This is a genomic window from Hyphomonas sp., from assembly GCF_036964145.1.
Taxonomy (GTDB): Bacteria; Pseudomonadota; Alphaproteobacteria; order Caulobacterales; family Hyphomonadaceae; genus Hyphomonas.
Window position 1 is genome coordinate 427,606 of the sequence record NZ_JBALUC010000001.1, and the last position, 115,343, is coordinate 542,948.

At 62.8% G+C, this 115,343-nt stretch carries 101 protein-coding genes (2 of these 101 only partly in view); 63 read left to right on the forward strand and 38 right to left on the reverse strand.

Annotated features, from left to right (window positions below):
- The 3 genes from V7660_RS02165 to ligA form a co-directional block, all read left to right on the forward strand.
- Positions 1–272: the end of an aminopeptidase P family protein gene (locus V7660_RS02165; protein WP_335601479.1), read on the forward strand. 1,540 nt of this gene lie to the left of the window's left edge; 272 of the gene's 1,812 nt are visible here — the last part of the coding sequence; the start codon falls outside the window, past its left edge; it ends in the stop codon at positions 270–272.
- Positions 273–350: 78 nt separating this feature from the next.
- Entirely contained in the window at positions 351–2,042 is a 1,692-nt protein-coding gene (recN, locus tag V7660_RS02170) for a DNA repair protein RecN (protein ID WP_335601480.1), read from the forward strand.
- Entirely contained in the window at positions 2,039–4,141 is a 2,103-nt protein-coding gene (ligA, locus tag V7660_RS02175) for an NAD-dependent DNA ligase LigA (protein WP_335601481.1), read from the forward strand. The genes recN and ligA overlap by 4 nt, the downstream gene beginning before the upstream one ends.
- Positions 4,142–4,152: 11 nt before the next feature.
- Here the strand turns inward: ligA and V7660_RS02180 are convergent, their stop codons facing one another.
- From V7660_RS02180 to V7660_RS02205, 6 genes are all read right to left on the reverse strand, one after another.
- A complete protein-coding gene (locus tag V7660_RS02180; protein ID WP_335601482.1) occupies positions 4,153–4,992 on the reverse strand; it encodes an outer membrane protein assembly factor BamD in 840 nt (279 codons plus the stop codon).
- A gap of 101 nt (positions 4,993–5,093) precedes the next feature.
- Positions 5,094–6,017 (reverse strand): UDP-3-O-acyl-N-acetylglucosamine deacetylase, encoded by a 924-nt coding sequence (gene lpxC / locus V7660_RS02185; RefSeq protein ID WP_335601483.1) that lies wholly within the window; start codon positions 6,015–6,017, stop codon positions 5,094–5,096.
- A 172-nt stretch (positions 6,018–6,189) separates the two neighbouring features.
- Positions 6,190–7,635, reverse strand: coding sequence for a cell division protein FtsZ (gene ftsZ / locus V7660_RS02190; protein ID WP_335601484.1), 1,446 nt, complete (start codon positions 7,633–7,635; stop codon positions 6,190–6,192).
- A gap of 91 nt (positions 7,636–7,726) precedes the next feature.
- Positions 7,727–9,022: a cell division protein FtsA gene (gene ftsA / locus V7660_RS02195; RefSeq protein ID WP_335601485.1), complete on the reverse strand. Its 1,296-nt coding sequence runs from the start codon at positions 9,020–9,022 to the stop codon at positions 7,727–7,729.
- Positions 9,022–9,894, reverse strand: coding sequence for a cell division protein FtsQ/DivIB (locus V7660_RS02200; RefSeq protein WP_335601486.1), 873 nt, complete (start codon positions 9,892–9,894; stop codon positions 9,022–9,024). Before V7660_RS02200 ends, ftsA begins: the two co-directional genes overlap by 1 nt.
- On the reverse strand, positions 9,882–10,790 hold the full coding sequence (locus V7660_RS02205; protein WP_335601487.1) for a D-alanine--D-alanine ligase: 909 nt from the start codon (positions 10,788–10,790) through the stop codon (positions 9,882–9,884). The genes V7660_RS02200 and V7660_RS02205 overlap by 13 nt, the downstream gene beginning before the upstream one ends.
- Positions 10,791–11,014: 224 nt before the next feature.
- Between V7660_RS02205 and V7660_RS02210 the strand changes: the two genes are divergently transcribed.
- The gene (locus V7660_RS02210) at positions 11,015–13,078 is read left to right on the forward strand and encodes a TonB-dependent receptor plug domain-containing protein (protein WP_335601488.1); all 2,064 of its coding nucleotides are present in this window, start codon (positions 11,015–11,017) and stop codon (positions 13,076–13,078) included.
- Between the two features lie 12 nt (positions 13,079–13,090).
- Here the strand turns inward: V7660_RS02210 and murB are convergent, their stop codons facing one another.
- From murB to secA, 4 genes are all read right to left on the reverse strand, one after another.
- Positions 13,091–14,038, reverse strand: coding sequence for a UDP-N-acetylmuramate dehydrogenase (murB, locus tag V7660_RS02215; protein WP_335601489.1), 948 nt, complete (start codon positions 14,036–14,038; stop codon positions 13,091–13,093).
- A gap of 148 nt (positions 14,039–14,186) precedes the next feature.
- Positions 14,187–14,420, reverse strand: coding sequence for an inner membrane CreD family protein (locus V7660_RS02220; protein ID WP_335601490.1), 234 nt, complete (start codon positions 14,418–14,420; stop codon positions 14,187–14,189).
- A gap of 114 nt (positions 14,421–14,534) precedes the next feature.
- A complete protein-coding gene (locus V7660_RS02225) occupies positions 14,535–14,759 on the reverse strand; it encodes a hypothetical protein (RefSeq protein WP_335601491.1) in 225 nt (74 codons plus the stop codon).
- Between the two features lie 68 nt (positions 14,760–14,827).
- Complete coding sequence (secA, locus tag V7660_RS02230) at positions 14,828–17,581, reverse strand: preprotein translocase subunit SecA (protein WP_335601492.1); 2,754 nt, start codon at positions 17,579–17,581, stop codon at positions 14,828–14,830.
- A 186-nt stretch (positions 17,582–17,767) separates the two neighbouring features.
- On the opposite strand from secA, the gene V7660_RS02235 reads away from it, so the two are divergent.
- Genes V7660_RS02235 through V7660_RS02250 form a run of 4 tightly spaced genes read left to right on the forward strand, consistent with a single transcriptional unit; the run spans position 17,768 to position 20,553 of the window.
- On the forward strand, positions 17,768–18,718 hold the full coding sequence (locus V7660_RS02235; RefSeq protein ID WP_335601493.1) for a peptidylprolyl isomerase: 951 nt from the start codon (positions 17,768–17,770) through the stop codon (positions 18,716–18,718).
- Positions 18,715–19,965 carry a bifunctional glutamate N-acetyltransferase/amino-acid acetyltransferase ArgJ gene (gene argJ / locus V7660_RS02240; protein ID WP_335601494.1) on the forward strand — a complete coding sequence of 417 codons (1,251 nt, stop codon included), beginning with the start codon at positions 18,715–18,717 and terminating at the stop codon, positions 19,963–19,965. Before V7660_RS02235 ends, argJ begins: the two co-directional genes overlap by 4 nt.
- Positions 19,962–20,363, forward strand: a complete 402-nt coding sequence (locus V7660_RS02245) for a (deoxy)nucleoside triphosphate pyrophosphohydrolase (RefSeq protein WP_335601495.1) — start codon at positions 19,962–19,964, stop codon at positions 20,361–20,363. Before argJ ends, V7660_RS02245 begins: the two co-directional genes overlap by 4 nt.
- Before the next feature lie 31 nt (positions 20,364–20,394).
- Positions 20,395–20,553 carry a Flp family type IVb pilin gene (locus tag V7660_RS02250; RefSeq protein WP_335601496.1) on the forward strand — a complete coding sequence of 53 codons (159 nt, stop codon included), beginning with the start codon at positions 20,395–20,397 and terminating at the stop codon, positions 20,551–20,553.
- 18 nt (positions 20,554–20,571) lie between these two features.
- Here the strand turns inward: V7660_RS02250 and V7660_RS02255 are convergent, their stop codons facing one another.
- Positions 20,572–21,486: a methyltransferase domain-containing protein gene (locus V7660_RS02255; RefSeq protein ID WP_335601497.1), complete on the reverse strand. Its 915-nt coding sequence runs from the start codon at positions 21,484–21,486 to the stop codon at positions 20,572–20,574.
- On the opposite strand from V7660_RS02255, the gene V7660_RS02260 reads away from it, so the two are divergent.
- The 4 genes from V7660_RS02260 (at position 21,485) to V7660_RS02275 (ending at position 23,382) form a co-directional block, all read left to right on the forward strand.
- The gene (locus tag V7660_RS02260) at positions 21,485–22,255 is read left to right on the forward strand and encodes a ComF family protein (RefSeq protein ID WP_335601498.1); all 771 of its coding nucleotides are present in this window, start codon (positions 21,485–21,487) and stop codon (positions 22,253–22,255) included. The two genes, V7660_RS02255 and V7660_RS02260, sit on opposite strands and share 2 nt — an antisense overlap.
- A 30-nt stretch (positions 22,256–22,285) precedes the next feature.
- Positions 22,286–22,543, forward strand: coding sequence for a glutaredoxin 3 (grxC, locus tag V7660_RS02265; protein WP_335601499.1), 258 nt, complete (start codon positions 22,286–22,288; stop codon positions 22,541–22,543).
- Between the two features lie 12 nt (positions 22,544–22,555).
- Positions 22,556–22,996 (forward strand): DUF1178 family protein, encoded by a 441-nt coding sequence (locus V7660_RS02270; RefSeq protein WP_335601500.1) that lies wholly within the window; start codon positions 22,556–22,558, stop codon positions 22,994–22,996.
- An 83-nt stretch (positions 22,997–23,079) separates the two neighbouring features.
- Positions 23,080–23,382 (forward strand): aa3-type cytochrome c oxidase subunit IV, encoded by a 303-nt coding sequence (locus tag V7660_RS02275; protein ID WP_335601501.1) that lies wholly within the window; start codon positions 23,080–23,082, stop codon positions 23,380–23,382.
- Between the two features lie 6 nt (positions 23,383–23,388).
- Here V7660_RS02275 and V7660_RS02280 read toward each other — a convergent pair whose 3' ends face one another.
- Positions 23,389–23,649 carry a TraR/DksA family transcriptional regulator gene (locus V7660_RS02280; RefSeq protein WP_335601502.1) on the reverse strand — a complete coding sequence of 87 codons (261 nt, stop codon included), beginning with the start codon at positions 23,647–23,649 and terminating at the stop codon, positions 23,389–23,391.
- A 118-nt stretch (positions 23,650–23,767) separates the two neighbouring features.
- Here V7660_RS02280 and V7660_RS02285 point away from each other — a divergent pair, with 118 nt between their 5' ends.
- The gene (locus V7660_RS02285; protein ID WP_335601503.1) at positions 23,768–24,733 is read left to right on the forward strand and encodes an ABC transporter ATP-binding protein; all 966 of its coding nucleotides are present in this window, start codon (positions 23,768–23,770) and stop codon (positions 24,731–24,733) included.
- Positions 24,733–26,139 (forward strand): ABC transporter permease, encoded by a 1,407-nt coding sequence (locus tag V7660_RS02290; protein ID WP_335601504.1) that lies wholly within the window; start codon positions 24,733–24,735, stop codon positions 26,137–26,139. Before V7660_RS02285 ends, V7660_RS02290 begins: the two co-directional genes overlap by 1 nt.
- Before the next feature lie 76 nt (positions 26,140–26,215).
- Here the strand turns inward: V7660_RS02290 and V7660_RS02295 are convergent, their stop codons facing one another.
- Complete coding sequence (locus V7660_RS02295) at positions 26,216–28,285, reverse strand: [FeFe] hydrogenase, group A (protein WP_335601505.1); 2,070 nt, start codon at positions 28,283–28,285, stop codon at positions 26,216–26,218.
- 179 nt (positions 28,286–28,464) lie between these two features.
- A complete protein-coding gene (gene rpsU / locus V7660_RS02300; protein WP_335601506.1) occupies positions 28,465–28,713 on the reverse strand; it encodes a 30S ribosomal protein S21 in 249 nt (82 codons plus the stop codon).
- Positions 28,714–28,801: 88 nt separating this feature from the next.
- Here rpsU and V7660_RS02305 point away from each other — a divergent pair, with 88 nt between their 5' ends.
- The 3 genes from V7660_RS02305 to V7660_RS02315 all read left to right on the forward strand — a co-directional run bounded on the left by V7660_RS02305 (position 28,802) and on the right by V7660_RS02315 (position 30,470).
- Positions 28,802–29,437 carry a COQ9 family protein gene (locus V7660_RS02305; RefSeq protein WP_335601507.1) on the forward strand — a complete coding sequence of 212 codons (636 nt, stop codon included), beginning with the start codon at positions 28,802–28,804 and terminating at the stop codon, positions 29,435–29,437.
- Positions 29,438–29,689: 252 nt separating this feature from the next.
- Positions 29,690–30,025, forward strand: a complete 336-nt coding sequence (locus V7660_RS02310) for a DUF2794 domain-containing protein (protein WP_335601508.1) — start codon at positions 29,690–29,692, stop codon at positions 30,023–30,025.
- A gap of 97 nt (positions 30,026–30,122) precedes the next feature.
- The gene (locus V7660_RS02315; protein ID WP_335601509.1) at positions 30,123–30,470 is read left to right on the forward strand and encodes a hypothetical protein; all 348 of its coding nucleotides are present in this window, start codon (positions 30,123–30,125) and stop codon (positions 30,468–30,470) included.
- A 1-nt stretch (position 30,471) separates the two neighbouring features.
- On the opposite strand, the gene V7660_RS02320 is transcribed toward V7660_RS02315, so the two are convergent.
- Together V7660_RS02320 and V7660_RS02325 are read right to left on the reverse strand one after the other, a co-directional pair.
- Positions 30,472–32,172: a vWA domain-containing protein gene (locus tag V7660_RS02320; RefSeq protein WP_335601510.1), complete on the reverse strand. Its 1,701-nt coding sequence runs from the start codon at positions 32,170–32,172 to the stop codon at positions 30,472–30,474.
- Between the two features lie 100 nt (positions 32,173–32,272).
- The gene (locus tag V7660_RS02325) at positions 32,273–34,159 is read right to left on the reverse strand and encodes a DUF885 domain-containing protein (RefSeq protein ID WP_335601511.1); all 1,887 of its coding nucleotides are present in this window, start codon (positions 34,157–34,159) and stop codon (positions 32,273–32,275) included.
- Positions 34,160–34,264: 105 nt separating this feature from the next.
- On the opposite strand from V7660_RS02325, the gene V7660_RS02330 reads away from it, so the two are divergent.
- From V7660_RS02330 to V7660_RS02350, 5 genes are all read left to right on the forward strand, one after another.
- Positions 34,265–35,077 (forward strand): SapC family protein, encoded by an 813-nt coding sequence (locus V7660_RS02330; RefSeq protein ID WP_335601512.1) that lies wholly within the window; start codon positions 34,265–34,267, stop codon positions 35,075–35,077.
- Between the two features lie 165 nt (positions 35,078–35,242).
- Positions 35,243–37,336 carry a protein-disulfide reductase DsbD family protein gene (locus tag V7660_RS02335; protein ID WP_335601513.1) on the forward strand — a complete coding sequence of 698 codons (2,094 nt, stop codon included), beginning with the start codon at positions 35,243–35,245 and terminating at the stop codon, positions 37,334–37,336.
- A 37-nt stretch (positions 37,337–37,373) separates the two neighbouring features.
- Positions 37,374–38,021: a redoxin domain-containing protein gene (locus V7660_RS02340; protein WP_442910008.1), complete on the forward strand. Its 648-nt coding sequence runs from the start codon at positions 37,374–37,376 to the stop codon at positions 38,019–38,021.
- A 153-nt stretch (positions 38,022–38,174) separates the two neighbouring features.
- Positions 38,175–38,666, forward strand: a complete 492-nt coding sequence (locus V7660_RS02345) for a GNAT family N-acetyltransferase (protein WP_335601515.1) — start codon at positions 38,175–38,177, stop codon at positions 38,664–38,666.
- Positions 38,667–38,744: 78 nt separating this feature from the next.
- A complete protein-coding gene (locus V7660_RS02350) occupies positions 38,745–39,416 on the forward strand; it encodes a nitroreductase (RefSeq protein WP_335601516.1) in 672 nt (223 codons plus the stop codon).
- Between the two features lie 457 nt (positions 39,417–39,873).
- Here V7660_RS02350 and V7660_RS02355 read toward each other — a convergent pair whose 3' ends face one another.
- Positions 39,874–41,538, reverse strand: a complete 1,665-nt coding sequence (locus V7660_RS02355; protein WP_335601517.1) for a KAP family NTPase — start codon at positions 41,536–41,538, stop codon at positions 39,874–39,876.
- Positions 41,539–41,715: 177 nt separating this feature from the next.
- Between V7660_RS02355 and V7660_RS02360 the strand changes: the two genes are divergently transcribed.
- Complete coding sequence (locus V7660_RS02360) at positions 41,716–42,366, forward strand: hypothetical protein (RefSeq protein WP_335601518.1); 651 nt, start codon at positions 41,716–41,718, stop codon at positions 42,364–42,366.
- A gap of 191 nt (positions 42,367–42,557) precedes the next feature.
- Here the strand turns inward: V7660_RS02360 and V7660_RS02365 are convergent, their stop codons facing one another.
- The 4 genes from V7660_RS02365 to V7660_RS02380 are packed head-to-tail and all read right to left on the reverse strand — an operon-like array spanning position 42,558 to position 49,331.
- The gene (locus V7660_RS02365; RefSeq protein ID WP_335601519.1) at positions 42,558–44,606 is read right to left on the reverse strand and encodes a hypothetical protein; all 2,049 of its coding nucleotides are present in this window, start codon (positions 44,604–44,606) and stop codon (positions 42,558–42,560) included.
- Positions 44,603–47,458: a DUF4159 domain-containing protein gene (locus V7660_RS02370; protein ID WP_335601520.1), complete on the reverse strand. Its 2,856-nt coding sequence runs from the start codon at positions 47,456–47,458 to the stop codon at positions 44,603–44,605. The genes V7660_RS02365 and V7660_RS02370 overlap by 4 nt, the downstream gene beginning before the upstream one ends.
- On the reverse strand, positions 47,455–48,321 hold the full coding sequence (locus tag V7660_RS02375; protein ID WP_335601521.1) for a DUF58 domain-containing protein: 867 nt from the start codon (positions 48,319–48,321) through the stop codon (positions 47,455–47,457). Before V7660_RS02375 ends, V7660_RS02370 begins: the two co-directional genes overlap by 4 nt.
- An 11-nt stretch (positions 48,322–48,332) precedes the next feature.
- On the reverse strand, positions 48,333–49,331 hold the full coding sequence (locus V7660_RS02380; RefSeq protein WP_335601522.1) for an AAA family ATPase: 999 nt from the start codon (positions 49,329–49,331) through the stop codon (positions 48,333–48,335).
- Between the two features lie 74 nt (positions 49,332–49,405).
- Here V7660_RS02380 and V7660_RS02385 point away from each other — a divergent pair, with 74 nt between their 5' ends.
- From V7660_RS02385 to V7660_RS02400, 4 genes are all read left to right on the forward strand, one after another.
- Complete coding sequence (locus V7660_RS02385; protein ID WP_335601523.1) at positions 49,406–49,993, forward strand: DUF1285 domain-containing protein; 588 nt, start codon at positions 49,406–49,408, stop codon at positions 49,991–49,993.
- Between the two features lie 6 nt (positions 49,994–49,999).
- A complete protein-coding gene (locus V7660_RS02390; protein WP_335601524.1) occupies positions 50,000–50,620 on the forward strand; it encodes a CoA pyrophosphatase in 621 nt (206 codons plus the stop codon).
- A gap of 75 nt (positions 50,621–50,695) precedes the next feature.
- Positions 50,696–51,181, forward strand: coding sequence for a DUF6111 family protein (locus V7660_RS02395; RefSeq protein ID WP_335601525.1), 486 nt, complete (start codon positions 50,696–50,698; stop codon positions 51,179–51,181).
- On the forward strand, positions 51,168–52,388 hold the full coding sequence (locus V7660_RS02400) for a CCA tRNA nucleotidyltransferase (protein ID WP_335601526.1): 1,221 nt from the start codon (positions 51,168–51,170) through the stop codon (positions 52,386–52,388). Before V7660_RS02395 ends, V7660_RS02400 begins: the two co-directional genes overlap by 14 nt.
- Here the strand turns inward: V7660_RS02400 and V7660_RS02405 are convergent.
- Positions 52,369–52,809, reverse strand: a complete 441-nt coding sequence (locus V7660_RS02405; RefSeq protein WP_335601527.1) for a TspO/MBR family protein — start codon at positions 52,807–52,809, stop codon at positions 52,369–52,371. The genes V7660_RS02400 and V7660_RS02405 overlap by 20 nt on opposite strands.
- Positions 52,810–52,993: 184 nt before the next feature.
- The gene (gene hemF, locus V7660_RS02410) at positions 52,994–53,878 is read right to left on the reverse strand and encodes an oxygen-dependent coproporphyrinogen oxidase (protein ID WP_335601528.1); all 885 of its coding nucleotides are present in this window, start codon (positions 53,876–53,878) and stop codon (positions 52,994–52,996) included.
- A 188-nt stretch (positions 53,879–54,066) separates the two neighbouring features.
- Between hemF and petA the strand changes: the two genes are divergently transcribed.
- The 5 genes from petA (at position 54,067) to V7660_RS02435 (ending at position 59,066) form a co-directional block, all read left to right on the forward strand.
- Positions 54,067–54,639 (forward strand): ubiquinol-cytochrome c reductase iron-sulfur subunit, encoded by a 573-nt coding sequence (petA, locus tag V7660_RS02415; RefSeq protein ID WP_335601529.1) that lies wholly within the window; start codon positions 54,067–54,069, stop codon positions 54,637–54,639.
- Positions 54,640–54,655: 16 nt separating this feature from the next.
- Positions 54,656–56,113, forward strand: coding sequence for a cytochrome b (locus tag V7660_RS02420; protein WP_335601530.1), 1,458 nt, complete (start codon positions 54,656–54,658; stop codon positions 56,111–56,113).
- Positions 56,114–56,131: 18 nt separating this feature from the next.
- Complete coding sequence (locus V7660_RS02425; protein WP_335601531.1) at positions 56,132–57,124, forward strand: cytochrome c1; 993 nt, start codon at positions 56,132–56,134, stop codon at positions 57,122–57,124.
- Between the two features lie 81 nt (positions 57,125–57,205).
- A complete protein-coding gene (locus V7660_RS02430; protein ID WP_335601532.1) occupies positions 57,206–58,084 on the forward strand; it encodes an S-methyl-5'-thioadenosine phosphorylase in 879 nt (292 codons plus the stop codon).
- 73 nt (positions 58,085–58,157) lie between these two features.
- The gene (locus tag V7660_RS02435) at positions 58,158–59,066 is read left to right on the forward strand and encodes a hypothetical protein (protein WP_335601533.1); all 909 of its coding nucleotides are present in this window, start codon (positions 58,158–58,160) and stop codon (positions 59,064–59,066) included.
- Between the two features lie 6 nt (positions 59,067–59,072).
- Here V7660_RS02435 and V7660_RS02440 read toward each other — a convergent pair whose 3' ends face one another.
- Complete coding sequence (locus tag V7660_RS02440) at positions 59,073–60,599, reverse strand: helicase HerA-like domain-containing protein (protein ID WP_335601534.1); 1,527 nt, start codon at positions 60,597–60,599, stop codon at positions 59,073–59,075.
- A gap of 130 nt (positions 60,600–60,729) precedes the next feature.
- Here V7660_RS02440 and V7660_RS02445 point away from each other — a divergent pair, with 130 nt between their 5' ends.
- Positions 60,730–61,857, forward strand: coding sequence for an AI-2E family transporter (locus tag V7660_RS02445; protein ID WP_335601535.1), 1,128 nt, complete (start codon positions 60,730–60,732; stop codon positions 61,855–61,857).
- A gap of 361 nt (positions 61,858–62,218) precedes the next feature.
- Positions 62,219–66,946 carry an NAD-glutamate dehydrogenase gene (locus V7660_RS02450; protein WP_335601536.1) on the forward strand — a complete coding sequence of 1,576 codons (4,728 nt, stop codon included), beginning with the start codon at positions 62,219–62,221 and terminating at the stop codon, positions 66,944–66,946.
- A gap of 291 nt (positions 66,947–67,237) precedes the next feature.
- On the opposite strand, the gene V7660_RS02455 is transcribed toward V7660_RS02450, so the two are convergent.
- On the reverse strand, positions 67,238–69,961 hold the full coding sequence (locus V7660_RS02455; RefSeq protein WP_335601537.1) for a M1 family metallopeptidase: 2,724 nt from the start codon (positions 69,959–69,961) through the stop codon (positions 67,238–67,240).
- Between the two features lie 124 nt (positions 69,962–70,085).
- Here V7660_RS02455 and V7660_RS02460 point away from each other — a divergent pair, with 124 nt between their 5' ends.
- From V7660_RS02460 to mtgA, 3 genes are read left to right on the forward strand one after another with little or no spacing between them, the layout of a single operon-like run.
- Positions 70,086–70,760 carry a glutathione S-transferase family protein gene (locus V7660_RS02460; RefSeq protein ID WP_335601538.1) on the forward strand — a complete coding sequence of 225 codons (675 nt, stop codon included), beginning with the start codon at positions 70,086–70,088 and terminating at the stop codon, positions 70,758–70,760.
- 3 nt (positions 70,761–70,763) lie between these two features.
- A complete protein-coding gene (queG, locus tag V7660_RS02465) occupies positions 70,764–71,876 on the forward strand; it encodes a tRNA epoxyqueuosine(34) reductase QueG (RefSeq protein ID WP_335601539.1) in 1,113 nt (370 codons plus the stop codon).
- Positions 71,861–72,898: a monofunctional biosynthetic peptidoglycan transglycosylase gene (gene mtgA, locus V7660_RS02470; protein WP_335601540.1), complete on the forward strand. Its 1,038-nt coding sequence runs from the start codon at positions 71,861–71,863 to the stop codon at positions 72,896–72,898. Before queG ends, mtgA begins: the two co-directional genes overlap by 16 nt.
- A gap of 9 nt (positions 72,899–72,907) precedes the next feature.
- Here the strand turns inward: mtgA and V7660_RS02475 are convergent, their stop codons facing one another.
- Entirely contained in the window at positions 72,908–74,476 is a 1,569-nt protein-coding gene (locus V7660_RS02475; protein ID WP_335601541.1) for a mechanosensitive ion channel family protein, read from the reverse strand.
- Between the two features lie 11 nt (positions 74,477–74,487).
- Complete coding sequence (locus tag V7660_RS02480; RefSeq protein WP_335601542.1) at positions 74,488–75,405, reverse strand: SDR family NAD(P)-dependent oxidoreductase; 918 nt, start codon at positions 75,403–75,405, stop codon at positions 74,488–74,490.
- Between the two features lie 102 nt (positions 75,406–75,507).
- Between V7660_RS02480 and V7660_RS02485 the strand changes: the two genes are divergently transcribed.
- The 4 genes from V7660_RS02485 (at position 75,508) to V7660_RS02500 (ending at position 77,897) form a co-directional block, all read left to right on the forward strand.
- Complete coding sequence (locus V7660_RS02485; protein ID WP_335601543.1) at positions 75,508–76,158, forward strand: HAD-IA family hydrolase; 651 nt, start codon at positions 75,508–75,510, stop codon at positions 76,156–76,158.
- A complete protein-coding gene (locus tag V7660_RS02490) occupies positions 76,145–76,729 on the forward strand; it encodes a hypothetical protein (RefSeq protein WP_335601544.1) in 585 nt (194 codons plus the stop codon). The genes V7660_RS02485 and V7660_RS02490 overlap by 14 nt, the downstream gene beginning before the upstream one ends.
- A gap of 3 nt (positions 76,730–76,732) precedes the next feature.
- Positions 76,733–77,026 carry a 4a-hydroxytetrahydrobiopterin dehydratase gene (locus V7660_RS02495; protein WP_335601545.1) on the forward strand — a complete coding sequence of 98 codons (294 nt, stop codon included), beginning with the start codon at positions 76,733–76,735 and terminating at the stop codon, positions 77,024–77,026.
- Positions 77,027–77,126: 100 nt separating this feature from the next.
- Entirely contained in the window at positions 77,127–77,897 is a 771-nt protein-coding gene (locus V7660_RS02500) for an SDR family oxidoreductase (RefSeq protein ID WP_335601546.1), read from the forward strand.
- Between the two features lie 2 nt (positions 77,898–77,899).
- Here V7660_RS02500 and V7660_RS02505 read toward each other — a convergent pair whose 3' ends face one another.
- Positions 77,900–78,142 carry a hypothetical protein gene (locus tag V7660_RS02505; protein WP_335601547.1) on the reverse strand — a complete coding sequence of 81 codons (243 nt, stop codon included), beginning with the start codon at positions 78,140–78,142 and terminating at the stop codon, positions 77,900–77,902.
- A 142-nt stretch (positions 78,143–78,284) separates the two neighbouring features.
- Here V7660_RS02505 and V7660_RS02510 point away from each other — a divergent pair, with 142 nt between their 5' ends.
- Entirely contained in the window at positions 78,285–78,656 is a 372-nt protein-coding gene (locus V7660_RS02510) for a VOC family protein (protein WP_335601548.1), read from the forward strand.
- On the opposite strand, the gene V7660_RS02515 is transcribed toward V7660_RS02510, so the two are convergent.
- On the reverse strand, positions 78,643–79,887 hold the full coding sequence (locus V7660_RS02515) for an MFS transporter (RefSeq protein WP_335601549.1): 1,245 nt from the start codon (positions 79,885–79,887) through the stop codon (positions 78,643–78,645). The genes V7660_RS02510 and V7660_RS02515 overlap by 14 nt on opposite strands.
- A 161-nt stretch (positions 79,888–80,048) precedes the next feature.
- Here V7660_RS02515 and V7660_RS02520 point away from each other — a divergent pair, with 161 nt between their 5' ends.
- The 4 genes from V7660_RS02520 to V7660_RS02535 all read left to right on the forward strand — a co-directional run bounded on the left by V7660_RS02520 (position 80,049) and on the right by V7660_RS02535 (position 81,761).
- Positions 80,049–80,342, forward strand: coding sequence for a YggT family protein (locus tag V7660_RS02520; protein WP_335601550.1), 294 nt, complete (start codon positions 80,049–80,051; stop codon positions 80,340–80,342).
- A 3-nt stretch (positions 80,343–80,345) separates the two neighbouring features.
- Entirely contained in the window at positions 80,346–80,642 is a 297-nt protein-coding gene (locus V7660_RS02525; protein WP_335601551.1) for a DUF167 family protein, read from the forward strand.
- Positions 80,623–81,510: a bifunctional methylenetetrahydrofolate dehydrogenase/methenyltetrahydrofolate cyclohydrolase FolD gene (gene folD / locus V7660_RS02530; protein WP_335601552.1), complete on the forward strand. Its 888-nt coding sequence runs from the start codon at positions 80,623–80,625 to the stop codon at positions 81,508–81,510. Before V7660_RS02525 ends, folD begins: the two co-directional genes overlap by 20 nt.
- 92 nt (positions 81,511–81,602) lie before the next feature.
- Positions 81,603–81,761: an HNH endonuclease signature motif containing protein gene (locus V7660_RS02535; RefSeq protein WP_335601553.1), complete on the forward strand. Its 159-nt coding sequence runs from the start codon at positions 81,603–81,605 to the stop codon at positions 81,759–81,761.
- Here the strand turns inward: V7660_RS02535 and V7660_RS02540 are convergent.
- A complete protein-coding gene (locus V7660_RS02540) occupies positions 81,758–82,498 on the reverse strand; it encodes a LytTR family DNA-binding domain-containing protein (RefSeq protein WP_335601554.1) in 741 nt (246 codons plus the stop codon). The two genes, V7660_RS02535 and V7660_RS02540, sit on opposite strands and share 4 nt — an antisense overlap.
- Positions 82,499–82,663: 165 nt before the next feature.
- Between V7660_RS02540 and V7660_RS02545 the strand changes: the two genes are divergently transcribed.
- The 8 genes from V7660_RS02545 (at position 82,664) to odhB (ending at position 93,143) form a co-directional block, all read left to right on the forward strand.
- Positions 82,664–83,086, forward strand: a complete 423-nt coding sequence (locus V7660_RS02545; protein WP_335601555.1) for a DUF2141 domain-containing protein — start codon at positions 82,664–82,666, stop codon at positions 83,084–83,086.
- Between the two features lie 20 nt (positions 83,087–83,106).
- On the forward strand, positions 83,107–83,658 hold the full coding sequence (locus tag V7660_RS02550; RefSeq protein ID WP_335601556.1) for a DUF2306 domain-containing protein: 552 nt from the start codon (positions 83,107–83,109) through the stop codon (positions 83,656–83,658).
- A 72-nt stretch (positions 83,659–83,730) separates the two neighbouring features.
- A complete protein-coding gene (locus V7660_RS02555; protein WP_335601557.1) occupies positions 83,731–84,903 on the forward strand; it encodes an alkaline phosphatase D family protein in 1,173 nt (390 codons plus the stop codon).
- Positions 84,904–84,940: 37 nt separating this feature from the next.
- A complete protein-coding gene (locus tag V7660_RS02560) occupies positions 84,941–86,191 on the forward strand; it encodes an MFS transporter (protein WP_335601558.1) in 1,251 nt (416 codons plus the stop codon).
- 123 nt (positions 86,192–86,314) lie between these two features.
- Positions 86,315–87,511: an ADP-forming succinate--CoA ligase subunit beta gene (sucC, locus tag V7660_RS02565; RefSeq protein WP_335601559.1), complete on the forward strand. Its 1,197-nt coding sequence runs from the start codon at positions 86,315–86,317 to the stop codon at positions 87,509–87,511.
- A gap of 6 nt (positions 87,512–87,517) precedes the next feature.
- Positions 87,518–88,420 carry a succinate--CoA ligase subunit alpha gene (gene sucD, locus V7660_RS02570; protein ID WP_335601560.1) on the forward strand — a complete coding sequence of 301 codons (903 nt, stop codon included), beginning with the start codon at positions 87,518–87,520 and terminating at the stop codon, positions 88,418–88,420.
- 165 nt (positions 88,421–88,585) lie between these two features.
- Positions 88,586–91,594 carry a 2-oxoglutarate dehydrogenase E1 component gene (locus V7660_RS02575; protein WP_335601561.1) on the forward strand — a complete coding sequence of 1,003 codons (3,009 nt, stop codon included), beginning with the start codon at positions 88,586–88,588 and terminating at the stop codon, positions 91,592–91,594.
- A gap of 28 nt (positions 91,595–91,622) precedes the next feature.
- Positions 91,623–93,143 carry a 2-oxoglutarate dehydrogenase complex dihydrolipoyllysine-residue succinyltransferase gene (gene odhB, locus V7660_RS02580; RefSeq protein WP_335601562.1) on the forward strand — a complete coding sequence of 507 codons (1,521 nt, stop codon included), beginning with the start codon at positions 91,623–91,625 and terminating at the stop codon, positions 93,141–93,143.
- On the opposite strand, the gene V7660_RS02585 is transcribed toward odhB, so the two are convergent.
- The gene (locus V7660_RS02585; protein ID WP_335601563.1) at positions 93,140–93,838 is read right to left on the reverse strand and encodes a class I SAM-dependent methyltransferase; all 699 of its coding nucleotides are present in this window, start codon (positions 93,836–93,838) and stop codon (positions 93,140–93,142) included. The genes odhB and V7660_RS02585 overlap by 4 nt on opposite strands.
- Before the next feature lie 492 nt (positions 93,839–94,330).
- Here V7660_RS02585 and V7660_RS02590 point away from each other — a divergent pair, with 492 nt between their 5' ends.
- Together V7660_RS02590 and V7660_RS02595 are read left to right on the forward strand one after the other, a co-directional pair.
- A complete protein-coding gene (locus V7660_RS02590; protein WP_335601564.1) occupies positions 94,331–95,518 on the forward strand; it encodes a mechanosensitive ion channel in 1,188 nt (395 codons plus the stop codon).
- A gap of 151 nt (positions 95,519–95,669) precedes the next feature.
- The gene (locus V7660_RS02595; RefSeq protein WP_335601565.1) at positions 95,670–96,014 is read left to right on the forward strand and encodes a chorismate mutase; all 345 of its coding nucleotides are present in this window, start codon (positions 95,670–95,672) and stop codon (positions 96,012–96,014) included.
- Here V7660_RS02595 and V7660_RS02600 read toward each other — a convergent pair.
- The gene (locus V7660_RS02600; RefSeq protein WP_335601566.1) at positions 95,975–96,355 is read right to left on the reverse strand and encodes an Hpt domain-containing protein; all 381 of its coding nucleotides are present in this window, start codon (positions 96,353–96,355) and stop codon (positions 95,975–95,977) included. The two genes, V7660_RS02595 and V7660_RS02600, sit on opposite strands and share 40 nt — an antisense overlap.
- Before the next feature lie 185 nt (positions 96,356–96,540).
- Here V7660_RS02600 and V7660_RS02605 point away from each other — a divergent pair, with 185 nt between their 5' ends.
- Positions 96,541–96,684 carry a hypothetical protein gene (locus V7660_RS02605; RefSeq protein ID WP_335601567.1) on the forward strand — a complete coding sequence of 48 codons (144 nt, stop codon included), beginning with the start codon at positions 96,541–96,543 and terminating at the stop codon, positions 96,682–96,684.
- A gap of 77 nt (positions 96,685–96,761) precedes the next feature.
- A complete protein-coding gene (locus tag V7660_RS02610) occupies positions 96,762–98,876 on the forward strand; it encodes a hypothetical protein (protein ID WP_335601568.1) in 2,115 nt (704 codons plus the stop codon).
- On the opposite strand, the gene V7660_RS02615 is transcribed toward V7660_RS02610, so the two are convergent.
- From V7660_RS02615 to V7660_RS02625, 3 genes are all read right to left on the reverse strand, one after another.
- Positions 98,877–99,770 carry a DMT family transporter gene (locus V7660_RS02615; protein WP_335601569.1) on the reverse strand — a complete coding sequence of 298 codons (894 nt, stop codon included), beginning with the start codon at positions 99,768–99,770 and terminating at the stop codon, positions 98,877–98,879. It lies immediately after the preceding gene.
- A 34-nt stretch (positions 99,771–99,804) separates the two neighbouring features.
- Complete coding sequence (locus tag V7660_RS02620) at positions 99,805–101,346, reverse strand: 2-isopropylmalate synthase (protein ID WP_335601570.1); 1,542 nt, start codon at positions 101,344–101,346, stop codon at positions 99,805–99,807.
- A gap of 154 nt (positions 101,347–101,500) precedes the next feature.
- Entirely contained in the window at positions 101,501–102,244 is a 744-nt protein-coding gene (locus tag V7660_RS02625; protein WP_335601571.1) for a TVP38/TMEM64 family protein, read from the reverse strand.
- Positions 102,245–102,381: 137 nt separating this feature from the next.
- On the opposite strand from V7660_RS02625, the gene bioB reads away from it, so the two are divergent.
- A complete protein-coding gene (gene bioB / locus V7660_RS02630) occupies positions 102,382–103,383 on the forward strand; it encodes a biotin synthase BioB (RefSeq protein ID WP_335601572.1) in 1,002 nt (333 codons plus the stop codon).
- A 3-nt stretch (positions 103,384–103,386) separates the two neighbouring features.
- Here bioB and V7660_RS02635 read toward each other — a convergent pair whose 3' ends face one another.
- Together V7660_RS02635 and V7660_RS02640 are read right to left on the reverse strand one after the other, a co-directional pair.
- Positions 103,387–104,160, reverse strand: coding sequence for an SDR family NAD(P)-dependent oxidoreductase (locus tag V7660_RS02635; protein WP_335601573.1), 774 nt, complete (start codon positions 104,158–104,160; stop codon positions 103,387–103,389).
- A 94-nt stretch (positions 104,161–104,254) separates the two neighbouring features.
- Complete coding sequence (locus tag V7660_RS02640; protein ID WP_335601574.1) at positions 104,255–104,719, reverse strand: YbaN family protein; 465 nt, start codon at positions 104,717–104,719, stop codon at positions 104,255–104,257.
- A gap of 66 nt (positions 104,720–104,785) precedes the next feature.
- On the opposite strand from V7660_RS02640, the gene V7660_RS02645 reads away from it, so the two are divergent.
- The 3 genes from V7660_RS02645 (at position 104,786) to msrA (ending at position 112,634) form a co-directional block, all read left to right on the forward strand.
- Positions 104,786–109,759 carry an alpha-2-macroglobulin family protein gene (locus tag V7660_RS02645; RefSeq protein ID WP_335601575.1) on the forward strand — a complete coding sequence of 1,658 codons (4,974 nt, stop codon included), beginning with the start codon at positions 104,786–104,788 and terminating at the stop codon, positions 109,757–109,759.
- A 3-nt stretch (positions 109,760–109,762) separates the two neighbouring features.
- Complete coding sequence (gene pbpC / locus V7660_RS02650; RefSeq protein ID WP_335601576.1) at positions 109,763–111,820, forward strand: penicillin-binding protein 1C; 2,058 nt, start codon at positions 109,763–109,765, stop codon at positions 111,818–111,820.
- Positions 111,821–111,983: 163 nt separating this feature from the next.
- Positions 111,984–112,634, forward strand: a complete 651-nt coding sequence (gene msrA, locus V7660_RS02655) for a peptide-methionine (S)-S-oxide reductase MsrA (protein ID WP_335601577.1) — start codon at positions 111,984–111,986, stop codon at positions 112,632–112,634.
- Here msrA and V7660_RS02660 read toward each other — a convergent pair.
- Positions 112,628–114,349 carry an ArnT family glycosyltransferase gene (locus tag V7660_RS02660; protein ID WP_335601578.1) on the reverse strand — a complete coding sequence of 574 codons (1,722 nt, stop codon included), beginning with the start codon at positions 114,347–114,349 and terminating at the stop codon, positions 112,628–112,630. The two genes, msrA and V7660_RS02660, sit on opposite strands and share 7 nt — an antisense overlap.
- 263 nt (positions 114,350–114,612) lie before the next feature.
- Between V7660_RS02660 and V7660_RS02665 the strand changes: the two genes are divergently transcribed.
- Positions 114,613–115,343, forward strand: the beginning of a protein-coding gene (locus tag V7660_RS02665) for a TonB-dependent receptor (protein ID WP_335601579.1). 2,395 nt of this gene lie beyond the right edge of the window; the window shows 731 of its 3,126 coding nt (coding positions 1–731); its start codon is at positions 114,613–114,615; its stop codon lies beyond the right edge, outside the window.

Genomic DNA, 115,343 nt, shown 5'->3' on the forward strand with positions numbered 1-115,343 from the left:
GCTATTACCGCGCCGGGCAGTACGGCATCCGCATCGAGAACCTGCAATATGTCATGCCACCGGCGGCCATCGAAGGCGGCGAACTCGACATGTACGGCTTCGAATGCCTGACCTTTGCGCCTCTGGCACGGGATTTGATCGATCTGGCTCATCTGACGAAGGACGAGCGGGACTGGGTCGATGCCTATCACGCGCAAGTCTACGAATTGCTGGCCGACCGTCTGGACGGGCCGGTGAAGGACTGGTTGCGCGCGGCCTGCATGCCGCTTTAGGCGATCTGTGAAAATCGGGCTTGTTCCGGTTTTGTTCTAATGATAAATCATGGCCAGTAGACTCTTTGGAGACTGGCCATGATCCTTTCATTGTCGATACGTGATTTCGTCCTGATTGACCGCCTGGACATCGAACCGGGCGCCGGGTTTACGGCGCTGACCGGGGAGACCGGGGCAGGCAAGTCCATCATTCTCGATGCCCTGTCGCTGGCGATGGGGCATGGGTCCGACCGCGCGATGATTCGGGCGGGGCAGGACCAGTCGAGCGTGGCGGTCGAGTTTTCGCCGCCGGTCCGCCATCCGGTCTGGGCTGCGCTGGCCGAGGCCGGCATTGATGCCTCCCCCGACGAGACATTGACCATGAAGCGGGTCATCCGCCGCAGCGGGCCCGCGCGCGCCTTCTTGAATGACCAGCCGGTCAGCGCCACGCTCCTGTCGGAAATTGGCGACCTTCTGGTCGAGATTCACGGCCAGCATGCGGCCTCTACCCTGATGAAACCTTCGTCTCACCGGCGTTTGCTCGACCAGTTTGCGGGCAATGAAAAACTTTTGGAAATGTGCGCGACCACCCATGCCGCCATGGCGGAGGCCAGTGCCCGGCGTCAGGAATTGGAAGACGCGCATGCCGAAGCCATCGAACATCGCGACTGGCTGGCCGAAGCCGTCTCGGAGCTTTCCCGTCTCAACCCGCAGGAAGGCGAAGCCGCAATCCTGACAGAGCGCCGGACCCTGTTGATGCAGTCTGAGCGCGTGACCGAAGCCGTGCGGGAAGCCGAAAACGTGCTAGAGAAATCCGGCGTGGAAGACGCCCTGTCCAAGGCGGCGCGGGCCACCGAGCGCATTTGCCGCCTGCCGGGATTTGAATCCTCTCAGGACACACTGCCGGTTGCGGCGCGCGCCGCCGCGGAAGCGGTCGAGCGCGCCCTGATCGAAGCCCGCGAAGCGGCGAACGCCATTGGCCAGCTTGAACGGCTCGTGGACCATGACTCCGCAGAACTGGACGGCGCCGAAGCGCGCCTGTTCGCCCTGCGCGCAGCGGGCCGGAAACATGGCTGCGATCCCGATCTCCTGCCGGACATGCTCACCTCATTGAGCGACCGTCTTGATCTGGTTGAAGCCGGCGAAGACGCGCTGATTGCCGCCCGCAAGGCCGAGGCCTCTGCCCGCGCCGACTGGCACCAGGCGGCTGGCAAGCTGAGCACCGCGCGGCAGGCGGCCGCCTCGCAGCTTGAAAAGGCCATCGCCCGCGAATTGAAGCCGCTGAAACTCGGCCGCTCGGTAATCCGGGTTGCGATCACGCCGCTGGCAGAGGGGGAGGGCGGCCCTAACGGAATCGACTGGGTCCAATTCGACGCCGAGACCAATCCCGGCGCCGGTTTTGGCCCGTTGCGCAAGATTGCATCCGGCGGCGAACTCGCCCGCGTCTCGCTCGCCCTGAAATGTGCCCTCGCCGAAGCAGGGTCTGCGCTGACGCTGATCTTCGATGAGGCGGATCAAGGCGTCGGCGGTGCGGTGGCGGCCGCTATTGGCGAACGCCTGATCTCGCTGGGTCAGGCCCGACAGGTCTTTGCGATCACGCACAGCCCGCAAGTGGCTGCGTCCGCCTCAGCCCAGTGGCTTGTGGAGAAGGAGCAGGATGGGGCTGGCGGCTCACGCATACGCGGGCTAGATGACAGCAGCAGGCAGGAAGAAATTGCCCGAATGCTGTCAGGCGCCGAAGTTACCGCTGAGGCCCGCGCAGCCGCCGGGAGGTTGTTGGAGGGTGCATGAGCGAGGCAACACCGGTCGAGGATCTGACACCGGACGAAGCGGCCGCTGAACTCGCGCGCCTTGCTGCCCTCATCGCCGAAGCGGATGCGGCCTATTATCAGGAAGACGCGCCGGTCCTGACCGACGCCGAATATGATGCGGCCCGCCAACGCAACCTCGCCATCGAAGCCCGCTTCCCGGAGCTGAAACGTGAAGACAGCCCGTCCGACCGGGTCGGCGCTGTGGCGCAGGACGGCTTTGCCAAGACAACTCATGCCGCGCCGATGCTGTCGCTCGACAATGCGTTTTCAGACGAAGACGTCACCGAGTTCGCCGGGCGTATCCGGCGCTTTCTCGGATTGGACGAGTCCGAAACACTGGAGCTCACCGCTGAACCCAAGATCGACGGCCTGTCGCTCAGCCTGACCTATGAGAAGGGCAAGCTGAAACGGGCTGCAACACGCGGAAACGGGCTGGTGGGGGAAGACGTCACCGCGAACGCCCTGACACTGGATGACATCCCAACGAAACTGGCAGGCAAGACCTGGCCCGATTTCATCGAGATCCGCGGCGAAGTCTATATGAGCCATGCCGACTTTGCGGCGCTGAATGCGCGCGAAGGCGAAGCCGGGCGCAAGATTTTCGCCAACCCGCGCAACGCGGCTGCCGGCAGCCTGCGCCAGCTCGACACCGAGATCACCAAATCTCGCCCGCTGAATTTCTTCGCCTATGCCTGGGCGGCTGAAAGCGCGCCCTTCGCGGACACCCAGATGGAGGCGGTGGCGGCTTTCGCTAAGTGGGGCTTCCAGACAAATCCCCTGATGGCCAAAGCGGCAACCGTCGACGACCTCATCGAAACTTATCGCAACATCGAGCAACAGCGGGTAACGCTCGGCTACGATATTGACGGCGTCGTCTACAAGGTGAACCGGCTCGACTGGCAACAGCGCCTCGGTTTTGTCAGCCGCGCGCCGCGCTGGGCCATCGCCCACAAATTTCCCGCCGAAAAGGCAACCACGACCCTCGAAGAAATCGACATCCAGGTCGGCCGCACAGGCTCGCTGACGCCGGTCGCGCGCCTGACCCCGGTTACGGTCGGCGGCGTCGTGGTGTCGAATGCCACGCTTCACAATGAAGACGAAATTGAACGCCTCGGCGTGAAACCGGGCGATACGGTCGAAATCCAGAGGGCAGGGGATGTCATCCCGCAAGTCCTGCGCGTGGTGCAGGATGGCGGCGGCAAGGTCTGGCATATGCCGGACACATGCCCGGTCTGTGGATCAGCGGCTGTCCGCGAGATCGACGACAAGGGCGAGGCCGATGTGCGCCGACGCTGTACGGGCGGGCTCGTCTGCCCGGCGCAGGCGGTGGAGCGACTGAAGCATTTCGTCTCCCGCAAGGCGCTCGACATTGACGGGATCGGCGCGAAACAGGTCCAGCTCTTTCAGGAGAAGGGCGTCGTGAAGGCGCCGCAGGATATTTTCCGGCTGGCTGCCCGGATCGAAGCCGAAGGCCTGCCGCCACTCGAAGACTGGGAAGGCTTCGGGAAAGCCTCTGCAAAGAAACTGTTCGATGCGATTGATGCTCGCCGGACTGTGCCGTTTGCGCGTTTCCTGAACGGGCTTGGCATCCGCCATGTGGGCCAGACCACATCCCAGCTCTATGCCCGGCATTTCCTGAAATGGGAGCCGTTCTGGCAAACGGTTGTCCGCGCAGCTGAAGGCGGGCAGGAGTCCGAAGCCTTCGCCGAACTCACCGGCATTGATGGTGTCGGCAAGGCCGCGGCGGGCGCGCTTGTCGACTTCGAGGCCGAGCCTCACAATCGCGAGATGCTGAGCGCCTTGCTGGAAGAGATCACCGTGGAAGCGGAAAAGGCTGCGGCGTCCGACAGCCCCGTCGCTGGCAAGACCATCGTTTTCACCGGCACGCTGGAGCGGATGACGCGGGATGAAGCGAAAGCACGCGCCAATGCGCTGGGCGCGAAAGTGTCTGGCTCTGTTTCGGCCAAGACGGATATCCTCGTCGCCGGTCCGGGCGCCGGCTCAAAGCTCAAGAAAGCCGAAAGCCTTGGCGTGCAGACGCTGACGGAAGACGAATGGTTTGAGCTGATCGGCGGCTGACCGCCGGGCCACTATTTGCCGCCGGGAAGGATCCGCTGCAACAGGGTGCGGCGCGTTTCCTCGTCCAGGGCTTCTGGATCAAGACCCTCATCGGTGAGCAGGCGGTAGCTCATCTTGTACCAGCTGCTGTTCGGGTAGTTGTATCCGAGCGTTGACCCAACCGCGAGCGCCTGATCGCGCAGGCCCAGCGTCAGATAGGATTCGACCAGACGATGCAGCGCCTCAGGGGTGTGCGAAGTCGTGTCATAGGTCTTCACCACCGTGCGGAAGCGATTGATGGCTGACAGGGTCTGGTTGTTGCGCAGATACCAGCGGCCCACCGTCATTTCCTTGCCGGCCAGCTGGTCGCGGACCATGTCGAGCTTCGCGTTGGCATCGCGGGCGTACTGGCTGTCCGGGAAGCGGCGGACCACATCCATCAGGGCGTCGCGGGCGCGTTCGGTTGTGGCCTGGTCGCGGCCGACATCGGTGATCTGGTCGAAATAGCTCGCCGCGATCAGGTAATAGGCATATTCCGCCTCGGAGCCGCCGGGATGCAGACCGAGATAGCGCTGGGCGCCTTCGATGGCCTCATCATAATGGCGCGCCTGATAATGGGCGAAGGCCGTCATCACCATCGAGCGGCGGGCCCATTCGGAATAGGGGTGCTGGCGCTCGACTTCGTTGAACAGCAGGATCGCCTGATCATAGTCGCGCTTGTCCAGTTCCGTGGCCGCCTGATTGTACAGCGCCTCCACGGGACGCTCGACATAGGCCAGTTCTTCGCGGCGCTTTTCGCGGGACTGGCAGGCCGTCAGCGTGAGGGCTGCGGTAGCAATGAGGAGGATCGGAAGTTTCGAGGACAGTCGCATGGCAGGGCAGGCGCTTTCTGCTGTGATGATCTGGCTACCTGCTTAGCGCGAACCCGCGGGGTTTTCCAAGCAGGTTTCTCAGGGATACGCGGCGCGAGGCCTCAGACAGCGGCAGACCGGCGGGTGTCCACGCTTGCCGCATCGGCGGTATCGGTTTCCCAGCACCAGGCAGATGGGGTTTCCAGCAGCTTGCGGACCAGCAGATTGTTGATCGAATGGCCCGGCTGGACAGCTTCATACGTCCCGGCAATCGGGGCGCCCGCCAGCATCATGTCGCCGACGGCATCGAGCATCTTGTGGCGCACGAATTCGTCCTCGGCGCGCAGACCTTCGGGGTTCATCACTTCGCCATTGTCCACCACAACGGCATTTTCCAGCGATCCGCCACGGGCGAGGCCCATGGCGCGCAGCATGTCGACATCGCGGGCAAACCCATAGGTGCGGGCGAAAGCCAGATCGCGGGCAAACATGCCGGGCGCCAGCTGCAGCGACATTTCCTGCACGCCGATGACGGAGTCATCATATTCGATGCGGGCGTTCAGCGTCAGGAATTTGTCTTCCGACGGCGAGAGGCGTGCCCGTTTCGGGCCATCCTCGATCTCGATTGCTTCGAGAATGCGAATACGGCGGCGCGGGGCGGACTGGCGCTGAACACCGGCCTGCATCAGCAACTCGCAATAAACGGCTGAGGAGCCATCCATGATCGGCACTTCCGGCCCGTCAATCTCGATGAGAAGGTTGTCGATGCCCATGCCGGCAAGCGCCGCCATCAGGTGTTCGACCACAGCGACGGAGACGCCAGCTTCATTGGTCAGCGTGGTGCCGAGCTGGGTATCTGAGACATATTCGGCATCTGCCTGAATGGCCGTGTCACCGATTTTCACATCGGTCCGGCGGAAAACGACGCCTGTGCCAGCGGGGGCTGGCTTCAGGACGAGCCGGGCCTTTTCACCACTGTGCACACCGACACCCGCACATACGGCAGGCCGCGCAATCGTTTGTTGAAATTCTACACTACCGGACAACACACCAACCTCCAGTTTCACAAAAGAGTTTGGGGTGTATGCTGTCAGGATACAAAACACGGCTTGTTTCGCCGTGTTACAAAACGGGCGAAGACATATGTCTTCGCCCTGTAATTATTGCATTTTCATCGTAATGCGGCACCCCTGAAGAGTCCGCACCAGAGTGCAGAAATCAGTGGTTGGCCGACCGTCGCAGGAAGGCCGGAATTTCAAGGTCCGCATCATCGAACGGGGCTGGCTCCGGATGGTCGTCTGGAGAAGACACGATCTGCGAGCGTGGCTCGGCCGTTGGGGCGTCGTCATTTTCGCCCTGTGAGCCTCTGCGCCACCCGAAAAGATTGGAGAAACCGGAGGGGCTTGGACGACCTTCTTCTTCGGCAGGGGCCTCGGTCTGCTTGCTGAACACGGCATCGGCCTGGATCTGGTCTTCGCCTTCGGAGCCCTCGAAGTGTTCGGCCGGCAGGGATTGCCCGGTGAAGTCACCGCGCGGGTCGACCTCGTCGGAGCGGAGCGGGGAGGCGTGGTGCAGGATCACTTTCGGCCGATCCTCTTCCTCCACGGTCAGGTCCGCTTCCATTTCCGGCTCGGCTTCTGCTACCGGCTCTTCCTCGATGGGTTCCGCGATCGGCTGTCGGACAGTTTCCGCGACCGGCGTGTTCTGCTTGAGCGACGGCATGACGGCATCAACGCCGGCTGCCACGACGGACACGCGGATCTTGCCTTCGAGTTCGGTGTCGAACGCGGAGCCGAGAATGATGTTGGCGTCCGGGTCGACTTCGCGGCGCACCTCATTGGCGGCCTCGTCGAGTTCGAACAGCGTCATGTCATAGCCGCCGGTGATGTTGATCAGCACGCCCTTGGCGCCGCGCATCGAAATATCGTCCAGCAGCGGGTTGTCGATGGCCAGCTTGGCGGCTTCGAGGGCACGATTCTCGCCTTCGGCTTCGCCCATGCCCATCATCGCCGCGCCCATGCCGCGCATGATCGAGCTGACATCGGCGAAGTCGAGATTGATCAGGCCCGGCATGACCATCAGGTCGGTGATGCCCCGAACGCCGGAATAGAGCACGTCATCCGCCATGCGGAACGCCTCGGCGAAGGTCGTGCGGTCATTGGCGATGCGGAAGAGATTCTGGTTCGGCACGACAATCATCGTATCGACATATTTCTGGATGCCAGCGAGGCCTTCTTCCGCGAAGGTCATGCGGCGTGCGCCTTCAAAGCTGAAGGGCTTGGTCACGACGGCCACCGTCAGGATGTTCATTTCCTGTGCGGCGCGCGCGATGACCGGGGCTGCGCCGGTTCCGGTGCCGCCGCCCATGCCAGCGGCGATGAAGACCATGTGGGCGCCTTCGAGGCGCTCACGGATCTCGTTCATGGATTCTTCTGCGGCTTTCGCGCCGATGTCGGGGCGGGCGCCAGCGCCGAGGCCAGAGGTCGTTTCCGGGCCGAGCTGGATGCGGTTTTCCGTCTTTGATCGGGAGAGAGCCTGCGCATCCGTGTTGGCCACGATGAACTCGACACCCTGCAGGTTCGCCTCGATCATGTTGTCAACGGCATTGCCTCCGGCACCGCCCACACCAAAGACCAGAATCCTGGGCTTGAGTTCATGTGTCATTCGTCGTCCTCACCTTACCGCCATAAGCCACGCTGAAGCGCTAAAATGACGCGTTGCAGCTAAGAAGCGGTTAAGTGATTCGCGTTTGGCATCAGAAATTTTCTTTCAACCAGTGGAACGCCTTGTTCACGGCTCCGCTTCGGGCTTCTGCTCCGTATTCCTTTGACGCAATGCCAGCCCGTACTGCGTCTGCGAACCCCAACTCCGAATACAGTAGCAGACCTGAAGCTGTGGAAAAAGCTGGTGTTCCCAGTGTTTCGCCAAGGAATTCAGCATTTGTCGGACGGCCGAGCCGCACAGGCGCTTCGAGGATGCGGCTGGCGACGTCACGTACCCCCGGCAACTGGCTTGCGCCGCCCGTCAGCACCACGCGGCGAGGCAGTACTTTGCGTACACCACTGGCTTGCAGGGTCTGCTGGACGTATTCGAAGATTTCCTCGATACGCGGTGCGATGATCTCGGCCAGCCGGGCGCGTTCCATACGGGTTGCCTGCAGACGACCATCATCTCCGAGGCAGGGCGCCTCGATCCGTTCGGCGAGGCCGGGGCCTTCGAGATTGGCGGTGCCATAGACGCTTTTCAGGCGCTCGGCGGCGGCAAAGGTCGTGCCGATGCCCTGGGCAATATCGGAGGTCACATGCGTGCCGCCCGCCGGGACAAGGCCGAGCCAGGCAGGAGAGCCATTCAGATAGACCGAGACGGCCGTGACGCCGGCGCCCATGTCGATACAGATCGCGCCATTCTCGATTTCGTCATCGATCAGTGTGCCTGCGCCGCTGGCGATGGATGAGGGGATGAGCGCATTGACGCTGAGATGGGCGCGGCCGACACATTCCACGAGATTGCGGACGATGGCCTTCGGCGCGGTCACGACCGACAACATCAGGCCCAGCCGGTCTGCATACATGCCGGCCGGCTCACGGACGCCTTCCTGGGCATCGACCCGGTAAGCGACCGGCCATGCGGCGAGCACGTCTGCGCCCTTGGTGGAGATCTTGGCCATCGCCTGGGCCTGGACCCGGCGGATGTCCTTCGGCGTCACTTCGCGAGCGCCGATTTCGGTCGTGGCAGTGACCAGCTGGCAATTCAGCTTCGGCCCGGTGATGCCGAGCATGACATGGCTGATCTGTTCGCCGGCTTCGCGTTCGGCGTCTTCCACGGCAAGGCGGATGGACCGTTCAAGCCCCTGCATGTCAGTGATGGTACCGCCGCTGAACCCGCGCGATTGCTGGCGCCCGGCGCCGAGTATCTGGAAATTGCGCGGGCCTGTGCCGTCATTCCGGCCAATCATGCAGGTGATTTTGGAACAGCCAATGTCCAGCGCCGCAATCGGGCTGGATGCACGCGATCCCCCAAGGGGCTTCCGCCGGGCCTGAACGTTTGCCATCAGCTGCGAGCCGCCTCTTTGCGTGCTGTGAAGTCAGGGTCATTGACCGGGTCGAGATAGACGCGGCCCTTGTTGCGCAGGTCGATGGTCTCCAGCGGGCGCTGCATCAGGGCCGTACGCACCTGCAAGGTGGAAAGCTTGTCCAGCGCGGCCACCATCTGGTGGTCTTCCGGCATGCGAACCGTAGCGCCGGACACGAGGCGCATGTCCCAGCGGCGATCATTGATGCGGGTCGCGATGGCAACGCGGGGGGCCACGTCCGGCTCGGCCTTCAAGGCAGCGACGAGGGCAGGGGCGGCCTTTGCGGCGCCGCGACCGGCGAGGCGGATCAATTCCTTGTGGTCATCGGCGCGGGCATCCGGAATGACGCGGCCAAGACCGTCGACAACAGTCCATGCCTTGCCGTCATGCCACAAGGCGACCGGCTCAGCGGCGTCGGCAATGATCACCACCTGGTCCGGCCAGAGCCGGTGCACGCGCACATTCAGCACCTTGTGGGTGCCTTCGACGCGGCGGCGAATGACATGCGGATCGGCGCGGAACATGTTCTCGCCGGGCTCGATCATGGCAGCGGCGCGAATGTCCTGCGCGAGGGCCGGATCCTGCTCCAGCCCGATCACGGACACATAATTGACGGAAATACCGACAGTGCGAGCCGTATTGTCCATGAAGCTGGCGAACCGGTTTTCGATCTGGGACATGGAGCCGCCCATCCAGGCGGCGGTTGCCACAACGATGGCCACCAGCATGACAAAGCCGAAGACGACCGAAGAGACGCGCACCTCTTCGCCGGTCACTTCGTCAACGATGACGGCGGGCCGGCGGCTGGCTTTCTTCTTCGGGACAGTCTGATTGCGGCTTACCTTAGGCATGAAGCATCCTCGATCATCCAGGCGACCAGCTGTTCGAAGGACATGCCTACGAATGCGGCCTGTTCGGGGACAAGCGAGGTGGGCGTCATGCCGGGCTGGGTATTTGTTTCCAGGATCACGAGCCGGTCTCTCTTGTCGTCATAGCGAAAGTCGGATCGCGTCGCGCCCCGACACCCGAGCGCCTTGTGTGCCTTCAGCGCAAATTCCATTGCCGCGTCGGTCACATGGGCAGGCAGGTCTGCCGGGATCACATGCTGCGATCCACCAGCCTCATATTTTGCATCAAAATCGTAATAGTCTCTTAAGGTCGTGATCTCTGTGACAGCCAGCGCCCGGTCGCCCAGAACGGCCACGGTCAGCTCCCGGCCGGGAATGAATTCCTCGGCCATCAGATGGTCGCCATAGTGCCAGTTGGGGCCGGTCAGTTCCTTGGCCGGACCATTGGCCCCTTCGCGGACGATCAGCACGCCGAAGCTGGATCCTTCCGCGACCGGCTTGATCACATAGGGCGGCTTCAGCGGATGGGCGGCGGCGGCCTCCGCGCGGGTGACCTGCTTGTCCTCGGCAATCGGAATTCCGGCCTCGCGAAACACCGCTTTCGATTTCAGCTTGTCCATGGCGAGCGCCGAGGCCAACACGCCGGAATGGGAATAGGGCAGGCCGAGGACTTCCAGCGCGCCTTGCACACAGCCATCCTCACCCCACGGTCCATGCAGGCCGTTGAGCACCACATCCGGCTCTGCGTCGGTCAGCTGCGTTGCCAGATCACGCCCGGCATCGATTTCCACAACATCATACCCGGCGCTGCGCGCAGCGTTTGCCATCTGTTTACCAGAAGTGAGGGACACGTCCCGTTCGGACGACCAGCCTCCATAGATCACGGCAACACGTTTCATGAGATTTTCCTGCAAGCTGGCCTTCGGACTATACATCGCGTCTGCAGGGTTAAAGCGGCCTTAGCGTGGCAGACACTGCGCCTTTTCCCGGCAAAATGACAAAAATATTAGATTCAGCCTGTTGCCATGTTAAGACTACGTTTGTAGTCATTCGTCACGATCAAAATTACGCTCGGTGGTGAGACGCCGATTTATTCCAGACATCTGCGGGGAGGATACGCAGCGTGATCCCTTTGACACGGCTGGCCGTCAGTGCCTGCCTCGGCCTGGCCACATCGCAACTCGCCCTTTTTGCTGCCGCGGACATGGCGCCGGAAACCACACCGGGCGCCACCATTTTCACGAAGGATGATTTCAACCAGTATGCCCCGCGAACGGCGCTGGAGATGGTCTCGCGCATTCCGGGCTTTTCGATTCAGGGCGACGATGATGGCTCACGCGGCTTCGGGCAGGCGAGCGGGAATGTCCTCATCAATGGCCAGCGCGTGTCCGGCAAGTCGAATGGGGCGACCGAGTCGCTGGACCGGATTTCCGCCTCCAGCATCGTCCGCATAGAACTGGTCGATGGCGCATCCTTCGAAATTCCCGGACTGTCGGGGCAGGTGGTCAATGTTGTCACGAACGGAGACGGCGCCGTCTCCGGGACATGGCGCTGGCGCGCCCGCTTCCGCGACAACCTTCCGCCCTTCTATAATGGCCTGAACCTCACCCTGTCCGGCGGGAAGGGGGATATCAGCTGGTCTTTCGAGGCCAAAAGTGACCCGGAGCGCGGCGCCTCGAATGGTCCGGAATTCGTAACCGATGGCGCTGGCGCCCTCATTCAGCGGCGTGAGGAGGATTTCACCCACGCGGCGGAATATGTCTCCGTGTCGGGATCGGTGGGTTGGGCACCGGCCTCCGGTGTGGTCGGCAATCTCAACGCCAAGACCACCCTCTATCAGCCTGACAACAAGGAAACGGCAAAACTGTTTCCGGTCGATGGCCCCGAAGGGCGGCGACTGTACCAGGGCGCGGAAGATGAAGTCTTCGTCGAACTTGGCGGGGATTATGAATTCGCTCTTGGGCCGGGGCGATTGAAGGCCATCGGTCTCCTTCGACGTGAGGACAGTCCCATTGTGGACCGCCTCTTCCAGAGCAATCTGGATGGGAGCGACCAGTTCGGCAGCGTGTTCGAGCGTGATATTGAAGAAGGCGAATACATTCTCCGGACGGAATATTCACTTGGTCTCGACTCCGGTGCCGACTGGCAAGTCGCGCTGGAGGGCGCGTTCAACTATCTGGACCAGCAATCTTCTCTTGCCAGTTCCGAAGGCGGCGGTCCGTTGGAACCGCAGACCTTGCCGAACGCGAATTCGCGAGTTGAAGAACAGCGGGGAGAAGTGTCCGTGACGCATGGTCGGCGGCTTTCTCCCACCGTGACCGCGCAAGTTTCCCTAGGCGCCGAAATCTCGGAACTTTCCCAGTCGGGCGACGCGTCCAATGTGCGGACCTTCACCCGCCCCAAGGGCTTTGCCAGCCTGTCCTGGCAGGTCGATCCGTCATTGAAGCTCGTCACACGTCTTGAGCGGGAAGTGGGGCAGCTGGACTTTTTCGATTTCGTCTCATCGGTCAATCTGAGTGCCGGGAACGGCGAAAATGGTAATCCCGACATAGTGCCGGAGCAGAGCTGGCGGCTGAGCGCCCAGGCCGAAAAGAATTATGGCGGCTGGGGCGCCGCAACGCTCGAAGTCTTCTATTCCGATATCGAGGACATTGTTGACCGTGTCCCCATCGGCACGGGCGACGGTCCCGGAAATCTCGACTCGGCCTGGCGCCTTGGCGCGGAATGGGATGCGACGGTGAAATTCGACAAAATCGGTTTTGCCGGCGCGGAATTGTCGTTTGAGGGTGAGTATTACGAGTCGGATGTGACCGACCCGCTCACCGGGGAGGTGAGGCCGATCAATGACAGTTCGAAATACTGGATGCTCACCGAAATGCGCCAGGATATTCCGAGAACGGATTGGGCCTGGGGTGTCGGGTTCGAGCGCTGGGAACGCAATCCGTATTATCGCCTGTCCGAGACAGGGCAGGAAGGGGCGCGCCCCGGATTTGGGTTCGCCTATATCGAGCACAAGGACATCTGGGGCATGACCGGACAGGCGACATTCGGGAACTTTGCCAACCAGAATGACACATTCCGCCGACAGTTGTACGACACCAATCGCCTCGGCAATATCGTGCGAGTGGAAGACCGCTCCCGCGATTTCGGTCCGATCTTCACGATCCAGCTGGAAGGGACGTTCTAGGCGCGCCTTCGGTCAGGGCAGGGGCTGCTGGATGCGTCCGATACGGCGCACTTCCCAGCGCAGCTCCACGCCTTGCGACTCCCGCACCTGTGCTCGGACCAGTTCGCCCAGCGCTTCGAGGTCTGCTGCCGTGGCGTCGCCGGTATTGATCAGGAAATTGCAGTGCTTTGGCGAAACCTGCGCGCCGCCAACCTTCAGGCCCCGGCAGCCCGCGGCGTCGATCAGTTTCCATGCGGAGCGCTGGTCCGGCGTGCCGGGAGGGTCAGGATTCGCAAACGTCGAGCCGGACGTCTTGTCCTTGATGGGCTGAGTCTCTGCGCGGCGGGCCTGCAGAGCCTCAATCTCGGCGAGAATGGTTTCTGGCGCGCCGGTACCGCTGCCTTCGAGGGTCAGCTTGGTGACGATGAGGTCTTCAGGCAAATCGCTGTGCCGGTAGGAGAAGTGCGCTTCCGGCAGATTGCCGGGACGTCCGGGGCCGCGATAGGCGACATGCGTGCCATCGCGCAAATAGCCTTCAAGGCCGATCAGTACGTCTCGCAATTCCTGACCATAGCAGCCGGCATTGGTGCGCGTGGCCCCGCCAAGAGAGCCCGGAATGCCGGACAGGAATTCGAGCCCGGTAATGCCGTTGCGGGCTGCGGCCTTGGCGACGGCTAGATCCAGGGCGCCCGGTCGGGCAGATAGCGTGATGCCGTCCTCTGTCTCGACTGCGCCCCAATATTTTCCCATCAGGCGGATCACGACGCCTTCGATGCCGCCATCGCGCACGATCACATTCGAGCCAACGCCGAGCACGGTCACGGGAATGGCCGGATCGAGCGTCTTCAGGAAGCCGGCAAGGTCTGCTTCGTCTTCGGGCAGGAACAGCCAGTCGGCCGGTCCGCCCACCCGAAACCAGGTATAGGGCGCGAGGTTTGCGTCCTTGAGCAGCTTGCCGCGAACAGGGGGAAGTGTCGTCATCATAGGGCCTAGGCGTTCGGGCACTTCCCCCTCCATGTCAAGCAGCGGGCGCGGAGGTCCGCTCGCCGTACCAGTCAATGTTGCGGGTCATGTATGGTCAGCGCAATGCTGGCCAATGAGGCAGCCAGCACGGTCATGGTCGCGGCGATCAGGAAGGTAGGGACAAGACCGGTCCGAGCACGGATTGCGGGCCCCCGACCATTTCGCTGACGTCGGCCAGGGCGCGATCCGCGCCCATGCGGCGGTCCTGGACCACGGAATGAATGAACAGGGCGGGAATGGCCATCAGAAGAGCAAGCCTGCAGACGAGCAGCAATTTCAGGCCGACGGACCGTTGCGGCACGAGGCTCGCGAACGGCGATTGAGGTTGAGAATCGGTCATGTTGGGGTCTCCAAAAAATGATTGGAGACACGATTTATGACCCGGTGCGCGCGGCAGCCGTGGGGCGCAGCCGGGGCCAGCCCAAGGTTACATTGCGGTCATCTTGTGACGGGGTTACCGGTTCGGGGAGTCGTCCTGATCCAGCTCATCGGAAATCTCGTCGGCTGCATCAGACACTTCATTTGCAAATTCGGATGTTTCCTCCGGCAGATCTTCAAGGGTGGCGTCCATGCGTGCGCCAGCGCCTTCGAAGGAGCCTTCCTGCAGATAGTACCAGCCCAGCGTGATCACGAAGACGACGCAGATAAAGGCGAGAATAGCGGTGAGCGTGCGGCCCATGATGAGTCTCCTTGAGAGTATTCATCAGGGTGAACGCGGCGTTTACCGTCGGGTTCCGATTTCGCGGGTCAGGCCTTCTGCGTGGTCAGAGCGCCGTGGCAATGCTTGTACTTCTTGCCGGAGCCGCACGGGCAGGGGGAGTTGCGGGGCGTGCTGGCCCAGCTTTCCTCTGCCTGATGCAGGGCAGGTCCGGGCGGCGGCGTGTCATCGCTCGACATTTCATTATGGCCCGTGTCCGGATCAAGATGTGTCTCGCGCATTTGCGGCGCCGGAGCAGACGCGGGAGCTTGCGGCACAGGGCGGCGTTGTTGCTCTTGTTGCTTTTCTTCCGGAGCCTGAACCCGGATATGCATCAGCGAGCGCGTCACCGTTGCGCGCAGCTCATTCAGCAGATTGTAGAACAGGTTGAAGGCTTCTTCCTTGAACTCGTTCAGAGGGTCGCGCTGGCCGTAGGAGCGCAGATGGATCACGGACCGCAACTGGTCGATCATCTGGAGGTGTTCACGCCAGCGCATGTCGAGAACCTGAAGCAGGATCTGCTTCTCGATGCGTTGCATCTGTTCGAGGCCGACTTGCTCCGTGATCGCCTCATAGACCTTGGCGATTCCATCGTGGACGCGCTCGGCGACTTCCTGATTGGCAACGCCTTCTTCGGAGGCCCAATCCTTCACAGGCATGTCGACTGCAAAATCACTGCGCAGGGCTTCAGCGAGCCCGTCCATGTCCCACTGCTCGGCATAGGCTTTTTCGGGCATGGTCCGCGCGATCAGGCTGTTGATCACGTCTTCGCGCATATCGAGGATCGTGTCGGAGACATTCGCGGCGCGCATGAAGTCCATGCGCTGCTCGAAAATGGCCTTACGCTGATCATTGATCACGTCATCATATTTGAGGACGTTCTTCCGGATCTCGAAATTGCGCTGTTCAATCTTCTTCTGCGACGTTTCCATCGCCTTGTTCATCCAGGGATGAGTGATGCCCTCATCTTCCTTGATGCCCAGGCGGCGCATGACATTGTCCATCCGTTCGGCGGCAAAGATGCGCATGAGGTCGTCTTCGATGGAAATGTAGAATTTCGACTTGCCCGGATCGCCCTGGCGTCCCGTTCGGCCGCGCAGCTGGTTGTCGATCCGCCGGCTTTCATGGCGCTCCGTGCCCAGAACGTACAGGCCGCCTGCGTCGAGGGCCCGCTTTTTCTTGACCTCGATATCGGCCTTGATCTGGCTGGTCAGCAGCGACAATTCGCTTTCGGTCAGTTCCCGGCCGAGCTTGGCTTCCTGTTCGGCTTTCTCATGTTCGACGCGCATGTCGAAATTGCCACCCAGCTGGATATCGGTACCCCGGCCAGCCATGTTGGTGGCAACCGTGATCGCGCCCGGCACGCCGGCATTGGCCACGATCTGGGCTTCCTGTTCGTGATGACGTGCATTCAGCACCTTGTGCGGAATTTTTGCGGTCGTGAGCAGGTTTGACAGGACTTCGGACTTCTCGATGGAAGCCGTGCCAAGCAGGACCGGCTGGCCCTTCGCATGGCACTCGCGCACATCCTTGACGATCTCGGCATATTTCGCGCTGGCGGTACGATAGACAACGTCGTCTTCATCAATCCGCTGGATCGGCTTGTTCGTCGGCAGGTCGATGACACCGAGATTGTAGATGTCAGCAAATTCGTCGGCCTCGGTAAGGGCCGTTCCGGTCATGCCGGCCAGCTTGGTGTAGAGGCGGAAATAGTTCTGGAAGGTGATCGAGGCCAGCGTCTGGTTTTCCGGCTTGATGTCGACCCTTTCCTTGGCCTCAATGGCCTGGTGCAGGCCTTCCGACAGGCGGCGGCCTTCCATCATGCGACCCGTGAATTCGTCGATCAGCATGACCTGACCGTCCTTCACGATGTAATCCTTGTCGCGGGCATACAGCTTGTGCGCGCGTAGCGCCTGATTGGCATGGTGGACGATGGAGATGTTCGCCGGCTCCCACATGGAGCCTTCCAGCGTGCCCGACTCTGTCAGCCACTCTTCGATCTTCTCAGTACCGGTTTCGGTATAGGTGACCGAGCGCTGCTTCTCGTCGAGTTCGTAATCCTCGTCCGTCAGGCGCGGCATCAGCGCGTCGAGCGCCATGTAGAGTTCTGACCGGTCATCGGTCGGGCCGGAAATGATCAGCGGCGTGCGCGCTTCATCGATCAGGATGGAGTCCACCTCGTCGACGATGGCGAAATGGTGCTCGCGCTGGGCCATCTGGTCCAGCGAGTATTTCATGTTGTCGCGCAGGTAATCGAAGCCGAACTCATTGTTCGTGCCGTAGGTGATGTCAGAGGCGTAGGCCTTGCGGCGCTCCGCGTCGGAGATGCCATGCACGATGATGCCGGTCGTCATGCCGAGGAAGCCATAGACCTGGCTCATCCACTCGGCGTCACGCTTGGCGAGATAGTCGTTCACGGTGATGACGTGGACGCCCTTGCCCTCAAGCGCGTTCAGGTAGACGGCCAGGGTTGCGACCAGCGTCTTGCCTTCCCCCGTGCGCATCTCGGCGATATTGCCGGAGTGCAGCACCATGCCGCCCATCAACTGGACGTCGAAATGCCGCATGCCGAGCGACCGGCGCGCCCCTTCGCGGACAACCGCAAAGGCTTCTTCGAGCAGGCTGTCGAGGGTGGCGCCATCAGCGAGGCGTTTGCGGAACTCTTCGGTCTTGCCCTTCAGGGCTTCGTCCGACAGGGCCTCCATCATTGGCTCAAGGGCGTTGATCCGGTTGACGCGCGCGCGAAGCGGCTTCAGCTTGCGATCATTGACTGAACCGAAAATCTTGCGGGCAACAGAAAGCATATCAGGTAGCACCAATTGATCTGGGGCGACAAAACTCTAATCCTGACAGCGGAACCGGCAGAATAATTGTGGGTTCTCCCACAGCGCACTCGCTGGCTGAAACCCCTCGACCAGCGTTCGGGTCAGACTTAAGAACGCCGCATTGGGGTGTCAATGCAGAGCCCTCAGCCTAAAGGAGACTTTACCGTGCTGCTTCTGAAGCCCTTTTCCCGCGCTTTGCCTGCACTGCTCGCCGCTTCCACCCTGTTACTGGTCCCCGCCTGTAACCGCCCGGTCGAGGAAGAACCCGTCATTCAGGTCGAGGCTGCGGCCGCAGTGACCGTCAATGGCGATCCGATCTATGTCAGCGAAGTCGAGCTGGAAGCCGTTGCGCGCGGCCTGATTTCGCCTGGTGACACGTTCGGCCCCGGCGATGAAAACTACGATCTCGTCCTGGACCAGCTTATCGACCAGAAATTGATGGCGCAGGAGGCGCTGAACCGCCGGCTCGACAAGGGCGCGGCCGCCGAGCGCCGACTGGAAGTCGCCCGCGAACGCATTCTCGGTAATTTGCTGGTCGAAAGCCTGGTCGCCTCCGAGGTCAATGAGGACAGCATTGAGGCCATGTACAAGGAACAGGTCGCCCTGCAGCAGGAAGATGATGAAGTCGCAATCGCGCACATCCTCGTGGAAACCGAGGCAGAGGCCCGCGACCTTCACCAAAGGATTCAGGACGGCGCCACGTTTGAAAGCCTCGTCGTCTCCAACTCCCTCGATACGACGACGCGCATGGAGAATGGCGACCTCGGCTATGTCGCGCCGAACAATATGGCTGACCCGTTCCCGGTCGTAATTGCCAATACCGGGGTGGGGGAGGTTTCCGACCCCTTCCTGTCGGCCGATGGCTGGCACCTCCTGAAGGTGAAGGACCGCCGGACCAGCCCGCCAAAGACCCGCGCCGAGATGCGGCCCGAGATCGTCACCTTCCTGACGCTCAACCAGGTCAGCAAGATCCTGCGACGCCTGCGCACCGAAGCGCAGATCGAAAAGGGCCAGAAAACGACGAATATTGTTCCGGATTCTGCACTTTCGCTTGAAAGCGAGGGCGATCTCCTCAAAGAGCAGCCCGCATCTGATGAACAAGGACGTGAACTTTGAAATTGACCCCTTCTCCCTTCGCCCCGGCTCGCTTTCCAGACCTGCCGGTCGTCAAGGGCGTGCGCGCGGCAACCGGCTCGCGCGGATTCTATGCGGCGCGCGGCCTGACGCGCGACGACGTGTTCCTGTTTGTCTTCGGCGAAGGCACGCATTGCGCAGGCGTCTACACAGTCTCCCGGACCGCTTCGGCCGATGTGCTCTGGTGCCGCGAAGCCCTGGAGGCTGGCGGCGGCACGGCGCGGGCCCTGATCGCGAATTCCGGGAATTCGAATGCCTTTACAGGGCCGAAGGGCGTTTTGAAGAATGAGGCGACCCTGAAAGCGCTGACCGAAACGCTGGGCGTGGACAAGGCAACCTGCTTCCTCGCCGCGACAGGCGTGATCGGCGAGCCCTTGCCCGACCCGAACTATGTCGGCGCCTTCGTGCCGGACCTTGCCGACAAGCTCTCCGAGCCGGATTGGGAAGCGGCCGCGCGCGCCTTCATGACCACCGACACCTTCCCGAAGGGGGCGGGGTTCGGAATCGAAATAGACGGAACTGAAGTGAATTTCGCCGGCATCGCCAAGGGATCCGGCATGATCGCCCCGAACATGGCGACCATGCTGTCCTACGTTTTCACGGATGCGGCGATCGCGCCGGACCTGCTTCAGGACCTGCTGGAAGACATCGTGGACGAGACGTTCAACAGCATCACGGTCGACGGTGATACGTCCACGTCTGACACGCTGATGGTATTCGCAACCGGGGCGAGCGGCATGGTGCCAATCACAGCGGCAGACGATCCGCGCCTTGATGCGTTCGCGACGGCGCTGCACACGCTCTGCCTCGACCTGGCGCAGCTCATCGTCAAGGATGGGGAAGGGGCCAGCAAGTTTGTGACGGTCACCGTGAAGGGCGCCGTCTCGCGGCTCTCTGCCAAGATCATGGCCTGCGAGATCGCCAATTCGCCCCTCATCAAGACCGCAATGGCGGCCGGGGATGCGAATTGGGGCCGGGTGGTGATGGCCGTCGGCAAGTCGCTGGAGCCGATCCAGATGGATGAACTCTCGATCTGGTTCGATGATGTGCTGGTGGCCAAAAATGGGGCGCGGGCACCGGATTATTCCGAAGCCGCTGCCAGCGCCGTGTTCGCCCAGCCGGAATTCACGATTTGCGTCGATGCCGGGGTGGGCGACCAGTCCCACACCGTCTGGACCTGTGATCTCACGCATGGCTATGTCGACATTAACGGGGCCTACCGTACATGACAGGCCGGGTGGTCCTGGTGGTTGCGGCAGCGCTCTATGATGCGGAAGGCCGTATCCTCCTGGCCCAGCGCCCTGCCGGAAAGCCGATGGCGGGCCTCTGGGAGTTTCCGGGCGGCAAGGTTGAGAGCAGCGAGACGCCGGAGCGAGCCCTGGTGCGGGAATTACACGAAGAGCTATCCATCATGGTGGATGAGACGTCTCTGAAACCGATCACTTTTGCCAGTCATGCTTATCCTGATTTTCACCTTTTAATGCCACTTTATGCAACGGAGAGTTGGGAGGGCGAGCTTGCGCCCAGGGAAGGGCAAGCCCTGGCCTGGGTCAGATCATCGGACCTTCATCTCTATCCGGCGCCTGCGGCAGACATTCCCCTGTTTGACGTGCTTTCGGGTAAATAGACACACTCGGAGCGATATGATGGCCTCGAACATGATTTTCAGCCGCTTTCTGCGGGACGATGCAGGCGCCACAGCCGTGGAATACGGGCTTTTGGTGGGTCTGATCGCGGTCGCCATCATGGGCGGTCTGGTGGCTGTCGCCACATCCATCAACACCACGTTCACGACCGTCGAGACGGAGATGTCCTGAGGGCCCATTGGGTTCAATTCAGGAAGATTCGTGATTTCGCACGGCATCGGCCAGGCTGACCTTGGCGCTGCCGGGTTTTAGCGGCTTGGGCTGGGAGTCCGACGGGCTCCAGCCGGACAAATGCACCACTTCAAATGTTGCGCGCACGCGTCCATCGGGATCGCTGAAGGTCTCGGTGTAAATTTCCATCGCGCGCAGCAGCACACGGCGCGGCAAGGGCCGCGTCATGCCGGCTGCGAAGGCCGCGCGCTCGCCCATCCCCTTCAAATCGCTCAGTAACGCCATCGGAGTGGCATACCGCACCACGACCTGGTCCCGGTCCACCACCGGCAGGGCAAATCCCGCCCGTTGCATCAGGCTCGCCATGTCGCGCAGGCCGGGCAGGGGAGAGACACGCGCCGCGACGCCTCCGGTCAATTCCGTTTCCGCTTCCATCAGGCTGGCGCGCAACTCACTCAGCGTGCCCGCACCAAACAGGGCGCCCAGGAACAGACCATCGGGCTTCAGCGCCTGACGGATCTGCACCAGCGCGCCGGGCAGGTCATTGACCCAATGAAGCGACAGCGCCGAGACGATCAGGTCCAGGCTGGCCGGCGCGAACGGCAAATGTTCCTCATCCAGCACTTGGGCCTGCAGTCCGGTAGCCCGGCTGAGCGCGACCATGCCTTGGGACAGGTCGCCCGCTTCGATGGTCCCGACCTTGCCGCTGGCCTGAACCTGTCTGGCGAGCTGGCCGTCATGGGTGCCGAGATCGAAGGCGCGGTCAAAGGAATGGGAGGTATCCGCCAGCCGGTCGGCGATATCGCTCGACACGCGCGCTTTCAGGAAGTCATATTCGCTGAAATTCGCCGCGGCCCGGCTGCGATTGCGGGCCACACGTTCGCGGTCGAACAGGCGAGGGGGCGCAGCATTGGGGGGGACCGGGGAAGGCATGAGCAGCGATATGGACCACCGGGCCCGCATGGCAAAGGGTCTATTGCGCGCGACGGCTGAATTTCTCTGGCCCCAACGCTCCCTCGTCAGTGGCCAGCGCGGCGCCGGCAAGGGGCCGCTCTCGCCGTCCGAATTTGCCGCCATCGGCTTCCTGTCCGATCCTGTCTGCGAAAGCTGTGGCCGGCCAATGGAGCTGGATCTGGGGCCAGGGGCGCAATGCGCGCCCTGTATTGCCCGCCCGCCGCGTTGGGACCGGGCGCGCGCTGCCCTCGTCTATGAGGCCGCCAGCCGCCGCATCGTGCTTGACCTGAAACGGTCCGGCCGCCGGGACGGGCTGCATGTCATGACCGGCTGGATGCACCGGGCGGGGGCGCAACTGGTCGCCGAAGCCGATGTGATCGTGCCCGTGCCGCTACACTATACGCGCCTTGTCAGCCGGGGCTTCAACCAGTCGGCCTGGCTGGCGCAGGGAATTGCCCGCCGCGCCGGCCTGTCCTGCCGCGTCGATGTACTGAAACGCCGCCGCCGCACACCCACCCAGGGCGGTCTCAGCGCGAAGGCCCGCCGGCGCAATGTCGCGGGGGCTTTCAAAGTCTCCGACCGCGCTGCAACCCATGTCTGCGACAAGCGTATCCTGCTGGTGGATGATGTCCTGACAACCGGCGCGACCCTGTCGGCCTGCACGCGGGCCCTGAAACAGGCGGGAGCGCGACAAGTCGACGTGCTGGTGCTTGCGCGCGTTGTGCGGGAAACGGATGTCACCATATAAAACCGGAAGAAACTATTCAGGAGCCCCTCAATGGCTGATGTCACAATCTATACGCGCCAGTTCTGTCCCTACTGCACGCGCGCTGTCTCCCTGCTGAAATCCAAGAATGTCAATTTCAATGAAATCGACGCCGGAATGGATGTGCAGAAAAAGGCCGAAATGGTCGAACGGTCTGGGGGCGGACGCACGTTCCCGCAGATCTTCATCGGCGAAAAACATGTCGGCGGCTGCGACGACATGATGGCTCTGGAACAGTCCGGCGAACTGGATTCGCTGCTCGGCGCCTGATGTAGGATTGCCATGATCCGGTATGCGCTGATCTGCTCTGATTGCGACCATGACTTCGAGGCATGGTTTGCCTCCTCTGCGGCGTTTGACGACCAGTCGGGCCGGGGCCTCGTCAGCTGCGCGATGTGCAGCGGCGTAAACGTGGCCAAGCAGATCATGGCGCCATCGGTACGCACGTCGGAAAACCGCAAGTCCGAACCGGATGAGGCGGCCAGGGTGCGCGAATTCATGGCGAAGGCGCGCGATCACGTTGCGAAAAATTTCGATTATGTCGGCGACAGTTTCGCGGATGAGGCGCGCTCGATGTATTATGGCGAGACCGAGGACCGGCCCATCTGGGGAGAAACCACAGCTGAAGAGTCCGAGGCCCTGCGCGAAGAAGGCGTGCCCGCCGCGCCGCTGCCGCGCGCTCTGACGCCGCCTCTGCCCAAGTCGGACAAGCAACTAAACTGAACTGGAGCGCTTTGACGCGCTTGACCCTGCTTCGCCCTCATATATTACGCAAGTCACAAGGTTTTTGACGGGGAGTGCCCTAAATGGCTGCCAGTGAATATCATCGTGGAGACATGGACATCAGCGCCCAGAAGGCGACGTGGGATGGTTTCATGGTGGGAAGCATCTGGGGCAGCCTGCTGATCATCCTCACCGTCGGCTATGCCACGCTGGCGGTTGCCATCGGCATGAACTGGATGATTGCCCTCGGCCTGATGGCGGTGTTCGGCATTGTCTCCGGCCTGGTCATGAATCTCGGCGGACGCTGGATGGCGACCGTGGTGCTGATGGTGGTGCTGGCGCTGATCGTCCAGCTGTTCATCGCCCTGTTCGGCCTGGTCCTTTAAAACAGCTCAGACCGTAAGGTTTTCAGGCTCCTTGCAATCGGCACATGTGGCGATGGCAGGATCGGCCTTGAGGCGCGTCAGCGCGATACGGCTTTCACAATTCGTACAGAGGCCATAATTGCCAGCTTCCATGCGGGCGAGCGCGGATTCGATCCGGGCCAGCTGTTCAGCGTACTTTTTCAGGGGTCGGGATGTGCCTGCGATTCCGTACGGGCCTGCATCCTGGCTCAGGCGATCCGGTCCGGGGAGGGGAGGCATCGTCTTCATCTGAAGTGATGCTGCGACTCCTTTAAGGGCTTGGCAAGGCGTTTCAGGCGATTGAGTGTAATCCATATCGACAAACGTTAACGACCCGACGTTGAAAACGTAAAAGGACGCTGTGCCGATGCCCTCATCGCCCCTGATCATGACTTCTGTCACAAAGCGGTTTGGTGCCTTCACCGCCGTGGACTCCCTGTCCCTGGAGGTGCCGGACGGTCAGATCATCGGGTTCCTGGGCCCGAATGGCGCAGGCAAGTCGACCAGTTTGCGCATGGCCCTTGGCATCATGGAGCCGGATTCGGGCGAGGTGGAACTGTTTGGCGACAAGCCGAATGTCCGGGCGCTCCAGAAAGTCGGCTTCCTTCCGGAAGAACGCGGCCTCTACAAGAAGATGACCGCGCGCGACACGATCAGCCATTTTGCGCGCCTGAAGGGCCTGTCGGCCCAGGATGCCCGCGTCCGCGCCGACGAATTGCTCGGCGCGACGGGGCTTGAGGAATTCAGCCGCACTCGCATCTCGAAACTCTCCAAAGGCATGGCGCAAAAGGTTCAGATCCTCTCCACGCTGGCCCACCGGCCGGACTTCCTGATCCTCGACGAGCCCTTTTCCGGGCTTGATCCGGTCAATCAGCAGGCGCTTGAAGATCTGATCCGTACCGAACATGCGCGCGGCGCGACCATCCTGTTCTCCACCCATGTCATGGAACATGCCGAACGCCTCTGCGACCGCATCATCATGATGGCGCGTGGCCGTAAAGTGCTGGACGGCACGCTTCAGGAAGCCTTCGCCACGCTGGGGCAGGGGGCACGGATTTCGGTCGAAGCCGGGTTTGATCTGGCCGCCGTGCTGGCCCCGAAAGGCTTTGAAGCCATCCGGACCACGGACACCGGGCATGGCGAGACCTGGCGAATAGACCTGCCGCCCGGACGGGAGGCGCAGGACGCGCTACGCGCCGCGCTGGAGGCAGGCGCCCCCATCACCGGCTTTGCGCCGGAAGAGGCCCGCCTGCGCGACGTCTTCGTCTCGCTGGTCGGTGAGGCCGACGCTGCCGCCCTTGCGGCATCCCTTGCAGAAGACGAGGCCGCCTGATGCGCAACATTTTGCTGATCTTTCGCCGTGACTATCTTGGCTATGTAAAGGCGTGGGGCTTCTGGCTCAGCCTTGCCGCGGTGCCCCTGTTCATGATTATCGGCGCCGCGCTTGCCGGCTTTGCCGCGCAATCCTCACCGGTCCGCTATTTCGCTGTCGTCGAACCTGGCAGCATCTATGCCGACGCGATCGAAGCCGAATTCCAGAGACGGGAACAGGCAGACGCCGAGCGAACCAGCGAGATCGTCGAACAGCTCGACCTGCCCGCGATGGGCGAGGATGAAGCCCGCGCCGCCGCCGAAGGGGCCGGCGTCGCCAACCGGAAATTCATCGCCGTACCAGCGCCGGCAGAGACGATTGACGGCTTGCGACCCTATCTGCTCGGCGAAAAGACGGTCTCAGGTCCGCTGGGCGACAAGCCGCTCTTTGCGGCCCTGGTACTGGCCGAGGATGGCAGCGAACTCGAATATTGGAGCGATGACGTCAATGTCGACCAACTCCGCTACCTTGCCCAGGACGCCATGCTGCGCCTTGCCCGCCGCGACGCCCTGACAGAGGCCGGGCTGGACGAGGACTTCCTCCAGACCGTCGATGATGCCGCCTTCGCCGTCCCGGCACGCCGGATCCGCACGGTCGAGGAACAGGATGCGGCGGGGAATGAGGTCACAATGGCCGACCGCGCGCCGATGTTCGTCGCCGGCGGGCTTGCCTATTTCCTCTGGCTGATGGTGTTCTCGATCATCCAATACCTGTTGATGGGCACGATCGAGGAGCGCTCGAACAAGATTTTCGACACGCTGCTGACCTCGGTGAAGCTGCCGGAATTGCTGGCGGGCAAGCTGCTCGCCGTGTTCGCGGTCACCTCCACGATGATGCTGTCCTGGGGCCTGTTTGCCTTTGCCGGAGGCACGGTCGTCGCGACCCAGATTCCAGGCGTCGGCAACATCATCGAGCCCTTCGCGGCGGCGCTCGCCAATCCGGCCATCATCGTGCCGGGCCTGATCAGCTTCATTCTCGGCTATATCATGTATGGCATGATCTTCATGGCGCTCGGCTCGCTGTGCGACACGATCCAGGAAGCGCAGACCCTGCTCAGCCCGATGATGATCCTGTTGATGCTGCCCATGTTCGCGATCTTCATCGCCTTTCAGGATCCCGGATCGCCATTGGTCGACATCGCCTCATGGATTCCGTTCTTCACGCCTTTCCTGCTGATCCTGCGCATGCCGCATGACCCGCCGCTCTGGGAAGTGCTCGCCCAGATGGGCCTGATGGCGGCGTTCGCGCTGCTGATCCTGTGGCTGTCCACCAAGGTCTACCGCGCAGGCGCCGTCCACGGCGCCGGCATCGGCGACATGGGTGGCATGCTCAAGCGGATGGTCGGCCTGAAAGGGAAGGCGGCTTAGCTTCGGCCAGCGCTAATCCCGTCATGCGCGCCAAATGAAAAAGCCGGCTTGCAGGCGCGCGGCGCGCGAGGCCTGCTTACAGCAATTCGCGTTCAAGGCGGCGGATCACCCAGCGGGACCGTCCGTCCTCGTCCAGTTCTGACATGTCCATCGTGAAGCGGCAGCGCTGGCCGTCTGGGGTGGTGACGGTGAAGTCTCCGTCGCCGGCACCGGCCATCCTGTGACGTTTGTAGTGTGGACCATACAGGCGCGGAGGCAATTGGGTGCGGATGAAGGCCTCTATGTCTGACGCGCCTTCTATATCTCCGAATGGAGAGGCGGTGGACCAGACAGCCTCCGGATGGAACAATTGGGCGGCGGCCTCGCCATCGCGCCGGTCAACACAATCAAGAAAGCGCATCAGCAACGAACGTGCAGACCGTCGCCCGGCATATTCCGTATGCAGTAGATCGTGCGCTGCCTCGGAGTTGGGTCCCGTCAGTTCGGTTTCATACAGCTTTTGTACGTCCCGGTTTTCATGGGAGCGGCGGCGCGGCGCGTTTGCGTCCATGTCATAGATCGCCTGGGCGCGTTTTTTCAGGACATCCGGATCCATGGATTTCGGCTCGCCGCCGCCGCCGAGGCAGCCGCCTACGCAGGCCATGACTTCGACGGCCACATAGTCCGTTTGCCAGTCATCCGTCTCCAGCATGCGTTGGGCAGTGGCGATCCCGTTGCAGACGGCGACGGCGCCGATGCCCGGAACTGTTGCGGTTTTCACCCCCTGGTCCACACCGCGCAGCTGTTGCCATTCGAGCGGCAGGGCGTGTTCTCCGCCTTTGAAATGCGCGGCCGTGCGCACCATTGCTTCCATGACGCCGCCGGACGCGCCGAAGATCTGGGCCGCGCCCGTGCTTTCGCCCAGCGGACTGTCGAAGCGGCCATCCTCTTCCAGCGACCCGAACGCGATCCCGCGCGAGCGGATCATCCGCGCCAGCTCGCGGGTGGTCAGCACATGGTCCACATCGCCCGCCATGCCTGGCCGCAGGGCTTCATCTTTCTTGGCTGTGCAGGGCATGACGCTGACGACATAGGGCTCAATTTTTCCTGCGGCATAGTCCGGCCCGAGGGCACGGGCGAACTGGCCGCGCTTGGACAGGGCGCCGTGCATCTGCTGCGGGGATTTCGCGGTGCTGAGATGGGGCAGGAGGCCCGGCCGGTTCAACTCCAGCCAGTTCACCCATCCGGGGCAGCAGGAGGTGAAAATCGGTAGGTTGGTTCCGGTTTCAAGGCGGCCGAGGAGTTCGGTGCCTTCCTCCATGATGGTGAGGTCGGCGGTGAAATTCGTATCGAAGACATAGTCAAAGCCAAGCTGGCGCAGCGCATTGATCAGCCGGCCCGTGCTGACCGTGCCGGGCTTCATGCCGAATTCCTCGCTGATTGCGATGCGCGTGGCTGGCGCGATCTGCACGACCGAGACGCGCTTGCGGGAATCGAGCGTGTGCAGAACGTCGTGCCAATGGGGCGCCTCGATCAGGGCGCCGACCGGGCAGACCAGTGTGCACTGGCCGCAGGAGATGCAATTGGTCTCCGAAAGCGGCTTGTCGAATACGGTCACGGGGATGCGCTCATATCCGCGCTCGGCAAATCCGATCACGAATTGCTGCTGGCCTTCCTCGCCGCAGGCCTGGGCGCACAGGCCGCACTCGATACATTTTGACAGGTCCCGCCAGATACTGGGGGATGTGTGGTCGGTCGGAACATGTTCGGGATGGCCGGGCGACCCGGGCGGTATTTCCGGCCAGCGTTCCTCCCATTGGTTCTCTGCGACCAGTGTCTGCAGCCTGCAGTCGCCATTCACCTCGCAGCGCATGCAATCATTCGGATGGCGCGCCAGCAGCCATTCCGCATCACTCCGGCGAAAATCCTGCAAGGCCCGCGTGTTGGTTTCCACGACATCGCCGTCTTTTGCCGGCGTGCTGCAGGCCGGCTGCGGCTTGGGTGTCCCGGCCACTTCCACAAGACACATGCGGCAGACCGAACGCGGCGGCAGGCCGGGATAATGGCATAGCGTCGGCACATGGATGCCCGCCATGCGGGCCGCATCCAGCAGCGTGGCGCCCTCGTTCAGTTCGGCGCGCCGTCCATTGATCGTCAGCCTGATCATGTCGTGGCGTCCCTGGCTCTCCCTTGCCGCATGGGACCAAGTGTACGCGCACAGCGTCGGATACGCCACCGGGGCCGGAAACGCGCGCGCATCCGGTTTCGGCTAGGCTGAAAAAGAAAAAGCCCCGCCAGCGCGAACTGGCAGGGCTTTTATGGAAACCGGAGATCCGGAAGAGAGGTCTAGACCAGACCTTCGCGCTGGGCGCGCTTGCGAGCCAGCTTGCGAGCGCGGCGAACCGCTTCAGCGCGCTGACGGGCTTTCTTCTCGGATGGCTTTTCGAAGTACTGACGGGCCTTCATTTCCCGGAACAGGCCTTCGCGCTGCATTTTCTTCTTCAGCGCGCGCAGGGCTTGCTCGACATTGTTATCGCGGACGACGATCTGTACGATTGTTCTTCTCCATTCGTTAGGGGCGTCGCCCCGATTCATTTCGGTTGAGGCCTACAGACCTCGGAAGCGGGGCCTATATCACGGCTCTGGCCGATTGGCCAAGCCCTTAAAGCCATCAGGTTCAGTTATGACACAAACACCGTCTGAAGTCCTTAAGTTCCGCTGGTTGGACGCAATACTGCCGGATGTGCCCTTTGACGGCTGGACCGAGGTGGCGGCTGCCAAGGCTGCCGCGCGCGCCGGTCTGAGCGAAGGGGAGCAGGCGCTGGCCGCGCCAAATGGCGTGCCGGACCTGATAGATGCGTTCTTTGAGCGGGCAGGGCAGACGGCCCGCGAGTCGCTCGCCGCACAGGAGATTTCGGCCCTCAAGACACCCGCCCGCGTCAAAGCCGGTGTGCGGGCTTGGCTCGCCGCGCTGGAGCCGGACCGGGAAGCGGTGCGCCGCGCCGCCGTGCGGGGCCTGTTGCCCTGGGGCGCCGCGTCGGCTGTCCAGCGCACCTGGCGCGTTGCGGACATGGTCTGGGAAGAAGCGGGCGACACATCCGAGGATTACAACCGCTATTCCAAGCGCGGCCTGCTGGCGGCGGTAATCCCGCCCATCGTCATGTACTGGCTGGACCAGCCTTCGGACGAACAGCTCGATACCTATATCGACCGGCGGCTTAGCCTCGCCTCGGGCATCGGCCGGAATCTCGGCCGGATAGCCAAGCCATTGCTTGACGTATTGCCGGTCTCGCGGCCCAATAGGTCCACGAAGGCGTAGGTTAATTGTCAGGGAAGGATAAGGTGTCGGACAGAAGCTGAACAAACGCCCCAGGGGGCTGGGGGGGCTGATGGGTCCGGGGTGTCTGCTGAACACCTCCGTCCGACAATTAGAAGATGATTGTCGTCGGGGGCGGACGCAAGGCGTAAACATGGCAAAACTGCCCCAATTACCCCGGTTTTGCATTAAATTGCGGTTAGGCGAGCTTACCAACTCCCTTTTCGCGTCTCAGGAGAAACCAGAAAGGGAAAAATGGCTGAAACAACGCACCGGATAACGCCCCCGGAACCGCGAATCGCTTTTCACAAGACGGAACTCCAACCGATTCTCGACGTCTATGGCCGACTGGTCATGGCTGGCAAGGCAAGGGATTATGCCATCGGTATGCACAAGGACGTCGCGATCTTTGCCATTTTCCGACGACACGCCGAAAATCCTACCTGGCGCATCGAGAAACAACCCCACCTCCAGAACATGCAGGGCCAGTATGTGGTCTACGGACAGGCCGGTCAGGTGCTGCGCCGGGGCCGCGAACTGTCGCAAGTCTTGCGGGTCTTCGACCGCAGCCGCTTCCGCATCATTGAGTGAAATTCGACCGACCCGGTTAACCCGCTGTTAACTAAAAAAATCTTGCGGAACGTTCTGGAACATTATAGGAACATGCTCATCAGAACGGAGCATGAACATGGGTATCGACGTAAGATTTCGGGGACGGTCAGGCAAAGCCTGGGATTTCAAACGCGTTCCACTGGATGCGCCTTGGGCGCGCACGGCCGGCGTGGCATTGTTTGCCGCTCCGGACACATATGGATGGCGCATCATCCGCACGATCGAATTGTCGGGGAAACCAAACGACGTCCAGCCGATCTGGGCGCTGGCCGACGCCGAGCGCTATGGCGCCCGGGCCGTCTTCCTGGCCACCGAATTCGACGCGCGGACGCGTCGCCTGATCGTGGATGATATCGAGGCCGGCTTCAGCCCGGTCTGCGTAACGGATCGCAGCCGGGCCGATGAGGCGCCGATCGCGGCCTGACCTATTCTTCGTGGCCCGGCCTGTTCAGGGCAGCCTGTGCTTCGGCTGTCTCGGCCAGCCGGGTCAGCTGCACGAATTCCGCGCGATAGCCGAATGCATCCGGGCCCTTGGCGCCATTCGCCAGATTCCGGATGTCCTCCCAGCCGAATTCGGCGCTGAGGGCTTCGCCGCCTTTCAGCATTTCGCCATAACCGGCGACCGCCGTGGCAAAGCGGGCCCATTGCGGCGCCGCGGCCACGCTGGCCACGCGGTCGGCCTGCGTTACCGGCCGCTCCAGCAGCACGGACTCCTCCGCGCCGGGGGCCTTGTAGCGCAGCTTCACAAACGCATACTCGCCGGAGGGGTCGCTGGCCGACGTATCCGTGTCGCCATAGCGCAGCGGATCAATCTGCGTCGCGCTTGAGCCCACCGGCGTGATCTCATAGATCGCGGTGACGCTCGTGCCGGCGCCAATGTCGCCCGCATCGACCTTGTCATTGTTGAAGTCTTCCCGGTCGAGCAGGCGGGTCTCGTAGCCGATCAGGCGGTACTCGGCGACACGCGCCGGGTTGAACTCCACCTGGATCTTCACATCATCCGCAATCGGGAAGATGTTGCCGGACAGGTCATCCGCCAGAATCTTGCGCGCTTCGCTCAGCGTATCGACATAGGCTGCCGTGCCGTTCCCGGTCTGGGCAATCTTCTGCATCATCGCATCATTGTAATTGCCGCGCCCAAAGCCGAGCACGGAGAGATAGATGCCGGTCTCGCGCTTGCGGGAGACGAAATCCTCCAGCTGTTCCGGATCGGAAATCCCGACATTGAAGTCGCCATCGGTCAGCAGCATGACGCGGTTGACGGCATCTTCCTTCAGGCCCTGTTCGGCCAGCGAATAGGCAAGACGCAGGCCTTCGCCGCCTGCCGTCGAGCCGCCCGCCTGAAGCGCTTCGAGCGCCGCAACGATCTTGCGCTTGTCGCTGACGGGTGTGGGCTCCAGGATTTCCCCGGCGGCGCCCGCATAGACGACAATCGCGATCGTGTCCGTCGGCTCCATCTCTTCCAGCATCAGCTTGATGGCTTTCTTGGCCAGCGGCAGCTTGTCGTCGGAGAACATGGATCCCGACACATCCATCAGCAGGGTGAGATTGATCGGCGGGCGGGCGTCGCGGTCAATGTCGCGGCCCTGAATGCCGATCTGCATCAGCTCGCGTCCCTCGGCAAAGGGCGACGGCATGACATTTACCTGGGTCGAGAAGGGGGCCTCGCCTTCGGCGGGCTGGGGATAGGTATAGTCGAAATAATTGATCAGTTCCTCGATGCGCACCGCATCCTTGGGCGGCAGCACGCCATCCTCAAGAAACCGGCGGACATTGGCATAAGAGGCCGTGTCGACATCAATGGAGAAGGTCGAGACCGGCTCCTCGCTAACCAGTTTGACCGGGTTCGGATCAACATCCTCATACTGGTCGCGGAATTCGGGGGCAGGGGCGACCATGACCGGGGCCGGGGCGCCCGCCATCATCCCATACTTGGCGCGGGATTCCATTGCTGCGACGGGCGGTGGGGGAGCAGGGGGCGGTGGGGGCGGCGCGGACGCATCCTGCTGGCTTCCCGTGACAGTAATCGGCTGCAATTCCGCGTCGTCCGCCTGACCCGTCTCACTCGTTTCACAAGCTGTCAGTATTGCGGCGGCTGCCACTCCAGCCAGAATTAATCCTCGCATGCGCATGATCGTCCCTCCTCATTGCGTCCTTGGAATGACAGAATGGTAAGGCGCACATGGCGTCAATAAGGCAAAGCCCGGATAGTTTGTGGCAAGCCGCCTAGTCGGACAGGTCCACTTTGGAGATGTACCAGCGCTCCACATCCTGTTCGAGCAGGGAGAGCGGGCGCGGCCCGCCGCTCAGCACCACATCGTGGAATTCGGTCAGGTCGAACTCCGGGCCGAGCACGCGCTGGGACCGGTCGCGCAGATCCAGAATTCTCTGCGCGCCGACCCAATAGGCAGCCGCCTGTCCCGGCCAGACGGCATAGCGGTCCACTTCCTGCGCCATGGCGTCGGCGGACTGGCCGGTCGTCTCGACGAGATAGTCGATGGCCTGCTGGCGGGTCCAGTGATAGCGGTGCATGCCCGTATCGGCGACCAGCCGTGCGGCGCGGAACAGCATGGATTGCAGGAAGCCGATGCGACCGACCGGATCCTCCGTATACAGGCCCAGATCGTGGGCGAGCACTTCGCCATACACGGCCCAGCCCTCGCCATAGGCGACATTCCAGACCATCTGGCGGATCAGCGGCAGATTGGCGGTCTCCGCCGTCAGCGCGCTTTCGAGGTGATGCCCCGGAATGGTCTCATGGAAGACTAGGGTCGTCAGCGTGAAATCCGGCCAGTCGTTCATGTCCCCGAGATTGATCTCGAACTGCGCCGGAGCGGACCCGTTGGCAGGCGCGGCGCTGTAATAGGCTGACGGCGCGGAGGATTGCAGGAAGTCCGGCACGGCGCGGATGGTGACGCCGGTGCGTGGCATGGCGGGCATGACATCGGCGATGACCGTTTCGGCACGGACCATGTGTGCCCGCATGCGCGCCAGCAGGGCCTCGCGGCCTTCCGGCGTATCCTCGTAGAGCTGGCCTTCCCTAGCGGTCAGCGCGGCGAGCCGTTCGGCCAGCGTGCCTTCCAGTAATTCCTGTTGTTCCAACGCAGACATCAACTCATCGGTCAGCTGCTTCACCTCGGCAAGCCCCTGCGCATGCAGGGCTTCGGCAGTGATGCCCGCATCCGTGTATGCGGTGAGCGCCGCGTCATAATAGGCGTCGCCCTCTGGCAGCTGCCAGACGCCGGGCTCGTCCGGTGCATCGGCTTTGAGCGCGTCCAGCGCCGCGGCGAAGGCGGCATAGGCAGGCAGGACCTCATCCCGGACCAGCGCTTCCACCTGGCGGGCAAGCTCTGTTTCTTCTTCCAGATTGAGACCGTCCACGCCGGTGACGAGGTTGTTGAACGTGGTGACCAGCAAATGATCTTCCGCCGGGCCGGCTCCGATCGTCTCGGCCAGCGCCTGCATACGCGCCAGGATGAAGACCGGCGGTACGATCCCCGCCCGTGCGTCGGCCAGAAGGCGGCGGCGCTCATCCTGCAGGGCACCGGGCAGTTGCGCGAGGCGGGTGACATAATCCTTGGCATCCTGGGCGGTGCTGAAGGGGTGCGCACCAGTCAGCAGGTCCGGCACATCGATATAGGCGCCGCGCATATGGTCGGCGACATACGGGTAGGAATAGCCGAGCCCGGTCTGGCCATGCCCGGCCACAAACAGGGATTCGGCGGTCTCATAGGCCTGGATAACCGTGTCGAGATGGCGCGCCTGATGGCCGCCTTCCACCGGACGGGGGGCGGCGAGCAGGGCTTCGAGGATTTCGAGCCGTTTCACGCGGGACCGCTCATAGGCCGCCTGCGAGCGGTCGGTGAGATAGGCGTTGAAATCATAGCCGGTGGCGTCCTCCGACAGGCCTAGCCGGGTCGCCAGTTCCGGATTGTCCGCGAGTTCGTTGGAGGCAATCGAGTCCAGCAATTCATCGACTTGGCGCGCAATCCGGCGGGGTGTGCCCGCATCGTCCACCGCCGGGGCACAGGCGGCCGCGAGCGAGAAGATTGCCAGCCCCGTCAGGGCATCCTTCAGGGCAAGTCGGATCGGGGCTGAAACACGCAGATTCATGAGAGAATTATGACCTTTTCCTGACTGTACTTCTCCCCGCTTGGGGTGTTGTGGCCTGTAGCTATTTCCGGTAACGATCCGGCAACAATTTCGGGAGTCTCCAACGTGAACACAACACCTGCAACCCCGCCAGCGGGCGGACAGCCGAACCTTTCCGGCAATGTGATGTTCTACAAGCAGCCTCAGCCGCTGTCTGCAGAAGCTCATGCTGGTCTGGGCGTCAAACAGATCGAACAACCTTTCGCGTTCCTGCGGGAATCCCATGCTGTACCGGTAACCGTTTCCGAATTCGGAAGAGCGGCGAGTTTTTATCCGCTGATCTTCGTCGGCGATGACCGCACGCCGGTCGCCGTGATGGGCATCCGTCAGGGCCAGAACCTCTATGTCGATGCCAAGGGTTTCGTGGCCGACGACCATTATGTGCCTGCCTTCGTGCGCCGCTATCCGTTCGTATTCGCTTCCGATGAAGGCTCTGATCGCCTGATCCTGTGCGTTGACCGCGCCGCGCCGATGGTCAGCAACCAGCCGGAAGTGCCGTTCTTCGAGAATGGCCAGCCCAGCAAATTCACCAATGACGCCATCGAATTCTGCAAGGAATTCGAGCGCCAGCGCCAGGCCACAGTCGAATTCGGCCGCATCCTGCGTGACATGGACCTGATGGAACAGAAGACCGTTTCCTTCCAGCCGCGCGACAATCAGGGCAACCCGGTTGGCCAGCAGCAGAAGATCGCCGACTATTGGGCGGTATCCGAAGACAAGCTGAATGCCCTGCCGGCCGAGAAATTCCTCGAGCTGCGCGACAATGGCGCCCTCGGCGCGATCTATGCGCACCTGATCTCGCTGCTGAACTGGCAGGTCGTGATCCAGCGCGCCGTGCGCATCCAGAACGCTGAAACTGCTGCCGCGCCGGTAAACTAGGCCGATTTGGCATCCAAATCTGAAAGCGGCTCCTTCGGGGGCCGCTTTTTTTTGTGGGTGCCATAGTGGGGTCACCTGCTCATCACGATTGAGCGAGGCCCTTCAATCTGCACAAGATCACGGGCATATGGCGGATCACGACTGCCTCCGTGCAAAGGTTCTCTTATGATCAGACGTTTCATCCTGCCCCTGCTTGCCGCCCTGATGGCGTTGATGCCGGGTGCGCACGCCCAGCCCGTGGATGGCGGCCGGGCGATGGTGGAACTGATCGCCGAACGTGACCGCGTTGAGCCCGGCGAAACTCTCTATGCGGCCATCAAGATGGAGCTCGACGATGGCTGGCACGTCTATTGGCGTAATGCCGGGGACGCCGGCCTGCCGCCGGAGGTGAGGGTGCTGGACGGCAGCGACGTGACGGAAGCGGCCCTCGGCCCGTTCGTCTGGCCAATCCCCCATCTCCTGCCTGTGGTGGACGGGAAGATCATGGATTACGGCTATGACGACCAGCTCGTCCTGCCATTCCCGCTCACCATTCCTGCCGATGCGATGGGTAGCGTCCAGCTGAATTTCCTGGCCGACTATCTGATCTGCGAGGAAATCTGCATTCCCGAAACGGCCGAAGTGAGCCTGACCCTGCCGGTGGGCCCGAGTGAGCCGCACATCGACCACGGGACCCTGATCGGCAAATGGATCGCCAAGGCGCCGCGCGACTTTGAGGGCGAGGCCCGGATCGATGCCAGCAACAGCCCCTGGAAACTCAGCCTGAAGACCGAAGGCGGCTTCGATACCGGCTCTGACATTCGCTTCTATCCCTTCGGCCACGAGATCAGCCATCCGGCGGACCAGCCGCTCAGCTTCGGCCGCGACGGCGCGACCCTCAGCCTGACACCCGCCGATGACAGCCTCGACGGCCCCCTTGAAGGGATCATTGTCGTAGAGACCGCAGACGGCGCCCGCACCGGCTACACGCTCACCGCAGGGCAGGGGGCCGTGTTCGAGCATACGTCCGGCATCGCCGCGCGCGCCGCGGCTACCGGCGCTGACGGCAAGAGCCTGATCGCGCTGGCCATCGCGGCCGTGATCGGGGGTCTGATCCTCAATCTGATGCCCTGCGTCCTGCCGGTGCTCTCCATCAAGGCGATGGGCATGGTGCATGCGGTCGCGTCCGGCCATGAAAGCGAAGTGCGCAGCCACGGCCTCTGGTACACGGGCGGCGTCCTCCTCTCCTTTGCCGCGCTGGCCGCCGCCATCATCGCGATCCGTCAGGCCACCGGCACGGCCAATCTCGGCTTCCAGCTGCAGAACGGCCCAACCGTTGCCGTGCTGACGCTGATCATGTTCGTCATCGGCCTCTGGTTGCTCGGCATGTTTGAACTTGGCAGTTCGATCCAGAACACCGGCAGCAGCCTTGCCTCGCGCAGCGGCTCGATGGGCGCCTTCTTTACCGGCGTCCTCGCCGCTGTGGTCGGCGCGCCCTGTATCGGGCCTTTCCTCGGCGCGGCGCTGGGCGCGGTGCTGGATCGTCCGGCCCTCTCGGTTCTGATCGTCTTCCTTGCGATGGGCTTCGGCCTGGCGCTGCCTTATCTCGTGCTCAGCTTTGTGCCGGGCCTGTCGCGCCTGCTGCCCAAGCCTGGCCGCTGGATGGAGACGCTGAAGCAATTCTTCGCCTTCCCGATGTTCCTGACCGCCGCGCTGCTGCTCTGGACCCTCGGCGCGGTTTCCGGCCCGGCCGCCGTGGCGTGGACCGTAGCGGGCGGAACACTGATCGCCTTCGGCATCTGGCTGGCCAGGCGGGGCAGAGGCGCACTCACCAAAGTGCTCGCGGCGCTCGCTATGATCGCGGGGCTTGTCTATCCGGCGCTGACGGCGAATTCGTCGACGGCGGCAGGGGAGGGCAACAGCCAGTATGCGGAGAAATACGAAACCGAGGCCTGGAGCCCGGAGCGCGTCATCGACCTGACCGACGAAGGCCGCCCCGTCTTCGTGGACTTCACCGCCACCTGGTGCGCCACCTGCCAGCTCAACAAGGTGACCACGCTGAAATCGAACGCCGTGCAGGAGGCGTTCGCCGCCCATGATGTGGCCTTCCTCGTCGCCGATTTTACGCGGAAAGATCCGGTCATCGCCGAGGAATTGAAGCGCCGCCAGCGCGCCGGCGTGCCGATGTATCTCTGGTATCCGGCGGGCGCGACCGAGCCGCAGGTCCTGCCGGAAGTGCTCTCACAAAAGCTTGTGATTGGACTTGTCACGGCAGAATGAGCATGATGGCGCCATCCCACCCTGAAGGAGGACGCGCATGTTCATGAGCCGACGCAATTTTTCCCTCGCCGCGGGCATGGCCGCTGCCGTTGCACTGACGGCTGGCGCCCTGATCGCCTCCACCGCGCAGGCCGCCCCGGATGCAGGCGAACCCGTCCTCGCACCGGACTTCACCGGCACGACCGCGACGGGCGAGACCATCTCCCTGTCCGATTTTGCCGGCAAGACGGTGATCCTCGAATGGACCAATGATGGCTGCCCGTTCGTGCAGAAACATTATGCCGTCCCGCCCGCCAACATGCAGGGCCTGCAGACCGATGCCTCCGAGAGCGATGTCGTCTGGCTGTCGGTGATCTCGTCCGCCCCCGGCAAGCAGGGCCACCGCACTGGCGCGGAAGTCCTCGACATGAATGAGGGCCGCGGCGCCACGCCCGCCCATGTCATCCTCGATGAGAGCGGCGACATTGGCCGCCTCTACAAGGCCAAGACCACGCCGCACATGTTCCTCATCACGGCCGACGGCATGATCGCCTATCAGGGCGCGATTGACGATACGCCGTCGGCGCGCGTTTCCGACATCGAGACCGCCACGAACTATGTCTCCGCCGCCATCCAGAGCGTGGCCGCCGGGGAGCCGGTCGAAATGGCAAGCTCCAAGCCCTATGGGTGCTCGGTCAAATACTGACGAGGGATACAGCAAACGCACTGCGTTTGCCCCGAGGCAGGCCCAAGCGTGGGGCGCAGGGCAGAGGGATACAGCAAACGTACTGCGTTCAATCCGGCACATGACGAAACTGTTGCTTGAACCGGGTGGCAATGCGCCTTACACGCGCTCGCCATGCTCCAGATTGTGCCCGAAACTCCTGAACTCCACGCCGATGCGATCGAAGACCTCTTCGCGCGCACCTTCGGCTCGGGCCATTTTGCCAAGACGGCAGAGCGCCTGCGCGAATTTTCCCGCTCGCTGCCAGAGGTGAACCGCGTCGCCGTGCTCGATGGCAAGGTGATTGCCGTCTGTCGTGTCTGGCCACTCAAGGTCGGCCCGAACCGCGACCGCGCCCTGTTCTACGGCCCCGTCGCCGTCGGCCCGTCCCACCGGGGCAGCCGCCTTGGCCTGACGGTCACGGGTGAGGCGCTGGAGGCCGGCAAGGCCGCAGGCTGGCCTGCCGCCATCCTGATCGGCGCGCCCGCCTATTTCGGCGAGATCGGCTTCACCGTCACGCCGAAGCACCAGCTCATCTTCCCCGGCCCGCAAGACCCGCGCCGCGTGATGGTGAAAAGCCTCGCAGGCGACGCCGCCCAGCTCTCCGGCCTTGTCACCGCCGCCTAGCCACACTTCCCGCTTCTTTGACGTTGGGGCAGGGGCGCTAGGGCTCATGCAACAACAGATCAAAGGGAGGCCCCGGCCATGAATTATGATGAGGTCGTCAAATCGCGCCGCAGCATTCGCGGATATCTCGACAAGCCGGTGCCGAAAGAGCTGATCCGCGAAATCCTCGAAATCGCCATGCGCGCGCCGACCTCGATGAATTCCCAGCCCTGGAATTTCTATGTCGTGGCCGGTGAGGTGCTGGACCGGATCCGCAAGGGCAATGTCGAGCGCAATGTCGCCGGCGTGCCCGACAGCCGCGAATTCCGCATGGGCCCGCCCTATGCGGGAATCCACCGGGATCGCCAGGTCGAGATCGCCGTCCAGCTGTTCCAGGCGATGGGCATTGAGCGCGGCGACAAGGAGAAGCGCATGGACTGGGTGCTGCGCGGCTTCCGCCAGTTCGACGCGCCGGTCTCCATCGTCATCACTTATGACAAGGCGCTGGCAGGCGGCGACATCCCGCCCTTTGATTGTGGCGGCGTGGTCAATTGCATCGTCAACACAGCCTGGTCGCGCGGGCTCGGCTGCGTGATCAATTCGCAAGGCATCATGCAGAGCCCCGTCGTGCGCGAAGAGGCCGGCATCCCGGACGATCAAATCATCCAGACCTGCGTCGCCATGGGCTGGCCCGACGACACCTTCCCGGCCAATGCCGTCGTCTCAACCCGGAAGTCCGTAGACGAAGCAGCGGTGTTTCGGGGATTTTAGGGGGTTATCTGCCGAAGGTGGTATCACTTCCATCTAGAATGGCTTTGAAACGCAGAAAGCACTCTCGTACCCAAGGGTCAGTATTCCACACGAAATCGTGTGGTTGTTGTGCGATGAAATCCAAGACTTCCTCCACGTTGAAAATTTCATCCAAATGACTTTTGGTCGTACCAAACCCGGGTGGGAGAACCAAGCATGCGAAAGTTGTGATTGCGTCTTTTTGCTTCAACTGTTCAGTCAGTGAATTTCGAAGGATGGATGTCCAGTTACCACTGTTTGCAATCGCATAGAGCGCGGCTACGTTGGGAAGTCGGCGTAACGCCGTTCCATTCAAGATGGCGTTCGCGTAGCGAGGTAGTTCAGTTTCAAGAAGCCGCTCAACTTGATGCCTTGAGAGTATCAAATCATCAGTACTGCTGTCGGCGGAATGGACAGTCATACCGAAATGAAACAGATGCTACCTTAGCACGTATGGAAGTATACTTAGATCGTCGTGCGCTTTCAGTTCGTTCAATACATTGCGAACTCTTTCCGTGATTTCGCCGCCCCTACTTCCATGTCTGAGCAAAAGTGATGCAGCATTCTCGACGATATTCCTTTCGGCGTTTGGCCGATCTATCCAGTCGGTCTTTCGTCGGACCGCATTGGACATACTGGACCAGAACTTTGTATCTTCGGAGGCTTTCAACTCTTCGTAGACGTCGGATAGCCGGTCAAGAAACGGAAAGATGAGTTCATTGCTCTTAAGCTCCTCAAGCTTGAGTGAAAGAGCATCTTGCGGCAATTCCCAGACTTGAGTGACAACTTTCCGTGAAACCAAGCTTGGAGGGTCCCCCAAATACAGAGTACGGATAAGATTTTGTCGGCAGGATATCCGCATCCAGTCATTTTCGTCAATTGAAGCAGCACCCTCAAGTGCTGGAAACATTTTTCTCAGTATGGGGTCGTAGTGAAGGGCTCCGTAGCCCAAAATACCATCCGGTGTCGGTGTATTACTATTGTTTAGCGTATCTACAGCGCGATTTAGCATCGTAGATTGCGATGGGTCGTCCACCAAGTCCTCTATGTGTTCTGATATCGCCTTTTGTAGAGACGGTGTTCTAGTAATTATCCATGAATAGGCCAGTACATCGTATGGGCAAACTTCCCCGCGAAGAGCTTTCATTATGATCTGATATGCGCCAACTAGCCGCTTTACTTCTCTTGGCGTGCGCACGTCTGCTTTAAGAATTTCTAAGATTTCGTTCTGTCTTGTATTTGCCGTAGCAGGTATGTCTTCGGTCCAGTTTAAGAAATGTTCCAACAAGGTTTCTACATCTTCCACAAAGAGCGGCCGTATCGGAATAGGGTGTTGAATGATTTTCTCTAAATAGCGTTCCCCACTTTCTATACGATCCACCCCTTTGCCTTTACCGAGCGCGTCAGCTACCCGGTTGGGATCATACGCAACTAAATAGGAAATGCCTTCTATCTCTCCAATCGCCTTCAACAACTGGGCGACGGCACGTACTTCGTCGTCTTCCACGCGATCAAGCTCATCAATTAGTACGACTATCGCAGTGTTTGATTGTCGGATCTTTTTTTCCAACGAGCGCTTCTCTTCGAGGGCTGACAAAGGTTTGGACTGTCCAAGTGTAATGTCGTCCATGTTGGAGGCTACATTGCTGGCGATACCGCCAGTGGCTACTAAGTCTGCGACTAATGCGCCGGTTTTTGCAACAAACTTTATTGCGCCCCAGTATTTGTCTAGCTGATCCCGGATTTGCCTGGCGGCTTCTTGTCCATTCCGACCGAGTGTTTCCCTCAACTCACCAAAAAAGCCTGCAACTAGTTCATCACGCCCGCTAAAGAGCCAAGGATTGAACACCACTGGAATAACATGTTTTTCATTTTGTAGTTGGGCGGCGGTTAGATTCAGTATTGATGTCTTCCCCGTTCCCCAATCTCCCGTCAAACCCACCACATAGCTGGTAGAGCGGCAACCTATGACGGTTCCGTCGTCACTGAGCTGTTTTTGAATCAAAGATTGTATCAAGTTCTCAACGAACACGTCTCTGTTCAACAGATCGAATTCTTTGTTTTTGATTGCCCGATCGACGAGGTCCGGTTGTTCGATAGTCACGCAATGCTCCGTTTTATCTTAAGTGGAAAAGTACACTAACAACGTGACTTTTCCAAAAATGCGAGGCGAATTTAGACGCGCTCATGAGTTTTCGGAATCGCTCTCGGTGTCATCTCATGCCACCCTCTCCCAATCCGTCTGATATCTCCCGCCCCTAAACTCTCCTGTATGAACGGGATGGCGGCATTCATCGAACAGGGGCTCAAGGCCGCGCAGGGCGCGGTGCTGGATGTGCGGGCGCAGGCCGGGCTGCATCTGGAGCCGGACTCGGTGTCGCGGCGCGTGCGCGCCAGGGTGCGCGGGCGGCTGAAGGCCATCGAGACGATTGTCCGGCGGCTGATCATCCTGATGGCGGCGGCGCTGGACCTGCCACCTCTCCCACAAGCCAGTCCCGGCCAAGCCGACGCGGCGGCCTCCGCTCCGCGCCCGGCGCTTGCCGACACGGTAGAGGATGTTACGGACACTTTTGGGACCAGTTATGGACCAGTCCATCGCCTCAACCTGACCGGGCGGCGCTCCGCCGGTCTCATGGATTGGCAGGACGCCTTCGCGGGGAAGGGGACCGCCAAGGCGCTCGTCGCCGGGCCGGTCCCGGCCGCGCCGCTGATCGCGCACATCATTGCGCTGCAACGCCTGCTGAAAGATCCCGCGCCTGCCGCCAAACGGCTTGCGCGCCATCTGGCGCAGATGAAAGCAAGGCAAGAGCCGCGCCCGATCTGCCCGCCCAGCGCCGGCAATTTCCGCCTCGGCGCAGAGCTTGGCACAGTGGCCAGCGCCCTGCCGGGCCTTGTCAGCCGCGCCGTCGCGGACTGGCCGGACACGTCCTGACTTCTCGTGAAATGTGAACCCGTTTGCCGGGGCGCGAATCCGCGTCGCCGGCCGCAGGCACATCCTTCGACGCCGCCCATCCTTCGACGTCGCTCAGGATGAGCTGATCTCGGGTGGCGGGTTTCCGGACTCATCCTGCCACCCTTGCGGACTCATCCTGAGCGACGTCGAAGGATGAACGCAGGAAGCGCTTACCGCCCCTCGCGGCGCCAGGCCAGCAGCAGCAGGCCGATCAGGAAGGCGGCGGCGATCACGCCCGGCAGGAGCGGCTGGCTGGAAGACGAGCGCACGGCATAGGCGCCGCGCTCGCGCAGGCCGAGCCACTTGCCGCCCGCCGCATTGCCGCGCGGCCCGGTGCGGCGGATCTCCGGCAGATTCGTGCCGCTGGCATTCAGGCGGAAGACGCCGCCACTGGTCGCATCGGCCAGCGGCTCCAGCACGTCGGTCGTGGACTGAAGGTCTGCATATTCCTTCGGATTGGCCGGCCCGTTCAGCGCGACCGCTTCCAGCCCGCCCGCTTCGGCGCGGTAGAGGCCCAGCTGGTCAATCGGCGCCTCGGCCACGAACCGGCCCGGCCCGTCCTGACGCCATTGCGGCTCGATGAAGCTGCCCTCCGGCGTCTCGACGGTGAGCGGCGGCGCGCTGTCCAGCAGGGTGCGCAGCTCGACGCGCGCGGTGTCGCCCTCGGCCACGAGGTTCAGCTTGCGCTCCTCCAGTTCCGGCTCCTTCATCATCCAGTGGACGACGCGGCGCATCAGTTCGGCAAACGGCCCGCCGCCATCATGCCCGCGCGCCCACAGCCAGATCTGGTCGGTCATCAACATGCCGACCCGGCCCTGGCCAACCCGGTCAACGATCAGCAGCGGCTTGCCGCGCGGCCCGCTCATCAGCACGTCGCCCGCCTGCGCCTCGGCATCGATATAGCGCATCCAGCCACCCCATTCGCGGCTTGCCAGCGGCATGGTCACGGCGTGGCGCTTGCCCGGCTCCGTCAGCTCCGGCGTGTATTCCCCGGTATAGATATCCCCCGTAGGGGAGGCAGGCAGCACCGAGGCCAGCGGAGAGCGCGCCAGGCTGCCCGGCCCGGCAAAGGGTTCGCCGGCGGCAATGAACAACGCGCCGCCCTCGGTCACATAGCGGGACATGTTGGCGAGGTAGGATTGGGTGATGACGCCCCGGCGCTCATACTGGTCGAAGATGATGAGATCGAATTCTTCCAGCTTCTCCTCGAACAATTCCTCGGTCGGAAACGCGATCAGGGCGAGTTCCTCGGTCGGCGTATAGTCCAGCTTGTAGGGCGGGCGCAGAATGGTGAAGTGGACAAGGTCCACGGACGGGTCGGATTTGAGCAGGTCGCGCCAGACCCGGCCCGCCTGGTTCGGTTTGCCGGTGACCAACAACACGCGCAATCGGTCGCGCACCCCCGAAAGGGTCGCGGCGGTGCGGTTATTGGCGAGCGTCAGCTCCTCGCGCCCCGGCGGGGTCTCGACCACGATGACATTCTCGCCGCGCCGCTCGATCTCGATCGGCACGCTTGTGTTTTCGCCGGGCGTGACAGTCATCCGGCGCGGCGTGCCGCCATTGACTGACAATTCGATCTCGACTTCGCGCCCTTCGGGCAGGCCGGGATCATCCACCCGCACCACCAGCTCCGCCATCTCGCCGACGATGCCGAAATCCGGCGCGTCCACGATGGAGACCCGCCGATCACCCCGGTTCGGGTCGCCCACGATCAGGCCATGCAGCGGGCCGATATGGCGCTCGTCCGAGTCTGGCTCTGGCAAATCATGGACCTGCCCGTCGGTGATCAGGATCGCGCCGGCAATCCGGTCCCGCGGGACATCGGCCATCAGGCCTTCCAGCGCGCCATAGAGATTGGTCCCGTCCGCCCCCGGATCGCTCTCAAGGATGCGGACTTCCAGCGAGGCGTCGGCTTCCAGCTCGGCATTGAGCGCGGCAAAAGCCGCAGAGGCCGCCGCTTCGCGCTCACCGAACTCCATGCTTTCGGACCGGTCGAGGATGATCGCTGCGACCGAGGGCAGGGGCTCGCGCTCTTCCTGCACCAGCGACGGGTTCGAAAGCGCCGCCGCGAGCAGCGTCAGCGCCAGTCCCCGCGTCAGCCACGCCTTGCCGCGCAGCAGGGCATAGGCGAGCCAGGCCAGTGCGGCGAGCGCCACGACCGCCCACAGGACCGGCCAGCCAAGGAAGGGTTCAAACCCGAGGCGTGTCGCGTCAATCATTGCGGCCCTCCATCGGGAATATTGGTTGGCAAGCGTACCGGACTTTCCTGGGGCTCATCATTCCCACCCAGCCGCTCCAGCAGGGCGGGGATATGCACCTGGTCATCCTTGTAGTTGCCGGTCAGCACATACATGACGAGATTGACGCCGAAGCGCCGGGCCATCTCGCGCTGGTCCGCGCCGCCGTCCACGGAATAGAGGTCGCGGCCCTGTTCATCCACCGCCCAGGCCGAGGCCCAGTCGGCATCCCCGATAATCAGGCGCGAGACCCCGTCGCCGCGCGGCGCGCTGGCATCGCCCGCCTGTTCGATCCAGAGATTGCGCTGCGCATATCGGCCCGGAAAATCGTCCAGCAGATAGAAGCTGCGCGTCAGGACATGGTTCTCGCCGACGGTCTGCAGAGGCGGGGCGTCGAGGCCCTCGAGCAGGGTTTCCAGTTTTGTCACATCCGTCTGTGTGCCAATCGTGCCCCCGGCGCGTGTATCGATCACCAGCGCGCCGCCGGAGCGGAGATAGGTGTTCAGATGTGCAATGGACGTCTCCGACAGGGGCGGCATGGAGTCCGGCACATTGAAATAGATCAGCGGGTAAAGCTCCAGCGCGTCGGTTTCCAGATTGACGCCATGCGGATCGGCCGGCTCGACCGACGTGCGCAGCCGCAAGATGTTTGAGAGGCCGAACAGGCCAGCGCGCGTACGTGCGTTCAGGCCGCCATCCGGCGTCTCGACATAGGCCAGACGCATCTCCAGCGCGGCATCGATTTCCTTTTGCGTCGCATTGCCATTCGAGGGTAGGCGGATCGTTTTCGGATTGGTGTCGATCCGGCGATAGGTGCCATCCGGCAGCAGCTCATACTGAAAGGGCTGGGCGGCGGCCTCCGGCGGCGGCATCGCGACCAGCGCGCCGCCTGCCACGAGACACGCCATCGCCGCACCCTTGCCAAAACGGCGCAACCGTCCGGCCACGAACAGGGCAATGAACAAATCCAGCGCCAGCAACACGGCGGCAAGGGTCAGCAGCGGCCCCGCAAGACGTAGTGACCGCGCCTCGGCATCGCCCAGCAGGCGCGCCGAGACGGGCCAGTTCGCAATCAATTGGGGTCGCTTGCCCGTGCCGGCATTCAGCGCGCGCGTGCCCGCAGGTCCGCGATATAGGCCCGGCGGGTGCGCCTCGGACGGGTCGATCGTCGCAAACTCCCCGGCTTTCAGCGGCGCGGCATTGGCGCCGGCGGTCGACAGGCGACCATAGCCGTCCAGCGTCAGGAAGGGCGTATAGGCGCCCTCGGCATCGCCCACCGCTTCGCCGCGTCCGGCCGCAATCGAGCGGCGCAGCATCTGGGAGAAGGTGCCGGAATAGGCAAGGTCGGCCCAGTCCGGCCCGGCGGTCGTGTGGAACAGGACCAACGTGCCATCGCCGCGCATGTCGGCGGTCACCAGGGGCGAGCCATCAGCCAGCCGCGCCCAGGTCTTGGACGCAAGCTCCGGTCCCGGCCGGGCGAGCACTTGCTGCTTGATGCGGACATCCGGCGGCACGGGCAGGCCCGCAAAAGGGGAGGTCTCCGGAAAGGCTGCCATCGCTTGAGGCTCATCCCAGGCCAGCGCCCCGCCCAGCGCACGCGACGCGCGGCGCAGCGCCACGGGCAGCAGATCATCTCCCTGCGCGGCAAGGCGCGGGCCCGCAAACCGGATCAGCGCGCCGCCTTCCTCGACCCAGGCATGCAGCAATTCGGCGTCCTGCGGCAGGATCTGTCCGACATCGCTCAGGATGATCGCATCGGGGGACGCGGCAACAAGGTTCTCGATACTGCCCTCGGAAATCGTCGCGAACGGCTCCAGCGCCTTGCGGATATAATGCATGTCCGACAGCAGCGGCTGGGCCGTGCTGCCGGCATCGACGAGCCCGACCCGACGCGACCGGTCTGCGGAATCCCAGAGCCAGACCGTGCCTGCGCCCTGCTGGCCAGTGACGCTGAACCGGGCGACCCGTGCCAGAGCGGCGGCGGGGATGGTGAACTCGGCCAACGCTTCGGCCTGCCCATCGGCAAAGTCGAGAGGTGCCGTGGCGAGGGCGGAGCCATCAATCGTCATGGCGGAAACATATCCCGTCGCGATGCCCCGGCCGGTGGCGCGGCGGGCGGTGACGGTGACGGAATCCGTTTGCGAGCGAATGCCGGAGATCACCACCGGGCCAGTCGGCGCGGCGGCATAGACCGTCAGCGGCGCGATATCAGACAGCGCGCGGGCAAAGGCCTGTCCGTCCTCTCCCTGCAAGCCATCGCTGGCCCAGAAGATGCGGTCGGGTTTGAAGCCGGACCCCTCCAGCCGGTCCAGTGCATCGGCGCGGTCCGGGGCCCAGGCCTGCGGCCTCAGCGAGGTCAGGCGCTTGGTCATGTCCGCGCGGGAAATGCGCTCGGCCGGGTCGGGATTGAATTGTTGCGGCGCCGTCAGCAGCAGATGGACCGGCGCGTCGCGATTGCCCGTGTCCAGCGTAGCGGTGGCGGCATTGACGAGGTCCGGCCAGCGCGGCGCGGACGGCCAGCCATTGTCGACGACAATCAGCAGGCTGCCGGTGCCTTCTACCGTCTCGGTCTGCGCGCCCGGTGCATAGACCGGCTGGGACAGGCCGAGGATCGCGGCGGCAATCGCCAGTGTGCGGATCAGCCAGACCCACCAGGGCGTGCGCGCGGGCGTCTCTTCCTGCGGCTCGATCCCGTCGAGCAATTGCAGGGACGGCAATTCCGCATGGCGGGGGGCAGGGGGCGTCGCGCGCAGAATCCACCAGATGATCGGCAGTGCGGCAAGCGCGGCAAGCGCCCAGGGCGCGCCGAGCAGGAACGGTCCGAGAGAGGTCATGCCTTGGCCCCGAACGTCTCGACCTGTGCCTTCAGCCGGGCGGCGCCTTCAAGGCTCGACTGGCCGACCGTATGGGTCACCAGCCGCCAGCCCATTTGCGTGGCCAGTCTGCGCAATCCGTCCCGCTGTTCGGCAAAGCGACGGAGGTAAGCTTCGCGCATCGTCTCGGCCCGGCCAAGGATGCGATCAGACTCGGTGCCGGGGCGGCTGAGCTTGGTACGGCCTTCAAACGGGAAGCTTTCCTCGATGGGGGCCGAGATTGCCAGCAGCACGCCTTCCGGGCATTTCGCGGCAAGCGGCGCAAGGCGCGCCTGCCAGTCTGCGAGCGGCGCGTAAAAGTCAGACGCCAGAATAATCGTTGCCGCCGATTTCGGTGGCGAGGGGAACTGGCCATGTGTGCCGCGCTCCAGGTCTTCGGCGAGGCGTGCAACCGCCTTCTTGCCAAAGCTGGCCGTCCGGCCCGCGCCCAGCATGCCGATCCGTTCGCCATCCTTCGACATGAGAATGCCGATGGAAAGCATCAGAAGCTGGGCTTCTTCGGCCTTGGTGCGCAAATCGCCGTCGCCCTTCCAGCGGAAGCCGGGTGCGTCATCGCACCAGAACAGCACCGTGCGCGCGGTCTCCAATTCTGTTTCGCGTACGAACAATTCCGTGCCCTTGGCAGAGCGGCGCCAGTCGACCCGGTCGGCCGCGTCTTCCTGCGCATAGCGGCGATACTGCCAGAAATGCTCGCCCGTGCCGGCGCGGCGTCGGCCCGCCGACCCGATATGCGCGGCTTCGCTCGCTTCGGCCTTGAAGTTCAGGCCGGGCAATTGGCGGGCAAGGCTCTCGGCCTCAGCACGTAGATCGGCGGAGGGAGTCATATAAGGGGTCGCTATGCCACCTTCCGGGCAAGGTCATTGATCAAATCGGTCAGGCTCGGCGCCTCGCCCGTCGGGTCGTAGCGCATCGCCATCCGGTGGCCGAGACAGGGTTCTGCCAGCGCCTCGACATCCTCAATGCTTGGCGCGAGACGCCCGCGCAGCAGCGCACGGCTCCGCGCGGCCAGCATCAGCGCCTGACCGGCGCGCGGGGACGGGCCCCAATCAACCAGCCGCTTGACGCGCTCATCGGTGGTCTGTTCCGGCCGGGCATCGCGCACGAGGCCGAGGATCGCCGAGACGATCTTCTCGCCCACCGGCATCCGCCGCACGAGCCCTTGCAGCGCGATCAGCCGGTCTGCGTCGAGCGCCGGGCGGACGACATTGTCATCGCCGGTCGTTGTCTCGATCAGGATGCGGCGCTCGGTGTCGAGGTCGGGATAGTTCACATCGACCTTCAGCAGGAACCGATCCAGCTGCGCTTCGGGCAGGGGGTAGGTGCCTTCCTGCTCGATCGGGTTCTGGGTCGCCAGCACATGGAAGGGCGCGGGCAAATCATGGCGCACACCCGCCACGGTGACATGGCGCTCCTGCATCGACTGCAGCAGGGCGGACTGGGTGCGGGGGCTGGCGCGGTTGATCTCATCGGCCATCAGCAGCTGGGTGAAGATCGGCCCTTTCAGGAAGCGGAAGGTGCGCTGCCCGGTCGGGCTCTCGTCGAGAACTTCAGAGCCGATGATGTCGGATGGCATCAGATCCGGCGTAAACTGGATGCGCTGATTGGCGAGGCCGAGCGCGGTGCCCATCGCTTCGACGAGGCGCGTCTTGGCAAGGCCCGGCGCGCCGATCAGCAGGGCATGGCCCCCGGCCAGTACGGCGGCCAGAGCCAGTTCGACCACCCGGTCCTGGCCAAACACGGCTTTCGCAATTTCGGCTTTCACCTGCGCCAGCGTCTCGGCGGCGGATTCGGCTTCTGCGATGATTGCATCACTTACCTGGTCAGTATCGGCCATCAAAAGGGCGCCTCCGGGTTTTCGATCTGAATAAACAAACCTATGTCTAAGGCCGGATCATGGCGGAGCAAAACGTGAATTCCAGTGCCACAACCACAATCAGTCTCGAAGAGACGCTTAAAGCGATCCTTCCCGATGGCAAGGTGGAGGGCAAGCTGCCGCCGGTTCATTTGTGGAATCCGGGCCGCTCGGCCGATATCGGCATGGAAATCCGCGCCGATGGCAGCTGGTGGCATGATGGCGACCGGATAAACCGCGAGCGGCTTGTGAAGCTGTTCTCGCGTATCCTGCGCAAGGAAGAAGACGGTTCGATCTGGCTGGTCACGCCCTATGAGAAAGTCGTCGTCCATGTCGCGGATGCGCCCTTCATCGCTGTGCGCGTGGAGCGGGCAGGCGAGGAAGGGCCGCATCAGACGCTGGCCTTCGTGACCAATCTGGGCGATGTGACACTGGCAGGGCCGGACGCGCCGCTGCGCGTCGAGACCGATCCCGAAACCGGAGAGCCTTCCCCCTATGTATTGGTGCGCGGACAGCTCGAAGCCAAACTTGCCCGGCCGGTCTTCTACGAGCTTGCCAATATGGCAGAGCCGGCGCCGGATGGCTCCGACACGCTGGGCGTGTGGAGTCAGGGCGTCTTCTTCCCCCTCGGCCCGGCGGCTTGATTCGGCATGAGCTGGAACGGGCTGGACGATTTCCTGACGCGGGTCTCGGACCGGCTGGATCCGCCCCACGGGGAAGGGCGGCTGACCGAATATGGCGACCTCGACTTCCTGACCCCCGAAGAATTGGCGGTGATCCGCCCGGCGGCGGTGCTGTTCGGCGTGATCCCGCGCAAATCCGGCCCGACCGCGCTGCTCACTCTGCGCCCCGACACGATGGCCAATCATGCCGGACAGGTTGCCTTTCCCGGCGGCAAGATCGACCCCATCGATGTGGACGAGGTCGCCGCGGCACTACGCGAGGCCGAGGAAGAGGTCGGTGTGAACCCGTCAGACGTGGACGTACTGGGGCGCAGCGCCCCCTATGTCACGGGCACCATGTTCCGTATCACGCCTGTTGTCGGGCTGTTACCGGCGGATTTCGAGCCCAGACCAGACCCGACCGAAGTGGCGGATGTGTTTGAAACGCCCATCGATTTCCTCATGAATATCGCCAATCACCAGGTCGGCCGGGCCGTCTACAAGGGCAAGGAACGGCAATTCTACGAGATGCCGCATGGCGGATTTCGTATCTGGGGTGTGACCGCCGGGATCATTCGGAAACTGTATCATACACTGTACGACGATTGATCCGGGCCGGTTTTAGGGGTTTGCTCAATCCATCCACCCCTTATCTAGGGTGTAGCAATTGGAGGGAATGACACATTGGCCGGACGTATCGTCTTCGAGCTATTCATCTTCTCGATCCCGTTCCTCGTGTTCGGGCTCTACCTGCTGGCGACGACGAATGCTGAACAGGAGGGCAAGCGGAAATGGCCCGTCAACATCCTGTTCCTGTGCGGCATCGGCCTCGCCACGGTGGCCTGGTTCGTGCTGATCCTGATGGAGCCGAAGGAGCGTGACATCTGCCACGAGCCGGCCCGTATGGAGAATGGCAAGCTGATCCCGGCCCGCGATTATCCATGCATTCATGACGTGACGAATGTCGGGGTGCCGCGCGAGCGTGACAGTATCCGCTCGGCCACGGGCGCGACCGGACCCGGCGAGGATGTCCATGATGCCGGAGAGATCCGCGCAACGGCGCCGGATACCGAGGATGCCGCGCGCCGGGAGGAAGAGCCGGTGATCCTGGCCCCGGATCCCGATGCCGACACACCGGAGATCGTGCGGCCGGACGATGACACGGACTGACCTGACGAGCGCGCCCTGGCTGGACTGGCCGGGCACGCGCGCCGTAATGGCGGCGCTGGAGGCGGCGCGTGCCGATGGCGCGCGCTTCGTTGGCGGCTGTGTGCGCAATGAATTACGCGGCGTGCCGGTCGATGACATCGACATCGCCACCCAATTGAAACCGGAGGAAACCCTGGCGGCGCTGGAAGCGGCGGGCATTCGTGCGATCCCGACCGGGCTGGAGCATGGCACCATCACCGCCATCCATGACGGTCGCCCCTACGAGATCACCAGCCTGCGCCGCGATGTCGAGACCGATGGTCGCCGCGCCGTGGTCGCCTTCACCGAGGAGTGGGCCGAGGATGCCGAGCGCCGCGATTTCCGGCTCAACGCCATCTACGCCGCCGCCAATGGCCGCCTGCATGAGGTGGTGCCGAACTCGGTGCAGGATGCCCTTGATGGCCGGGTGATCTTCATCGGTGACGCCGACCAGCGCCTGCGCGAGGACTATCTGCGCATCCTGCGCTTCTTCCGGTTCAATGCCTGGTATGGCGCCGGCATGGATGCCGAGGGCCTTGCTGCCTGTGAGCGGCAAAAGGACGGGCTCGCAAAGATTGCCTCCGAGCGGATATGGAAGGAATTGAAACGCCTGATGGAGGCGCCCGATCCGTCCGAAGCCATGCTGGCAATGGAAGAGACGGGCGTGCTGGAAGCCGTGCTGCCCGGCGCGAGCGCGTCGGAATTGCCGTCCCTGGTCTCGGTGGAGCAGGGGGCCAGCCTTACGCCAGACCCGCTGCAACGCCTGATGGCCATGATGCCCCGCCGCGCGCGGGATGTGGCGGCGGTCACCTCACACCTCCGGCTGTCAAATGCCGAAGCCCAGCGCCTGACCGGCTGGGCCGACCCGGCGCTGACCCATGTTCTGGGCGCGCAGCCGGATGCGCTGCGGCGCCTGTTCTATCGCTTCGGGACGCGCACCGTGCTGGATCGTGCCCTGATCGAGGCGGCGCAAATCTCCGCAGCCGAGGCCTATCAGGCCCTTCATGTGGCCGCATCCGATTGGCAGAAACCGGCCTTCCCGCTCGGCGGCGCGGACGCGCTGGCGGCAGGGCTCAGCGGCCCGGCTGTGGGCGAAACCCTTCGCGCGCTGGAGGAAGACTGGATCGCCTCGGATTTCAGCCTGTCGCGCAGCGTCCTGCTGGCGCGCCTCAGTTCGCAAACAGGATGAACGCGTTCAGATAACCGGCAAAACTGACCCAGGCGAGATAGGGAAGCTGCAGCAACGCGGCGAGGTGCGAATAACGCCAGAAATCCTGCATCATCGCCACGATCAGCAACCAGAGGGCCACGAGAACGCCGAGCGCCAGGGCCACTTCATTCATCCCGAAAAAGGCGAGGCTCCAACCCGCATTGAAGGCCAGCATGGTGTAGTAGAGCCCAAGCGGACTGACCGCGCGGTCGAACGAACCGGCCCGCTCCAGCACCAGCAGGGCGCCCGCCGCCATCAGTACGAACAGGGCCGGCCAGACGAGCACGAAGAGGATATCGGGTGGGGTGAGGACCGGCTTGTTCAGCGCGTCGTACCAAGGGTCAGAATTGCCGCCCGAAATCACTGCTCCTGCCGCGGCGGCTGTCACCGTCGCTAGCAAGAGCAGTATCCCTGCCCCCCAGGGAAAGGCTTTCGCGCTGGTCACCATCGACCACGCTTATACCTCCGAATGAAGTTTTCGTCATTTCCGAAACGTTAATTCGGCCCTCAATGCCCTGATCGTCATCGATTTTTCGATCCCCTGCCCAAATTCCGGACGGGAATCGTCCCGGCAGAGTGCCTGCCTATGGCCATTTCACCACGGGGGGCATGGAGGAGAGGATGCTCGTCACATTGCCGCCGGTCTTCAGGCCGAAGGTCGTGCCACGGTCGTAGAGCAAATTGAACTCGACATAGCGGCCGCGCTGGATCAGCTGTTCCTCGCGCTGGGCCTCGCTCCAGGTCTTGTTCATGCGCCGGGCGACCAGTTTCGGGTAGATCTCCGCGAAGTGCATGCCGACCTGCTGGGTGAAGGCGAAATCGGCCTCCCAGTCGCCAGTATTGAAGCGATCATAGAAGATGCCGCCGGTACCGCGCGGCTCATCCCGGTGGGCGAGATGGAAATAGGTGTCGCAGGTCTCTTTCATCTGCGTGTAATCGGCGCCCGGATGCGTGTCGCAGGCAGCCTTCATGGCGGCGTGGAAATCGACACTGTCTTCGAAGTCCTGATCGCGTTGGTAGTCGAGCAGGGGATTGAGGTCCCCGCCGCCGCCGAACCAGGACTGGCTGGTCACCAGCATGCGGGTATTCATGTGCGCGGCGGGCACTTTCGGGTTGCGAGGATGCGCGATCAGCGAAATGCCGGAGGCCCAGAAGCGACCCTCGGACTTGTCCGCGCCGGGAATCTGCGCCGCGAAGGCCTCGGAGAAGGTGCCGTGGACTTCCGAGAAGTGAACCCCGACCTTTTCAAACACCTTGCCGCGCATCAGGCCCATGCGGCCGCCGCCAAGGTCTTCGCTGCCGTCGCCGCGTTTCCACTCGGTCAGTTCGAACCGGCCGGGCTCGCCGGAATACAGAGGCCGTTCGGCGGCGTCTTCCAGCGCCTCGAAGCGGCCGCAGATGTCTTCCTGCAGCGCGCGGAACCAGTCGCGGGCGCGGGTCTTCTTCGTTTCGAGATCACCATCCATCATGGCGCGACACATGGCGCATGGACTGCGACACTTGCAAGCGCCCTGTTGTCACAGGCGCCAAGTCAGGATAACGCGCTGCGGATAGTAGTTTATGGGGAGGCACCCGCGCCCACTTGCCGCAATGTGCAAGGGGGCGGGCTCCTGTATGACGGGCCCAGATTTCTGCCTTCGCAAGGGACGGGATAAGCGTGACTGACACACCTGCACACGACCATAGCGAGACGATCGACGACGATCGCCGCAATTTCATTCACATCGCCACCGGTGCGGCCGCTTTTGGCGGCGCAGCCATGTTCGCCTGGGTCGCCGTCGACCAGTGGAACCCGGCAGCGGACACCAAGGCGGCTTCGGCGCTGGATGTCGACATTTCAAAGATCCCGCTGGGCGGCGAAATTCGCGTCCTGATCGGTGGCAAGCCTTTCTTCGTGCGTCACCGCACACAGGCTGAGATCGCAGCCGCAGAAAGCGTCAACGTCACCACGCTGCGCGATCCGCAAACCGATGACGAGCGCCTCCACGCGAAAGCGGACGGCACGCTGAACCGCGCTATCCTGGTGACCTCCGGATCCTGTACCCACCTCGGCTGCGTGCCGGTTGGTCCGGCCCAGGGCAACACAGGTGACTTTGGCGGCTGGTACTGCCCATGCCATGGTTCGCACTACGACACTTCCGGCCGTATCCGCAAAGGCCCGGCTCCCAAAAACCTCCCGGTTCCGGACTACAATTACGTGTCCGATTCCGTGATCAATATTTCGCTTTAAGGGAAGGATACCGCAGATGAGTGGACACGAATCTTCCTACACGCCGACCAACGCCTTTACGAAATGGCTTGATGCGCGTTTGCCGCTGGTCCGGTTTGCTCAGGACACGGCGATCAATTTCCCGACACCGAAAAATCTCAACTACTGGTACACGTTCGGCGGCATCCTTGCTGTCTGCCTCGTCATCCAGATTGTCACCGGTGTCATTCTGGCCATGCACTACGAAGCCAGCGTCGACGGCGCTTTTGCTTCGGTCGAGCGCATCATGCGCGACGTGCCATATGGCTGGCTGCTGCGTTACATCCACGCCAATGGCGCCTCGATGTTCTTCCTGGCGGTCTACATTCACATGTTCCGCGGCCTCTATTACGGCTCGTACAAGGCGCCGCGCGAGATCCTCTGGATCCTCGGCTGTGTCATCTACCTGCTGATGATGGGCACCGCCTTCCTCGGCTACATGCTGCCCTGGGGCCAGATGTCCTATCATGGCTCGAACGTGATCACCGGCCTGTTCGGCGCGATCCCGCTGATCGGCGAGAGCGTCCAGACCTGGCTGATGGGCGGACCTTCCATCGGTAACCAGACCCTGCAGCGCTTCTTCGCCCTGCATTACCTGCTGCCCTTCATGATCGCCGGGGCCGTTGTGCTCCACGTCTGGGCCCTGCACGTGCCGGGCAACAACAACCCGACTGGCGTCGAGGTGAAGGACGTTGCGAAAGATACCGTGCCGTTCCACCCGTACTATACGGTGAAGGATGCGTTCGCGATCGTGATCTTCCTGATCATGTTTGCCGTCTTCGTCTTCTACGCGCCGAACGTGCTCGGCCATGCCGACAACTATGTCGAAGCCAACCCGCTGGTGACGCCGGCGCACATCGTGCCCGAATGGTATTTGCTGCCATTCTACGCCATCCTGCGTGCCATCACATTCGATCTCGGCCCGATCCCGGCCAAGCTGCTCGGCGTGATCTTCATGTTCGCGGCCATCGCGGTCCTGTTCATCCTGCCCTGGCTCGACACGTCGAAAGTGAAGTCCATGCGCTACCGTCCGGTGGCCAAGCAGTTCTTCTTCGGCTTTGTCGCGGTCTGCCTGCTGCTCGGCTGGTGCGGCGCGGCCAACCCTGATGATGCCGTGATCCCGGCGATGCAGGGCGATCCGAAACTGGTGGTCAGCTACACCGCTGACGGTCAGGAAGCGACCAGCGAGTACAAGGGCGGCCATGAAGCCTATGTCGACGCGAAACGGTTCATGGAAACCCTGCCAGCGGATGCGAACGCCTCGCTCTCCGCCGTGCCGGCACCGACCTTCCTGTTCCGTCACTTCTCGCTGATCCTGACCTTCTGTTATTTCGGGTTCTTCGTGCTCCTTTTCTTCCTCGGCCTGACCGAGAAGCCGAAAGAGCTGCCGGAATCGATCCATAAATCCGTGCTGAAGCGCCACAAGGCGTCGGCCTCGGCCGTACCGGCTGAATAGGGAGCTTTGGGGAAAATCATGAAAGCGTTCCGCATTCTTACTGCCGGTCTTGCCGGTCTCATGATCGCCGCGTCAGCACATGCTGCCGGCGGCGCTGCTCACCCGCATGAACCGGAAGGTGGCTGGCCTTTCGAGAAGGCGATCGGTCAGTTCGACCAGCCCTCCCTGCAGCGTGGCTATCAGGTGTACCAGGAGATCTGTTCGTCCTGTCACTCGATGAAGTTGCTCAGCTATCGCAATCTCGGCGATCCGGGCGGCCCGTTCTACGATCCGGAATATCCGAACCCGAACGACAACCCGTTCGTGAAGGCGATTGCGGCCCAGAACGAAATCCTCAGCCCGACGCCAAATGACGCCGGTGACTTCGATTTCCGTCCGGCGACGCCGGCTGACACCTTCCGCAGCCCGTATCCGAACGACAATGCGGCGCGCGCAGCCAATGGCGGGGCTGTGCCACCGGACCTGTCGGTGATCTACAAGGCCCGTCATGATGGCGCGTCCTATGTCTACAGCCTGCTGTCAGGCTATCCGGATGAGGAAGTCTATTCCGAGCGCGTTGTGGCCGAAGCCTCTGATGGCGGCACGCCGGATGATCCGAGCGACGACACACCTGCCCAAGTGCAGACCCTGATCGACACGTCCAAGTTGCATATCGGTCATGGTGATGACCATTATGAAGGCTACCTGATCCAGAATGCCGGCCAGTACTACAATCCGTACATGCCGGGCGACACGGTGCCGCAATTCGAGGGCGACCCGCGCCATGCGCCTCCGGGCGGCTTCCTCGCCATGCCGCCGCAGCTCATTCCGGGCCGCGTCGAGTATAGCGATGGCACCGAAGCAACTGTCGAGCAGATGGCTCATGATGTGGCGCAATTCCTCGCCTGGGCCGGTGAACCGAAGCAGACCAACCGCAAATCGCTCGGTCTTGCCGTAATGGTTTATTTTGGCATCCTCGCGATCCTGCTCTGGTTCTCCTACAAGCGCATCTGGCGCAATGTCGAGCACTAGCAGACGGCTGACAGAGCTTTGAATTGACGACCCCGCCCCTGGCTGATCCAAGGGCGGGGTTTTCTTATTCCGGAGCAGCATATGAGCAAATGGACCCTCGGCATCATCGGCGGATCGGGCCTTTACGAGATCGACGGTCTTGAAGACCGCCGTGAGGAAAGTGTCGAGACCCCCTGGGGGGCGCCATCCGATATGCTGGTGCGGGGCCGGATAGGGGAGGTGGAGCTGGTCTTCCTGCCTCGGCATGGACGGGGCCATCGCCTGACGCCGACTGACGTGCCTTACCGGGCGAACATTGCCGCGCTGAAAGCGGCCGGCGTCACCGACATCCTCTCCATTTCGGCGTGCGGCAGCCTGAAGGAAGAATATGCGCCCGGCCATTTCCTTGCCGCGGACCAGTTCATCGACCGCACCTTTGCGCGCGACAAGACCTTCTTCGGCCCCGGCATGGTGGCGCACGTCTCGATGGCCCAGCCAGTCTGCCCGCGCCTGTCCGGCCTGGCGGCCGATGCGGCGGAGGCAGTCGGCGCGAAGATGCATCGCGGCGGCACCTATCTCGCCATGGAAGGCCCGCAATTCTCGTCGCTTGCCGAATCGAAGCTCTATCGCCAATGGGGCTGCGACGTGATCGGCATGACGGCGATGCCGGAATCCAAGCTCGCGCGCGAGGCCGAGCTGCCTTACGCCATTCTCTGCATGGTCACAGACTATGATTGCTGGCGGGCGGAAACCGAGGCGGTCTCGGTCACGAATGTGCTGGAAGTCATGGGCCAGAACAGCGCCCTGGCACGCAAGGCTGTTGTTTGGCTTGCAGAAACCCTGTCCGGCACCGAGCGGACCCCGGACCCCAACGGCACCGACACCTGTCTGGACCATGCGCTGATCACCGCGCCCCAGGCGCGCGACCCCGACCTGCTCAGCAGGCTTCAGGTGATTGCCGGGCGCGCCCTCAACGGCTAAGGTTTACCAACACTTAACCGGGCGCTGTGCGGGGAGGCATGGCAAACGGGGTACGCGTTGAGGGGATCTCAGAATGAGTGAAGCGCAGTTCTACACATTCTTCACCGGCGGGCTCGGCCTGCTGATAGCCGCAGCGCTGATGATCGCCTGGCAGCTCTGGCGGCTCAGGGATGAGGAGCGCGACGGCGCGATCTCAGCCCTCGACGGCGTCAGCCACGAAATGCGAATCAATCTGCAGCGCATGGTGAATGAGGTCGCCCAGATCGTCGACACACAGGAAGCTGGGCCGGACGTGTTGCTGCCGGTACAGCATCCGCAGCTGGACGGCGTGAACGCCTCGCTGATCCGGACCAATCGCAATGCGATCGCCGTGATTGGCGCGACCTATCAGGAACTGGAAGCACGCAAGATGGCGTTGCGGGCCTATCTGGCCCAGAAGCGCGACCTGACGCCGGCTCTTGATGATGCGATGGACGCCACGATCAATGGCATTGCGACGCTCTATATGTGGGAAGAACATGCCGGTGTACGGCCATCCGAGGCCGGCATGGTGCGCAGCTGGCATGTGCGTGACTGGATGAAGGCGCACGGCTTTTCGGCGCATTCCTTCCCCGGTATGCATTTGCGCGATGAAGTGGTCGAGCGCCTGCGCCAGTATGGCCTGCACCTGACGCCGCGCCCCCTGACCCATACCGCGCACGAATATTACAGTATGCGGTATGACCGGCAGGCCGACCCACATGCACCCTTCTGGAAGCGCAAGCCGAAGACCGAAGAGGTCATGGCTGTTGTGGGCGTGGACGAGGCGTCTGAATATATCGACGAGGAATTCGAGGACACCTACGAGGCCGCGCCAGAGATGGCCGAGTCCGGGGACATGGATGCGGCCCTCGCCGAGATCGAGGCCATGGACGAGGATCTGCCGGACGAGGACGAGGCCTATGCGGAAGACGATGCCGAAGCGGGCCGTCTGCCGAACTGATCCGGACTAGCGTTTGAATGTGCCCATGATGCCGCGCAGGATGTAGCGGACAATCTCCCGGCTGGCTGTGCGGGCCGCCTGGTTTCCGGCCTTTTCGAGTGAACTCATCCGGCGCGAGCTGCGGCGGCGCGTGGTGGTTTTCTTTTTCTTCTTGTCGAGTTCCGCCTGCGCCTTGGCTTCCTTCTTGGCCAGTTCTTCTGCCTGCTCGGCGGCTTTCACTTCCCGCGCCTCAAGCACTTCATAGGCCGACTCGCGGTCGATCGCCTTTTCGTATTTTCCGGCGACGGGGCTGGCATTCTGGATGGATTTGCGTTCGGCGTCGGTGGCCGGGCCGAGACGCGAGGCAGGCGGACGGATTACCGTCCACTGCACAATGCTCGGGGCGCCCTTGGCATCCAGCGTCGAGACCAGCGCTTCGCCGACGCCCAGCTGGGTGATGACCTCTTCGGTGTCGAAATTCTCGTTTTCGCGGAAGGATTGGGCGGCGGCGCGCACGCCCTTGCGTTCCGCCGGCGTGTAGGCGCGCAGGGCATGTTGCAGCCGGTTGCCCAGCTGTGCCAGCACGCTTTCCGGCAGGTCGCGCGGGTTCTGCGTGACGAAATAGACCCCGACGCCTTTCGAGCGGATCAGGCGCACGACCTGTTCGATCTTCTGCATCAGCGCGCCGGGCGCATCATCAAACAGGAGATGGGCTTCATCGAAGAAGAAGACGAGGCGCGGCTTGTCCGGATCGCCCACTTCCGGCAGCTGCTCGAACAGTTCCGACAGCAGCCAGAGCAGGAAGGTGGAATAGAGTTTCGGGCTGTTGATCAGGCGCGTGGCGTCCAGCACGTTCACGATGCCGCGCCCGTCGGTGTGGGTGCGCATCATGTCGGGCAGTTCCAGCGCCGGTTCGCCGAAGAAGAAGTCTGCGCCCTCGCGCTCCAGAACCAGCAGATTGCGTTGCACGGCGCCAAGCGAGGAGGAGGCCACATTGCCGTATTCCTTGCTGAGTTCGTCGCGCACTTCCTTGTCGCTCATATGGACGAGCAGCTTGCGCAGATCCTTCAGGTCGAGCAGCAGGAGGCCATTGTCGTCGGCATATTCGAAAGCGATGTTCAGCACGCCTTCCTGCGCTTCGGTCAGATCCATCAGACGCGACAGGAGCAGGGGGCCCATTTCGGAGATGGTGGTGCGGATCGGGTGGCCATTCTCGCCGAACACATCCCAGAACACGGTCGGCGCGGCGGCATAGTCATAGTCGCCGAGGCCGATCTTGTTGGCGCGCGCGACGAATTTCTCGTGCAGCTTGTGGTCGGTGCTGCCGGGCATGCAGATACCGGACAGGTCGCCTTTCACATCGGCGCAGAAGACAGGAACGCCTGCATCGGAAAAGCCCTGAGCAAGGTTTTGCAGGGTGACGGTCTTGCCGGTGCCGGTTGCGCCGGCGATCAGGCCGTGACGGTTGGCAATTTTCAGCAACAGGTCCTGCGCCACATTCGGCTGCCCCGTGCCATCTGCATCCGCGCCGCCGATAAAGATGGATTCCATCATCCTGTCCCCTTCATTCCATACAGGAGGCGACGCTAGAGAATTCACCGGATTCGGCAAGGGCACAGGCGCAGGCTCTTGACGTGGGGCGAGGCTCTCAGCACCGTGCCGGAAGTCAGGCCGGGGAAAGATCATGGATCGCGCGACGAAGACAGGTATCTGGATCATCGCTACCGGGGTCATCCTGACCTTCCTGCATTTTGGCCGGAGCATTCTCGCGCCCTTCGCGCTGGCGGTTTTCCTGTTCCTGGTCATCGAGGGGTTTGCCACGATGATCGACAATTGGTCGCGCACGCTCAAAATCGGGCATGCGCGGATTTTCGCCGTCCTGATCGTTCTGGGCGGGTTTTTCGGGTTCATGGCCCTGCTGGCCAATGGCATCGCCGAGTTCGGACGCGACGCGGGCGAGTATGAAACGCGGATCAATGACATGATCTCGGAGGGGTACACGCTGCTGCACATGTCGGGCGCGCCGACGCTGCAGGAACTCCTGTTCAACGAGACCGGTCAGCGCTTCTTTGCCACCATTGCCAATGAGACCGGAGACCTGTCGGGCGACCTCGTGCTGATCCTGATTTATGTCGCTTTCCTGTTCCTCGCGCAGTCCAGCTGGACCCGGAAACTAGACAATATCTTTCCCAGTTTCGAGCGGCGCGCGCAGGTGCGCGAGATCGGGGACGAGGCACGGCGCAGCATTGAAACCTATTTGTGGACGCAGACCGTGATCTCGGCCCTGATCACGGTGCTCACCTATTTTTCCCTCCTCGCTCTGGGGGTAAAAAATGCGCTGTTCCTGTCAGCCTTGATATTTGTGCTCAATTACATCCCGACTGTGGGGTCGATTGTTGCGGCGCTGGTGCCGCCGCTGTTCGCCATTGTGCAGCCTGAGTTGCCGACATGGATTCCGGGTGCGCCGCCGCAGGACAATTACATTTATGCCGCCATCGTGTTCGTGGCGGTCAGCTTCTGGCAGTTCTCGATTGGTAATTTCATCCAGCCGCGCATGATGGGGGAATCCCTCAACCTGTCGGCCCTCATCGTGCTGCTGTCATTGGCCATATGGGGCGCGATCTGGGGCATCCCCGGCATGTTCCTGTCGGCGCCATTGACTGTGTTGATGATGATTTTCTTCGCGCAATCCAGCAGCACGAGATGGATCGCCATCCTCTTGTCGGCGGATGGAAATCCACAGGGAAAATGTGCGAATTCGACCTCAGAAGATGCACAAGCCACTGAGCCTGCCTATGGTGAAAATCGATAAATTATGCCAAGTGTGAGGAAAGTTAATAATTGCGAATCCGGTTCAGACCCCATACTCAATTATTGGTAATGTAAGTGCTGCTGACGCGCCCTTGTAATCGGCATGGCGCTTGCAAATTTAACGAGATCAGGCCCTCCGCGTGCGTCCCCCCACCCAGCCTGCGGAATCGGCCTGTAGGGCCCGCCGGACACGTCCCCGTTCGGCGGGTCCGCTTTTATCGGACCCCCACTTTTTTTGGGCCTGGCGCGTTCTTCACAGATGTATCATGACCCCGCGGCAGTTCATTTGCCGCTATGAGTTGTGCCCACCTGCCACGCGGTCTAGATGGGAACATCGTTAAGTTCTTTCGCGAGACACTCACATGACAGTAAATTCTGCTTCTCCAGAGCCGATGGAGCAGGTTTTTGACCAGATTCAACGGGAATCAGGGCACGAAGACCTCACCGGATTGACCGATGGGGACTTAAAATTCCTCGCGCGCCGACACTGGAGCTGGGCAGAGACTGTCGCGGCGGGCGACCAGGACGTCCGTATCCTTCTGGATGTCGAGGGGGAAGAGGGCAACTCCCTGTCCCGCACCATCCTTGAAACTGTCAGCCCCGACATGCCGTTCCTCGTGGATTCTGTGCTCGGCGAATGCGGCGCACAGGGATTCGAGGTGGCGGCGCTGTTCCACCCGATCATCAAGCTGCAGGATGGCCGCAGCGTGTCGGTCATTCAGGTTCACCTACCTATTCTGACACATGAAGAGGCCGTCCGGTTGAAGGCCGGGGTGCGTCAGGCGCTCGCGCACAATGCTGTTGCTGTCGCAGACTTCGAGCCCATGCGCGCCCGCATGCAGCAGGAGATCGACCGCCTGAAGGGCGTGACCCATCTGAAGGACATGGACCGCGACGAGGCTGTTGCCTTCCTGAAATGGCTTTCCCGCGAGCATTTCGTGTTCCTGGGCTGCCGTGAATATGAATTCGAGACGGATGCGGACGGGCATGTGCTGCCCGAAGAGCCGATCATGGTGGAGGGCTCCAATCTGGGCGTCCTGCGCGATGAGGAACTCAACGTGCTCTCGCCTGAAGCCGAGCCCCTGGTCCTGACTCCCGAAATCGGCGCGCATTTGTCCGAGCCGTATCCGATCCTCGTCGCCAAATCGACGCTGGTGAGCCTCGTGCACCGCCGGGTCGCCTGCGACTATGTCGGCGTGAAGAAATATGACGCCCAAGGCCGCGTGAATGGCGAAGTGCGCTTTCTCGGCCTGTTCACGGCCGAAGCCTATGATGAGACGGCCCGCTCCATCCCGCTGATTCGCCGCCGTATCGCGGCCATCCTTGAAGCCTCCGGCGCGACCCCCGGCGGGCATACCGAAAAAGCGCTGACGAATTTGCTGGAGACCTGGCCACGCGACGAGCTGTTCCAGACCTCGTCCAAGATCCTGCACCCGATCATCGTCGGCGCGCTGCACCTGATTGGCCGGCCGCGCACACGTCTGTTCGTGCGGCAGGACCAGTTCGACCGGTTTGTCACCGCCATCGTCTATGTGCCGCGCGAGGCCTATGACACGGCGATGCGCCAGCGCATCACGCAGGAACTGGTCACGGCCTACAAGGGCCGCGTGACCCGCTTCCGGCCATATTTCGACTCCGAGACGCTGGTCCGGGTCCATTTCGAGATCTGGCTGGACCAGGGCCATTCGTTGCCGGACCTTGCTGCGCTCGAACAGCGCATTGTCCAGATTACCCGCACCTGGGAACAGGGCTTCCGCTCCGCGCTGGTCCAGTCCGACCTGGAGCGGGCCCATCAGGAAAATGCGCGCTCCTTCATCGGCGCGTTCAACGCGGCTTATCGCGAAGCCTTCGGCCCGGATGAGGCGATGCGCGATGTGGCGGCGATGGCTGATCTGTCTGCGACCCATCCGATCCTGACACGGGCCTACCGGCTGAATGGCGACGGCGGCGACAAAATCCGCGTGAAGATCTATTCGCGCAATGGCTCCATCCCGCTATCGGCCTGTGTGCCCATCTTCGAGCAGATGGGATTCTTCGTCGATTTCGAGACCGGCTATCCGGTCCGGCCGACCGAAAAGCCTGCTGAGGACGCGCCGGAGACCTATTGGGTCCATGACGTGGTCATGTGCGTCTCGGGCGACACCGCGATTGATCTCGATACCATCCGGACAGCCTTGGAAGACGCCTTTGTGGCGGTCTGGAGCGGGCGCGCCGAGAATGACGGCTTCAACAAGCTGGTGCTCAGCGCCGATGCAAGCTGGCGCGACGCGGCCCTGATCCGCGCGTTGGCCGGCTATCGCCGCCAGAGCGGCATGGACCAGCCGCAATATGTCCAGGAGACCGCGCTGTCCTCCTATCCGGCGATTGCGCGCCAATTGCTGGAATTGTTCGCCATCCGCCTCGACCCGGCCCGTGACATGTCTCTGGCCGAGCGCGAGCATGAGGCGGAGAAGGTGCGCGCCGACATCGAGGCAGCCTTGCGCGATGTCTCGGCCCTGGCCGACGACCAGGTACTGCGCCGCCTTGCGGACCTGATCCTCGCCGTGCAGCGGACCAATTTCTACCAGACCAATGGCGATGGCGAGCCCTACAGCTTTGTCAGCCTCAAGATTGCCAGCCGCGAGCTGGAAGACCTGCCGGAACCGAAACCCTTCCGCGAAATCTACATGTCCAGCCCGCGCGTCGAAGGCGTGCATCTCAGGTTCGGCGCAGTTGCGCGTGGCGGCCTGCGCTGGTCGGACCGGGCGTCCGACTATCGCACCGAAGTGCTGGGGCTCGTGAAGGCGCAGCAGGTCAAGAATGCGGTCATCGTGCCGGTTGGCTCCAAGGGCGGGTTCCTGCCAAAACAGCTGCCGGACCGCAGCGACCGCAATGCCTGGTTCGAAGCTGGCCGGGATGCCTACAAGGAATTCATCCGCGCGCTGCTCGGCATTACCGACAATCTCGTGGAAGGGGAGGTGGTCCATCCTGCCGACACGATCATCTGGGATGGCGAGGACCCCTATCTCGTGGTCGCGGCCGACAAGGGCACGGCGACCTTCTCCGACACGGCCAATGCCATCAGCGAAGAGATGGGCCACTGGCTCGGCGATGCTTTCGCCTCTGGCGGATCGGCTGGCTATGACCACAAGAAGATGGGCATCACGGCGCGTGGCGGCTGGGAGGCGGTCAAGCGCCACTTCCGCGAACTGGGCAAGAACATCCAGACAGAGCCGTTCACGGTGATCGGCGTCGGCGACATGAGCGGCGACGTGTTCGGCAATGGCATGTTGCTGTCGCCGGAAATCCGTCTGGTCGCGGCGTTCAACCATCTGCACATCTTCATTGATCCGAACCCGCAGGATGCCGCCAAGAATCTGTCTGAACGCCAACGCCTGTTCGACAAGCCGCAATCAAGCTGGGCCGATTACAACAAGGGCATCCTGTCGAAGGGCGGCGGCATCTTCGAGCGCTCGGCCAAGTCGATCACGCTGACCGACGAGATAAAGGCGCTCACCGGCCTCTCCAGAGATGCGGTCACGCCGGACGAATTGCTCCATGCCCTGCTGAAGGCCGAAGCCGACCTGCTCTGGTTCGGCGGCATCGGCACTTATGTGAAGGCAGCCCATGAGACCCAGGCCGCCGCGGGCGACCGCGCGAATGATGCGATCCGGGTCGATGCGGACGAGCTGAAGGTGAAGGTCATCGGGGAAGGGGCCAATCTCGGCGTCACCCAGGCCGGGCGTATCGAGTTTGCCCTGCGCGGCGGCCGCATCAACACCGATGCCATCGACAATTCCGCTGGCGTCGATTCCTCAGACCACGAAGTGAACATCAAGATCCTGGCCGCCGAGGCGATCCGCGAGGGAGACCTCGACCCGGCCAGGCGCAATGACCTGCTCGCCGACATGACCGATGAAGTGGCCGCCCTCGTCCTGCGCCACAATTACACGCAAACCTTTGCGCTGACGCTGGCCGAAGCCAAGGCGAAGGAAGACCATGACGCGCTTGAGCGCCTGATGGAATATCTCGAAGACCGGGGCGTGCTGAACCGGGCGCTGGAGACCCTGCCGGAAACCGGCGAGATGAAGGTGCGCGCCGAACGCGGACAGCCGCTGACGCGGCCGGAACTGGCCGTGCTGCTGGCCTGGTCCAAGATCACCCTGTTCGACGACATCGTCGCCTCGGACATTCCGGACGATCCGTATTTCAACGATTTGCTGATCAATTATTTCCCGAGCCCGATCAACACCTATTCCAAGGCGATGTCGAACCATCGCCTGAAGCGGGAGATCATCGCCACCATAATTGCCAACCGCGTGCTGGACATGGCCGGGCCGGTGGCCCTGCTGCGCTTGCGCGAGGTGACCGGCGGCGACAATGCGCAGGTGACACGCGGCCTTGAAGCGGCCCGCGCCGTGCTGAATTTCGACGGCTTCCAGCGCGAGGTCGACCAGCTCGACAATGTGGTGCCAGCGGATGTGCAGACCGATCTGCGCCTGCATGCTGCCAGCGCCATGGTCGATGCCGCGCTCTGGTTCATCGAGACGCATCCGGACCTGCATGTCGGGGACGCCGTGCAGCATACCGAAGCGCCGCTCAATGAGTTCAAGATCATCCTGGCGAGTATTCATTCGCCCTTCCCGGCAGCGCGCATCGAACGGGAGGCCCGCAGCCTGATGAAGCGTAGCGCACCAGAGGAAATCTCCCGCTGGGCTGCTGCAATGGGGTATTTCGCGCAAGGCCTGCTGGTGGTGGACCTTGCCGGCAAGACCGGGGGCAGTGTGGAGGAGGCAGGCAAGGCGTTCTACACGATTGGCGACCAGCTGCGCATCGACCGCCTGCGCGCGATGGCGCGGGACAATCTGCTGCATGCAGACTATTGGGACCGGGTCGCAGGCCGGCGCCTGCTGAACGAACTTGTGCGGATGCAGGCCGATGCCACCCAGAAGGCGCTTGCCGGAGACGGAGTAGAGGCCTGGCTGTCGGAGCGCAACGAGGCGCGCAAGGCCCTGCTGGCCGAGTTGCACACGCTGGGCAAGGACCGCAATTGGGCCTTTGCGCGGTTTGCGCTGGCGGCCGACGCCCTGCGCCAGTTCATGCGGCACTGATCCCTGCGCAACTGGCCGGACAGGGCCCAGCCCTTCCGGTTTTGCGTGTCTTGAGGTCCTTGCGGATGGGAGGCGACGCCTCCGGCAGGGACGGGAAATGGCATTGCAGTGGGAAAGGTCATGCCCCTGCGCAGCGGGCCGCCTCCCATCCGCTGGCCGGAACGTGAGCGCCGTCCCGGCCGGACCGCCGCTTCCCATGTGAGAAAGAAGCGACCCGGACAAGGTACAGGCTCAGCGTCTCAGATGAATTCGATTGGTGTAAAGACCCGTATTCCGGGCCTTTGCAGGCATTTACTGTTGGAAGAAATTCTTCACATCCAACGCTTTCTGGGCGCGCAGGGCACTGCAAAGCGTGGCGGTTTCGATGCCCTGGGCCAGTGAGCGCTCATAGCCGGGAATCAAATACGCCTGTTCTTCGAGGAAGGCTTCGGCCTCGGTCGCTTTGCGCACGCTACAGAAATAGCCCGTGACGCCCGCGATCTGCGGCTTGCGGATTTCCGGCAGCCGGTTGATCACGGTTTCGAAATTCGCCGTAAGCTCCTTCCAGGCCGTGTCCTGCGCCTCGACATTCGCCATGCCGCTGGCGACGACTGCGTAGACCTCATCGGTCGAATAGTCGCCCTTGAGCACGGTGTGCATCAGATCCGTCACGATTTTGGCGTCGCCGCGATTGGCCAGCGTGCGGAGGATGGTGGAGCGCTCATTCTGGTTGGTGGTGGTCGCGAGATAGGTTTTTGCCGCCTCATAGAAAGCCTGTCCGCCATCTTCGACACCGACCTTCATGGCCGTGGCCAGGTCTTCCGGCGCGATGGCCATCGCATCCGGCTCGCCGGCCAGACCGATATATTGCCGGGCGCGCGCCAAGAGTGCGCGGCGCTCTGCCGGACGCTCGCCATATTCCAGCAGCAGGCCATAGAGCTTGTCGCGCAGCAGCATTTCCTGCTGGCTTAGCGCGGTCGCCGGACGGGATTCCAGATACTCCGCCAGCGGTCCATAGGTGCGCTGGACCCAGGCGTGCAGGTGCGCTGTTTCCGATGTGTCCAGCATCCGGTCGAGCGTCGGGAGAATGGCGAAGCCTTCGGAGACGGCCCGGGGGTGGCTGTCGGTCGTTGCGGCCAATCCCTTCAGGAGGTCATCGGTGCTGATCCGGCCCGCGCGGAAGCCGGAGATCAGCGCGTCGGCAAACATGATCTGTTCGCCAGCCGACAGGCTGTCAAAGCCGGAGATGAGGCCGGAAAGGTTTTTCGAATTGGTGTTGAAGCGCCAATAGCCCGTGCCGCCCGCATTAGGCATCACCCAGTCCGGGCAATCGCCATCAAGCGGGATCTCGGTGACCGGCTCGGTCAGCATCTGGCGGATCGTGCGGTCGCCTACCGGCCCGTTGAGACGGGCAGCGAAGGGCACGTTCCAGACTTGCGTGTCCGCTTCAATGTCGGAGCCAAGCGGCGAGTAGCGTTGCTGGGTGATCGTGATCAGGCCCGCATCCGGGGCAGGACAGGACACGGCCACATCCAGCGATGGAATGCCGGGCTGGCTGATATAGCTGGTGAAGGCGTCCACCACGTCCGGCTGGCCAGAGCCGTCAGCGAGGCTCTGCATGAAATCGTCCGCATCGGCGACGCTGTCCTCGAAGCGGCGCATGTGCAGGCGAATGCCTTCGCGGAACGCCTCTTCGCCGAGATAGGTCTCGAACATGTTCAGCACACTGCCGCCCTTGCGATAGGTGATGGAGTCGAACGCGTCGAGAATGTCACCATTGGCATTGATTGGATTGCGGATCTGGCGCGCCGATTGAAGACTGTCGGCGCCCATCGCGCTGAGCCCGGCCAGGATCGGGCTGAGACTCCATTCGCCGTCCGGGTCGACACCGTCCATCGTCTTGTAGCTGATCCAGGTCGCGAAGGCCTCGTTCAGCCAGATGTCGTTCCACCATTTCGGCGTGACGAGATTGCCGAACCATTGATGGCCCAGTTCGTGGGCGTGTGTGGTCAGGATGCCGCGGCGGCGCGACAGGCTGGTCTGCTCATTCATCAGGAGGGCGGCTTCGCGATAGATGATCGCGCCGGCATTCTCCATCGCGCCATAGGCAAATTCCGGCGCGGCGATCAGGTCGAGTTTTCCATAAGGGTACGGATAGTCGAAATAGGCTTCCTGCCAGAGCAGCATCTCGTCGGTGATATCGAGCGACTCGCTGAGTTGCTCTTTCTTGCCGCGCGCCGAGAAACCGCGCAGGGGCACGGGCGCCGCGCGCAGGGTATTGGCCGGAATGGCCGGGGCGGGCCGCGTCTCGTAAGGGCCAACCGCGAGCGCCACCAGATAGGACTGGATCGGGCGTGTTTCGGCAAAGACATGCCGGGTCCAGCCATCCTCGGCGGGCTCGGCGCTGATCTCTGCACCATTGGCAACGACCTGCATGCCGTCCGGCGCGGTGACGGTGACGCTCCACGGCGTCTTGAAGCGCGGCTCGTCGAAAGAGGGCACCATGCGGCGCGCATCAATCGGCTCCATCTGGGTGGCGAGATAGTCGGTGTCGGACTGGACCGCCTTGTAGAGCCCGGCGAGGCCCAGATTGTAGGGCGCGGTGTAGCTGATTTCGAGCGTCGCCGTGCCGGCCGGGACCGGCGAGTTGAAATCGAGCCGGGCGACGCCGCCCGGCGCCTGATTGCTGGTGAAGGTGGCCGGGATTTCCGTGCCATTGTCCAGCACGGCCTTGGCGCCGAGAATGTCCTGCTCCACCGAATGCAGCCAGATGCGCGTATGTGGTGCGGCCAGCGACACGTCGATCGCCACGGTGCCGGAGAAGCCTTCGGCATCCGGATCGGTCTTCAGGTCCAGCCGGTAGGCAAGTGGGGTCACATCGGTCGGCAACTGGCCTGCCGGGGGCACCTCTATTTCTACCGGCTGGGGTTCGGAGACGAGGTCCGCGCCGGACTGGGAGGCCGCATTTCCGCAGGCGTTAAGCACAAGGAGAGAAACCGCGCCTGCCAGGGCAGCGCGAAACCGGGAAGGGTGCATGAATTTGATCCTGTAACGGTGGCAACAGTCTGATCGTAAAAAACATAGGACACGCCCCAGCAAAAGCGTCCTAATGCAGCTGAATTTAACAACCTTTTCAGTGATGCCATGAGAAGTTGAAGACATGAAACGGCTCTACCATTGGCCTCTTGATCCGGCCGGACGGCTGGTGCGTCTCGTTCTCGGTGAGAAGGGCGAGGGGTTTGAGACATTGGAATCGCCGCCCTGGTCTGCGCATCCGGATGTGCCGCGCCTTGCGCACGGGGCCGTGGCACCCGCTCTGGTGGAACTCGATAGCGAGCCGCGTATGTTTGCCTGCGGTACGCGTGCCATCTGCGAATATCTCGAAGAAACCTCCAGCGGCCGCGCCCTGTTGCCGGAAGATCCGGCGGCGCGCGCCGAAGTCCGCCGCCTGTGGGCCTGGGTCGAGGCAGCCTGCGAAGAAGTCACTGACACGCTGCTGACTGAACGCGTGATGCAATGGGTGCGCCGCGACCGGCTTCCGGATTCCGCGCGCCTGCGCCGGGGCGCCCATGCGCTGCGCGGCCGGCTGACCTTCCTGAATGGCATGCTGGAACTGAACGGCTATCTCGCCTGCCGCGACCTGACGCTGGCAGACCTCGCTGCAGCGGCGCACTTGTCGGCCTATGACTATTTCGGCGATGTCGAATGGAATGCCGTGCCCGAGCTGAAAGACTGGTATGCCCGGATCAAGTCGCGTCCGAGCTTCCGGCCCTTGCTGGCCGATCGGTTGCAGGCGGTACGGCCCGTGGCCCATTATACTGATTTGGATTTCTAGACCTTGCCCGATCCCCTCCACATCCGCGTCAAGCACCTCGCCCGGTCGCTTGGCTTTGACGGCGTGGCGATTGCGCGGGCGGACGAGGCGTGGGCGGCGGGCGAGCGGCTCGAAGCCTTTGTCGAGGCTGGCCATCATGGCAGCATGGACTGGATGGAGACGACGCTGGAGCGGCGCAAGGCGCCGACCGCGATGTGGCCGGATGCGAAATCCGCCGTCGTCGTTGCGCTCAATTACGGCCCGGACCATGACCCGCTCCAGACGCTGGAACAGAAGACGCTTGGCAACATCTCTGTTTACGCACGGGGGCGGGACTATCACGACACGCTGAAGAAGCGGTTGAAACAGCTCGCCCGGGAATTCGTGGCTGAATCCGGCGCGGAGGTGAAAGTCTTTGTCGATACCGCGCCGCTGATGGAAAAGCCGCTGGCGGAAAGGGCCGGGCTCGGCTGGCAGGGCAAGCATACCAATCTGGTCAGCCGGGAACTCGGCTCATGGTTTTTCCTGGGTGTGATGCTGACCGCGGCAGAGCTGGAGCCCGATGAACCGGAAACGGATCATTGCGGCTCGTGCCGGGCCTGTCAGGACATCTGCCCGACCCATGCGTTTCCCGCGCCCTACCAGCTCGATGCGCGGCGCTGCATTTCCTATCTCACCATCGAGCATTCAGGGCCAATCCCGGCAGAGTTTCGCGCGGCGATGGGCAATCGCATCTATGGCTGTGATGATTGCCTCGCCATCTGTCCGTGGAACAAGTTTGCCGAAGCCGCGAGCGAGGGGGCCTTCCATGCGCGCGCCGAGCTGAAGGCGCCGGGTCTGGATGAACTCGCCGCGCTGGAGGATGCGACGTTCCGCGAAGTCTTCTCCGGCTCGCCCATCAAACGGATCGGGCGGGACCGGTTCGTGCGCAATGTCTGTATCGCCATTGGCAATTCGGGGGAGGGGGCTCTAGTCGCTAGCCTGCTGCCGCTGTTGGACGATCCGGCGACGGTGGTGCGCGGGTCTGCCATCTGGGCGCTGGCCCGCCTTGATCGTGCCCGATTTGCGACGGAAAAGGCCCTCCGGATGGAGCCGGAAACGGATCCGGGCGTTCTGGCGGAATGGATGACAGAGTGATGAGCGGGTTCCTGACCTTCCTGAACTGGACGGTGCGCATTCTTGCGGGCCTGTTCGTGGCGTTTCACCTCTATGCGCTGGCGCTGATCTGGTTGCCCATTCCGGGCACGGTGCTGATGGTGCAGCGGGCAGTGGGCGGCGAGACGGTGCGGCGCGATGCGGTGCCCTTGTCCGAGATTTCGCCTCACCTCGTGCGCGCCGTTATCGCGGCTGAGGATTCCCGCTTCTGTGAGCATAATGGCATCGACACGGCCGCCATCGAAAAGGCGCTGGATGAACGCCGTCAGGGCAAGCGCACGCGCGGCGCCTCCACGATCACGCAGCAGACCGCCAAGAATGTTTTCCTCTGGAATGGCGGCGGCGTGCCGCGCAAGCTGGGCGATATGTGGATGGGCGTCTTCATCGACAAATTCTGGGGCAAGGCCCGGGTCATGGAAGCCTATCTGAACGTCGCTGAATGGGGCGACGGCCTGTTCGGCGCCGAGGCCGCCGCGCAGGCGCGGTTCGGCAAGTCCGCCGCAGACCTGACCGAGCACGAGGCGGCGTTGCTGGCTGCCGTGCTGCCGAGCCCGAACAAATGGCGCGTCGACCCTCCGGGGCCGTATGTCAACAAACGCGCCGGGACGCTGCAGGCGCGGATGCGGGTTGTGCACAGCCAGGGCCTCGCGGCCTGTGTGCTGGGCGATACGCTGCCGCCGGCACGCCCGCAGCCGCAACAGGGCCAGCCCGCGCCACAACCAGAACCCTTGCCGGACCTGCCGCCTGAACCGGAGACCGGGCCGGAAGCGATCGAGCCGGAAACCGTTGAGCCCGAAGTGGCTCCGGAAGACGATGAGTTCGATGCCTTCCTGGAAGGCGCGCAGGAACGTTTTGGCGATGCCGCTGAGGCGCCTGAGCCGATTGAGGAAGAGCCTGAAGCCGCAGCAAGCCAGTCGGAAGCGCAGGATGGCGGGCCGACCGATCTGCGTCCGCGGTCTCTGGAGTCGGTTGAAGACCCGGCCAGTGAGGACTCCCCCGAGTAGCGCGCCGTCTTAATCGGCTTCCGGCGGCCGCGCTTTTGTTTCATCCTGTTTCACACTGTCCGGTTCCGGCTCATTTTCCTCCGGTTCCGGTGCGGGGGCCGGATCGGGCGTGCGCTTCGGCCGGGAAATCTCGACCTTGAGCGCGGAGTCCGGTTCGATGAACAGCTCCTTGCGGCGCAGCGGCACGGACATGCCATTCTCGGTGAAGCGTTTCCAGACTTCGCGCAGAATGTTGGAGCCGACATTGGCCGTGCCGTTTTCCGGGTCGATGATCCAGAAGCGCATTTCCAGCACGATGCACTCATCGGTGAAATCCTTCACGAGACAGACCGGCTGGGGCCAGCTGATCACGCGCTCGGTCGCCTTGGCGGCGGCGATGACGATGGCAATCGCCTCTTCGAGGTCGGACGTGTAGTCGATGCGCAGCTCCTTGTGGATGCGCACGCGCTTGTTGGAAAAGCTCCAATTGATCACCGTATCGGTCATCAGCTTTTCGTTCGGGATCAGGAATTCCTTGCCTTCCTGCGTCGTGATCGACGTGTAGCGCAGGCCGAGGGATTCCACGACGCCAAACGTCTCGCCGACTTCGATCACGTCCTGCGGCTTGATCGAGCGCTCCGAGAGCAGGACGATGCCGGAGACAAAGTTCGAGACCACTTTCTGCATACCAAAGGCAAAGCCGAGGCCAATGGCACCGGAGATCACCGTCAGCGCGCCGAGCGGAATGCCGAGGCCTGCGAGGGTGAGCAGGGCGGCCGCAACAATGAAAACGATCTGGATGGCATTGCCGATCAGGATGCGGATCGAGGGCTCGACTTTGGGAATATGGTTGACCCGCCGCTTCATCGATTTGGCCGCGCGGTTGGCGATGAACAGCAGGACAGCGGCGGTCAGGATGGCCTGGAAGATGAAGACCGGACTGATCCGCCTTGTGCCGAAGGACGGACCAATGCTTGACAGCCAACCTATGACGTCGGGCAGCACGCCGAGCGCGAAGAAGATGGCAAACGTCCATGTCAGGAAGGAGGCGAGGCCGCGCAGCTCTTCCGGCAGGAAGGTCATCGTCACCCGGATCGCCAGCCAGGCAATGGCCAGCGACAGGGCCGTCCGGACAAGGATCAGCGGGTGGTCGATCGAACTGAGCAGCGAGACCGCCACCGCCAGCAGAATGGACCAGAGCGCCGGTCGCACCGCCTTTTGCAAGACGTCCAGCCCTTCGCGGCGAGGCGGCTCCACAAAGCGGCGCAGCGTGACGGTGATGAGGCGCTTGAAGGGCGGGGTGAGCAGGGCGCCCAGCGCGAGCGCCAGGATGATGCAGCCCAGCTGGATCAGGATGGGGTAGAGAAATTCAGGCTGTTGCGCCTTGGTGTGGAGCCAGCCCGCCGGATCGTCGAGGAACGGCCTGGCCGGCTCCAGCCATTTGAGCAGCGGATTGACGATGTCTTCCACCGGCGGAAGCAGTTCCTCAGCAGGCTGAGTTCCCTGTCCAGTGGCTTCCGTCGCATCGACCGCGCGGCAATAGGTTTCCCCATCACCGCCGGTGATGCATTTCTGGTAGGTGACGTTGTCTTCCGCCAAGCGCTATCTGCCTAGACCGGGTCGTAGGGAAAGACGCTGGCCGACGCGCCCATGTCGAAGAAATTGGCCTTCATGGCCGGCATGGCCTGTTCGAGCAGGGTTTCCGGCGTCCAGCCTTCCATACGGGCCAGCGACTTGACCGGACGGGGCTGGTCGAACAGCACGACTTCATTGCCGCGCACGGCGAAGATCTGTCCGGAGACGTCATTGGCCTTGTCGGCGCAGAGGGCGACGGCAAGCTGGGCAACCTGGTCAGCCCGCATGCCCTGGCGCATCCGCTCGACGCGCTCGGCGCCGGCTTCGTCCTTGACCGGGATGGAGGCGATCATGCGCGTCCAGGCGAACGGCGCGATGACGTTGGAGCGGACATTCTTGCGCGCGCCTTCCATGGCGACGATGCGGGACAGGCCGACAATGCCCATCTTGGCGGCGGCATAGTTCGCCTGGCCGATATTTCCGATCAGGCCGGACGTGGAGGTGAAAAGGACGAAATTGCCGTCTTCCTTCTCGCGGAAGAGTTCGATGGCCGCGCGGGTGACATTGAAGGTGCCGCGCAGGTGGACGTCGATTACGCTGTCCCAATCGTCTTCACTCATCTTGTGGAACATGCCGTCGCGCAGGATGCCGGCCGGGTTGATGATCGAGTGCAGGGCGCCGAACTCGTCCTTCGCCTGTTCGATCATGCCCTGAACGGCTTTCATGTCGGTCACGCTTTCCGAGTTCGAGACAGCTTCGCCGCCCGCCTTGCGGATTTCCTGGGCCACGGTCTCGGCCGGGCCGGCGCTGCCTTCATCGGCGCCAGTCAGGCTGCCGCCCAGATCGTTGACAACCACTTTTGCGCCTTCGCGCGCCGCCAGCAGGGCGGTCTCCTTGCCGATGCCATTGCCACCGCCGGTCACGAGGACCACTTTGCCTTCCAGAACGCCCATCAGACGAAACTCCCTTTATATGTTGCAGTCGCCGCCACCGTAGAACCCGGCCCGCAATGTTCAAGGTTTGAAATCGTCGCTGGTGCAGGTAGAGGTGCTGGCATGACAAAGACATTCCAAGCCGTAATCTGGGATTTTGGGGGCGTGTTCACGACCTCTCCCTTCGACGCCTTCACCCGCTACGAAACCGAACGCAGCCTGCCGAAGGATTTCATTCGGACCGTCAACGCGACCAACCCGCTGGACAATGCCTGGGCCAAGCTGGAGCAGAGCCTCGTCACGGCGGCCGAGTTCGATGGCATGTTCCGCGAAGAAGCCAGGGCGATGGGCCATGACGTGCCTGGCGGTGAAGTTCTGGCGCTGCTGTCCGGCTCGCTGCGGCCCCGCGTGGTCAACGCGCTGACCGTCTGCAAGACCAAGGGCAAGGTCGGCTGCATTACCAATAATGCGCCGGTCGGCAAGGGCGCCTCGATGACCAATGATGAGGCAAAGGCGCGCGAAGTGGCCAAGGTCTTCGACATGTTCGACCATGTGATCGAAAGCTCGAAGCTCGGCATCCGCAAGCCGGACCCGCGCATCTATGCTCTGATGTGCGAGACGCTCGATGTCGATCCGGCGGAATGTGTCTATCTCGATGATCTCGGGCACAATCTGAAACCGGCCCGCGACATGGGCATGACAACGATCAAGGTGCTCAATGAAGACCAATTGCTGTCAGACCTCCAGGCTGCGACCGGATATGCGCTGGCCTAGCGCGCTCATCGGCGGGTTGGCGGCCGCGCTCCTGGCGGCCTGTTCGCCTGCGGCCGAACCTGCCGGGCGGCCGGTGCCGGACGAATCCCTGATGCAGCCGCCGCAGGTGCCGGACCCGGTCGTGCTGACGCCCGAGGCGGAGGCAACCCGCGACGAATTGCTGTCACATGCGAAGGCCGGATCGCTGAGCCGGCTCTCGCGGGTGGCCAATGCGAATGACGGCTTTGTCTCCAATCTCGCCGGCACGCCGCACCGGCAATACTGGGATTTGATGCGCCGCATCGGGGCCGACCCCAATCGCAGCCTGCGCGAATTGTTCGAACTGCCCCCCGGCATGCGCGAGATTGATGGTGAGGTCTGGTATGTCTGGCCGGACCTGGCGGCGCGCGATGCGCAGGATCTGATCCCGGAGAAACTGTCCTTCCAGGACCGGCGGCGCCTGATGGAACTGATCGGCGAAGACGGGATTGAACGGATACGGCAGGGCGAGGGCTATCCCGGCATGCGCACGGCCATCGCCGGCAATGGCCGCTGGGTCTATTACGTGCTCGGCCAGGATGGAGAGGATTAGGACATGTCAGGAAAAATCGGTGCAGGCGCCGCCCTTGAAATGCTGAGCGGCTGGACGAAAGGCCCCGGCGAGCGCGACACGATCGAGAAGGCGTTCCAGCTTGCCGACTTCAAGGCGGCCTGGGGCTTCATGTCCGCCGTGGCGCTGAAGGCCGAGCAGATGGACCATCATCCCGAATGGTTCAATGTCTACAACAAGGTCGAGGTCACGCTGACCACGCATGATGTGGATGGGGTGTCCGAAAAGGATGTCGAGCTGGCCCGGTTCATGGACGAGTTGGCGACCAAGTTCTCCTGAACTTCGCGGCGCCTTTGCCGCTTCTCCCAAGGTCAAGCTGGCTCGCCCCCGACCGCGCTGGTACGGGTAGGCAAAACCACACAGAGCGGAGGATACAGGCATGGGTCGGGTAGACGGAAAGAAAGCATTCATCACAGGCGGCGCGCAGGGGCTCGGCGAGGCCACGGCCCGCATGATGGCCCGCGAAGGCGCCAAGGTCACCGTTACGGATGTGAACGGGGCAGGCGCCGAAGCTGTCGCCGCCTCGATCAATGAGGCACACGGCGCGGGCACCGCCTTTGCCTGGCAGCATGACGTGACCGATGCCGACCAATGGCAGGACGTGCTGCAAGCGGCGCATGATGCGATGGGCGGCCTGAATGTGCTGGTCAACAATGCCGGTATCGGCTCGCTCGGCTCGGTCGAGGACGAGAATTACGAGACCTTCAAGAAGGTCCAGACGGTCGATGTCGACTCCATCTTCCTCGGCTGCAAATACGCCATCCCGCTGATGCGCGCGCACGGCCTCGGCTCGATCATCAACATCTCGTCGATCGCCGGCATCATCGCGAGCGCGAACTATGTTTCGTACAACACCGCCAAGGCGGCCGTGCGGCACATCTCGAAATCGATCGCGCTGCATTGCGCCAAGGGCGGCCAGATCCGATGCAATTCGGTGCATCCGGTGTTCATCAACACGCCGATCCTGGACCGGACCAAGGAAATGTTCGGCGAGGAAGAAGCGCTCGCCAAGCTTGGGCGCCAGATCCCGCTCGGCAAGGTCGGCGAGCCGGACGACATCGCCTATGCGGTGCTCTATCTCGCCTCGGACGAGTCGAAACTGGTCACCGGGATCGAGCTGAAAGTGGATGGCGGCATTTCCGCGATGTAGGATCAGGCTTCGGCTGTGCGCCGCTCATGGGCCATTCGGCGAACATGCCGGGCTCGCAGGCGGGGCGCGATTTTCCAGGAGGCCGGGATCGCGATCACGGCGCTGAACAGCACGGCGATCGGAATGAACACGGCGGCATTGGTTCTGAGGGCGGGTGTGTACATCACGGCCAGCAGGATTGCGCCGAAAAGCACGCCCTGAACCATTCCGTACAGGAGCAAGGTAATTGCCATTCTGTTCGACATGTCGGGTTTCCTTTTGAATTGCTATACCCAGAACAATTCGTGAGAGGCCCGGCATGTTCCCCGCAAAGGCGAACAGAATTTGCTTGCCGGCATACACCGTTCACTGTATGTTCTTTCCTGTCCAGTGGATGGGAGGGACATCATGATCGGTTATGTGACACTCGGCGCGGCAGACCTTCAGCGCGCCGCGAAATTCTACGATGCCCTTGCGGCCGAGATGGGCACGGGCCGGATGATGGAGGAAGAGACCTTCATCGCCTGGGGCACGCCCGGCGGCGCAGCCGGGGTGGCGGCGACGCTGCCGTTTGACGGCCAGCCCGCGACGGTCGGCAATGGCACGATGGTCGCCCTGGCGGCGAAGGACAAGGACCAGGTCCACAAGCTGCATGAGATCGCGCTGGCCAATGGCGGCAGCGATGAAGGCGCGCCCGGCCCGCGCGGGGAGGGCGGCTTCTATGCGGCCTATTTCCGCGATCCGGACGGCAACAAGCTGAACGCCTTCACGATGGTGTAAGCGGACGTTTCGACGTTACCAGCAGCGCATAGATGGCCAGACTGCCAATCAGCGCGGCGGACACGTAGAGCGGGAGCTGCGGCATGAATGAATACAGCGTCGCACCGATCAGGGGGCCGAAAATGAAGCCGGAGGGGGGCGCCGCCGCCAGCAGCGCTGCGGCCGCGCCCTGTTCCTCACGGGTCACCGACAGGCTGCCGAGCGCATTGGCGGCCGGCACGGCCAGCGCCGCCCCGCCGCCCACGGTCAGGAAGCTGAGCGCGACGGCCCAGAACGGAAAGAACAAATCTGCCGCCACATAGCCTAACGCCACGATGGCGAGGCCCAGCGGCAGGATCTTCCGCGGATCCGGGCGGCGCGGCTGCACATAGCCGAACTGCACGACGATCATGCCGGCGGCGAAACAGGCAAAGGCAATCCCGGTGTGCAGGACCACGGCTTCCCCGGCCGAGCGGCCCGCCGTGTCGACAAATTTGTACCGGTCTTCGATGAACCAGCTGAGCGTCTGCTGCACGATGCCGATGCCGATGAAATAGCTGAACAGGAAGACGAGGTGCGGAAAGACGCGCGGGTCGCGCACCGCCAGCGGTGTGGGCCGTTTTGCGGTTTTCGGCCGTTTGCGCGTCGGCGGCAGCACAATGGCCAGAATCACGGCCACGGTGAGGTTGAGCACGATCGTGCCCCAGATCGGCATCAGGGCCCCGAAGGGGGCAAGCACGGTCGCGCCCGCCGGGCCGAGGATCGAGCCGATGCTGACACAGGCGCCCAGCATGCCGAGGCCGCCGGCGCGGGTCATCGGCGTGGTCGCATCCGTCATCGCGGCCATCGCGGCCGGCTGCAGGCCGGGGGACAGGAGGCCGAACCAGATGCGCACGAAGACCAGGGTGAAGAAGGCAGTGAGGCCGGTGACCAGGCCCGCAAGGGCCGCGTTGAGGGCGAAGACGAAGGCCATATTGGTCAGGCCCATTGCCGAAAGGGAGAAGATCATCACCCGTTTGCGGCCGAACCGGTCGGCGAGCCGGCCCCAGGCCGGGATCAGCAGGGCATAGACAGCGGCCGACAGGGTCAGGATGCCGGCGACTTCGATCTCGGTCAGGCCGGCCTTGCGGGCGAGGGGGGCCACAACCACGAAATTGATGCTCATGCCGGCGCCCATCGCCACCATGGCGATGCCGATCATTGCCTTTTGCAGTCCGCTGAGAGGCAGCAGCGGCGTGTCCGGATCTGTCATGTCGGCGGGCTCCCTCGGCAATTGTCTTGTCTATTTTTGTTCGCCCGCATTGCCAAACGGAAACCGCCCCAACTGGCAAAGCCGGAGAGAACGTCTTGCGCAAGCTAGGGGCATCACCCTAAGTGAAGGCAACAACAGAAAAATAATCGGAGCGTTGCCCCATGGCCGCCATTCTTGATCTCATCATGGTCGTTCTGCGGATCGCCACGTTTATCATCATCATCCAGGCTGTCCTGTCCTGGCTGGTCGGCTTCAATGTGCTGAGCATCCAGAACCCGACCGTGCGCAGCATCTGGGGCGGATTGCAGAAAATCACCGAGCCGGTTTACCGCCCGATCCGCAACATCCTGCCGCCCATGGGCGGGCTGGACCTGACCCCGATGGTGGTGCTGCTGATCATCTTCTTCCTGGAACGCGTGATCGCGCGCTACGGCTACGGCGTCGTCCCGTTCTGATCCGTGCACCGGCTGACCGTCCGCGTGCAGCCGAACGCGTCGGCTGACCGGGTCGAGACCTGGGAAACCGATGCTGCGGGACGGACCTATCTGAAGGTGCGCGTCCGCGCCGTGCCGGAAGGCGGCAAGGCGAATGCGGCGGTCGAGAAGCTGATTGCGAAATGGCTCGGCGTGCCAAAGTCTGCGGTCAGGGTGGTGACGGGGGGCAAGAACCGGCTAAAAGGCCTCGACATTGACGGGCCGCCCGATCTGGCGGCGAAACTGGCCGGGGATCAGGGCAATGAGCGCGCAGGTAATTGACGGAAAATCAGTTGCGGCAGATGTCCGCGCAGACGTGGCGAAGGCGGTCAGCCAGTTGCTGGGTCAGCCGACGCTGGCGGTCGTTCTGGTCGGGGACGATCCGGCGAGCCAGGTCTATGTGCGCAGCAAGGTGCGCCAGACCGAAGAGGTCGGCATGGTCTCCATCCACCACCGCCTGCCGGACACGGCGAGCCAGTCGGATGTCGAGAGCCTGATTACGAGCCTCAATGCCGATGACAGCGTCGATGGCATCCTGCTCCAGCTGCCTTTGCCCAAGGGCCTCGATGCCGATGCAGCGATCGAGAAGATCGACCCGGACAAGGATGTTGACGGCCTGACCGAACTGTCAGCCGGTCGCCTGACGCTCGGCAAGCCGGGCCTGCGTCCGTGCACACCGACCGGCTGTGTGATCCTGGCCAAGCGCGCGCTGGGCGAGGATCTCTCCGGCAAGCATGTCGTCGTGATCGGCAGGTCAATCCTTGTCGGCAAGCCGGCCGCGCTCCTCTTCCTGGCCGAGAATTGCACCGTCACCATCGCGCACAGCCGCACCAGGGATCTGCCCGCGATGTGCCGTGAGGCCGACATTCTGGTCCCCGCCGTCGGACGCCCGCAAATGGTCAAGGCCGACTGGGTGAAGCCAGGCGCAACTATTATTGATGTCGGCATCAACCGCATCGACGCGCCGGAAAAGGGCGAGGGCAAGACCCGTCTGGTGGGCGACGCCGATTATGCCGCCAGCGCGGAAGTCGCCGGGCATATCACGCCGGTGCCGGGCGGGGTCGGGCCGATGACCATTGCCTGCCTGCTGCGTAACACGGTGCTGGCGGCCTGCGCGCGGCGCGGCTGGCCCGTTCCGGACAGTTTGTGAGCCAGTCCTTCTCTCCGCCGGATACGCCGAAATTCCGGCAACTTTGGCAGAATCAGGAAGGTTTATGCGCGATCTGTAGCAAGATGATGCCGATGAGCCGGGCGGATGTGGCGCATTCTACCCTCTGGAAGAAATGGCGGCCCACCTTCGATCACATTATTCCGCGGGCGCATGAGGGATCGGACGACATCACCAATCTTCGCCTTGCGCACGCGATCTGCAACAAGCGCCGGGGCACCGGAAAGGGCTAGGTGAGGCCGGCGGCCCGCACATTCGACTGATAGGTGCGCGAGACCGGCGCTTCGCGGCCGGATTTCAGGATCAGGAACAGTTTGCCATTGGCGCGCCGCGTGTCGGCGACGCCCCGGTGCGAGACCCACCAGGAACGGTGTGTCTGCAGGCCATTGTCCTCGCCCAGTTCCCGGACCGCATCGGCCAGCCGCATCAGGATCAGTTCCTCGCCGCGGTCGGTGTGCACGCGCAGATAATGGTCTTCGGACGAGATGGCCCAGATGTCGGCGCCCCGATATTTTACGGGCAGGCGCTGCAGGAAGCCGGCCACCCGGTCTTCCGGTTCGGCATCTTCCAGTTCCGCGAGCCGTCGGGCCCGGTCAAACAGAAAGCCGCCGGTCGTAACAACGAGGCAGACGGCCAGCACATAGCCAAACTGGAGCGGCAGGTCTCGCAAGGAGAGCGGCGCGCCCAGTACGGCGAGAAAGATGCACAGCGTCAGGGTGACCGGAATGGCCAGCAGGAGAGAGGCCACGAGAATTCTCAGGGCGGGATGGGCGGTTTTCAGATTCGTGTGGAAGACGAAAGGCACGACCCAATAGGAGGCGACCGATCCGACCAGCATAGTGATGAACCACATCACAAACCGGAGCCAGACCGAGCCGCCGGTGCCATAGACGCCGAACCAGGTGAAGCCGGCGGCCAGCAGGGTCACAATACCAAGCGTCTTTGCGGTGTCTTTGAGGGCTGATGCCATCTGAGTCATCCGTTGTGTTTCGCGCTTCGTGAATGGGTGTGGTGGCATTTGGCGAAGGATTCCAGCCCCTCCGCGTAATCCACGTGGCGCGCCCGCTGAGCACTCTCCACCCTGTTTCCATCACCCGCACCGGGGCGACAGCGCCCCAGCATATGGAGACATGAAATGAACATCAACCGCACTCTGGGACCGATTTTGGCTACAATCCTTTGGATATCGCCTGTAGCAGGGGCTGCAGACCTGACTTTGCAGGTCCAGGGCCTCGATGCGCCGTCCGGCACGCTTCATGTAGCGCTCTTCGATGAGGCGGGCTGGTCCGATAATGCAGCCATAGACAGCGCGATTGTCGAGATTGACGACGACGCGCCCGAGATCGTCTTCGAGGGGCTCGCGCCCGGCCCCTATGGTGTGAAACTGTTTCAGGACCTTGATGGTGACGGCATGCTGGGGCGCGGCCCGATGGGCATTCCGCGCGAGCCTTACGGTTTCTCGAATGACGCGCCCGTCCGGTTTGGCCCGCCGAGCTTCGCTCGCGCCGGGTTCGACCTGCCGGCCGAGGGCGCCACCCAGACCATCACGCTGCGCTGAGCCGGGAGAGGAAACAGGCCATGAAGAATCCCGCCCTGACCCTTCCGCGGAAATGGCCGCGTGTGTCCTTCGGACGGCCCAGCAATCGCGCCGTCATCCTGATCGGCCTGGCCGCCTACGCGGCTGTCAGCTGGATGATCCTGAACAGTCCCGACACGCCGCCCGTCCGGTTCCGGATCAATCCGGTTCGCCTCGTCGAAGCTTCCGCCATCCTGAAGCTGCATGTGGTCGGCGCGCTCAGCGCGTTCGGCATCGGCGCGGCGCTGATGATGGGCGTGAAGGGGAGTGGGCTGCACAAGCGGCTGGGCTATGCCTGGGTGGCGGCGATGGCCATCACGGCGATCAGCTCCTTCTTCCTGACGGGGCTCAATGGCAACCAGTTCAGCTGGATTCACGGCCTGTCGGCCTGGACCATCATTGGCCTGCCGATGGGCATCACCGCCGCGCGCCGGAAGGACATTGCCGGGCATCGCAAGCAGATGACCGGCATGTTTACAGGGGGCATGTTGGTTGCCGGCCTGTTTACCTTCCTGCCGGGCCGGATGATGTGGTCGATATTCTTCGGCGCCTGACCGGAATAGCCCCTTACCGCCCCCTCCAAAGACCGCTACACCTTGGCAGGTGAGGTCTTTTGGAGGGGTAATATGAAACGTGTTGTCAGTGCAGTTCTCGTTGCAGGTCTTGCCGCATGCCAGGCGCCGGGACCGATCTCCATTCCGGGCATTACGCGCGCGCCGCAAAGCGCCGAGGACGCGCTGGAAGCCTATTACCGATCCTTGCCGGACGAGTTCTATCCGCGTGCGCCTGCGGGTCTGTCACTGCCGGACGATAATGCACCGCTGTCGCGGGTGCTGGTCGGCTCCTGTCATGATGAGGAGGTCGCTGGCGCGAGCGCCACATTGCAGCGTGTTGCCTCAGAAGAGGCCGACCTGTTCCTGATGATTGGCGACAATGTCTATGGCGACAAGGACGGCATGGCCTATGCCAACAATCAGGCCGACCTCGACGAATTGCGGGAAAGCTTTGCCGACCTCGCCGCGCGTGAAGATTTCAAGGCCGTGCGCGCTGCCCATCCGATGATGGTGGCGTGGGACGATCATGATTACGGCGCCAATGATGCGGGCCGGGAATTCCCGTTCCGCCGCCTGGCCGAGCGGGTGCATGAGCGGTTCTGGGGACTGGAGAACAAGGATGTCGGCGCTTGGCCCGGCACCTATTACGCCCGCAGCTTCGGCCCCGAAGGCCAGCGCACCCAGATCATCATGCTGGACACACGATTCTTCCGCTCGCCGCTGACCGCGACGGACGAATACGGCGTGACCGGCAAGGAGCGCTACATCCCGTCCTCCGATCCCAATCAGGACATGCTGGGCAATGACCAGTGGACCTGGCTGGAAAACCAGCTGCAAAAACCGGCGGATCTGCGCCTGATCGTCTCGTCGATCCAGGTCTTGCCGACCGATGGGCATGGCTGGGAAAGCTGGTCGCGCCTGCCGGCCGAACAGCAGCGTCTCTACAATCTCATCGGCGAGACAGGCGCCAATGGCGTCGTATTCGTGTCAGGCGACCGGCATACGTCGTTCCTGTATCGCAGCGAGGCGGCATTGCCCTATCCGGCCCATGAGCTGACCGCATCGTCGCTGAATGTTTCATGGACCGCGTCCACCGACGAGACCGACACGGCGCAGATCGGGGAAGGCTTCCCGCCGGACAATTATGGCGCCATCGGCATCGACTGGACGGCCGGAGCGGTCGACCTTGAAATAAAAAATGCTGCTGGCGAGACGGTTCGCCAAACAACCGCCCAATTCCGGTAGCTATGGCACGCGGCAACAGAAAGGCCGCCTGTAGATTATGACTGAAACCCGTAACGTCTTTGCCATCATCCTGGCGGTGATGATCCTCCAGATTGCGGGCGGCCTGCTCAGCATGCTGACCCCCTTGGGGCTTGAGGCCCTGGGGACGGCGCCGCAATTCATTGGCGGCATCGCGGCGCTGTATGCGACCGGCTTCATGCTGGGCGCATGGTCCGCGCCGGCAGCTTTGGCCTCGTTCGGCAATATCCGCCTGTTCGCAGCTGCGGCGGCCGTGACTTCAGCCGGGTCGATTGCCTTGTCGCTCTGGTATGAGCCGGGCTTCTGGGCAATCGTACGGATCGTACAGGGCGTCAGTTTCGCCTATATGTTCACCAGCGTCGAAAGCTGGCTCGGTCAGGCCGTGCCGGACAAGTCGCGCGGCAATGTGATGGGCATCTACCATACCGGCGCCAAGCTCTCCCTGATGATCGGGCCATTTTTCGTGGCGGGCCTGTCGCCCCTCGACAGCCGCGCCTATAGCTGGGCGGCGCTGTTCCTGACGCTGGCGCTGGTGCCAATCTGCCTGACCCAGCAGGAACAGCCCGAAACGCGGGACCGGACCACGATGCCGCTGGGCAAGCTCTACCGGCTGGCGCCGGCGGCGGTGATCGGTGTCGCGCTGGCTGGCGTCATCAATACCGGCACGCTCGCCCTGTTGCCGATCTATTTCGAGGGCTTCGCGATTGGCGGGGGAGGGACGGCTGCGGCCGCCACGGCCCTGGCCGCTGCCTGGCTGGGCGGGCTGATCATCCAATGGCCAGCGGGTCGTCTGTCCGACCGAATCGAACGGCGGCTGGTCATTGCTGTCCTGAGTGCCGTGTCAGGCCTGGCGGCGATGGTGATCGCGATATTCGGCCGCAGCTTTGGCGAAATCGGCGTGATGCTGGTGCTGATCGTGTGGGGCGGCGGCGCGCTGACCTTTTACGGCCTCTGCGTGGCGCATGCGATCGACCGGACGCCCAAGGGAAAGATTCCGCAGGTCATGTCCGGCCTGTTGTTCATCTGGGCTGGCGGGTCGATTGTCGGGCCGCTCCTGTCCGGTATCGCCATGCGGGCTGCAGGTGCGACGGGCCTGTTCGGATTGGCCGGCCTGCTGCTGATCCTGTTGGCATTCATCATGGTCTGGCGGGTTTCCGCGCGGGCCGCGCCGGAAGAGCACCAGCAGGAGGATTGGAGCCCGATCCTGCCTACACCCATGGCCAGTGTGGAGCTTGACCCCCGCAATCCGGAGCGGGAAGCCGAAACCTGAGTCCAAAGTTGAGTACTCAGCTGGTTTACGGGCCTGCCAAGCCTGTTATATAGCGCGGACGATCAAACGGGCCGGCCCTGTGCCGGCTCTTTCCGCAAGCCAGGGCAGACAAGGCAAGTTTCCATGAACATACACGAATACCAGGCCAAGGCCGTGCTGAAATCTTTCGGCGCTCCAGTGGCAGAAGGCGTACCCGTTCTTTCTCTCGATGATGTGCAAAAGGCGGTCGATACGCTGCCGGGGCCGCTCTGGGTCGTGAAGTCCCAAATTCATGCCGGTGGACGCGGCAAGGGCAAGTTCCTTGAAGCCGCAGCTGGCGAGAAGGGCGGCGTTCGCCTCGCTTTCTCCAAGGATGAAGTTCTTGAGCACGCCAAGGCGATGCTCGGCCATCACCTCGTCACCGCGCAAACCAGCGACGCTGGCAAGCAGGTCAACCGCCTCTACATCGAAGACGGCGCCGACATTGACCGCGAACTCTATCTCTCCCTGCTGGTCGACCGCGCCACGGGCCGTCCGGCCTTCGTCGCCTCCACCGAAGGCGGCATGGACATCGAGGAAGTCGCGCACGAGACGCCCGAGAAAATCCTCACCCTGCCAATCGACCCGACCACGGGCGTGACCGATGCCGATGCGGCGCAGCTCTGCGACGCGCTTAAGCTCGACGGCGCGGCCCGCGAAGACGGCATGAAACTGTTCCCGATCCTCTACAAGGCCTTCATCGAGAAGGACATGGCGATGCTCGAGATCAACCCGCTGATCGTCATGGAAAATGGCCGGCTGCGCGTTCTCGACGCCAAGGTCAGCTTCGACGGCAACGCCCTGTTCCGCCACCCCGACATTGTCGAGCTGCGGGACACGACCGAGGAAGACGAAAAAGAGATCGAGGCCTCCGAGTGGGACCTCGCCTATATCGCCCTCGACGGCACCATTGGTTGCATGGTCAACGGCGCAGGCCTGGCCATGGCGACGATGGACATCATCAAGCTGTACGGCGAAGAGCCAGCCAACTTCTGTGACGTTGGCGGCGGTGCCAATGCCGAGAAAGTTGCGGCGGCCTTCAAGATCATCATGAAGGACCCGAACGTGAAGGGCATCCTCGTGAACATCTTCGGCGGCATCATGAAATGTGATGTCATCGCCGAAGGCGTGATCGCCGCGGTGAAGGAAACCAACCTCGCTGTGCCGCTGGTTGTTCGCCTCGAAGGTACGAACGTCGAAATGGGCAAGGAAATCATCAAGAATTCCGGCCTGAACGTCATCCCCGCCGATGACCTCGACGACGCCGCCCAGAAAATTGTTGCCGCTGTGAAAGAGGCCTAAGCAAACATGTCCATTCTCATCGACAAATCCACCAAGATCATCGTCCAGGGCCTGACCGGGAACACCGGTTCGTTCCACACCAATCAGGCGCTGGAATATTACGGCACCCAGATGGTTGCCGGCACGCACCCGAAAAAGGCTGGCCAGAAATGGGCCGCCGACAACGGCATCGAGCTGCCGATCTTCGCCAATGCCGGTGAAGCCGCCAAGGCAACCGGCGCCAATGCGTCCGTGATCTACGTGCCGCCAGCCGGCGCAGCTGCTGCCATCGAAGAAGCCATCGATGCGGAAATCCCGCTGATCGTTTGCATCACCGAGGGCGTTCCTGTGCTCGACATGGTGCGTGTGAAGGCGAAACTGGAAAAATCCAGCTCGCGCCTGATCGGTCCGAACTGCCCCGGCCTGCTGACGCCGGAACAGTGCAAGATCGGCATCATGCCCGGCAAGATCTTCCAGAAGGGCACCGTTGGCGTCGTGTCGCGCTCCGGTACGCTGACTTATGAAGCCGTCTACCAGACCTCGCAGGCCGGCCTCGGCCAGACGTCCGCCGTTGGTATTGGCGGTGACCCGGTCAAGGGCACCGAGTTCATCGACGTGCTGGACATGTTCCTGTCCGACGATGAAACCCAATCGATCATCATGATCGGCGAAATTGGCGGCAGCGCCGAAGAGGAAGCTGCGCAATTCCTGATCGACGAAGCCAAAAAGGGCCGGAAAAAACCGATGGTCGGCTTTATTGCGGGCCGGACTGCGCCGAAGGGGCGTACGATGGGCCATGCCGGTGCTATCGTTTCAGGCGGCCAGGGCGATGCCGAGAGCAAGATCGCGGCGATGGAAGAGGCGGGTATTCGCGTCTCCCCGTCACCCGCGCGTCTCGGTACGACCATGGTCGACGTATTGAAGGGCTAGCGCCCGGATATACATCTAAGCCAGGACGGCCCGTCCGGGTCAGTCTGGCGAGGCCAGCATCTGTCCCCGCACAGGCCGTCCTAGAGAACTTCAGTCCCGGTAGGAACCGGGCAAGTATTTTGTTCCTTAATGTCACGGAACAGGTCCCAAAGGACGGATTGAAAAATGGCAGATGATGGCAGCCCGGTAGACGGCTCGCGCGGCGCAGGTAACAGTGCCATGCTGGAAACAGCGTTCCTGTATGGCGGCTCAGCCCAATGGCTGGAGCAGATGCAGGCCGCATATGCAAAGAATCCCGCGTCAGTTCCCGAGAGCTGGCGCGAATTCTTTGCCGAACTGGGCGATGATTCGGCTGACGCCGCGCGCAATGCCGGGGGCGCCAGCTGGAAACGGGGCGACTGGCCCCGTCCGGTCAGCGACGAACAGGTCGCCGCCTTCGATGGCAACTGGGCGCTGGTCGAGCCGAAGCTCGAAAAGAAGCTCAAATCTGCCAAGCCGGGCGCCTCTGCCGAGGAAATCGCCCAGAACGTCAAGGATTCGATCCGCGCGATCATGATGATCCGCGCCTATCGCATGCGTGGCCATTTGGCTGCGCAGCTCGACCCGCTGACGCTCGATTCGCCGGAAAGCCAGCCGGAACTCGATCCGGCCAGCTATGGCTTCGAGCCGGAAGACATGGGTCGCAAGATCTTCATCGACGGCTATCTCGGGCTCGACCATGCGACTGTCAGCGAGATGCTGGGTATCCTCCAGCGGACCTATTGCTCGACGCTCGGCATCGAGTTCATGCACATTTCCGATCCGGAAGAGAAAGCCTGGCTGCAGGAGCGGATCGAAGGCCCGGACAAGGGTGTTGCGTTCACCGAACAGGGCAAGAAGGCGATCCTCGCCAAGCTGATCGAAGCGGAGACGTTCGAACGCTTCCTGCACAAGCGCTATCCGGGTACGAAGCGGTTCGGCCTCGACGGCGGGGAGGCCGCTGTGCCGGCGCTGGAACAGATCATCAAGCGCGGCGGCGCGCTCGGCGTGCGCGAGATTGTTGTCGGCATGCCGCACCGTGGCCGCCTCAACATGCTGGCTGCCGTGATGGGCAAGCCCTACGAGCAGATCTTCCACGAATTCCAGGGCGGTAACACGCAAGGCGCCGGCGAGTTCGGCTCGGGCGATGTGAAATACCATCTCGGGGCGTCGTCTGACCGCGAGTTCGACGGCAATGAAGTCCATTTGTCCATGAACGCCAACCCGTCCCACCTCGAAGCGGTGGACCCGGTTGTTCTGGGCAAGTCGCGCTCGAAGCAGGAAATGCTGCATCGGGAGAGCGGGACGCTGGACCGCTCGACGGTCCTGCCGCTGCTGCTGCATGGCGATGCTGCCTTTGCGGGGCAGGGCGTCGTGTCCGAATGTTTCGCGCTGTCGGGCCTGTCGGGCTATCGCACGGGCGGAACGATCCACTTCATCGTGAACAACCAGATCGGCTTCACGACGAGCCCGATCTATTCCCGGTCTTCTCCGTACCCGTCGGATGTCGCCCTGATGGTCCAGGCGCCGATCTTCCACGTCAATGGCGACGACCCGGAAGCGGTGACCTATGCGGCCAAGATCGCGACCGAGTACCGCCAGAAATTCGGCAAGGACGTCGTCATCGACATGTTCTGCTATCGCCGCTTCGGGCACAATGAGGGCGACGAGCCCATGTTCACCCAGCCGGTGATGTACACCAAGATCAAGGGCCATGCCTCGACCCGCGAGATTTATGCGGAGCGCCTCGTCAAGGAAGGCATCCTGACGGCCGAGCAGGTCGAACAGCAAGTGGTCGATTTCGAAGCCTATCTCGACCGCGAGTTCGAAGCCGGCAAGACATTCGAAGCCAAGAAGGCCGACTGGCTGGATGGCGAGTGGAAAGGCCTCGGCCTGCCAGATGATGACGAGCGCCGTGGCAAGACCGGTGTTGCCAAGAAACGCCTTCAGGGCATTGGCCAGACCATCACCACGGTGCCGGAAGGCGTCGACATCCACCGCACGCTTGCACGCGTCATCGACGCACGCTCGACCGCCATCTCGAAAGGGAAGGGGCTCGATTGGGCGACGGCGGAGCATCTGGCGTTTGCGACCTTGCTGGACGAGGGCTTCCCGGTGCGTCTGTCCGGTCAGGATAGCGGCCGCGGGACATTCTCCCAGCGCCACAGCCATATCATCGACCAGACCAATGGCGACCGCTACACGCCGCTGAACAATATCAGCGACAAGCAGGCCCACTACGAAGTGATCGACTCGCTTCTGTCGGAAGAAGCCGTGGTCGGATACGAGTACGGATATTCGCTGGCAGACCCGAACACGCTGACCATGTGGGAAGCCCAGTTCGGGGACTTCTCCAATGGCGCCCAGGTCTTCTTTGACCAGTTCATCTCGTCGGCGGAGCGCAAATGGCTGCGCATGTCGGGCCTCGTGCTCCTCCTGCCGCATGGCTATGAGGGTCAGGGGCCGGAGCATTCCTCGGCCCGCCTCGAGCGCTTCCTGCAAATGTGCGCGGAAGACAATTGGCAAGTCTGCAATCTGACGACGCCGGCGAACTATTTCCACGCCCTGCGCCGCCAGATCCATCGTGACTTCCGCAAGCCGCTGATCATCATGACGCCGAAATCCCTGCTGCGTCACAAGCTGGCCACGTCCAGCCTGGATGACATGAGCACGAAATCCTCGTTCCACCGTATCCTGTGGGATGATGCCGAGACGCCAGGCCGCGAAGGCAAGGTGAAACTGGTGAAGGACAACAAGGTGCGCCGCGTCGTCCTGTGTTCGGGCAAGGTCTATTACGACCTGTTCGAAGCCCGCGAGGAAAGCGGTGTGGACGATGTCTACCTGCTGCGGGTCGAACAGTTCTATCCGGTGCCGCGCAAATCGCTGATCCATGAGTTGAAGCGCTTCCCGCAGGCCGAGATTGTCTGGTGCCAGGAAGAGCCGCGCAACATGGGCGGCTGGACCTTCATCCGGGACGAGCTGGAATGGTGTGCCAACCAAGCTGGCTTGGAACGCACGCGCCCATCCTATGCAGGGCGTCCGCCATCGGCCGCCACGGCCACAGGTTTGTTGTCCAAGCACAAGGCCGAGCAGGATTCCCTGATCTCGACGGCCCTTGGCAAAGACCCTGTAGCTGACAACATCGTCGCCACCTGATTCTGATTATTACAAACGGACTGATTTCATGACCGATATCACAGTGCCTACACTCGGCGAGAGCATCACCGAAGCCACGGTTGGCCAATGGCTGAAAGCCAAGGGCGATTCCGTGAAGAAAGACGACGTGCTTGTCGAACTCGAAACAGACAAGGTGTCTGTCGAGGTTTCCGCCACCGAAGACGGCGTCCTGTCCGACATTGTCGCCAATGAAGGCGATACGGTCGAGATCGGCGCGCTGCTCGGCAAATTGTCTGGCGGCAATGGCGCTGCGGCGAAGCCTGAAACGGCTGCGGCGGCGCTGCCGGCACATGGCGGTCCGAAGGATCCGGGCGGCGTTCCCGGCAAGGCCGACAAGGGCGAACTGGTGGATGTCGAAGTGCCGACGATGGGCGAGAGCGTCGCGGAAGGCACGCTGTCCAGCTTCCTCAAGGCGCCGGGCGACCCGGTGAAAAAGGACGAGACGATCGCCGAGATCGAAACCGACAAGGTGGCCCTCGAAGTGCCATCCCCAGCAGACGGCGTTCTTGCCGAATTGCTCGTCGGCGAAGGTGACTCGGTCACGCCGGGCTCCGTGATTGCCCGTATCAGCGCTGGCGGCTCGGCCCCAGCCGCTGCCTCGGCTGCATCCAAGCCGGCCGCGACCACATCAGCGCCCGCCGCGACGGGGGACCGTCCGGTCGCGCCGTCCGTGCGCCGAATCTCCACCGAAGCCGGCGTCGATCCGGCTGACATTCCAGGGTCTGGCCGGGATGGCCGCGCGACGAAGGCTGACGCGATGAATTATGTGAACAGCGCCCCGAAAGCGGCGTCTGCCCCGGCAGAAGCGAAGGCCCCGCGCGACATTGGCCCACGCGAAGAGCGTGTCCGCATGACGCGCCTGCGCCAGACCATCGCCCGCCGCCTGAAAGAGGCCCAGGACAATGCGGCCATGCTGACGACATTCAATGATGTCGACATGGGCGCGATCATGGACCTCCGCAAAAAGCATCAGGAAGCCTTCGTGGCCAAGCACGGCATCAAGCTGGGCTTCATGAGCTTCTTCGTGAAAGCGTGCGTCAACGCGCTGAAGGAAGTGCCTGCGGTGAATGCCGAGATCGACGGCACCGACATCATCTACAAGAACTATTATGACATCGGCGTGGCGGTCGGCACCGACAAGGGCCTCGTCGTGCCGGTCGTGCGCGACTCCGATGACCTGTCACTGGCCGGTATCGAGAAATCCATTGCCGACCTCGGCAAGCGCGCCCGCGATGGCTCGCTGACCATTGGCGACATGCAGGGCGGTACGTTCACCATCTCGAATGGCGGCATCTATGGCTCGCTGATGTCGACCCCAATCCTGAACCCCCCGCAGTCCGGCGTGCTCGGCATGCACCGGATCGAACAGCGCCCGGTGGCCATCAATGGCGAAGTCAAAATCCGCCCGATGATGTATCTGGCCCTGTCCTATGACCACCGGATCGTTGACGGCAAGGAAGCCGTGACCTTCCTCGTCCGCGTCAAGGAAGCTCTGGAAGACCCGGAGCGTATGCTCCTCGAAGTCTAGGCCTTCGCGGTCACCCATCCCCGGATCAGTCCTGCCTGCATGCATTGTGCAGGCGGGACGAACCCGGCGGATTTCATCATCGCTTCAACCTCCGCCGGGCCGTGGCAGGCGAAGAGGGTTCCGAACATCTCCTTGTAGCGTTCGCGCCCCTCGGCGTTCATGCCCGCGCGAGACATGAGGCGTAGCCAGAGATCCCTCACGGCCGGAAAGTCTGGCGCATCGGTGTCGTAACAGAGATCGGCATTGAAGACCGGCGCGCCCGGCTTCAACCGATCCGCGATGGAACGGAAATAGGCCGTCCGCGCCTCTGCGCCTGTCAGGAAATGCGAGACCAGCATGCTGGTTGCGGCGTCGAAATCCTTGTCCGGGATGGCGGAGACATAGGCGGCGCGGAACGTGCAGCGCGCTTCGAACCCTTCGGTCTGGGCGTGCTGACGAGCGACGGCCAGCATGGCCTCGGAGGGATCAACAAGCGTGAACTGCCAGTTCGGATAGATCGCTGCCAGATGGCGCACTTCCGCCCCCGTGCCGGCGCCGGCGACAAGAATGCGGGCGGCGTCCGGCAACTCGCCCAGATGCGCTTGCAGGACCAGATGCATCACATCCTTGATGGGGTGCAGCTTCTCGAACTGCGCATCATAATTGGCCGCATGGTCCGGCCCGAAGGCTTCGGACACATCAAATTTGTTGGACATGATCGCTGATCCTCTGAATGTTATTTTATAACGTTAGCGGAGGAGTCCTGACGCTGCAATGGAAAAGGGGGGGCATTTTTCCGGTGCGCATGAAAAGAGGGCAGGTGCTCTTTCTGAGCACCCGCCCTTTCGCGTCGTCCCCTTGTCGCGGGTTGCCGGGGGCATGTCCCCACCCACCGCGATGTGTTGCATGTATTACGCGATACAACACATGTCGGGGTGATAGAGGGGGCCGATTGAACCCTTCCCCAATGCCTTGTTATTTCAGGTTCATTTGCTCCTAGCTAGCAAAAGGAGTACGCTTTGGTGCACGCGACAGGCGAATTTGACCTCACTTTCGCCTGTGTGTGAGCGCACACAAACGGAGGCGATGGGTTGTGTTTGGCTGGCATTTTCCGAGCGAATTTTGTTAGCGCGCGCAACCAGGGGCTCCCCAAGGCGTATCTGATTGAGCCGTAATGGGCGCAACACAAATTAAGGGGACTAACTCACATGGAAGAATTCTGGCGAAATACGGTCGACCAGGCGCAGGCCTATGGCCCGCAACTGATCAAGGCCGCCCTGGTCATGATTGCCTTCATCATCGGCGCCTTCATCGTGCGCTGGCTGATCGCTGCGGCGATTGACCGGACGGGCCTGGCCAAGAAGGCCAATGCTTCGACCGCCACCAGCGATAGCACGTCGCTTGGTACGAGCCTTGCGCAAGCCGCCTTCTGGGTCACCATCCTGATCGGCCTGATGCAGGCGCTGGCCATTGCCGGCGCAACGCAGATCTCAAGCGCGCTTCACGGCGTGATCGATCCGATCCTGGCCTATCTGCCCAATGTTATCGGGGCGGCGCTGATCTTCGGTATCTTCATCATCATCGCAAATGTGGTGCGTGAGACGCTGAAAGCCGTGCTGGTATTTGGCGACGGCATGCCGGAGCGCTTCGGGCTTGCGACAGGCCGGGTCAACGTTTCCGGCATCGTGGCGTCTGTCGCCTTTGCGGTTCTGGTCATCATTGGCGCCATCATGGCGTTTGATGTGCTGGCCATCGAGGCGATCTCCGCCCCTGCCAATGAGCTGCTGACCGACATCATCGGCATTATTCCGAATGTGCTGGCCGCTGGCGTGATCCTCGCAATCTTCGTGCTGATTGGCCGGTTCGTGGCAAATCTGATCCTGAAGACCCTGCCGGGAACGGGCGTGGATTCGGCGGTTGCCGAACTCGGCCTGCTGAAAGGCGCCGACATGGGCCTGACCGCCAGCAAGGTGATTGCCCGCGTTTCCATGTTCCTGATCGTCCTGCTCGGCCTTGTTGCCGCGCTGAACGTGCTGGGCATCGACTCGCTGACCTATGCGATGAATGTCGTGCTCGACATGGGCGTGCAGATCATCTTTGGCGCGCTGATCATCTTTGCCGGTGTCTTTGTGGCCCGGCTGGTGAGCTCGGCCATGGATTCCACCGGGGCAGGGGCAACCGATGTCACCGCCCGCGTGATGAAATGGATCATCATCATTCTGTCGGTCATCCTCGGCATCTCCCGCATGGGTCTGGACCCGACGGGCGGCGTCTTCATCCTGGAAGTGGCCAAGTGGATGGTTATCGGCGGCGCAGCTGCCTTCGCCATCGCCTTTGGCTGGGGTGGCCGCGACTGGGCGGCGCGGATTCTCGAATCCTGGCGCAGCACGCGCTAATCAGAGCCATACGAATTGAGAGGGGCCGCCTTGCAAGGGCGGCCCTTTTTCATGCGCGCAGCCTCCGGGGGCGCTTCGTCGCAGCTGCTTTGTTGCGAGGCAAAGCCGGGTCATATATGCGCAAGCATCTCGGCAACAGGGCATTTTCCGCATGACCACCTACACTTCCGACCAGCGCCGCCACTCATCCGAGACGGCTGAAACCATGGCCGATGTGCGCTATGAGATCGACCGGATCGACCGGCTGCTCGTCGAAATCCTGGCCGAGCGCCAATCCTTCATGGACGCGGCGGCCCGCATCAAACCCGACCGGTCGAAAGTGCACGATGCCACGCGGATCGAGGATGTGGTGACGAAAGTGAAGGCGGCGTGCGAGGGCGCGGGCCTGTCACCGGCCATCGCGGAACCTGTCTGGCGGACCCTGATCGACCGCTGCATTGCCTATGAATTCGGAAGCTATGACGCCCGGCGCGGCGGCGGTGACGTGAATTCGTAAAGCACCAGGGCGACCTCTTCGAGCGTGTCGCCCAATGCATCCTTGATATCACTGATCAGAACGGCCGCTGCGGTGACGCTGGGCGGTGTGTCCGACCGGCCGGCCTTTTCCGCTTTTTCGCATTTTGATGCCAGCAGAATCGCCCCAATTCCAAGGCTTGCGCCCTTGAGCGTATGCGCGGCGTCGGCCCATTGGCTCGCTTCAGCGTGCGGATCCAGCATGCGAGACCAGATTTCGGCCTGATGGCGAAAGATTTCGATCACTTCCACGGCGAGATCGGTGTCATCGCCCGTCATGGCCTTGAGGTGTTCGCGATCGAGCAGGGCGAAAGTCTGGGTCATGTCAGAACGCTCCGATAGGCGACAAGCGTGCCACGAGGCTGCTGCGCAATCGTTAACAATTCTGTAGAGGTGGCAAATTCTTGCTTCAGATGAATTTATCGATTGTCGAAAAGCCTAACTTGAATTATTATTCATGTGTGCCCGGATTCAGGGGGCACGTTCTATCTTGGCTCTGGGGATTCACGATGTTGGGTTTCATCGTTCTGGTTCGTAATCTGGTTTTGGCAGCTACTTTGGCGTGGCTGGGGCTTGAATTCGCGCCGGAGCAGGATGATACGCCCGAGGCTTCCCGCCAGGATACAGTGGTGACGGCGCTCTTCGGCCGCTGAGGTCGCTAACGGCCGATACCTAGAAATGCACACATTCTGGTCTCGCGCCGGGCGAAATGTCGCGGTATACTCCCGTTATGAACGAAATGCCCGCCGCTCGCCCGTCTGGCCGCGACCTGCTGGTCAGGCAAGAGGCGTCTGAAAACTTCGAGCTTGCCCGTAGTGGGGGAAGCTGGATGGTTGTGACCGGGTTTGTCGTGGCGTTTTCCTGGATATTGGGCGCCGCCGCGATGGCGATCGGCATCTGGGGCGTGGATGGGCTGAAGGAATTGCAGCCCCTGGTCCTGGTCGGCGGGGCCATGGCGCTGGTCGTACCAGCCCTGTTGATGATCATGGCCGGCTATATGGGCCGCACGAACCGCCGCTCCGCCGCCTCGAACGCCCTCGTCATGGAAGCCGCTGTTCGCCTGATGGCCCCGGCGCGCGAAGCCGGCACTGAGGGCATCACCTTTGCCGAGCAGATGAAACAGGCCGCCGCCGAAGTGGATCGCGCGATGGCACATGCCCTGTCGGCGATGAAAGCTATGGCCGGCGAGATTGGTGATGAGCGCCTGCGGCTGGAATCAGTCGCTTATGCCAGCGCGGACAATGCCCGTGACCTGACCGAACGGCTTGGCCAGGAGCGTCATGCGCTTGAAGGGCTGGCCCGCGACCTGCGCACCCACATGCAATCGCTGAACGAAGCCATCCCGCGTCAGGCGCAGATGATGGTGAAAGCGGCGCGCGATGCGAGCGAGGAAGTCTCCCGCGCTGACGAAGCGCTGGAGAATCGTCTGCAGTCGATGCAGCTGGCGGGCCGGACCCTGTCTGAGAAACTGGTGGAGCTGGACGCGCTGGCGCGCGATGCCGCCACGCGCACCGAAACACTGACCTTTGCCGTCACACGGGTCGAGGAAAAGCTCGACCAGTCCCGCCGGACCGTAGACGCCGCGGTCAGGGCAGGGGAGATAGCTGCCGCTGCCGCGATGACAACTGGCGACGCGCTGACCGAGGCCGTCTCTTCCGCGCTGGACGGGGCGCGCCGCGCCAATCACGAGATCAACACATCGACCCGCGAAGCGGCCGAGAATGCCGCGCGTGCGCTCGCCCGTCTCCGCGAAGCCGGCGACGAGGCCGCTGCCGCGATCCGGTCCGCTGAATATGCGGCGAAGGCCGACACGGTGCGGTTGGAGCACAAGGTACGTCAGGCAAGCTCGCTGGCCGAGGCCGACGACGCCCCGGCCCAGCCGGTTGCGCCAGAGCCTTCCCCTCAGCCTCAGCCAACCATCATCCCGGCTGCAGCGGAGCCCGTGCCGGATCGCGCGGAAGTCGTGCATGCCGAGTCTGAGATGGACGAGGATGAACCGTTCGAGCCGACCCCGGTGCGCAATGGCAACGGGCATAGCAATGGTTACCATCTGAGCGATCGCAACGGTCACACGCCGGAATCGCCTGCCGCGCCCAAGCCGAAGGCCCAGCCGCGCGCCAGCATGGAAGATGAATTGTTCGATGCGGCCGCCGACGCACTGGCCACCGCCGCGCTGACCCACGAACCGGATGCACCGGCAGAGGATGACACCTGGGATTTGAGCCGTGCGCTGGAACAGAAGGTGCCGGAGCCTGAACCGCAGCAATTGCGCCGCCGTCACGATGATACGCCGGTTGAAGACCCTCTGCCGGACGACACGCCGCGCCGTCGCGCGACGGATTTTGCCCCCGGCACATCCGATATCCTTGAGCCGGATCCGCTGCCGGAAACGCCGGATGAGCCGATGCCGCTCGTGCCTGTCCGGCCGTCTTCCCCGCCTTCCTCGGGCGCGGAGATGGGCTGGCGCGACATCATTTCGGACATGAGCCGCGAAGACAAACCCTTGCGCGACCGCGAGGATGTGGCCGAGGAATTGATCGAGCGGTTGCAGACGTCCGGCATTGTCCTGCCGGAAGCGATCCGCCCGAAAGCGAAGCGCAAGATTGCCGAAGCGGCCCGTCGCGGCGACAAGGAGCGCAAATCAGCGATCCTGTCCCAGGCCGGACGCCAAGTGGACCGGGTCACGCAGCGCCTGCGCAATGACCGGGATTTGATGGACCTTGCGCGGGACTTCCTCGACATGGAATCCGAGGATGCGCTGCACGCGCTGGAGCAGACCCAGAAGACCGGCCGCAATGCCAGCGCCCGGCTCGCAGCCTATCTCCTGCTCGACGCGGCGCTCTGATCAGCCGCCCAGCAGGACGATCCCGACCACGCCCGAGGCGACCAGCAGGATGCCCGCAAGCTCGCGGGGGGTGATGCGTTCCCTGAAGATCAGGTGAGAGGCGACCAGCGTGAACAGGATTTCGACCTGTCCGACCGCCTTCACGCTCGCGGCGTCCTTCAGGGTGAATGCCATGACCCATGCCATGGATCCGAGAAAGCCGATGACGCCGACCCAGCCCGCATGATGCCAGGCGCGGAAGAGTTTGCCGACCTGTCCCCGTTCGCGCACGCCCAGCCAAGCCAGCAGCATCGCCGACTGGATCAGCGTGACAAAGGCGAGCGTGGTGGTCGTGCTCAGCAACAGGCTCGCCTCCCCGAGCGACAGGGATGCCCCCCGAAGCGATACGGATGACACCGCGAAACATGCGCCGGACAACAGGCCGATCCAGAGTGATCCGTCCGGCGTCCATCTGCCCCCGGCGCTCTTGGGCAGGGATATCAGGATGATGCCGAAGATGCTGGTGAGGATGGCCAACAGGGCCGGCAGGGTGAGGGCATCGCCCAGGAGCACAATACCGACCAAGGCCGCCTGAATGGGTTCGGTCTTCGTAAAGGCGGTCGCCGCCGCGAAATTGGCCCGCGAGAACAGATGGATCAGCAGGCCCGTGGCCGCGACCTGGCTTGTCCCGCCTATAAGGGCGTAGGCAAAGAAAGCGCCCGGCGGCGCAGGCAGGGGCTCGCCCCGCCCGAAGGTCAGGGCCGCCAGCAGGCCGATGGCCAAGGGCGCCGCATAGACGAAACGCGAGGCAGTCGCGCCCCATGTGCTGAGCGTCGTTTTCAGCTGTTTCTGAAGCGCAGAGCGGACATTCTGGCAGAACGCAGCCGCCAGCGTCATGGGAATCCAGAGATCCATGCAGCAATACTCTTTGAGAGGAGATGGGGCTTGTCTAGGCGGCCTGTGACCGCTTCGCCTTGCGCGCTTCCAGCTTGTTCACGGCGTGGAGATACGCCTTGGCGCTCGCCACCAGCGTGTCCGGATCGGATGACCGGCCGGTCGACATGATGCCCTCGCAATTGAGACGGACGGATACGGTCGCCTGCGCATCGGTGCCGCCGGTTACCGCATGGACCTGATACAGTTCCAGCTTGCCTTCATGCGGCACGATCTCGCGAATGGCATTGAAGACGGCATCGACCGGGCCATTGCCGCGCGCGATGGCGTATTTGTCTTCACCATCCACGACGAGGTCAATTTCTGCGGTCTGGGGCGCATCTGTTCCGGCAACGACCCGCAACCGCTTGAACGCGATCCGCTCGCCTTCTGCGGCCAGCTGGTCATCGACGAGGGCGATGATGTCGTCATCGAAGACATGCTTCTTGCGGTCGGCGAGGGCCTTGAAGCGCTTGAACGCATCATTCAGCGGATCGCCTTCCATCGTGTAGCCGAGCGCTTCCAGCTTGTCGCGGAAGGCGTGACGGCCGGAATGCTTGCCCATGACCAGTGATGTCTTGGCGACGCCGACATCTTCGGGCCGCATGATTTCATATGTCTCGGCATTCTTCAGCATGCCATCCTGGTGGATGCCGCTTTCATGCGCGAAGGCGTTCTTGCCGACGATGGCCTTGTTGTATTGGACCGGGAAACCGGTGATGCGGCTGACCATGGCCGATGCACGGGAGAGGTAGGCCGGCTTGATATTGGTTTCGAAGGGCAGCGTGTCGCTGCGCACCTTCATCGCCATGACGATCTCTTCCAGTGCGGCATTGCCGGCGCGTTCGCCAAGACCGTTGATGGCGCATTCCACCTGACGTGCTCCATTGGCGACGGCGTTGATGGAGTTCGCGACCGCGAGGCCAAGGTCATTGTGGCAGTGCGCCGACCAGATGACCTTGTCGGAGTTCGGGATGGTCTCGATCACACGGCGGAACAGGGCACCATACTCGTCGGGATGCGAATAGCCGACGGTGTCGGGCAGATTGATCGTGGTTGCGCCGCTGGCAATGGCCAGGTCGATACATTTGCACAGGAAGTCGAAATCGGTGCGGGTCGCGTCTTCGGCGCTCCATTCGACATCGTCGGTATGGTTGCGGGCCTGGGCGACCGAGCGGCCGACCGCTTCGAGCACGGCGTTTGGGCCCATTTTCAGCTTGTGCTTCATGTGGACCGGGCTGGTCGAGATGAAGGTGTGGATGCGCGGGCGGGCCGCTTTCTTCACCGCTTCAGCGCAGCGGTCGATATCGTTTGGCGTCGAGCGGGCGAGGCCGCAGATGATTGCGGATTTCGACTGCTCGGCGATGGCGCTGACGGCGGCGAAATCGCCTTCGGACGCGGCCGGGAAACCCGCTTCGATGACATCAACGCCCATTGTCTCCATGAGCTCGGCGAGTTCGAGCTTTTCATTATGGGTCATGGAGGCGCCGGGCGATTGTTCGCCGTCGCGCAAGGTCGTGTCGAATATACGGATATGAGGATTGGATGAGGTGGACATTTTGGAGCTACCGGGTCTGGGGATGGGAAAAAAGGCTGAAGATGACCCCTGACCGCGCGTCTGCCCTGGCTGACCCTAGGCAGACATCACCGGCCAGGGGCCGGTAAGCAGTAGTTGAAGAGGCAATTTATTCCACATGGGGTGTTACATCGGCCTAAGGTGCGGTGCTGTCAACCTTGTTTTGAGGGATCAGGGCAACAGATTGCCCGGCTTTCCGCATTCTGGCCCGCGCATAGGCGGCCAGGGCCACATAGACGCCGATGGCGGCGGCTGCGGCCGCAATCGCGACCCCTGGATTACCCTTGAAGGCCGCAAACAGGCTTTGTCCAGCAAACGCGATCAGGGCGATCTTGGGAATGATGCCGACGCCCATGCCCGCCCAATAGTGCAGGAATTTCGCATGGCTGACCCCGAACGCCATGTTGACGAGCAGGGCAGGGCCGGCGGGCACGTTCCGGACAATCGCGCTGGTCATCATGGCATTCCTGCCCACAAAGCCCGACAATTTGTTGGCCGTCTCGCCGGCATAGCGCCGGAAAGTCTTTTCCCCGGCCAGACGCCCGGCATAGAAGGTGGCGGCGCCGGCCACCATGTTGGCAATCCAGCCCAGGATTGCGCCAAGCCACGGGCCGAACATGGCTATCGCGATGGCCAACAGCGCGAATTGCGGAATGCCCACAAAGGCGCCGACCACAAATAGCAGGATCAGGGCCGGCAAGGCCCAGGGACTGGAGGCGATGTCCTGCATGAAGGCCTGCAAGGCGGTGACGTCCATCAGATTGGTCGTCTTTCCGATAATGAACAGGAAGACGATCACGGCTAGCGCCACGCCGCCAATGATGGCGCCGGTGCGCGCATTGGCATCCAGGATTCTTTTGGGGGCGGGACGAGTATCCATGAAGGGCGCTTTCAAGGTCAGGGCGATTTACGCCAATCCGCCACGTGCGGCAAAGTTAATTTCAGCAGCAGTTGATCGATCCGTACCGCCCAGATACGTAGTCTGCCGATCGATTGTAACCCTCAAGGATCCCCCGAATGACAGACCTTTCCCCTCGCCATGACTGGACCCGGGACCAAATCGCCACGCTCTACGCCTTGCCGCTCGACACGCTGATGGCGCAGGCACTCACGGTGAAGCAGGCAAACTGGCCGGATGGGAAAGTTCAGAAGTCGCAATTGCTGTCGATCAAGACGGGTGGCTGCGCCGAGGATTGCGGCTATTGCAGCCAGTCTGCACATTTCGACACCGGCCTCGATGCCTCGAAACTGATGCCGCTGGACGAGGTGGTCACCGCGGCCCGGCGGGCCAAGGAGAATGGGGCGGACCGGTTCTGCATGGGCGCGGCCTGGCGCAGCCTGAAGGATCGCGACGTGCCGAAAGTCGCCGCGATGATCGAGGCCGTGAAGGCTGAAGGTCTGGAAACCTGCGTGACGCTGGGCATGCTGGACGATGGACAGGCGGAGGCTCTGAAATCGGCCGGGCTCGATTATTACAATCACAACCTCGACACCTCACCGGAATATTACGGCAAAGTCGTTTCGACCCGCACCTATGATGACCGGCTGGAAACCCTCGGCCGGGCGCGGACCGCAGGGCTGAAGCTCTGCTGTGGCGGCATCCTGGGCATGGGCGAGAGCCGGGACGACCGGATCGGCCTGATCCATGAACTGGCCAAGCTGACGCCTCACCCGGAAAGTGTGCCGGTCAATATGCTGGTGCCGATTGAAGGCACGCCTCTGGGACACAGCCCGGCCATCTCCGTGATTGAGATGGCGCGCGCCATTGCCGTCTGCCGCATCGTGTTTCCGCAAAGCTGGGTGCGCCTGTCGGCCGGGCGCGAAGGCATGACGGAAGAGGGGCAGGCGCTTTGCCTTCTGGCTGGTGCGAACTCGATCTTTGTCGGCGATCGCCTGCTGACCACCAACAATCCGGAAATTGACGAGGATGATGCGCTGATGGGGCAAATGGGCCTGGAAGCCGCCAGTCGGGAAGAGATGGAAGCCCCGGCGCGGCGAACGACGCTGATCGGCAGCTGATTCCTAGCGGGTCTGGCCGCCATCCACGGGGAGTATGGCACCGGTCACGAAGCTGGCCTTGTCGCTGAGCAGGTAGGCCGCGGCCGCACCGATTTCCTCGGGCTTGCCATAGCGTTGCATCGGCACTTCCCGCTTGATCCAGCGAGCCCATGCCTCTGCGCGGGGGCCGTCCATGCGTTCCTGCCAGTCGCCGCCCGGAAAGATGATATTGCCGGGCGCAATGGCATTGACCCGGATACCGGAGGCGCCGGCGATATTGGCGAGTTCCTTGGTGAGATGGTTCATCGCTGCTTTCGACGTGCCGTAAGTGAGCGGCGTGCCCAGCGCGCCGAGGCCGGCAATGGACGAGATCATCAGGATTGCGCCTTCACCGCGCGGGTCCATGCGGCGCAGGGCCGAGCGCGCGAGGAAGAACGCGGAATCGAGATTCTGCGAGATGCCGGCATCCCAGGTAGCGTCATCCACTTCATAGCCGGGCGGGCAGGGGTGGAGGCCGACATTGGCGACCGCGCCCCAGAGCTCGCCAAGTTCGTTCTCGATCGTGTCGATCATGGTGTCGACGGTCCGGGAGTCGCGCAGATCCCCCGCTCGGGCCCAGACATTGTCCTCTCCGAACTGTGCCGCGAGTCGGGCGCGTTGCGCTTCCAAATTCTCCTCGCCACGCGCTGCCAGCGCGACCTTTGCGCCTTCGGCAAGGCAGGTTTCGGCGATGCTGAGGCCGATGCCCCGGCTGGCGCCGGCAACGAAGATGGTTTTTCCCTTGAGTCCCAGATCCATGTGCGTGTCTCCCGTTCGCTTAGGCAGGCAGCCTAGAGGCGGCACCGGCAAAGGAAATCCCCGCCCTCAGGGAAGGTAGGGAATAATGAGGGGCTTACTCGTCCCGAAGAGGCTTGCGGGTCATCACATAGAGCGCGCCAATCGCAATCAGGCCGAGCCCGCCCGCCAGTACCCAAGGGGTCCTGTAGGCAAAGGCAATGACGATCATCGCGGCCAGGCCCATGCCGCACAGAGCAGCGATCTTGGCCTGCCGGGCCATGGCGCCGGTTTCAAGAAAGGTCTTGATGGCGGGCCCCACGCCAGGTTGGCGATAGATCCAGTCGGCCCAGCTGGGATTGGATTTGGCAAATGCGAGGGCGGCGACGATCCAGAATATCGTGGTCGGCCAGATCGGAACGGCCAGACCGATCGCGCCCAGCACGAAGGCCACACTCCCGACTGCGCGCCATATCCACATGGCAAATCCATTCCCCGCCCAATGGCCGCTGGCAACCCCCAAAGCGGTGCAGGTCGCCCGAATGCGGCTGTAATTTGTAGAAATTTCTTTGATTTGACCCATTCGCGCCCTGTTCGCGCCGCCACGAAGATGTGTAAGAGTTGCAGGAAAGCTCAAAGGAGAGGGTTCATGTCGCACTTCGTATCGGGCAGGCGGGGAATTGGTCGGACTTTGGTCGTTGCCATGATGATCGCCGCGCTCGCGGCGTGCGGAGGCGACAAGGAAAGCCGACAATCCGACGCCGCCAGCGATGAAGGCACGATTGTCACCCGGTCCCCGGCGGACAATGTCGCCGCCCGGCAGCGCGAGCGCCGGCGTCAGGCTGCGCAGAACGAGGCCGAACAGGATTTTTCCTATTTCCGCTACCGGATCGATACCGCGACAGAGCAGCCGCTCGCCTGTTTCGTCTTTTCCGCTCCGCTTGATCCGGAAGCGGATTATTCGCCCTATCTCGAATTCCGCCCGGCCTTCCGCCCGGCGCTTAGCGTTGAAGGGCGGGAATTGTGTGTTGGCGGCCTGACCTTCGGGTCGGAGCGGTCGGCAACGCTGCTGTCCGGTCTTCCGGCTGCCGATGGCCGCACGCTGAAAAACGAGGAAGTGGTGCCGATCGATTTTGCCGACCGGCCGCCTTATGTCGGCTTCAAGGGCGCAGGCGTGATCCTGCCGCGAGAGGACGCTGACGGCCTGCCGATCGAAACGGTGAATGTCGATGAGGTCGAAGTGACCGTCTCGCGCATCAATGATCGCGCGCTGGCGTTCAAGTCGATCTCCGAAGGCCAGACCAATGCCCAAGGGCGGTATGCTTATACGTGGGGTGAGGACAATCCCGAGGATGTGCAGGAAATCCTGTTCACGGGTCGCATGGATGTGGCCAAGGAGCAGAACGCCCCGGTCGTTTCCGTCTTCCCGTTGCAGGATGTTGTCGGCCCGCTGGAGCCCGGCGCATACTATGTGACCGTCCAGGACGCTGCTGACCTCAGCAGCGCCGAACAGCCGCCGGCCTCGTCCAGCCGCTGGATCATGATGACCGATCTGGCGATCACCGCCTATGAGGGTGGCAACGGCCTCGATGTCACGCTGCGCTCGCTGCAGGATGGCCGCCCCGTGCCGGACACGACCGTGCAACTGGTCGCCCGTAACAATGACATCCTTGCCGAAGGCCGCACCAATGAAGTCGGCCGGGTGGCGTTTGACGCGCCGATCACCAATGGTCAGGGCAACATGGAGCCCAAGCTGATCCTGGCCTACAGTGCCAAGGGCGAACTGGCCGCACTGGACCTGACACGTGCGCCGGTGGATCTGTCGGAATATGCCGTGGGCGGGCGCCGGACCGCAGGTGATATTGACGCCTTCATGTATACCGAGCGGGGCATCTACCGCCCCGGCGAGACGGTGCAGCTGACCGCGCTGCTGCGCGACCATACCGGCAAGGCCATCGAGGACCGGGCCGGCAATCTCGTGATCTATCGTCCGAACGGCCTGGTTGCCGAGCGTATCCGGTTCGATGATCCGGAAGCGTCTGCTGTGGTCGAGGGATACGACCTTGCCAAGGGCGCATCCCGAGGCCAGTGGCGGGCAACTGTAGAGGTCGATGGCGTGTCGGGCGCCTCCGGGTCGGTGAGCTTCTCTGTCGAGGATTTCGTGCCGCAGCGGATTGCCGTTGATCTGGACACGGACAAGGAAACGCCCGTCCTGTTGGGCGAGACGCGCTCAGTGGAGGTTGCGTCACGGTTCCTCTATGGCGCGCCGGGCGCTGGCCTGACGGTCAAGTCCGAAGCGCGGATCGAAGCGGCGCCGAACCCGTTCCCCGACTTCAAGGGGTTCACCTTCGGCAAGCATGATGAGAGCTTCCGCGAGCGCATCCTGGAAATGGATGATACGACGACGGACGGGGCAGGGGTGGCGACGGTCAAGCTCGCCCCCGGCAATGCCGGCAGCAATGCCGGGCGCCCGCTGCGCATCAATGCCGTGATCAGCGTGCTGGAGCCTGGCGGCCGCGCCGTCACCGAGAGCGTGCGGATTCCGTATCGCCCGGAACGGCTCTATGTCGGCCTGAAGCCCGGCTTTGAATATTCGGTCGAGGAAGGCCAGGACGCGGCCTATGAAGTCGTCGCGATGAATGAGAAGGGCCAGGCGATCGCCCAGCGGCTCACCTGGAAACTCCTCGCCATCGACTATCATTACGACTGGTACCGCGATGGCGACCAATGGCGCTGGCGCCGGTCGCGCACGGTGACCAAGGTCAATGAAGGCATCGTGACGACGCCGGAAGGCGGCAGCACCGAAATCCGGGTCTCCGGTCTCGACTGGGGCAGCCATGAACTGGTCGTGGAAGGCACGGACGCGAATGCGTCGGTCGTCTCCAGTGATGATTTCTATGTTGGCTGGGGCGGCGGTGTCTCGGAAGATGGCGCCGAGGCCCCGGACCGGGTCCGCATCATCGGGCCGGAGAAGGCCCCATCTGCTGGCCAGAGCGCCGACATCACGATTGTTCCGCCCTATCAAGGCCAGGCACAGGTCGTTGTGGCGACGGACCGCATCCTGTCGGTCCAGAATTTCTCGGTCAGTGCGCAGGGGACGAATGTGACCCTGCCGGTGACGGATGAATGGGGCGAAGGCGCCTATGTCATGGTGTCGGTCTATACCGAACGTGACCCGATCCTGCGGGCGAAACCCCGCCGCGCGGTCGGCGTGACCCATATCCCGGTGGACATGGGCGCGCGTACCTTCGGCCTGACGCTGAACGCGCCGGATATTGCCCGCCCGGTGGGCGAGCAGGTGATCGAGGTCGAGTTCGAGAATGGCCCGCGCGAGCCGGTCTTCCTGACGCTCGCCGCCGTGGATGAAGGCATTCTCAGCCTCACCAAGTTCAAGAGCCCGGACCCGGTCAGCTATTATTACGGCAAGAAGGCGCTCGGCGTTGAAATGTACGATGATTACGGGCGCCTGCTCGACCCGAACATGGGCATGCCGGCCGAAGTCCGCTCTGGGGGTGACCAGCTGGGCGGCGAAGGCGTGTCCGTGGTGCCGGTGAAATCGGTCGCCCTGTTCTCCGGCCTCGTGGATGTCGGCCGGTCCGGCAAGGCGAAGATTCGTCTTGAGCTGCCGGAATTCAATGGCGAGCTGCGCCTGATGGCGGTGGCCTGGTCGCGGTCCGGACTTGGCTCAGCCGAGTCCAGCATGATCGTGCGCGAGAAGGCGCCGTCTGACCTCATCATGCCGCGCTTCCTTGCGCCTGGCGATGAGGCCCAGCTTACGGCCAGCATCGACAATGTCGAATTGGGACCTGGCGAGTTCACGGCCGAAATCTCGGCCGATGGCCCGGTGGATGTCGCAGATGGCAAGCTGACGCGGTCGCTCGCGACAGGGGCCCGTGCAGACGTGCCCGTTCGCATCGACGCCGAATCCGAAGGGATCGCAACAGTCAGTCTGGCCGTCAGTGGACCGGGCAATTTCGAGACGGACCGGACCTACCAGATCCAGACCCGCTCGCCTTACCTGCCCGTGACCAAGATCAGCCGGCAGTTGATGGAGCCGGGCGATACCTACTCGGTCAGCGCAGATCTGCTGGACGGGCTCGTGCCGGGCTCTGCCACGATCAGTGTCGGCTATTCGACCCTGCCAATGGACCCGGCGACGCTTTACGCCTCGCTCGACCGCTATCCGTATGGGTGTACCGAACAGACGACCAGCCGGGCCTTGCCCTTGCTTTATTCCGAGCAGCTGATCGCCATGGGCGCGCCGGAACGCCGCGACGATCCGAAGACGCGTATCCAGACGGCGGTAAACACGCTGCTGAACCGTCAGGGCTCTGATGGCGCCTTCGGCCTGTGGCGGGAAGGGGACGGCTATGCCTCCCCATGGCTCGGGGCCTATGTCACGGACTTTGTCTATCGGGCGAAGCAAGCCGGCTATGCCGTGCCGGATGAGTCGCTGGAGCGGGCCTATGGGGCCTTGCGGGCGATCTCGACCGGCGATGCCTGGCGCGTCTATGGGTATGACACGGATGTCTATGAGAGCCGCTATTCCAACGACACGGCAGAGAAATTGATGCAGCGCTCGTCGGCTTATGCGCTCTATGTGCTGGCCAAGGCGGGCAAGGCAGATATTTCCCGCCTGCGTTACCTGCATGACCGCGAGTTGCAATCGATCGAGAGCCCGCTGGCGCGTGCCCATATTGGGGCCGGCCTTGCCATGCTGGGGGACCGGGCCCGGGCGGCCTCCGCCTTCAAGGCGGCCGAAGAGGCGCTCGGCTACAACAATACCGGCGACTATTACCAGACGCCGCTGCGCGACGAGACCGCCATCCTGGCGCTCGCCTCCGAAGCGGACATGCTGGACGTGGTCGAACGTCTCGCCGCCAAATTGGGCGAGGATGCGCCGGACCCCAGCGGCCTGACCACCCAGGAGAAAGCGTTCGCACTGCTCGCTGTGGACTCCCTGAACAAGGGCGCAGACGGCTTCCGGCTGAAGGTCGAAGGGCTTGGCCGGGGCAACAATAATGACCGGCAATACACCGTGACCGAAGTGCAGGCAGAAGAGGGCGTGACCTTTACGCTTGAAGGCCAGGCACCGATGTTCCGTACTGTGATGGTCAGTGGGTCGCCAGAGAAGGCGCCGCCTGCTGCGACCTCCAAGATGGGCGTCGACAAGGCGTTCTTCACGCTGACCGGAGGGCGGGTGAACCTCTCCCGTATCAGCCAGGGCGACCAGCTGGTCGTGCGCCTGACCGTCTCGCCGCATGAGCGGCGCCTCAACCCCGTCATCGTGGCAGACTTGCTGCCAGCCGGGTTCGAGATCGAATCCGTGCTGCGCCCCGCTGATGGAAAGCGGGAATATGGCGGCTCCGGTGGGTTCGCCTATCTGGGCCAGATTGCCAATGTGCAGACAGCCGAGGCTCAGGATGACCGTTTCGTCGCCGCCGTGGATGTCTACGCGCAGCCCGTCACGCTCGCTTATGTCGTGCGGGCCGTGACGCCGGGCGATTTCGCGATGCCGGGCGTGGTGGCCGAAGATATGTATCGTCCCGAAGTGTTCGCCCGATCCAAGCCCGGCCGGGTGACGATCAGCGCGGCGCCCGGAACGATGGGAGGCGGTCAGTAGGTCATGCTGACGCCTCGGCGTATCGTTATCGGGATAACCGCCCTGTTCGTGGCGGTTGTCCTTGCGGACTGGATATTGCCGCCGCCGATTGACCGCGCGGGAGACATCTCTGCGCTGGTCACGGACCGGGAGAGCAGGCCCCTGCGGGCTTTCCCGACGGAGGATGGACGGTGGCGGTTCCGGGGGGACCTCGACAAGATCGACCCGGAATTCATCGAGGCGCTGGTCCGGGTCGAGGACAAGCGCTTCTATACGCATCGCGGAACCGACTGGACGGGCCTTGGCCGGGCCGTGATCGACTCCGTGAAGGCCGGGCGGATCGTCTCCGGGGGATCGACGCTCACGATGCAAACGGCGCGCATGCTGGAGCCGCGGGACCGCAATGTCGGGTCAAAGCTGATCGAGATTGCTCGCGCCTGGCAGATCGAGCGGCGCCTGTCGAAGGACGAGATCCTCGAACTCTACCTGACGCTGACGCCCTATGGCGGAAACCTCGAAGGCGTGCGCGCGGCCAGCTGGAGCTATTTCGGGCATGAGGCCGACCGCTTGTCGGATGACGAGATCGCGCTGCTGATCGCGCTGCCGCAATCGCCGGAAGTGCGCCGCCCGGACCGGCGGCCCGAACAGGCCCGGAAGGCGCGTGACTGGGTGGCCACCAAGCTCGGCTGGTATGGCGTGTTCAGCGAGGCGGATGTGGAGGAGGTAGCGACCTCTACGGTCCCGACGCGGCGGCGTGACTTTCCGATGCGCGCCTGGCATGGCACGGAGAAGGCGCTGGCGAGTGGTCCGCGCGAAGATGTGCGCTCCACGCTGGATGCAGGCCTTCAGGCCGAACTCGAAGCCATCGCCCTACGTAAGGCAGAGGCCGAAGGGCCGGACGTGCAGGTGTCGGCCATCGTGGTGCAGATTCCCACGCGCGGCGTACGGGCGCTGGTCGGGTCTGCCTCGCGCGACCGGGCGGGGGGCTGGCTGGACCTGACCGCGCAGGCGCGTTCGCCGGGCTCCACCCTGAAACCTTTCATCTACGCCATGGCCTTCGATGACGGGCAGGCCGCGCCGGACACGCGCATTTCCGATTTGCCGAAACGGTTTGCCTCCTACCAGCCGGAAAATTTCGACCGGATGTTTCGCGGCGATGTGCGTGTGTCGGATGCCTTGCAGCATTCGCTCAACGTGCCCGCCGTCCTGATGCTGGACCGGGTCGGGCCGGAACGGTTCGCGGCGCAGCTGGCATTGGCGGGCGCCCGGCCCCGGATCGGCGGCGGGGCAAACCATGATGCGGGGCTCGCTCTGGCGCTGGGCGGCGCGGGCATGACCGCGCGGGAGCTGGCTGTGCTCTATGCAGCGCTCGGCGATGGCGGCGTGGCCAAGCCGCTCGTCTGGCGCGCCGAGGACGAAGCTGCGAGTTACGAGCGCATGGGCCGCCGGCTGGTCAGCGCCGAAAGCGCGTCCGATATCATCCGTATCCTGCAAAATGCCCCGATGCCGGAAGGGCGTATGCCGGGACGCTTGACCGCAGATGCGCCACAGGTCGCGTTCAAGACAGGCACCTCCTATGGCTTCCGTGACAGCTGGGCGGCGGCGGTGTCTGGCGAGCACGCCATCATCGTCTGGGTCGGCCGGGCCGATGGCGCGCCGCGTCCCGGCAAGACCGGACGGGTAACTGCGCTGCCCCTGCTGTTCGAGATTGCCGACCGCACAGCTCATCATTTGCGCGATGAAGGCGAGGCCCGCACGCGCCTGACCACACAGCGCAAAATCGAAACACGCGGCGCCCTGCATGACTTTTCACCCGCCGCGCCGCCGGAAATCATGTTCCCGCCCGCCAATGCAGAGCTTTGGGCCGGCAGCGTTGATGGCGCGTCCGCGCGGCCCTTCGTGCTCGCTGGACGCGGGGAGGGGCGCCTCGCCTGGTACATCGACGGACGTCCGAGTGAGGCCGATGATGCGGGCGCACCCATCTGGTTGCCGACCCTGCCGGGCTTCTACACGATCACCGCCGTGGACGAGAGCGGCCGGGCGAGCCAGGTCAGGGTCCGTGTGCTGACGGGGCCGTCCTAACGGGTCGGGCCTGCCCCATTACTGACGCAGTTTGGCAACACGCCGGCAACACATTTCTGTCAACACTGCCTTTACGGCCTTCACGGCGGAGGGGAGACCGCCATATGAGGGACACAGCGCGGCGTGTGTTTGCCGTGTCAGGTTTTGAGTATCGGGAACTGTCATGCGTACACCATCCGCCCCCACGTTAACCATCGCTGCTGGCCTGGCTGCCATGGCGCTTGCCTTCTTTTCGAATGCCGGCGCCCAGAACCAGCCAGCCCCTGAAACCGCTCCGAAGCGCCTGTCTTCAGCCGTGTTCGCGGGGGGCTGTTTCTGGTGTGTGGAATCCGATTTCGACAAGGTCGAGGGCGTGGTCGATACGGTGTCCGGCTATACAGGCGGCGAACTGGCCAATCCGACCTACAAGCAGGTGTCGCACGAGCATACCGGACATTATGAGGCCGTGAAGGTGACCTATGATCCGGATCTGGTCAGCTATGACACGCTGGTCGACTATTTCTTCCGGCATGTGGACCCGACGGATCCTTATGGTCAGTTCTGCGACAAGGGTGACAGCTACCGCACCGCCATCTTTGTCGGCAATGAGGACGAACGCGCCGTGGCAGAGACCGAGATCGCGGAGATCGACAAGTCGGGAGTCCTGAAGGATCCCGTGGTCACGCGCGTGGTCCAGGCGAGCACGTTCTGGCCCGCCGAGGACTATCACCAGAACTATTACAAGAAAAATCCGCTGAAGTACCGCTACTACCGGACCTCATGTGGCCGGGACAAACGGGTTCAGACTCTTTGGGGCGACGCCACCGATCATTGAGCTTCAGGGGCGGGGCAGGGCGCCGGCTTGAATTCGGTCTGCCCGTCAAAGCGCGTTTCCCATTCCGGTGTCCGGTTCTGACGCTGGTATCCCGAGCCGACATAGAGCTGGAACTCCCGCACAATCGGGCAGCCATTGCTGCGCGTGCCGAGCGGGATGGAAATCGCGCCGACATGTTCGAAAGTCTGGAAGTCGCTGCGCAGTCTGGGCCGCATGCCGGGATGGATCGAGGCGACCAGCACGCGCTCTGCGAGCGCGCCGTCCAGCGGCTCTGCCTCTGAAAAGCTTTTCGGACCGGCATAGCGACGCCAGGAGAGCATCGGCGTTTCCCGGTCGCGGGCATAATAGTCGAGCCCGTGCCAAGCCTCCCGTTCATCCACCAGGACAGAGGTTGCGTCCAGTTCCTCAGCGCGTGTGAACAGCTGCTCGGCGGCGCTATCCCAGCCGCGTGTGCGCTTCAGGGCGTTGTCGAAGCCGAGCGAGGTCGACAGGGTTGGTGGCACCAGCGCGATGGTCATCAGGGCCAGCATCAGGACGGCATGCAGCGACAGGCTGGTCCAGAGCAGGCCGGATGGCGAATGCCGCACGAAATGCCCGAAACCCAGAATGGCTGCCGCCACAATGGCGCCGATCAGCAGGCGCGTCGTGAGGGAGACATCCGGTGCCAGCAGGAAGGCAAGGAAACTGATCGCGGCGATGATGTACCACAAATTCCGGTTCGGCCGCGCGCGGGCAAGCCATGCGGCGACCAGAACGCTGGCCGCAGGATAGGCGGTCGCCGCCCAGTTCGCATTGGCGCGCGACAGCACGGCCTGGGCGAGGATGATCACCAGGACGGGCAGGATGAAACAGAGCAGCCAGCGGTCGCGGCCCATGATTCCCTCGTCTTCGCTGCGCATTACAAAGATGCCGAAGACAAGCGCCAGGAAGCTGATTGGCCCAAACACACCGAGCTGGTCGATCAGGAAGGTGAGAGCGTTTTCCGGATTGATCAGGTCGCCGCCGAGATTGGCGTTGTCGACGGTATGGCTGACCGTCTTGAAATCATTGGCCGCATTCCAGGCAAGGTGCGGCGCAAAGATAGCAGCCGCCACCGCCAGCGCTGCGAGGCCTTTCCATGTGAACAGGGCCCGACGGCTCTGCACGTCGATCAACAGGACGAGCACAATGCCAATGGCGAAATAGAGCATGGCGTATTTCGACAGGAAGCCGAGCCCGACTGCGACGCCGAGGCCGAGCGCGCTCACCCAGGCGCCTTGTCCGCTGCGCAGGCGCCACAAGGCCCAAAGGGCGGCGCACCAGAAGGGGATGAGCACACCATCTGTAGAGATCACGACAGAAGACAGGATCACGGCGGGCATCAGCGCATAGCCGAGGCTTGCAAACATGCCGACGCGGGCCCCGTACATGTCGCGCCCGAGGAAATAGATGAAGGCGGCGCCAGCCGTATGCAGGAAGGCGGCCGGGAGGCGGACGGCCCATTCTGCATTGCCGAATACAGATGTGACGGCATGGATGACCCAGGCAATCATGGGCGGCTTGGAATAATAGCCCCATTCCAGCGTATCGCCCCAGCGCCAGTATTGCGCTTCGTCAGCATAGAGATTTAAGGGCGAGATTCCGGTGAAGACAACTCTCATCACAAGCAGTATCAGCAGCGCTGAAAATGTGATGGCCTGCCAGCGGCCAGACGATTCGGACTCATCAACGATCATGAGGCGTGATTCCTTCTCATCTTGAGACTTATGCCGCTGCCCTGAAGCATAAAATACCCCCAAGCGCACGCTAAGTGCGCAGGTGCGCCTTCAAACCGTGTCTTTTTTGCATCGCAGCAAATCGATTGGCTGTGTTCGCAGCATTAACTGCTGAACCTTCAAGATCTTGTCACTAATCTGTCATTCGGAGTCGCTATCCGACCCGCAGTACCGGCGACCCGCAATGGGCGGTTGCTGGCGCATCACCGACTAGGGGAATAGTCATGAAAAATTGGACCACTTTCGGGCGTGGGGCAGCAGTATCTGCCATTGCGCTGAGCATTGCCGGCGTCGCGATGGCGCAGGTTACAACTTCCGCGATCCGCGGTTCTGTGACGGACGAGAACGGAGCCGCTGTTGCTGGCGCGACCGTTACGGTCCTGCATGAGCCAAGCGGCACGGTTTCCATGGCCACCACGAACGCAGCTGGGCAGTTCTCTGCCCAGAACCTGCGCGTCGGCGGTCCTTACAGCCTGACGATTTCCGGCGAAGGCTTCGTCTCGGCCCGCGCTGAAGACGTCTACGCCAACCTCGGCACCGACACCGACCTCGACCTGGTCATCGCTCGCGACGACGACGCCGCCCGCATGGAAACGGTTGTCATTACCGGTTCGGCCATGCAGGTCGCTCAGGTCTCCACCGGCCCGTCTTCCGTCTACAATCTCGCCACGCTGGAAAATGCTCCGGCGATGAACCGCGACATCAAGGACATCGTTCGCCTTGATCCGCGCGTCTATGTCGACGAAGCATTCAATGACTCGATCAACTGTGCCGGTGCCAACCCGCGCTACAACTCCCTGACGGTTGACGGCGCACGCCTCTCCGACAATTTCGGTCTGAACTCGAACGGTTACCCGACCGAGCGCATCCCGTTCTCCTTCGACTCCATCGAGCAGGTCTCGGTCGAGCTTGCCCCGTTCGACGTTGAATACGGCCAGTTTACGGCTTGTAACAT

Coding starts and splice junctions, on each gene's coding strand:
- V7660_RS02370 (WP_335601520.1), bottom strand. CDS start 47,458: ATGACCTCTCTCGGACCGTTCCTGCTCGGCGCGCCCTGGGCGCTTGCC.
- V7660_RS02180 (WP_335601482.1), bottom strand. CDS start 4,992: ATGCGACTGTCCTCGAAACTTCCGATCCTCCTCATTGCTACCGCAGCC.
- rpsU (WP_335601506.1), bottom strand. CDS start 28,713: ATGAATCGGGGCGACGCCCCTAACGAATGGAGAAGAACAATCGTACAG.
- V7660_RS02400 (WP_335601526.1), top strand. CDS start 51,168: ATGACACGGACTGACCTGACGAGCGCGCCCTGGCTGGACTGGCCGGGC.
- pbpC (WP_335601576.1), top strand. CDS start 109,763: ATGCTGACGCCTCGGCGTATCGTTATCGGGATAACCGCCCTGTTCGTG.
- V7660_RS02610 (WP_335601568.1), top strand. CDS start 96,762: ATGAACGAAATGCCCGCCGCTCGCCCGTCTGGCCGCGACCTGCTGGTC.
- V7660_RS02450 (WP_335601536.1), top strand. CDS start 62,219: ATGACAGTAAATTCTGCTTCTCCAGAGCCGATGGAGCAGGTTTTTGAC.
- recN (WP_335601480.1), top strand. CDS start 351: ATGATCCTTTCATTGTCGATACGTGATTTCGTCCTGATTGACCGCCTG.
- murB (WP_335601489.1), bottom strand. CDS start 14,038: ATGACGACACTTCCCCCTGTTCGCGGCAAGCTGCTCAAGGACGCAAAC.
- V7660_RS02205 (WP_335601487.1), bottom strand. CDS start 10,790: ATGAAACGTGTTGCCGTGATCTATGGAGGCTGGTCGTCCGAACGGGAC.
- V7660_RS02290 (WP_335601504.1), top strand. CDS start 24,733: ATGCGCAACATTTTGCTGATCTTTCGCCGTGACTATCTTGGCTATGTA.
- V7660_RS02440 (WP_335601534.1), bottom strand. CDS start 60,599: ATGATGGAATCCATCTTTATCGGCGGCGCGGATGCAGATGGCACGGGG.
- odhB (WP_335601562.1), top strand. CDS start 91,623: ATGACCGATATCACAGTGCCTACACTCGGCGAGAGCATCACCGAAGCC.
- folD (WP_335601552.1), top strand. CDS start 80,623: ATGAGCGCGCAGGTAATTGACGGAAAATCAGTTGCGGCAGATGTCCGC.
- V7660_RS02335 (WP_335601513.1), top strand. CDS start 35,243: ATGATCAGACGTTTCATCCTGCCCCTGCTTGCCGCCCTGATGGCGTTG.
- V7660_RS02220 (WP_335601490.1), bottom strand. CDS start 14,420: ATGACCGATTCTCAACCTCAATCGCCGTTCGCGAGCCTCGTGCCGCAA.
- V7660_RS02640 (WP_335601574.1), bottom strand. CDS start 104,719: ATGGGTCAAATCAAAGAAATTTCTACAAATTACAGCCGCATTCGGGCG.
- msrA (WP_335601577.1), top strand. CDS start 111,984: ATGCGTACACCATCCGCCCCCACGTTAACCATCGCTGCTGGCCTGGCT.
- sucC (WP_335601559.1), top strand. CDS start 86,315: ATGAACATACACGAATACCAGGCCAAGGCCGTGCTGAAATCTTTCGGC.
- V7660_RS02285 (WP_335601503.1), top strand. CDS start 23,768: ATGCCCTCATCGCCCCTGATCATGACTTCTGTCACAAAGCGGTTTGGT.
- bioB (WP_335601572.1), top strand. CDS start 102,382: ATGACAGACCTTTCCCCTCGCCATGACTGGACCCGGGACCAAATCGCC.
- V7660_RS02505 (WP_335601547.1), bottom strand. CDS start 78,142: ATGTCGAACAGAATGGCAATTACCTTGCTCCTGTACGGAATGGTTCAG.
- V7660_RS02555 (WP_335601557.1), top strand. CDS start 83,731: ATGAAACGTGTTGTCAGTGCAGTTCTCGTTGCAGGTCTTGCCGCATGC.
- V7660_RS02435 (WP_335601533.1), top strand. CDS start 58,158: ATGAGTGAAGCGCAGTTCTACACATTCTTCACCGGCGGGCTCGGCCTG.
- V7660_RS02295 (WP_335601505.1), bottom strand. CDS start 28,285: ATGATCAGGCTGACGATCAATGGACGGCGCGCCGAACTGAACGAGGGC.
- V7660_RS02365 (WP_335601519.1), bottom strand. CDS start 44,606: ATGATTGACGCGACACGCCTCGGGTTTGAACCCTTCCTTGGCTGGCCG.
- V7660_RS02550 (WP_335601556.1), top strand. CDS start 83,107: ATGAAGAATCCCGCCCTGACCCTTCCGCGGAAATGGCCGCGTGTGTCC.
- V7660_RS02575 (WP_335601561.1), top strand. CDS start 88,586: ATGGCAGATGATGGCAGCCCGGTAGACGGCTCGCGCGGCGCAGGTAAC.
- V7660_RS02605 (WP_335601567.1), top strand. CDS start 96,541: ATGTTGGGTTTCATCGTTCTGGTTCGTAATCTGGTTTTGGCAGCTACT.
- V7660_RS02340 (WP_442910008.1), top strand. CDS start 37,374: ATGTTCATGAGCCGACGCAATTTTTCCCTCGCCGCGGGCATGGCCGCT.
- V7660_RS02420 (WP_335601530.1), top strand. CDS start 54,656: ATGAGTGGACACGAATCTTCCTACACGCCGACCAACGCCTTTACGAAA.
- V7660_RS02260 (WP_335601498.1), top strand. CDS start 21,485: ATGAGCAGCGATATGGACCACCGGGCCCGCATGGCAAAGGGTCTATTG.
- V7660_RS02350 (WP_335601516.1), top strand. CDS start 38,745: ATGAATTATGATGAGGTCGTCAAATCGCGCCGCAGCATTCGCGGATAT.
- ligA (WP_335601481.1), top strand. CDS start 2,039: ATGAGCGAGGCAACACCGGTCGAGGATCTGACACCGGACGAAGCGGCC.
- V7660_RS02560 (WP_335601558.1), top strand. CDS start 84,941: ATGACTGAAACCCGTAACGTCTTTGCCATCATCCTGGCGGTGATGATC.
- secA (WP_335601492.1), bottom strand. CDS start 17,581: ATGCTTTCTGTTGCCCGCAAGATTTTCGGTTCAGTCAATGATCGCAAG.
- V7660_RS02500 (WP_335601546.1), top strand. CDS start 77,127: ATGGGTCGGGTAGACGGAAAGAAAGCATTCATCACAGGCGGCGCGCAG.
- V7660_RS02540 (WP_335601554.1), bottom strand. CDS start 82,498: ATGGCATCAGCCCTCAAAGACACCGCAAAGACGCTTGGTATTGTGACC.
- V7660_RS02520 (WP_335601550.1), top strand. CDS start 80,049: ATGGCCGCCATTCTTGATCTCATCATGGTCGTTCTGCGGATCGCCACG.
- V7660_RS02485 (WP_335601543.1), top strand. CDS start 75,508: ATGACAAAGACATTCCAAGCCGTAATCTGGGATTTTGGGGGCGTGTTC.
- V7660_RS02390 (WP_335601524.1), top strand. CDS start 50,000: ATGAGCTGGAACGGGCTGGACGATTTCCTGACGCGGGTCTCGGACCGG.
- V7660_RS02510 (WP_335601548.1), top strand. CDS start 78,285: ATGATCGGTTATGTGACACTCGGCGCGGCAGACCTTCAGCGCGCCGCG.
- V7660_RS02620 (WP_335601570.1), bottom strand. CDS start 101,346: ATGTCCACCTCATCCAATCCTCATATCCGTATATTCGACACGACCTTG.
- V7660_RS02460 (WP_335601538.1), top strand. CDS start 70,086: ATGAAACGGCTCTACCATTGGCCTCTTGATCCGGCCGGACGGCTGGTG.
- V7660_RS02590 (WP_335601564.1), top strand. CDS start 94,331: ATGGAAGAATTCTGGCGAAATACGGTCGACCAGGCGCAGGCCTATGGC.
- V7660_RS02430 (WP_335601532.1), top strand. CDS start 57,206: ATGAGCAAATGGACCCTCGGCATCATCGGCGGATCGGGCCTTTACGAG.
- V7660_RS02275 (WP_335601501.1), top strand. CDS start 23,080: ATGGCTGCCAGTGAATATCATCGTGGAGACATGGACATCAGCGCCCAG.
- V7660_RS02245 (WP_335601495.1), top strand. CDS start 19,962: ATGACAGGCCGGGTGGTCCTGGTGGTTGCGGCAGCGCTCTATGATGCG.
- V7660_RS02490 (WP_335601544.1), top strand. CDS start 76,145: ATGCGCTGGCCTAGCGCGCTCATCGGCGGGTTGGCGGCCGCGCTCCTG.
- V7660_RS02515 (WP_335601549.1), bottom strand. CDS start 79,887: ATGACAGATCCGGACACGCCGCTGCTGCCTCTCAGCGGACTGCAAAAG.
- V7660_RS02600 (WP_335601566.1), bottom strand. CDS start 96,355: ATGACCCAGACTTTCGCCCTGCTCGATCGCGAACACCTCAAGGCCATG.
- V7660_RS02305 (WP_335601507.1), top strand. CDS start 28,802: ATGACACAAACACCGTCTGAAGTCCTTAAGTTCCGCTGGTTGGACGCA.
- V7660_RS02595 (WP_335601565.1), top strand. CDS start 95,670: ATGACCACCTACACTTCCGACCAGCGCCGCCACTCATCCGAGACGGCT.
- V7660_RS02545 (WP_335601555.1), top strand. CDS start 82,664: ATGAACATCAACCGCACTCTGGGACCGATTTTGGCTACAATCCTTTGG.
- V7660_RS02270 (WP_335601500.1), top strand. CDS start 22,556: ATGATCCGGTATGCGCTGATCTGCTCTGATTGCGACCATGACTTCGAG.
- V7660_RS02625 (WP_335601571.1), bottom strand. CDS start 102,244: ATGGATACTCGTCCCGCCCCCAAAAGAATCCTGGATGCCAATGCGCGC.
- V7660_RS02660 (WP_335601578.1), bottom strand. CDS start 114,349: ATGATCGTTGATGAGTCCGAATCGTCTGGCCGCTGGCAGGCCATCACA.
- sucD (WP_335601560.1), top strand. CDS start 87,518: ATGTCCATTCTCATCGACAAATCCACCAAGATCATCGTCCAGGGCCTG.
- mtgA (WP_335601540.1), top strand. CDS start 71,861: ATGGATGACAGAGTGATGAGCGGGTTCCTGACCTTCCTGAACTGGACG.
- V7660_RS02345 (WP_335601515.1), top strand. CDS start 38,175: ATGCTCCAGATTGTGCCCGAAACTCCTGAACTCCACGCCGATGCGATC.
- V7660_RS02585 (WP_335601563.1), bottom strand. CDS start 93,838: ATGTCCAACAAATTTGATGTGTCCGAAGCCTTCGGGCCGGACCATGCG.
- ftsA (WP_335601485.1), bottom strand. CDS start 9,022: ATGGCAAACGTTCAGGCCCGGCGGAAGCCCCTTGGGGGATCGCGTGCA.
- V7660_RS02380 (WP_335601522.1), bottom strand. CDS start 49,331: ATGGCCGATACTGACCAGGTAAGTGATGCAATCATCGCAGAAGCCGAA.
- V7660_RS02445 (WP_335601535.1), top strand. CDS start 60,730: ATGGATCGCGCGACGAAGACAGGTATCTGGATCATCGCTACCGGGGTC.
- V7660_RS02535 (WP_335601553.1), top strand. CDS start 81,603: ATGAGCCGGGCGGATGTGGCGCATTCTACCCTCTGGAAGAAATGGCGG.
- V7660_RS02455 (WP_335601537.1), bottom strand. CDS start 69,961: ATGCACCCTTCCCGGTTTCGCGCTGCCCTGGCAGGCGCGGTTTCTCTC.
- V7660_RS02645 (WP_335601575.1), top strand. CDS start 104,786: ATGTCGCACTTCGTATCGGGCAGGCGGGGAATTGGTCGGACTTTGGTC.
- V7660_RS02325 (WP_335601511.1), bottom strand. CDS start 34,159: ATGAATCTGCGTGTTTCAGCCCCGATCCGACTTGCCCTGAAGGATGCC.
- V7660_RS02200 (WP_335601486.1), bottom strand. CDS start 9,894: ATGCCTAAGGTAAGCCGCAATCAGACTGTCCCGAAGAAGAAAGCCAGC.
- V7660_RS02375 (WP_335601521.1), bottom strand. CDS start 48,321: ATGACTCCCTCCGCCGATCTACGTGCTGAGGCCGAGAGCCTTGCCCGC.
- V7660_RS02315 (WP_335601509.1), top strand. CDS start 30,123: ATGGGTATCGACGTAAGATTTCGGGGACGGTCAGGCAAAGCCTGGGAT.
- V7660_RS02635 (WP_335601573.1), bottom strand. CDS start 104,160: ATGGATCTGGGACTCAAGGGAAAAACCATCTTCGTTGCCGGCGCCAGC.
- V7660_RS02250 (WP_335601496.1), top strand. CDS start 20,395: ATGATTTTCAGCCGCTTTCTGCGGGACGATGCAGGCGCCACAGCCGTG.
- V7660_RS02495 (WP_335601545.1), top strand. CDS start 76,733: ATGTCAGGAAAAATCGGTGCAGGCGCCGCCCTTGAAATGCTGAGCGGC.
- V7660_RS02360 (WP_335601518.1), top strand. CDS start 41,716: ATGGCGGCATTCATCGAACAGGGGCTCAAGGCCGCGCAGGGCGCGGTG.
- ftsZ (WP_335601484.1), bottom strand. CDS start 7,635: ATGACACATGAACTCAAGCCCAGGATTCTGGTCTTTGGTGTGGGCGGT.
- grxC (WP_335601499.1), top strand. CDS start 22,286: ATGGCTGATGTCACAATCTATACGCGCCAGTTCTGTCCCTACTGCACG.
- V7660_RS02480 (WP_335601542.1), bottom strand. CDS start 75,405: ATGGGCGTTCTGGAAGGCAAAGTGGTCCTCGTGACCGGCGGTGGCAAT.
- V7660_RS02280 (WP_335601502.1), bottom strand. CDS start 23,649: ATGAAGACGATGCCTCCCCTCCCCGGACCGGATCGCCTGAGCCAGGAT.
- V7660_RS02225 (WP_335601491.1), bottom strand. CDS start 14,759: ATGGGCCGCACGCTCACCGCTATTCTCGCCTTTATCTGCGTCGTCTTC.
- V7660_RS02425 (WP_335601531.1), top strand. CDS start 56,132: ATGAAAGCGTTCCGCATTCTTACTGCCGGTCTTGCCGGTCTCATGATC.
- V7660_RS02320 (WP_335601510.1), bottom strand. CDS start 32,172: ATGCGAGGATTAATTCTGGCTGGAGTGGCAGCCGCCGCAATACTGACA.
- V7660_RS02310 (WP_335601508.1), top strand. CDS start 29,690: ATGGCTGAAACAACGCACCGGATAACGCCCCCGGAACCGCGAATCGCT.
- V7660_RS02255 (WP_335601497.1), bottom strand. CDS start 21,486: ATGCCTTCCCCGGTCCCCCCCAATGCTGCGCCCCCTCGCCTGTTCGAC.
- V7660_RS02615 (WP_335601569.1), bottom strand. CDS start 99,770: ATGGATCTCTGGATTCCCATGACGCTGGCGGCTGCGTTCTGCCAGAAT.
- hemF (WP_335601528.1), bottom strand. CDS start 53,878: ATGATGGATGGTGATCTCGAAACGAAGAAGACCCGCGCCCGCGACTGG.